Below are 115,343 nucleotides of genomic sequence, written 5' to 3' on the forward strand. Positions count from 1 at the left end.
TTCGGTCGCTTTTTTTTTGATTAAATTTTGATAGGGATAATTAATAGAGAAGGTTTTTGGCTAAATGGGCAAACTCTTATTCCTATTTACCGCAATATCCGCTATCATTTGCAACATTGAGTAACGAGATGTGAGCATCAGTGTATGCAGAGCTATAACCTAACTCTAGCCATGAGTGTACTTTTTAATGAATAGCTAATCATTAGCTATTAAATTATTTACTAAGCACACGATACTGTTTCATCATCAGTTTATCCATTAATCAACAAGGCAAGTGTAATAATGCAGCAAGCGATCAACAAATCTGAATTTATTAGTAATTTGAGTGCGAATTGTGACAACATGGCAGATACTACTGTCGATGATGCCGTTCGTGAAATATTAAATTTAATGACTCATACTTTGGCTAGTGATGGTCGAGTCGAGGTTCGCGGGTTTGGTAGTTTTTGTCTACATCATCGCCGTGCTCGTGTGGGACGCAACCCTAAGACGGGTGAAAGTGTACCAGTCCCAGCCAAAGCCATTCCACACTTTAAACCAGGTAAGGCTCTGCGTGAAGCAGTCAACGATAAAGTAGCCCATAGCTAATATTTATCTATTATTGACCAAGCACACCTTATCATTCCAAACAGGGGTAACTGTCTCATGCGCTTTTTACTATTTGTATTGCTGTTCTTGAGCTTTGCTTATTCGCTTGGTTTGGTATTAGCAAATAATACCGAGGTCGGAGTCAATTTACTGTTTTCGCAAGCGCCTACGATGAACTTGGGGCTGCTACTCATCCTGTGCTTGATGCTCGGTATTGTCATTGGTATCTTGCTGTCATTGCTCATATTCCGTGTCTTACAGAATAGATGGGAAATATCACGTCTAAATAAGGCGAACACACATTTAGAAGAGCAGCTGACGCAAGCCAATGCGGTTATTGATCGTCAAGCAAGTGCGCCAACGGTGGATGAAGCCGTTTATGGTGCAAGGACTACGAATGTCCAGGGCGGCGCGGAAACTGACTTGAATGCTGGTGGTACGCTGTCCAAGCGTAAACGTGATTAGCTTACTGAGCGATAGCAGTACTGCTGACCTCAAAAATATAATGCTTTGATAATTCTGACATATGGCAAAACCATGAATAACACGACTAATTCTCCAGTGATTGTTGCCCTAGATAACATGACTCTGCAAGCCTCTTTAGCGTTAGCTGATAAGCTAGATCCAACGTTATGCCGATTGAAAGTAGGCAAAGAGTTGTTTACTCGCTGTGGCCCTGAGGTCATTAAAGCGCTACACCAGCGTAGTTTTGAGGTATTCTTAGACTTAAAATTTCACGATATCCCTAATACGACTGCTCAAGCAGTAGTGGCTGCAGCCGAACTTGGTGTGTGGATGGTGAACGTCCATGCAAGTGCAGGTCTAGAAGCCATGTCTCTGGCAAAACAACGTTTGCTAGATAAGGATCTTGATACATTGCTTATTGCCGTTACTGTATTGACCTCGATGGACAATGAAGCGCTGATGCAAACAGGTATTACTGATGGCTTAGATGTGCAAGTGAGCCGTTTAGCACAATTGACTAAGCAAGCTGGTTTGGATGGTGTGGTTTGCTCTGCACAGGAAGCAAAGGTACTCAAGCAGCTCTGTGGTCCAGACTTTAAGTTGGTCACACCTGGCATTCGATTAGCGGAAGACAGTGCTGATGATCAAAAGCGCATCTGTACGCCGAGTCAAGCATTGGTAGACGGTTCTGATTATCTAGTTATTGGGCGCTCGATCACTCAAGCGACAGATCCTGCGGCTAAGCTGAACAAAATACTTCAGAGTATTTGATATATAGGGTTTGTAGTAGTTAACAGTAAAAAGGCAGCCGTTCAGGCTGCCTTTTTACTGTTCGATGACGGACAGAAAGCTGCTACACTGTTTAGTCTTATGCTTCATAGCATTTTTCAAGTATTGTCGACCATAGTAAATATTTGGCTTGCTAAGCGCTGGCTTAAAGAGTGAGGCTGCACTTGATGTACGTTTGTATGCTGGTCAGATGGTCGATAATGACATTACTGGATGATATTGAATAATATGAAATTACAGATATTGAGTGACTTACATATTGATAGTTATGTGCGCCAGTCGCAGCCTATCGGGCATATTCCTAAGACTGATGCAGATATCGTATTGGTAGCAGGAGATACCGCCAATAGTGATAAGGGTATGCCATGGCTACAAGAGCAAGCAGCACGCTTACAAGTGCCTTTGATTACTATCGCAGGCAATCATGAGTACTTTGATGAAGATGTACTGAGTTTTGACCAAAACCTTGCGACTTGGGATAACTACAACATAGCGTCTGGTGAGGGTGTCCGTGTCTTGCAATGTCAGCACATTGATATTGGGGACGTACGGATCTTGGGCTGTACGTTATGGACTGATTACCAGTATCATGCTAATGAAGACACCATGGCTGCTGCTAGGCATTTTATGCGTGATTATAAGCAAATCTATGCTGGTAAAGAGATGTTCTCGCCTGAAATCTCAATGCAAATTCATGCAAAACACCGTCAGTGGTTGCAACAAGCATTGATCACTGCCAAAGCGCTGGGTAAAAAGACCATAGTAATGAGCCATCATAGCGTTAGCGCATTGTCCGTGTCCAAAAAATACGCCAACTTACCGAGTAATGCGGCCTTCGTTAGTGATCTATCTGGATGGATGGATGAGGACTGGGCACCAATGCTATGGGTACATGGACATACTCATGAAGCCTTTGATTATCAGATAGGCAATACGCGGGTAGTCGTCAATCCAAGAGCCTATCCCAATGAAGTTAGTAGTACGGCATTAGCGTTTGCATGGGATAGAGTCATAGATATTGGTTAAATTAGCTTTGATATAACATTAAAATACTACCAAATATTTACAAGATATATTGCAACTGAATTTGTATGTTGTTCATTCCTGACAAAAAATCTGCTACGCTTGCTACCATGAGTAAATATCTGAATAATACCCCATCAAAAATATCTACTGACAAGCTTGCGAGTCACACCCCAAGCGCGCCTGCACCTTCGCACCTACCAGATAGTATGATTCCCTCTGTCAGTTTATTACCTGAAGACAAACGTCTGATATTGTTTACTAGGCATTCTTTGCGTGAGCGCTCTGATGGCAATGGGTTTGCCAGTTATCAGCTACCGCTGACGCCTAAAGGTCGCGTATTGGCTAAGTCTTGGGGGCGTTGGCTGGCAGGTCACCTCCCATACTCACTCGATGTCGATAGTATTTCAAGTCCGATTGGACGCTGTATTGATACCGCGCAGTTGATGCAAGAAGGGGCTGGTCTCAAACGTGATATTGCACATCAATCACTATTGGTTGAGCCTGGTAGCCTTGTCACTGAGCCTGAAATAGCAAATCCAGTATTTAAAGAGATTGGGGTGCTAAATTTTATCAATCGCTTTTTGCAAGGCAATCTTGAAGGCACCAAAAATGCCTATCAAGGTGGTCTTGATATTCTATCGCTTTTTTATCAAAACCAACCACAGCACGGTCATCTAATGCTTGCTGTGAGTCACGATACATTGTTGTCTGCATTTTTAGCAGTGATGTTTGATGTGCTTGAGATTGATTGGAATGACTGGCCGAAGATGATGGAAGGCGTGTTTTTATGGTTTGATGACAAACCTTTCGATCAGGCAAATGCGCATTTTATTTGGCGAGGGCAAGTGTATACTAGGCCGGTCAGCTCTTTACTAGAGGGCTACCGTGCAGCAGGCTTTCATCCAAGTAAGTTGCTGTTACCGCCAACGTTGAATTGGAACTGATTGCTAAAGGTGCTTCATGCTCATTAGACATGAACTTGACCCAAGCATCAATATTACCTAAGCGTCAATGTGGCCTAAGCGCCTCAAAAGTGAAAAATCATTCTAATTTTGCGTTCTATCCTGCTGTTCGATTTTTGCCATAGGAGAACTGAGAACGATCACCTACGCTACGACCATGTTTCCAGAGGGTCATGCCATACGATAGCTGATTGCTCTCCCACGCCTGTAAAGCGCTAGTAACGTCATGATTATGATGGACCAGTGCCTCTACCAGTGAAATCGCATTTGCCGCAGCTTTTGAGGTACCAGCTGCTGTATGAGGGCGAGGAATAAAAGCAGCATCGCCTATCAGAGCAACGCTATCGAAAGCCATTTGCGGCACTGTCAAATCCAAAATAGACTGTACAAAGGGCGCTTTAGTTGCGGCTATTAACTTTTTGAAAGGGTCAGCAAGTACATCATCTGCGTAGTGTCGCATTGCTTCCTCAACCGCAGGTGACATCATTTCTGGTGGAACAGAGTACTTTCGCGGCTTACCATTCTTGTCAGTAAGTATGTGAGCAAGCTCTGTCTTCTCGTCGTAGTTGACGTACCATACCCAATTGAATCGACGTTTTCCTGAAACCAGTGATTCGTTTTCGCCAGGAATGACGTAGGCCAAAATATGGGAGTTTGGGAAATCATAAAATACGAATCGTTCCGTAAATATCTCGGCGGCTTCTGGCTCTAAGTCAGCCTCGTCGACCAAGCCTCTATAAGCCACGTAACCTGCATATTGAGGCTCGTAAGTAGGCAAAAGCTGCTGACGCACTGTTGAGGTTGGGCCGTCAGCACCAATTAATAAGTCTGCAGTCTCACAAGAGCCATCAACGAAAGTAGCGGTTACCTTAGCGCCTTTCAATTGTACCTGCGCCAATACTTTACCCTGATGATAATGCGCATCTGAAAAGTGCCTTCGCGTCGAGCGATACAGAATATTCCAAGAGGTAAGTGTCTGACGCATGGCCATTTTCTCAATTTGGCCATTTTTTTGTAGGTAATAACGCTCAAGGGCATCGACACCTAAATTCTCTGTCGCAATTCCTGCTTTTTTGAGGGCAGTGACGACATCGGCCTGCAATACAATACCGCCGCCTCTGCTGTCCAAATCATGAGTAGAGCGCTCATAAATATCTACTTGCCAGCCAATAGAGCGTAATAGTGTCCCTGAAAACAGCCCAGCTAATGAACCACCAATCACGATTGCCCGCTTATTTATTGATTCCACTAAGCCTCTCCTAGATATTTATATGTACATGAGAGTAGCATAAAAAAACCTTGCCCCGGTATGAGAACCAGTGGCAAGGTTTTAGTCATTACGCTATAAAAGCGTGATGCGGTCTAAACAATACAAATCTTAAGCTTGTAGGCCTTTGATTGTTTTGTTTAGGCGGCTCTTGCGACGAGCAGCTTTATTCTTGTGAATAATACCTTTGTCAGCCATACGATCAATAACTGGTACCGCTTTTTTGTAAGCTTCGGTAGCCGCGTCATAATCTTTAGCTTCGATAGCCGCATCAACACGTTTTAAGTAAGTACGAACCATAGAGCGTTGTGACGCAGAGTTCTGACGACGTTTGGTGTTTTGACGGGCGCGTTTACGAGCTTGTGCAGTATTAGCCACGCGTATCTCCTTGATAAAGACAGATAAAAATATGAATGTTGATTGCAATAATGGGTTTAACAATCATCGGTGACGAGCAGCCTCTCGTCAAACATGATGTCGATGTCTGATATTAAAGTATCTAATATGAATAGATCATCGCAAGCGCCAGAACTGTTTGGAATAATTAAACAGCGTTGACGTGTAAAGCCGGTTATCTTAGCAAATTATTGAGCATAGGACAATATATTTGATGATTAATGCTCAAAGAAGTGGTGTAATTTTATAAATTTGGCTCATTTAGATAACGAAACCAATCATAGACACTAGAAGATATAAGTAGCTGATAAAATCTTTTACAATATATTGTGCATAATGGCGTCAGCTGGCTATGAATTTAGGTATGATATCCTAACGATAGACCTTAGCATGGGTCATTCTTCATCAATATAGAATTTTTAATGTCATATAAGTGGATAGAGTATGCAGCGAAAAGCAATTGTGATTGGCGCAACGGGATTGGTAGGGCAGCATTTGGCAAAACAGCTGAGTGAGCTTTATGACACACTGATTGTGATCGCTCGGCGCCCGCCACGCTACATTAATGCCAGCATGCGATTTTATCAGGTTAATGATTTTGAAAACCTCTCTGAGGTGTTCGCAAGCGTCGGTGCTGACCGAACGACAGATGCCTTTAGCTGTCTGGGTACGACCAAAAAACAAGCTGGTAGCGATGAGGCTTTTCGAAAGATAGATCACGATTACAATGTTAACTTTGCCAAACTATGTCGTGATAAAGGTGTGGAAAACTTCTTTCTACTGTCGTCGATGAACGCTGATATCGACAGTCGCTTTTTGTACAATCGTGTCAAGGGCGAGACTGAGCAGTCTATTATGGCATTGGGTTTTACGCAATTGGTGATTTTACGGCCTTCGTTATTGCTAGGCAAGCATCAAGGGCGTCCGCTTGAGAGTATTGGTCAAAAAGCGTTTAAACTGATCTCGCCTTTGGTTTCAGAGTCGCTTTCACTACATCCGATCTCTGCCAAACGTGTCGCTAGTGCTATGGCGATGAGTGCGCATGATATCTATCATCGTAGCAAATACCGCTCCGAACCTCAGACTCAGCAGACAGACATTATCGAAAATAAAAAGATGCTATCGATGACTCGCGTCAAAAAATAAAGGTGTGGTGTCTTTTCAATGTAGAGTACGTTCTAAAGTTAACATACGAGACTGCTCATCTAGAGTGAGCATTTACCAATGATACGAGCCTAAAATTATAACATTGGCAGAAAATACAGTATCTTTAGTAGGCATAAAAATATCAACGAGCAAACTCACTAATGATAAGGAGTAGAAGAAATGTCAGAATCAATGGAAATGAATAGAGATAATTTTGTGACTTGTGATTTATTGGATGATAATCCTGAGTCGCAGGTATGCTTACCTAATATAGAAGGTAAGTCGTTTCATAGCTTTGGCGCAAAAGATAAGTTCTGCGGCGAAATCGTGACTGTCAAATGTTTTGAAGACAATAGCCGTGTCAAATCGTTATTGAATAGTGATGGCAAAGATGAAGCGGGCAACGGTAAAGTGCTGGTCGTCGACGGCGGCGGGTCTATGCGCTGTGCACTACTGGGCGATATGATTGCGCAATCAGCCATCGACAATGGCTGGGCTGGAGTGATCGTATATGGGTGTGTACGTGATGTTGATGACATGGCAGCGATGAATATTGGTGTCCTGGCGCTTGGTTGTATTCCGCGCAAGTCGACCCGACGTGATGAAGGCCAAACAGATATTGAAATCAGCTTTGGTGATTTAACGCTCAACTCAGGCATGTTTGTTTATGCAGACAACAATGGCATTATTGCAAGTTATGAGCCTTTGATAGCGTAAATTATTATTAGTCTAAACCTCATACAGTTACGAACAAGTATATATCCCAAACGACTATAAAGAAAAAACCCAGTTCAATGACAGAGCTGGGTTTTTTGATTGAAAATAATCAAACCGTTAGTATTTTTCAAGCTCCGAGAGCATCTGCTCACGCGCTTTATAGATCCTGCGTAAGCCAAGCCACAAACTAATACACATCACGATCAATACCGAGGTAAAAGGTAAGCCTGTACTTACCGAGCCTGCTTGGATGGTTTTTAGAGCTTGTGCGCCGCCGCCATAGAGCAGCGCAATAGCAATAAGACCTTGAGCAACCGCCCAAAATATACGCTGGTATATTGATGCTTCAAGCTTACCACCCGCTGTAATCGTGTCAACAACCAAAGAGCCTGAGTCTGATGAGGTCACAAAAAACACCATCACTAAAATGATAGCAATTAGAGAGGTAATGGTTCCTAGAGGAAGATTTGCCAGCATCTGAAACAAGGTTAAGGACGCATCACTAACCCCACCTGCCAGCTCACCGACTTGGTTATCATATTGGCTCAATCCTGACTGTCCAAATACTGTCATCCAGACGATGGTTACTAGGGTAGGAGCTAGCATCACTGAGGTAATAAACTCACGCACGGTACGGCCCTTTGAGATACGCGCAATAAACATACCTACAAATGGTGACCAGCTGATCCACCACGCCCAATAAAACACGGTCCAGCCATGAAAAAACTCACCATCACTGCGGCCTACGGGATTAGATAACGGAATGATATAGGTTGCATAATCAACAGTGGTGGCGCCGATTTTACTTAGGAGTCCGATTGAGTCTCCAACGAAAAATACAAAAAGTAGTAGCGCTAAAGCGACCAACATATTAACGTTACTCAACAGCTTGACCCCGCCATCGAGACCGCGTGCCACTGATATTGTGGCAAGCGCAGTGACGACCACTATGATGGCAATCTCAAGTGAATTGCCTGCAAAATCCCAACCAAATAAATAGTTGAGTCCGCTGGCTGCTTGTTGAGCACCCAAACCTAGTGAAGTCGCTAAACCAAATATCGTCGCTAGTACGGCCAATATATCAATAATATGGCCAGGTAACCCCCATGTTTTTTCTTTAAAAATAGGATAAAACACGGAGCGCATGGTCAATGGAAAGCGGAAATTATAAGCAAATAGGGCCAATGACAAACCAACGACGGCATAGATACCCCAAGGGTGCAAACCCCAATGATACATCGTTGCACCCATAGCAGCACGATACGCTTCAGGACTGCCTGCGGTTACGCCAAGTGGTGTACCTGCCCAGCCGCTTGCATAAGCCAATGGTTCAGCCACACTCCAAAACATAAGACCGATGCCCATACCAGCTGCGAACAGCATTGAAAGCCATGAGCCCCGGTTAAAGTCAGGTTTGGCATTGATACCACCAATTCGAATACTGCCATAGGGCGACACAATTAATATCAGACTAAATATCACCATGATATTAGCGGTACTGATAAACAGCCAATCAAAACTATTGACCACCCAATCCTGAGCACCATTAAGCCAAGCGTTGGCTATATTAGGTAGTAATAATGCAAACAAAACAAAGCCGATAACGGCAATCGCGGTAAAGAAGAATACAGGTCTGTGTAAATCTAACCCTAGTATCTCAGTGTTATTTTCACCAGTTGTATGTTCAGTGGTATAGAGTCTGCGACGGAATTTGTCGAGAAGATGCTTTGGAATCTGTTTTTGCTCGTTCATAGGTGACGAATCTCCTGATGAGTTAGCTGAGCTGGACACCTTCAAAGTATCGACTACTCATTAATAGTAAATAGTTTTTGGCAGCTACAAGCTTTAAATTTTAGGTAATATAAAAGTGCTTTTAAAGATCTATAAATCTTACAAGCTACTGAGTAGTTGATACTTAGTAAGAAGCTTTTATAGAAGACAATTGTTCAAGTTAATATGTAAAAGCTTATATAGGAACAATCAAATGCTAATAATAGAAAGGGCGCTTAAAAAATAAGCATCAAAAGCGGTAATTGTAAAAAGCGTGCCATACTAACAAACTGTTTGGTTTTGTCAAATCGTATTGGTAATTGCTCAAATATTCGTATAATAGCTTTCTGATTCCTTAACTTTGATTCTATCCTTTATGCCTATTACTGCTTTGACTGACGCGTTCGATCCTATTAACCAGCAGTTGTTTCCTATCCAAAATGCCGAGCGGCGTTGGCTAGCGCCTGTTCATGGTGCAGTCAGCAGCTTGTGGTTGGCAAGCTTGGTTCAGACGCCACTATGGAATGTTGCCGAGCGATTAAAGGTCGTGGTAGCACGCGACCAAAACCAACTCAATCAGATAGAAACTGAGCTGGCGTTTTGCGGGGTCGATGCTTATGTGTTCCCTGACTGGGAAACACTGACTTATGATGAGCTGTCCCCGCATCAAGATATCGTCAGCGAACGTATTAACTTGTTGACAGATATGCCAAGCTCAGGGGTGTTACTCATCTCAGTACAGGCGCTAATGCATCGCGTGGCACCGCCGAGTTGGTTAATCGGTCAGCATTTTGACTTGAGTGTTGGCGATCGGTTCGATATCAGCACTCAACGTGGGCTATTGGCAAAAGCGGGCTATAGAGCAGTTGACAATGTCTTTGAGCCTGGTGAATTTGCTGTACGTGGCAGCATTATTGATATTTTTGCTATGGGTCAGCCTTTCCCGTTGCGTTTGGATCTGTTTGACGATGAAATCGAAACCATTCGTTTTTTCCATCCTCAAACGCAGCGCACCTTGACCGCTGATGACCTCAAGGCGATGCTAACGGGCAATGACACCAGTATGGGCAAAGAGTCTCTGTCTCTACTGCATAAGATGCCAGATATCTCTAAGCCCATCGAACAATTTCAAATACTACCTGCAAAAGAGTTTCCGCTCGATGAGGGACGCGAAACGTTTCGCATGAACTTTGCAGCAATGTTTCCCAATGCCAGTAGTCGCAAGTCTGAGCTGCATAAAGATGTGATGGCAGGTATTGCGAGTAGCGGACTGGAATATTATCAGCCATTATTTTTTGATCTAAAAGACTGGCAAGAAGAAAGTAGCTTATTTTCTTACCTTCCGAATGATGCGTTGTTTATCACGGATGAGCTAATCAACGAAAAACAGTCAGATTATTGGTCGCAGATTCAGCGCCGTTATGAGGAGCGCCGGCACGATATTGATAAGCCTATCGTTGAACCTGCGCTGCTGTATATGTTATCCAATGCACTCAACGAGCAGCTAAATCAGTATCCGCGAGTGATACTAAGTGCACGCGATGAGTTGGCGCCGCATGATATTAAAAGCAAAGCGCCATCTGAGCCACAACTGTCGCGTGATATCACTGATAATGAGACTAAACAACAAGGACTAGTCACGTTAAGTGCGCAACAACCGCCAGAGCTGGCAGTTAACCACCAAAAATCTGAACCATTGGCTGAGCTACTAACGTTCTTAACCATACAACAAGAAACAGCAACACCAGTACTAATCGTCGCAGAAACCGCTGGCCGACGTGAGATTCTCATTGAGCTGTTTAAAGGAAAGATTGATATCAAAGCATACGATAGCTTTGAAGCATTCTTAGCAGCAGATAAAACGAGTGCTATGGATAATGCTCGTTTACCGCATGTCGGTCTGACTGTGGCACCGATTGAGCGTGGTGTTTATGTGCCTGAACGCTTAGTATTAATCAGTGAGACGCAGCTGTTTGGTCGTCAAGTCTTACAAACGCGTCGCCGTCGCCAAAGCGGGGTATCAGAAGAGTTTTTAGTCAAAAGCGTCACTGAGATAACAGATGGTAGCCCAGTCGTTCATATCGAGCACGGTATTGGTCGCTATAACGGTCTGATTACGTTAGATGTGGGTGATGGTGAGCAAGAGTTTATTCATCTAAAATATGATGATGATGCCAGTATCTATGTACCAGTCGCTAACTTGCAAATGATCAGTCGCTATAGTGGCGGAGATCCGGCGTTAGCACCGCTCCATAAGATTGGCAGTGGCAAGTGGGACCGCGCCAAGCAAAAAGCGTTAGAACAGATTCACGATGTTGCCGCAGAGTTGCTGAACATGCAAGCGAGGCGTGAAGCTAAAGTTGGTATCCACTTCAAAATAGACCCCTCGCAATACGAACTGTTTGCCAGTCAGTTTGCCTTTGAAGAGACTGCTGACCAAGCCAATGCTATCCATGCGGTTATGGAAGATATGAGACAAAACCAACCGATGGATCGTCTCATTTGCGGTGATGTTGGTTTTGGCAAGACAGAAGTAGCCATGCGTGCTGCTTTTATTGCTGTTAGTGCTGGCTATCAGGTGGCGGTGTTGGTGCCTACTACCTTGCTTGCTGGGCAACACGAAGACAACTTCCGCGATCGATTTGCTGATTGGCCGGTGCGCATTGAGAGTCTGTCACGCTTTGGCGGAAAAAAGCATCAAGACATGGTGCTAGCGGATTTGGCCGATGGTAAAGTCGATATCGTGATTGGTACTCATAAACTATTACAGCCCGATGTGAAGTTTGCCAACCTTGGGCTGATGATCGTTGATGAAGAGCACCGATTTGGCGTGCGCCACAAAGAGCGTATTAAGGCTATTCAGACAGATGTAGACAGTATGTCTATGACAGCGACGCCTATTCCTAGAACGCTTAATATGGCGCTCTCAGGCATGCGTGATATGTCTATTATCGCAACCCCACCTGCACGCCGACTTGCCATCAAAACTTTTGTCATGCAAAAGACAGAAGCGTTGATGAAAGAGGCTATCCTACGTGAGCTGCTACGCGGCGGGCAGGTCTATCTGTTGCACAACGATGTGGCTAGTATTGAGCGTATGGCAGAGACCATTCGTGACCTCGTACCCGAGGCAAGAGTAGGCGTTGCTCACGGGCAAATGCAAGAGCGCCAGCTTGAGCAAATCATGCAGCAGTTCTATCATAAAAAATTCAATGTGCTGGTATGCTCGACTATCATCGAAACAGGTATTGATGTGCCAAATGCCAATACCATTATCATTGAGCGTGCTGATAAATTTGGTCTAGCGCAACTACACCAGCTGCGAGGCCGCGTAGGACGTAGTCATCATCAGGCGTATTGCTACTTATTAGTGCCTTCTCTTAAAGGTCTTAAAGGAGATGCCAAGCGCCGCCTCCACGCGATTGAACGCGCCAATACACTAGGTGCAGGCTTTATGCTGGCGAGTGAAGATCTAGAGATTCGCGGAGCAGGTGAGATATTGGGTAAGCAGCAAAGTGGTAATATGCAGGCGATTGGTTTTAGCCTGTATATGGATATGCTGGAGCGAGCGACTAAAGCAATTAAAGCCGGTAAAGAGCCTGACTTGAACACGCCATTATCGCTAACCAGCGAGATTAACTTGCATAGCTCGGCGCTTATTCCAGAAGAGTATTTACACGACGTACATCAGCGTTTGTTGTTTTATAAACGCATTAGCAACACCGATGATAAAGAATCATTGACGGATATTCGTACAGAGATGATTGACCGCTTTGGCGCGTTACCGGACCAAACCAAGCAGCTATTTGCCATTCATGGACTACGTTTGCAAGCAGAACCGCTGAAGATTAACAAGATTGATGCGAATAGTAGTAGTATGACGCTGGAATTTGCGCCAGATACGCCAGTCGATGCTTTAGCTATTATTAAATTGATTCAATCGAATGGTCAGCATTACCGTATGAATGGCGCATCTGGTATTCGCTATCAACATAGCGATAAGTTGGCAACACCGCAGCAGCGAGTGACGGTCATACAAGAACTGTTGCGCTATTTTAGCGAGCATATGGTGACAGAACCTGCTTAGTTTGGCTTTGATAAAGGGTAGATAGTTTGAGTAGGTTGATAGGTAACAGTGAAGCAGTCAGTTATGGTGCTATTTTATCGAAAGAATAACTGATAAAATAGCCAAACTGTATTTTACCTTTTATATTTTGTACCTACTTTTATTTGCATTAAACAACAAGAGAACCGTCATTATGTTCCAACTTCATCATAAACTTGCTGCTGATAGTTTTTTAGTAGGGGATTTTCCATTATCCACTTGTCGTTTAATTAATGACTGTCAATTTCCATGGCTGATATTAGTGCCACGCGTATCAGGTATCAAAGAGCTTTACGAGCTGTCTGAAGCAGATCAGACTCAATTTTTGCGTGAGTCGAGCTGGTTATCGAGCCAGTTAGCCAAAACGTTTCAAGCTGACAAGATGAATGTCGCTGCCCTTGGCAACCAAGTACCACAACTTCATTTTCACCATATTGTCCGTTATCAAAACGACATGCAATGGCCAAATCCAGTATGGGGTGTACAAGCAGTCCCTTATACCAAAGAAGTGTTGGCACAAATGCAACAGACATTGATGATGGCACTACGCGGTCATCATCAAATGCCGTTCGATTGGCAAATGTAGTAAGTGATCGACACTATTGTTAGTTGATACTATTTATTAATAGTGCCGCTAACAAAAGAAATCGGTAATAAAAAATATTCGATGTGTCAACGTAACAACGACAGTTATGAAGTAATAAATAATGCAGAAATGAAAAGAAGCCAGATACCTGATTGTATCTGGCTTCTTTTTTAATGCTATTAGGTGTTTGCAGCCATGAAGCGCTACGAACCAGCAGTGCAATTAGATGATAAATGGCGTTTTTTTAGTTACCGATGACCTAGGTTTCGTACTATTTAAAAAGTATAATATATTATTAGATATATCTTATGATTATTTATCATAAAGACAAAGTGCCTATACATGTTATTCTTATATGTCTTGTCTCTTCGATAGTCCGTCTTATTTAAGTGAACACTCAATATGCCTTTTAAAGAGACATTGAAACCAAAAACTTTATTAGAGGGTAAAGGCATCTGCCGATTTGACTACCCAGAAGTTTTTGTTTTAATACTCACGGTCATGTTACTCGCTGTATACTACGACTTTCGTCCCACCTCAATGGCATTGCTAGTTATCATCGCATTGCCTAGTCTCATGATTCTCATCTATAACTATCGACGCCAAACCAACTTTTGGACGTCCAACATTGTCATTGTTTTGCTGGCAGTTGTTATTGGCGTGACACAGTTTTGCATCATTATATCGCTCAGCTTGGCGTCTTTGATTGCTGTTAGAATTATTCTAAATAAGCCTCAGAATCGTTTAAGATTGTTTACCGTAGCCTTAGTGACTGCTGTCATATTCTATTATGTCAGCGCCATTCTAAGACCTAGTGGAATAGACTGTAATGACAGCTGGTTACCACCTACAGTACTATTGGCAAGTATGGCTGTGATTCTATGCCAGTTTCGGCGTACGTATCGAGAGTATGTTGCCTACAAATTATGTGCTCAGCAGGCAGGTGAGCGTTTGAGTACGATGGTATCAGTTATCAATAAGCTGACTCGTTTTGTACCACCGCAAATCTGGGAGCCTATTGTCAGAACAGACAGTCCAGTTAGTGTATCCAACAAGCGTGCCAAATTAACCATTATGTTCTCAGACATTGTAGGCTTTACGGAGCTGTCTGATAGTTTAAGTGCGGATAATTTGGCTGATATTTTGAATACCTATATGCATTGCATGACGTTGATTGCTGAAAAACATGGGGCTGTACTGGACAAGTTTATTGGCGATGGTATGGTCTGTTTTTTTGGAGAGCCTGATAGCCGTGGTTCACGTCAAGATGCATTAGATTGTGTAGCGATGGCGATAGATATGCGCCGAGAGATGCGCACCTTACGTCAGAAGTGGCGGCTTATGGGGTTTGAGGGTTTGTATATACGCATCGGTATTACCACGGGCTATTGCCACGTTGGTAATTTCGGGAGCAACAATCGCCTCAGCTATACGCTCATCGGTAAAGAAGCCAACCTAGCATCAAGGCTTGAAGCACATGCTGGCAAAGATGAGATACTGGTCAGCGAAAGCACCTATGATTATATTTGTCACAACTATGAGTGTCAGCATGCTGGTGCGTTTCGACTAAAGGGTTTTGATAATAAAATTGACGCATGGCAGGTGTTTGACCCTGATGCTAATAAAGGTCACTTGTCTAAATGGGTAGATCATACCTTGCCGGGTTTTAACTTGCATTTGAACTTTAAAGATATGAAAGACAATGATTATCAGGACATTAGAACACGCTTAAATTTTGCGCTTGAGCGTATCGAGCAAGAAGAAGAAAAACTGGCCACTAGCATAGCTGAAGAAAGTAAACGTCATAGTACTCAGAAAAAGTCATGATATGAGCAGTAATATCGTGGCATGTTATTGATGGAAAAAGCCAGCTATTTAATCATAGCTGGCTTTTTTGAGAGTAAAATACAACTTATTATTTATTAATGGTTTTCTTTTGCATGGTTCAGCGTATATTTGGGTACTTCGATGGTCAAATCCTCATCATCAAGCATGACCTGACATGATAGACGTGAGTCAGGTTCTAAACCCCATGCGCGATCCAATAGATCCGCTTCCACATCATCCATCTCATCTAGACTATTAAATCCTTTGCGTACGACAACGTGACACGTCGTGCACGCTTTTGACATCTCACAAGCATGCTCAATTTTGATACCTTTTCCTAGTAACGCTTTGCATAGGTTTTCGCCAGACTCTAGCTCAACTTCTGCACCTTCTGGGCAAATTTCGTGATGGGGTAGTACAGTAACTTTTGGCATAAATTATGTGTCCAATGCTAATCAATCTAAAAATAAGAAATTAGTTTAGTATAATGACTAAGCTATCATTTTAAGCGTGTCGCTTACCAGTCTTTAGCACTAGTACCTGCCATGCTGGCTTTAACGCTTTGATTCATAATGCGAGCAGCAAAAGCATCGCTATGTGGCTTGAGCTGAGCCTGCTGCGCTTCTATAAGTGTTAAATCACTAGTGCCAAGTGCGGTCTTCAGTGCTTGTATTTGCTCTGTTAAAGACTGCTGCTCATCAGAAGAGAGTAGCGCTGCAAACTCGTTCAGTGCAGACTCTAAAGCCAATACTTCACGTTCAGCTTCTACCTTGGTCTCAATCAAAGAACGCGCATTTTTATCTTCTTCTGCATGCTTAAACCCAGCAACAAGCAATTGTTCTTTTTGATCATCAGACAAACCATAAGACGGCACAATTTCAATCTTACTTTCTGTTTTGGTCGTCGTTTCCTGAGCACTGACAGTAAGCTGACCATTGGCATCGATACTAAAGGTGACTTCGATACGAGCAAACCCAGCTTTCATAGGCGGAATACCATATAGCTCAAAACGTCCAAGCGAGCGACAGTTTTCGACGGTTTCGCGCTCACCTTGCACCACATGGATAACCATGCCAGTTTGACCATCTTGATAAGTAGTAAACACTTGGCGTTTTTTGACAGGGATGGGCGTATTACGCGGAATCAGTACTTCAACGAGGCCGCCCATGGTCTCAAGACCTAATGATAATGGCGTCACATCTAACAACAACAGATTGCTATCACTGTCGCCATTGACCAGCTGGTGAGCAGTTTGGGCCGCGCCTAAAGCAACAACCTCATCTGGATTGAGACGAGAAAGCGGCTGCTTAGCAAAAAATTCAGTGACGACTGCTTGTATGGCGGGCATACGAGTTGAACCGCCAACTAAAATCACTTCGTCTAAATCTGTAGCGTTTAGCCTAGCATCGCGCAGTACTTGTTCACATACGCCCAAAGTACGACGACTAACAGGCTCGACAATAGCCAACACGTCTTCACGGCTTAGTGTGCCTTTGTAAGACTGTCCGTTGACAGTAACGTCAATATCAACCTGTTCTGCTTCAGTTAGTGCTTGCTTATAAGCTTTGGCTTGTTGTGCGAGTATCGATTTGTCATGAAGGCTTACCTGTTTTGGATCAATACTCAACTGCTTGATGATCCAGTTGGTAATAAGACGGTCAATATCGTCCCCGCCTAGCGCACTGTTACCGCCTGTTGCCAATACTTCAAAGACGCCATCATTCAACTTTAAGATAGACACATCAAAAGTACCACCGCCCAAATCATAGATTAGGTAATAGTTTTCTTTGTTATCATTTTGATTTTGCTGATCAAGGCCGTAAGCGACCGCGGCAGCAGTTGGTTCATTCAACAAACGTAGTACATTGATGCCAGCCGCTTGGGCAGCATCTTTAGTCGCTTGACGTTGCGCTTCATCGAAATAAGCAGGAACCGTAATGACAGCACCTTCTATACTGTCTGCAGGTAGGGCACTTGCTGCACGTTGCTCAAGCGCCGCCAATATACGCGCTGATACTTCCACAGGTGACACTTCACCTTGAGCCGTGACAAATGCTGGCATAGCATCTGTATTACCAGACAACTCATAAGGATGAGAAAATTTGATATCAGTTTGGCTACGACCCATAAAACGCTTAGCCGAGACGATCGTATTTTTTGGATCGTCTGCTAAATGAGATAAGGCATCATAGCCCACTAATGGGTTACCTGTCGCTGGATAATAGACTACAGAAGGCAACAACGTATCTGACGCTTTGCCTGCTTCTAAGACTTGCGCCTTGCCTGAACGTACTATGGCGACCAGTGAGCGCGTGGTGCCAAGATCAATCCCTAGACCAAAACGATGCTGGTGAGGTTGGGCGCTTTGATTGGGTTCGGCAATTTGCATTAAAGACATAAGAATAACTCAGGGATAAAATGAATAAGTAAAATGGAGCAAGTATAGTGTAGATATAACAGCTACGTTCTCACATTAAGGACAGAAAATCTTGGCAGTCATGCATACTTAGGGTTAGAGATTATACGGCATAGTTGATATTAATTTAACCATCTATACAGAATCTAACGCCAAAACTAAAATCTAATTGTCAAAAAATACACGGCTTACGGACATCTAAACATAGAGATCATCATCATCTGAATGCGCTGTACTGGCGACATCATCGAGACCAGTCGTCACATCAGCATTTAGCTTAACTAAGAATTTCAGTTTTTGTGTCGCATCAATCGCTGTACCCCAGTCTTGCTCTGTATAAGCAGTGTTAAAGCGTTCAGACTGATTGTTTAGGCGTGCTGTAATTTGAGGATGTAACTGCTGCAAGGTTGCAAGGTCTTTACCTGTAATAGCGTCATCTAGATCCATTCGCATTTCCATCGCATCTTCTAAAAAATCCAAATCTGCAATTGAGTGCTCTACATTTTGAGCTTGATCTGCCATATCCAACAGATAACCAGCACGGCTATCAGGTGCGCTGAGCGTTTGGTATGCTTGGTTGATGATAGCGGAGGCTTGCTCTGATTGCTGCTGAGCTTGCTTAGTATCTGCTAAATTCTTTGCGACATTATCAGGATGATAGCGCTTTTGTAATAGACGTAGATGTTGATCCAGACTGTCTTGATTGACTTCAAATTGTACAGGTTGCTCAAATAGGGCAAAGAAGTTCCCAAATTGCGTGTCTAGAATAGAGTCTGTCATATCATACGCCTTACTTTTTATTTGTTTTTTAAAGTCTTTATTTGGCTAGTAGCTCATCGAATTATCAGACAGTAAAAGATTCACCGCAGCCACATTCGCCTTTCTGATTAGGATTGGTGAATTTGAAGCCTTCATTTAAACCTTCTTTTTCGTAGTCCATTAACAAACCGTCTAAATACACTAGGCTTTTAGGATCAATAAAGATGCTCACACCGCGGCTTTCATAGCGCGTGTCATTCTCATCAGGAGTATCTACAAACTCCAAGACATAAGCCAAACCCGAGCAACCCGCTGTACGGATGCCAACGCGAATGCCTTCACCTTTACCGCGGTTGTCCAAAAAGTCTCGAACATGCTGAGCGGCGCGTTCTGTCATTTCAATCATGCCAACTCCCATTGACTATTAATAATCATAAGTATTAATAAAAATTTGTATAAATTGGCAACTAAAATTAGAAGTTTGCCAAAATAATAGACTAGCGACTACCAGAAAACAAAAGGTGACAATTACATAATGTCATTGTCACCTCTTTAGCATCAGTAGCTGTTTGCATATTGCCACTTCAGCATTGCTAATAAATCATAACGCAGACGCTAATAGGTTGAGCTTAGATAGCAGCTTCTTCTGCCGTTACTGCTGTACCGTGCTTACCTTTGTAGTCGCTAATAGCGGCTTTGATAGCGTCTTCTGCAAGTACAGAGCAATGGACTTTTACTGGTGGTAACGCTAATTCTTGGGCGATATCGTTGTTTTTGATTTCGCCAGCTTGATCCAAGCTCTTGCCTTTTAGCCACTCAGTAACAAGTGAGCTTGAAGCAATTGCTGAACCGCAGCCGTAAGTTTTGAAACGTGCGTCTTCGATAATGCCATTATCATCAACTTGGATTTGTAGGCGCATTACATCGCCACAAGCTGGGGCACCGACCATGCCGGTACCAACGTTTTTGGCATTTTTATCAAGATTACCAACGTTGCGTGGGTTTTCGTAATGATCAATAACTTGGTCACTATAGGCCATGGGGTTTTCTCCTGGTTAGATGATGAGCAGTCGTTTGTTAACTTTGAATGTCTGACTACTCATCGATAATTGGGGTCAAACGCTTAACTTAATTGTGTAATCAATCGTTTAATAAACTATATATGGTTACTTAATACTAAAAAGCTATACTAAAAATTAATGCTCAGCCCACTCAACTGAGTTCAGGTCAACACCTTCTTGGTACATATCCCAAAGTGGTGATAGGGCACGCAATTTGTCAACAGCTTCATGCATTTGCTTAATAACGGTATCGACGTCTTCGTCAGTCGTATAACGACCAAAGCTGAAGCGGATTGAGCTGTGTGCCAATTCGTCTGGGCGACCGATAGCGCGCAATACATATGATGGCTCAAGCGTTGCTGATGTACAGGCTGATCCTGACGATACAGCTAAATCTTTTAGCGACATCATTAGCGACTCACCTTCAACAAAGTTAAAGCTGATATTGACGATATTAGGTACGCTGTTTTCGAGATCGCCGTTTAGATAAATCTCTTCGATATCTTGAAGACCATCCCACAGCTTTTGACGTAATTTTGCTGCATGAGCATGATCTGTCTCAAAGCTTTCGTTAGCTAGAGCAAATGCGGCACCAAGACCAACAATCTGATGCGTTGGCAGTGTACCAGAACGCATACCACGCTCATGACCGCCACCATGTTGTTCTGCTTTTAGACGAATACGTGGCTTACGACGAACAAATAATGCGCCGATACCTTTAGGACCATACGCTTTATGACCTGAGAAGCTCATCAAATCAATTTTCATTTCTTCAAGGTCGATTTTTACTTTACCAACAGATTGTGCGCCATCGACGTGGAATACTACGCCGGCTTCACGAGTGATTTCACCGATTGCAGTCACATCAGTAATGGTACCAAGCTCGTTGTTCACCATCATAAGCGATACTAAGATAGTATCGTCACGTAACGCTTCTTTTACTTGCTCTGCTAAGATAAGGCCAGTGCTTGGCTGCGGCTCAAGATAAGTAATCTCAAAACCTTCTTGCTCAAGCTCACGGCACGTGTCTAGCACAGCTTTATGCTCAATTTTGCTAGTAATAATGTGTTTACCACGAGACTGATAGAAGTGAGCTGCACCTTTAATAGCTAGGTTGTCAGACTCAGTCGCGCCAGAAGTAAAGACGATTTCGCGTGGATCAGCGTTGATAACTTCAGCAACTTGTCCGCGAGCAGTCTCAACAGCTTCTTCTGCTTGCCAGCCATAGCCATGTGAGCGAGAGGCTGGATTACCAAAAATGCCATCTACTGTCAGATATTCGCTCATCTTAGCAGCTACTGGTCTAGCAACTGGTGTGGTGGCGGCATAATCTAAGTATATAAGGTTGTTATGTTGGCTCATGCTGGGTTTGCCTCGCTGTTCGATAAAGTAATAGTATTGATGTCTTTTATGGAAATATCTTTTGTAGAGGTGTGCTGACGCTCTGATACTGACTGCACGTTTTCCATATCTAATAATTGCGCTAATGTTATATTTTTCAAGTACTGCTCAATATGATTTGATAGTGCACACCATAGGTCATGGGTCAGGCACATTGTACCACCTTGACAGTCACCGCGTCCTTCACACTGCATGGCATTTACCGACTCATCGACCGCAGATATGATACTCATCACATCTATCTCATCTAATGGTTTAGCTAGGTGGTAGCCACCTGCAGCACCGCGGATACTGGTCACAAGACCACGCTTGCGAAGTTTGGAAAACAACTGTTCGAGGTAGGAGATAGAAATCGATTGTCGTTTAGCGATATCAGATAAAGAAACGGCACTGTCTTGTTGACTGGTTTGTAGTGCTAAATCTAATAAAGCAGTGACAGCATATCTGCCTCGAGTAGTTAAACGCATGTGTCATCTCCAAACTTGTATGTCATTTTTATTTAACAACGATCTTAGAAGGGTATATAGAAAGGTAATACTATAGCGATATAGAATTTTGCAATCTCGCCCAACTAAGTTGTGTTCTATCGTTATTAGACAACAGATGGTTAGCCCGATGTATGCAACGATTAGGTCAATTATACTTAATCCTGAGTAATTTAGTCAAGATTAAAGTGTGGTCGAACGGTTAATAGAGCTTATCGCTATGATTGATAAAAACAATGACGTGTGACATGCACTTATAAACCAGTAGTAGAGTTGGTTATATATACAGATTATAAAAAGCTTGTTAAATAATGGGTAGTGATAAGGTAGCTAGCGATAAAGGTATGGAGTAGAGAGGAGAGTGCTATATATAAGCATTTAGTACTACTTCGAGTATTAAACGCTTATGTATAGCTAGTATTAAGTATATAAGTGTTGAAACTGGTTTTGATTAGCGTTAGTTCATAAGTAGAGCAATGACTGAGCCGATCATAATGACAAGCGCTACGACGGTCACAACCACTAAGGTTTTTTGCTTACTTTGTAGCTCTTTTACCGTGGTCTCAAGCTCGCGGTTTTTGATGGTCAATGTATTAATTTGAGTTTGTTGTTCTTTGATGCGCTGCTTGTAGTTATCTTTTTTCTCTGCCATTTCAGCATCGGTCGGTTTGGTTTTGCCTTTACCGCCTTTTATTTTTCTGATCAAACCCTGAATCAGGCTGCCAAGACCAAGCTGTATAATGAACTGCTTGACCAGTTGCACTTGTAGAGATTCACCGCGCATTTGTAATTTTTCGGTTGTTTCCCTGTCATGAGTCGTGATGGCATTGATGACCTGAATACTATAGGCATTGATGACAACATCAGGCTCGCTACGTCCAACAGGTAGCTGAGCATCCAATAACACACCTTTGGTGCTAAAAGTAGCAAACACTTCTACATGAGGTAGGTATAAACGTAGTGCCACAACGGTACCCTGCTTAGCAAGTGGATAAGCGGCTTTACGCAGTTCAGGATCTAAACGCAACAATAGTGTTAGCGCTGACTCTATGAACACTAGAATAATATTAAGAAGAGAGTGAGACAACGTAGAACGCTTCATGCAAGTAATCCATTTTTTTATTTAGCAAATTGAACATCAGTAAACTTAAGTTTATCTGCATACAGAATTTGCAGTGATATTTCGTTTATAGTAACGCCTTTATAATAAAAAGTAACGCTAGTTTCTGTCAGTGGCAAAATTATTACAGTACAATTTAGCAGTCAATAAAGACACTACTATTTATGACTGGCAGTGCACAGACACCGTCTGACAATCGTTTCAAAGCATAAATAGATATGCAGGGTAGTTAGATAGGATAAAGTAACCTGCCTGAATACAGGTTGCAGATGTTTTGCGTAACATTGGGTGTCAAATACGTAGTATATCGCACAAAAATATGTAAAATCGCTTGCGCTCCTTATGCTGCCTTGATATAAAGACGATAACAAAGTGAAACCTGTTAATACGCTAGTCAGGTAGTTTTTATTGCGTAAGTACCATGAGAGCGTTACAATGCTTGGCGTGAGCGTTTATTACCCCCTTAAACTTGAAGGAAATTTTATGAATAAGTCAGAATTAATTGATAGCATCGCGGACAAAAGTGGTCTAAATAAGACTCAAGCTGGTGATGCTTTGAATGCTGTAATGGAAAGTGTTGGCGAAGCTTTAGAAGCTGGCGATAGCATCTCTCTAGTTGGTTTCGGTACTTTCAGCGTAAAAGATCGCAAAGCGCGCACGGGCCGTAACCCAAAAACTGGTGAAGAGCTAAGCATCCCAGCAAGCAAAGTACCAAGCTTTAAAGCTGGCAAAAACCTAAAAGAGCGCTTGAACTAAGACGCCCTATAGCAAATGGGTGCTTCGGCTGAAATCATAAGCTAAGCACCAAAAAAGCACCTAATATTTAGGTGCTTTTTTTTGTCGCTATAGTTGGCATCATATAACGTGAATAATACGATGTGAATATTTTGAGTATAGATGAAAAATCACGTATCATAGGGCGCGCGATAGATGCGTTGTTCAAGTAAGGTTTGCTATTCAGCCTTGTTTTATTTTATAACATGCAGACGTTCTTCTTTTTTGCCATTGCCGGCTTAGATAGCATTGATATTGGCAGGTTGCATTTATTGGCTCCTAGCGATATTACAATGGTTTTTCATCAATATAGGTTAATAAAGCAGAGATAACTATGGATAAATTGCGCGATTTCTTAAAAAGCTGGCCGGGTCGCATTTTATTGATTTTATGCCTATCGCCACTTGCCTTATTGGGTGTCGAAAGCTATTTTGGCGGTGGAGTTGATCCCAATCAAGTCGCTCAGGTAGGCGAGGCAAGCGTAGGGTTGTCCGAGTATCAGACTGCCGTCAATAACCGCCGTAGCGAAATACTCGAGCAAGTTGATGATGCCAGTTTATTAAATGAAGACGTACTGCATGAACAAGTGCTAAAAGGTCTGATTGACCGTACCCTGTTAGAGCAGCAGGCGGGCAAGCTTGGCATGACAGTCTCTGATGATACGATCAATCGTCTACTGCGCGAAGAAGATATATTTAAAGACGCGGATGGCAATTTTTCTAATGACCAGTTTTCAAACTTCTTGCGTCAACGTGGTATGACCAAAAACCAGTTGTTTGCAGAGTTTCGTAATCAGCTAAGTTTGGATCAGTTGAATGCCAGTATCGTAGGGACAGCGGTATATCCCATGCAGGCGGTTAGTCAGTTAATTGACTTGCAACTAGAGTCACGTAATGTCTGGATACATCGCTTTAACTGGCAAGACTACGCAGATCAGGTTAAGCTCAGCAAAGCCGACATCCAAACGTACTATGATGCTAACAAAGATACATTAAAGAGTGCGGCGATGGTCAATTTGGCTTACATCCAGCTTAGCCCGCAGACCATCAAAGTTGATGAGATAACCTCAGAAGAATTACAGCAGCAGTACGAAGCGTATAAGCAAAGCATTGCCGCTACTGACGAGCGCCGAGTGAGCCAAATTCTATTGACGGGTGATGATGCTAAGACACGAGCAGACAAAATCAGAGCGCGCTTAGCGAAAGGCGAGTCTTTTGCTGCTGTGGCCAAAACAGAATCAGATGACCCTTCAGGAGAAACAGGCGGTGATATCGGTCGCTTCAACCCTTCTGTATTCGGTAATGACGCTGACGCGGTTCAGAACGCCTTAGAAGGATTGAGCGTCGGTGATGTGACCGCGCCTATCAAAACCAGCTTTGGCTATCAGATATTTACAGTTACCGAAGACAATGGTGAAAAAATACCAAGTCTTGAGAGTATGCGTGAAGAGCTAACAGCAAAAGCGAAAGAATATAAGCGTCAAGAGATTTATGCTGACAAAGTAACGTCGATTAATGATTTGGCAGCAGATGGTTTTAGCATCGAAGATATAGCGCAGCAAGAGAATGTGACGCTAAAAAATATCAAAGATTACCGCAAACAAAACAACAGCTCAGTCCTGTCGCAACCAGCAGTGGTCAAACAGGCTTTTGACGAGTTTACCATTCAAGATCAAGCAGTAACAGCTGGTATAGAAGTCGGTAATGGTACGGTATGGGTACAACCAACTAACTATCGTCCTACCAAGACTCTTGCTCTGAGTGCTGCTACACCAAGAATCACTCAGATATTACGTCAGCAAAGAGCCACAGCATTGGCACTAAAAGAAGCCAAGGCGGTAGCTGCTGGTATCAAAACATCAGGCGATATCTCTAAGCAGTCAGTAAGCTTACGAGCATTGGGTGAGATAAACCGTCAAACGACACTGCTAACAGACAAAGAGCGCGGCTTGGCTTTTAGCAAGCAAGCTACTGATGGTAACGTGGTAGCCCTTGCTAGTGAGACTGAGCTTGGTGCAACACTGTTGGTGGGTGATCGTATTCAAACTGAGCAACAGTCACCACTTTCTGATATGCAACGAGCGCAGACCGCTAGCATCATCCGTGATAATTTAGGTCAAGATCAGTTGCAAGACTACTTAGATTATCTGCGTCTGATGTATCAGGTTGAGATCAATGAATCTAACATGGCTAATGCGCAAGGACGCTAAGCGTTTACTGTGTTGCTATAAGGAAGCATTGACCATAAAAAGGCCACTGTAACGTTACAGTGGCTTTTTTATGAATAGCATTTTTATTCAGATTGATCATAAATAGCAGTTGAATATTATGACTGCTATTTATGTCAGTCTATAAAATGACATGACAGCCTAATGACGGAAATGGCGCATACCTGTAAATACCATCGCAATACCATGCTCATTGGCAGCAGCAATGGTTTCGTCGTCACGCATAGAGCCGCCTGGTTGGATGATAGCAGAGATACCCACTTCAGCTGCATTATCGATACCATCACGGAAAGGGAAGAATGCATCTGATGCCATGACCGCACCTTCAGTAGCTAGTCCAGCATGTTCTGCTTTGATAGCAGCGATACGTGCTGAGTTGACGCGGCTCATTTGACCTGCACCAACCCCGATAGTACGTTGACCTTTGGCATAAACAATAGCATTAGATTTGACATATTTTGCGACGTTCCAGCTGAACAACAGATCTGCCACTTGTGCTTCAGTTGGCTGGACATCAGTCACGATTTTTAGATCGTTTGCGGTAATCAAACCAAGGTCTTGCTCTTGTACCAGCAGACCACCATTGACGCGCTTATAGTCTAGCTGACTATCACGTTGATCTGGTGCTGGTAGCTCGCCGCATACCAATACGCGTACGTTCTTCTTAGTCGCTGTCGCTTCAAGCACACCGTCTTCAATGCTAGGCGCAATGATGACTTCTACAAATTGATTGTCAATGATTGCTTTTGCAGCAGCAAGGGTCAATGGACGGTTGAATGCAATGATACCGCCAAAAGACGACTCAGGATCAGTGCTAAAAGCAGTGCGATAGGCTGCTACTTGATCATTATCAACTGCAACACCGCAAGGGTTGGCATGCTTGACGATTACGCAAGCAGGGGTACTAAAGGCTTTTACACATTCAAGGGCAGCGTCTGTGTCGGCAATATTATTATATGACAGCGCCTTGCCTTGTAGTTGCTTGGCCGTTGCAATAGAAGCCTGCTGGCTTTTTAGGGGTTGGTTTTCAGTATAAAATGCCGCGTTTTGATGCGGGTTTTCACCATAGCGTAGGTCTTGTGCTTTTTCTAGCTGTACATTGAATGTACGTGAGAAGTTTTCTGGCTCTTGTGTCTCATTGACACGGCTACCTAAGAAATTGGCAATCATACCGTCATACTGTGCGGTATGCTCAAAGGCTTTGACTGCCAAATCGTAGCGCAGCGCAGCTGTTAGCTCAGTGGTACCATCTAAAGCGTCAATCACGCGATCATAGTCAGCAGGGTCAGTTACGATACCGACATGAGCGTGATTCTTTGCCGCTGAACGTACCATAGTAGGGCCGCCAATATCGATATTTTCGATAGCATCGTTCATAGTCACGTCAGCGCGAGCAATCGTCTCGGCAAATGGATATAAGTTTACGACCACCAAATCAATACGTTCGATGGCATGGTCACTCATAATCGCATCGTCTGTTCCACGACGACCCAAAATACCACCATGGATTTTAGGGTGCAGTGTCTTTACACGACCATCCATCATTTCAGGAAAGCCGGTGTAGTCTGAAACTTCCGTCACAGCAACATTGTTTTCTGTAAGTAGGCGATAAGTACCGCCAGTAGAGAGTAAGCCAAAACCTGCTTTGATAAGGCCTTGAGCAAACTCAACGATATTGGATTTATCAGAGACCGAGAGTAGGGCAAGTGGGGTTGTACTCATAAAAAATATTCCATAAAAAAAGCCTGACGTAAACGTCTGGCAAGGTGGTGATGACAATGAGCATAAACTCTATCGTGATAGATAAAGCTATGAATATTCAATTGCCATGCATGATAATTAGCGACGATGAGTAAGCTCATATAGCAGTGCTACATTAAGTCGTAGGTTTTGAGTTTTTTGCGTAAAGTACCCCGATTCAGACCCAATATTTGCGCACACTTGGTTTGATTGCCACGAGTCTTTTCGAGAACCACAGATAAAAGAGGCTCCTCAACCTGTTTTAAGATAAGTTCGTATAGGTCGGTCGGCATCTCGTCACCTAGCATTGCAAAGTATTGACGTACCACACGCTCAACATGTACATGCAGAGGTTGTTGTACGCTACTCGCAGCACTATCTAAAGAGCGCGAAAAATCATGAGTAGAGGAGTGATAGTCTTCTTTATTATAGTCGGCAGGATGCTCAGAGCTTTTAGCAAAATGGTGGGCATTATGCTGTGCATGAGGTGCCATAAGATAATATCCTTGAAATGAAAAAAGTGTCAAACCATAAGATGTCAGAATAATAGTATATCAAATTAATATCGTCTAACGCTGACAGATTAATGGCTATCTTGATTACGACAATACGCATCGAGAGTAAGTATGGTGCATATCACCTATGAAAAATATTTATGCTGATACCAATAAAAATCAATAAAGTGGTGTCATGGTAACTTCACGGATTTGTCTGTCGTCAACGGGTATAGTAAACAACAGACGTTTTTTATCGTTAGCAGGTAGCTGGCTTTGTTTACCCAATAAGTAATCGGTGGGCGCTGCAATAAACTCTCCGATAAGGCTATCGGCGCCATAAACACTAACTTTTATATTTGGATAGAGCTGCGCTTGTGTGCTTTGGTTGTTAAGTGTCGCACTTATATCGCTAAATGTGCCCGCTGTTTGTATTTGGCTGGCTCTATGATTTGGAGTAGTGATAGTAAAAGCAGTCAAGTCTGCACTTGGCAAGCTGCACGCTGCAACAGAGCATACGGCTTGTAGCCTTTTGGCATTGGCAGGATTCTTGACTAAAGTCTCTAAATTAAACATAACATATTGTGCAGCAAGTAGGAGCGCCAATACCAAGCACCCGAGTATCCAAAGTATAGAGGCGATCGAAAGTGCTGCTGGTGTGGGCGCAAAATGTGCCTGTGCTATTTTTGCACGTTCTGCGGCAGAGATTTCTTCATCTCTAATAGGAACACCCATATCTATTAGTAGCTGTGATAAATCTGTGTCGTTTATTGGCTTTTCGTCGCGTTTACTTTGCTCGTCAAGAAGTGCCTCAAGCCATGAGTTGTCAGTTGTATCATCTACACTGGCGTGAATGTCATTGGCGGCTGCAGAACTGAGGACTTCTTGTGCTATCGAGGAAGACTCTGGTAACACATGTGTCGTAGCAGATTTCGCTATTGGATCGTGATTTTTGTGCTTAATATGAGAAGGCGAGTGTTGCCCGGTAGCTGATGTTTCTGTAGTAGAAGGTGTATTGCTGACTTGGGTCAGCCAAGCATCCATACTATCTAAAGAGGCATATTCTGTAGGATTATCTTCTGGCTCATCAATATCCATATCATCGTAGATAAGATCATCATGAATGAGAGTGTCGGATGAACGTTTTTGATTGAGTGACGGTTTAGTATTAGGACGTTTTGCTTTGGTACTTTGAATTGCTGAAGAATTAGAGGTATCAGAAGTTACGACGAGGTTCTTGTTGACCAAAAAACTTTGACGACACTGATCACAGCTGACGGTAGCATTGACTTTATTTAGCTGAGTTTGTTGAATATTAAAGTAAGCTTGGCAATGAGGGCACTGAGTTTTTATAGGGGTGGTCATAGGGCCGAATCCAAAAAAGTATGGTTATCAATACCGCATCGCCACTCACCAACAGCTACCTACAGTGCTCTTAAAATTATATCAATCGTGAGCAAAGACAGAGTGGCGTCAAACACCTAACGTTTGACTGCCCTCTATCGTAACAGATGTAATTAAATGTTGCTAGCTAGTAAATGTACCAGATAAACGCTGCCAATGTTGGTCTTCTTGAGCGGTAAAAGCATGTTTAGGATCGAGGGCAAAATAGGGCTGATAAGCGGCCATAACTTGCTCAGTTTGTGACTCAATCAAGCCTGCTAAAACAATACGGCCCTTTGGTGCAATCAAGGTTGAGAAGTAAGGCGCCAAGCCAATTAAAGGTTTGGCTAGGATATTCGCGACGATGACTTCTACAGGTAAGATGTCGTTTTGCGAACAGTGTTCAGTAAACGCTTCTGGCAAAAACGCTTGCAGACGGTCACCCACATGATTGCGTACCGCGTTTTGATTAGTCGCGAGCACCGCTTGCGGGTCGATATCAACTGCATATACTTGGCGTGCACCCAATAATAAAGCAGCGATACCTAAAATACCTGAGCCACAACCGTAATCGATGACCACTTTATCTGTCAGATCTTGCTCTGTCAGCCAATCAAGGCAGAGACGAGTTGTAGCATGGTAACCGGTACCAAAAGCTAAGCCTGGATCCATGATGATATTTGTCGCCTGAGGGTTAGGCGGCGTTAGCCAGTCTGGCACAATCCATAAGTCATTGGCACATTCAATAGGATGATAGTTGCTCATCCATTCGCGCTCCCAGTCCTTGTCATCAACGGCCGTTAGCCAAATGCGGGTCGCTTGTACTTGTGCTGCAATTTCATGACTGAGCTGCTCAACAGCCTGATGACTACCAGAATCAGTGGTCGCGTCAAATAAACCAGTCAATATTACCTCATCCCATAGTGGGGATTCGCCTGGTAGTGGTTCAAACAAAGGCTGATCACCTGCATCATCTAGGGCAATTGATAGAGCACCGGCCTCTAATAAAAGCGCTTCGGCCAAATCGACGTTTGATTTTTCACATTGTAAGTGCAGTTGTTGCCATGCCATAAAGATAACCTTAAGCTAAAATAATAAATGTGTATTTTGAATGAAAGACAGTTATTTGGTGTCGAAAGTGGGACGCCAAATATCTGTCAAATAATAATGCGAAATTTTATAAGTTTCTGAGTAGATACCTACCAGTTAGATACCTGTCTATTAACTAGCTACCTGCCTATCAGCGCAAAGCTCGCCTTGCTTCATTGATAACGCGTGAATTACCTTGGGCTTGACCTGATTGTAAGATAATTTGCCACAGTGCCCGTCTGCGATTGGCATCTTGTGACACACTAAGACCGCGCCGCGCCATTGCTTCTGCCTTGCGTGGTTGGTTCTTTTTCAAGGCGACTTGGGCCAAATAGAAGTACACGGCGGATGATTTAGGTGCCAAACGCTGTGCGCGAGTGAAGCTATTTTCGGCGTTGGTCAGTTGACCGGCTTTTAGCTGATTGATACCGACCTGCATCAAGTTACGAAATGCAGGCAATGTACTGTTGTTGCTGGTCGACTGTTGCGCCCGTTGTTGCGAGTTTTTTCGTGCCTGCTCCAGTAAATCGTTGTGGGAGGGTGCTGATGGCTCAGAGATGATATAGTCATTACGCGAGGGTACGGCAATGCCTAGGTCAGGCTCTGTCGTTACTGGAGTAGAGGGCTCAAATATAGGCGCCTCTTGCGTCAATGGGTTTGGCGACTCGAGCTGCTCAGGTGGGATATAAGGCTCAACTGGATACTCATTTTCATCATCTACGTCAACAATGGGCGCCTGGGTGATGATTGTTGTGCTTGCAACTGGCGGCTGTGATGATGGGATTGTCTGTATCGGTACTGTGTTTGTCGCAGTTGTCGACGTACTGGGTACGGTCTGACAAGCGCTGAGACTCAGCATGCCGGCTAAGGCACCACCTACAAGCAAAGTGTTGGCTGACATCAGCTTTTGGCGCCACTGAGTCACTTCTTCTTTAACAGTGGCAAATTGCTGTAAAGATGGGATCATGTCGAGACCTTTTTTAAATATTAAAAGCTAAATATCAAAAATAACGTTAGAACCATTCAACAGCACGGTCGTACCAAGTATCAGCGCGTTCTTCGTTACCATTGTCTTGCTCATTGCTGTTTTCTGAATCCGTGTTCTCAACTGCTTCACCATTTGGAATCTCTAAACCTTCACGGCGACGCTGCTGATTGATGGCACCTTGCTGGCTCTGGAATTGCGTTTGCTCACGGGCACGATCTTGTTGGTACAAACTCAGCGCACAGCTACTGGCTTCTTCTGGTAGATACGCGGACATGACTGGTAAATAGCGCGCATTGGCACAGCGCTCATTAGACAGCTTGCCTGAGTTGTTCTCTAACCACAACCATTCTATACCTTCTGGTTCTGGTAACGCTACAGGGGTGAGTTTTAGACGATTCATGTAGTCAACCCAGACAGGAAGCGCACCAGTACCACCGCTCAGGCCAATAGGTTTGTTGTCATCACGGCCAACCCAAACCACACTGACATAGTTGCCGCTATAGCCTGCAAACCAAGCATCACGGTAATCATTCGTCGTTCCCGTTTTACCAGCAAGGTTTAGATTGCTACCAAGCGACTGGGCACGTCTGGCGGTACCGTTTGAAACCACCTGCTGTAGCGCATAGTTCGTCAAAAAGTTGGTCTCAGGTGGAATGCTACGCTGAGTGTTCAATCCAGTACGCTGCAAAATACGCCCACGATCGTCAATAACCGTACGAATACTATGAATAGGGGTGCGGAAACCACCAGTGGCAAAGACCTGATAAATACCCAGCATATCCATTGGGCTAAGATTGACAGAACCTAACAGTGCTGATGGGTACGGTGGTATCTTTTCTTCAACTCCCATACGGCGTAATTGTTTGGCAAAGGTATCAACCCCAAATTCCATACCCAGACGTACCGCAGATTGGTTATAAGATTGCGATAATCCTGTGGTAAAAGGTACATAGCCATGATCGCGGTTGTCATAGTTTTTGGGATTCCAGTCGGTACCATCGCTTAGGTTGACTGTGATAGGGGAGTCATCCACTGAGCTTGCCAAGTTATAACGACCACTCTCAAGCGCTGTCATATAAATAATAGGCTTCAATAAAGAACCAACTTGGCGTTTGGCATCAACAGCACGGTTGAATCCTGTGAACTCACTGCCACTACCGACGACAGAAACCAGTTCACCAGTCTCCGGGTTGGCACTGACGAGCGCCCCTTGCAAGTCTTTAGTTTTGCTACCGCTACGGCGCAGTTCACCAAGTTTCTTATCAACTGCTTTATCTGCTGCTAATTGCGCGATAGGGTCTAAGGTGCTGATAATAATGAGACCTTCGTTTTTGAGATCGTCTGAATAGTAAACAGTGTTGAGCTCGCGTTTAACGATATCCAAAAAGTCAGGGAACTGGCTTTTGCCTTCGGCAGGTTTGTCCACGATACCAAGAGGCTGCTCTAAGGCTTTATCGTAATCCTCTTGGCTTAGCGTGCCCACTGTGAGCATGTTATTAAGTACCACATCACGGCGTGCTTTTGAATCGTTTGGGTTGCGGCGAGGGTTATAAATACTTGGTCCCTTTGCCATACCGACTAGCATGGCTTGCTGATCTAAGCGCAGTTCATTGAGCGGTTTGTCAAAATAAAATTGTGCGGCCAATCCAAAACCGTTTATAGAACGGTTACCGTTTTGACCCAAATAAATCTCATTCAAATAGGTTTGTAGGATCTCATCTTTGCTGTAATGCAGCTCAAGTAATACTGCCATTAACGCTTCGTTGGCTTTGCGCTTTATGGTGCGATCTGAGTTGAGATAAAAGTTTTTGATAAGCTGCTGGGTAATGGTTGAGCCGCCCTGTCTTGCACCACCAGAAAAGTTATTGTAAACAGCACGAGCGATACCACGTATCGAGACGCCTTTATGCTCATAAAATGCGCGATCTTCGGTGGCAATCAAAGCGTCAATCAATGGCTGAGGCACGTCATCTAAAGACACCACCATTCGATCTTCATTACTATCAGGATAGATACCACCGATATTCACCGGCTCTAGACGTATGATGCCGCTTTTGGCAGGTACGGTACTTTGAATAGAGTCCACTTTATTATTAGCAATCGTCATTTTGATGACTTGCTCAGCATCTTTGTCACTGGAACTATAAGTAAAGCCGCGTGTATGGATAAAATAAGTATTGCCTGATCTATGATAAGTACCAGTACGGTCGTAAGCTTTATTGCTCTGATAATTAAGCAATTCTAGCCACGTCTTCATCGTATCTCTATCGACGTTGGCGCCTTGATACAGCTCAAGTGGTTGCGAGTATACTTTGGCTGGAATATCCCAGCGCTTACCTTCAAACTTATGGGTAATGGTGCGATCAAGTTTGATCAGGTACAGTGCCAAGAGCACCATGCCTGCGATGATAACAATTAATAGAAGGCTACTAAACACCAAGCCGCGCTGCTGTGAAGGTAATGTACTTATAGCAGGCCTAGATGATGGGGCTGACTTAGTATTTAATAACTTAAAATTGGATTTTTGCACGGACGTCGCACCATTTTTGGATAAAAAACTGCCTCATAATGACGCAAATTGATGAATTTTTCAATCTATCATCGTCAACGGGCGCATTCATTGGTATCAGAGCAGTGCTGATGTTACTGTCTAGGGTGATTGCTTGTAGTATAATCTTAACTGAAACACTGGTAAGAGCAGTGAGGTATGAGCAACTTGTATAGCGTTGATAAACGTATATAGGATAACAATTTATTATTGCTGCAACGATGTAATTTGTATGAAACAGCCTTTGGGTTTTGTTTTTACAATCAGCCTTCTGCTGTTTAGTTTGTGCTAACAGTAGCAATATCAATATCAATATCAATTAATAGCAGTCTCGATTAATAGCAGTCGCAATCAATAGTAATCTCAACGAGTAGCAACTCCAATTAGTAACAGTTTCAACCAGTAGTAATGTCAGTATCGTCAAAAATGACTGTTCTTATTTAATTGATAGTCAATAACAGCAAGCTTGCTTTTAGTGAGTACGTTTTGAGTAAGCTTGTCAAAGGAAGTAAGCGCCGACTATGTCTAGTACCTCATCATCTGTAGCATCTACCACAACTCATTCCTACGAAGATAACTCTATTATTGAAGGATTAGTGCTTCCATTGGCTGATCACTGCTTCCATTGCGGCGATCCTGTACCGCAGCCACCGTTTCATGCTGAGATATTAGGTAAGTCGCGTGAGATGTGCTGTATGGGCTGTCAGCTAGCAGCGCAGAGTATCGTAGAGGCAGGTCTTGAACAATATTACCTTGACCGTTCGGAGATCAATCGTACAGCAAGCTTGCCAACCCAGCTAACGCGCCTTGAAGTCTACGATCATGATGAAATAAAGTCGCAGTTCGTCTATGCGCAAGATGAACTGTCAGTTGCCGAGTTGTCTGTTAATAACTTGCGCTGTGCTGCTTGTACGTGGCTCATTGAATCGCGTCTTGATGAGCTACAAGGCATCAGTAAGTGTCAGGTAAATCTGACCAATCAGCGTATGCGCGTCGTCTGGAATGAGGACATGCTGCCAATCAGTCGCATTCTGGCGGTCATTAATGAAATCGGCTACGAAGCCAAGCCTTATCGGCAAGATACTCATGAGGCCATGCTGGCACGTCATAATAACCAAATGCTCTTGCGTCTCGGTATTGCAGCATTGGGTTCGATGCAGGCGATGATGTACGCTGTTGCACTTTATTTTGGTGAATATAGCGATATGTTGATATTCCAGCGCGACTTTTTGCGTTGGGTATCGTTATTTGTGAGCACGCCTGTTTTCTTTTATGCAGGTATCCCGTTCTTTACCTCAGCGTGGTCGGCGATTCGGGCACGTCAAGTAAATATGGATGTACCAGTCAGTCTGGCGCTGATTATCACTTTTTTTGCCAGCCTCTATGCCACCGTTACTGGGCAAGGGGAGACGTACTACGACTCAGTTAGTATGTTTATATTCTTTTTATTAGCAGGGCGTTATATCGAGCACAATGCACGTCTAAAAGCTGCCACTATGGCTAATGATTTGGTCGTGGTCGAGCCTGTATTGGTCCAAAAAGTGGCTGAAGACAAAGCAGCGGCAGCGCGTATCTTGCAGCAGCTTAGGGGCAATAGCGCTCAGCAAGATGACAGTATCGAAAATGAGTCTCATGAGGTGGCAGTCTCTGCAACTGACGTGATGCCTAACTTTATGCAGAAGATAGATGCGGATGTCCATCAGCTCACATCAGATATTGCGCAAGAGTGGCAGCACTCTCGTAATCAAAAAAATGCAATCTCACAGTTAGAAGGTGATGTAGCGTCAAAGCAAATGGTGACGGTTCACAGCTTGCAAGTGGGTGATGTTATTTTGGTTGAGGCAGGTTCTGAGATTATCAGTGACGGTATCTTGCTGAGCTCGACAGCAACCGTGTCACAGAGCTTACTGACGGGCGAGGGTGACTTAATCATCAAGACCCAAGGCGATTATATCGTCGGCGGCGCCCAAAACGATAGCCAACCGTTTGAGATGCTAGTTACAGCGCTACCACAAGACAGTCAGATAGGTCTCATCGATAGGCTAATGAACCGAGCGATGAGTGAAAAGCCCAAACTGGCACAGCAAGCGGATAAGCTGGCACGTTGGTTTGTCGCCCGTATTTTAGTGTTATCAGTCTTAGTATTTGTTGGCTGGTATATCGTCGATCCAAGTCAGGCTATTTGGGCAACGGTCGCTGTATTGGTCGCTACTTGTCCCTGTGCGCTATCATTGGCGACGCCAATAGCGTTGACTGTTTCCACCAATCGCTTAGCCAGTTATGGTTTTTTGACGACTCGTGGGCATACGCTACAGACGCTGGCTGAAATCACTCATATTGCTTTTGATAAAACAGGAACGCTGACCTACGGTAAGCCAAATCTATTACATATTGAACTGGTGGCACCAATAGATCAGACAGAAACGGATGATGGGTCGTCAATAGCGCAAAAAGATAAGCTATTGGCAATTGCAGCTGCCTTAGAAGTCGGCAGTCGTCACCCGATTGCACACGCTCTGCTAACTGCTGCTTATCAATTACATCTACCAACGACGCAGGCAGTACAGCACTATCCGGCAGGCGGTGTGGAAGCAATGATTGATGGTATGAGATATCGCATCGGTCATGAAGGTTTCGCTTTGAACAGTGATATAAATAGTATTGAAAAAAACAATGATTTGACCATCGATTTACTGACTCATCGCGCGAGCTCAGCTGTTGTTTTGTCTTGCCAAAAAGCAAATACCAATGGCTGGCAGGCGCTGGCATGCTTTTATTTTAATGATAAAGTGCGAGATAGTGCTCAAACGATGCTTAATACTATAAAAGGGCTAGGTATCGAGTCTGTGATGCTAACAGGAGATCCAAGCCCGCAAGCGCTGACGATGGCTGATAGCTTAGGAATGCAGGCTGCCTATAATGGTCTATCTCCGACGGACAAGGTCAATCATATTCAGCAGCTGCAAGCCAAAGGCGCGGTCGTATTGATGGTTGGTGATGGCATCAATGATGCGCCAGTATTGGCAGCAGCAGACGTGTCCACCTCGATTGCTGGTGCGGCAGATCTGGCACAAGTATCTAGTGATAGTATTATCCTAAACGGTCAAATAGAGGCCATCACAGCTGCTAAACGTATTTCTGATAAAACAGAGCGCATCATTAAGCAAAATTTCCGCTGGGCGCTCGCTTACAACAGTATTGTCCTGATACCAGCGGCTTTAGGTTATGTACCACCATGGCTTGCTGCTATTGGTATGTCGCTTAGCTCATTGTTTGTCGTGTTAAATGCGCTGCGTCTGAAACGTGCTTAGTCACCTCAGAACGCACTCGCGTTAAACGAGCCTGCAACATTCAGCCATAAAAAAACCGCCTTCAACTATAAGTAGTTAAGGCGGTTTTTATACAGAGTTGCTATCAGACAGTTGTTCGAATTAGTCTTGTAAGTAGCTCAATAGACGCATGAATTCGATATACATCCAGACTAGAGTCGCTAGTATACCGATGCTGAATAACCATTCATAGTCTTCTGAGATACCCATCGCAACGCCGCGATCGATATTGTCAAAATCTAATAATAGCGTAAAAGAAGCGATAACAATCACAAACAAGCTAAAGCCAATAGCGATAGCACCGCCTTCAAACAAGAACGGTAGTGTTGAACCAAATGCTAGAGAAAGCACCCATTGTGCGACGTATACAAGCATAATGGCAATAACGGCTGAGGTCACAATAGAGCGGAACTTTTCAGTGACCTTAACCAAACCTGAGCGATAGAGGCCTAGCATGACTGCCGCTGTGACGAACGTTGCACACATCGCAGTTACTGGTACAGTCGGATACATTCTCATAAAAAACAGTGAGATACCGCCCAAAAAGATACCTTCTAACAAGGCATAAGGCACCGCCAACGTCTTGGCTTTTTGTGGCTTGAAAGTGATAAAAAGGGCAAGAACAAACGCAGCAATCATACTACCGAAGGCTGCCATGGTAATAAAACCTTGCGATAAACCTGCCATAAGCGCATAAAAGAAAAAGCCCACACCAGTAATAGCTGATAATCCAAGTAATAGGCTGGTCTTTTGAATAACACCCTTGACCGTCATTGGATTACCGCCGATCGCAAGTTCTGCGCGACTGACAATAGGATTGGCCATACATAAATCCTTAATAATAAAATATGAAAATAGAGATGTTAGCTACTTTAGCAAAACCGCCATTATTGTCAACTGTGTTTGCGTGACAGTCATTGTGACTGTCTTCCTAGCTGTCTAGTAGTGTCAGTAGCTCACGTATCAAACTGCTGCACGCTTGTGCGTATATTGGGCAGGCAAGTAAGGCTAAGTAAGTCATTTGATAGCTTTTATATGGGGTCAGTTACGACAGTTAACAACGATAATTGAGAAACATGCTAGTCTAAGCGCGCATTTATCGCTATCATTGCCCTGTACTTCACCGTTATACCGAGTCGTTTTATGGAAAACTCAGCGCAGTCAGCAAGATTGCCACACTTACATGAATCAGAGCTATTCCACGCTATCAAGAACCCTGCTTTTAGGCGTATTGGGCTGATGGGCCGCGCTGGTAAACGCAGCGTCACTCAAAGTCTGGTGCAGATCGCCCAAACCATCAATGACATGAATTTGACATTGATCATGGATGTACAAACTGCCAATTTGCCCACACTGGATCTTATAAACATAGAAAAAGTCAAAATCGTAAAGCGTGGCTTAATTGGTGAGATTTGCGACTTGGTTATTGTGGTCGGTGGTGATGGCTCGATACTACATGCTGCTGAAGCATTAGCACGTTACCGTGTGCCTGTATTGGGAGTTAACCGTGGCCGTTTAGGGTTTTTGGCAGATGTAAAGCCTGATGAAGCGGCGTTTAAACTGCGTCAGGTGTTGATGGGAGACTATCAGCTGGATCATCGGTTTTTGCTTACGATGGAAATACGAGAAGGGCGCGAAATAGTCCATGAGGATATGGCGCTCAATGATATCGTGTTGCATGCTGGCAAGTCGGTACATATGATTGATTTTCAGATGAAAATTGACGGACACGATGTATATAGACAGCATAGTGACGGGCTAATAGCAGCAACACCGACAGGCTCGACTGCTTATGCGCTATCTGGTGGTGGTCCCATTATACATCCTAGTATGGATGCCATTTGTCTCGTGCCTATGCATCCTCATACCTTATCTAGTCGCCCAATTGTGGTCAGCGGTAATAGTGAAGTTTGTATTCGCATTCACGAAGACAACCGTACGCAGCCGATGGTTAGTGCAGACGGTAAACCCAGTGTACCGCTCGAACAAGAGCAACGCTTACATATTCGTAAGCACCCTGACAAACTGACTTTGTTGCACCCACCTGGGTTTGATTTTTATGAAGCGTGCCGGACAAAGTTACACTGGAATGTCCACGCTGAAGAATTCAGTCTTGATGTCGATGATGATATTATGGACGATGAATAAGTCAGTCTTTTATGTAGAAGTATGATCCAAAAATCGCAGTGGAGTAGGCAAAATGGATAAACAAACAATACTAGCAAGTCTAACGCCTGAGGTAGTCGATAAATTCCGTATGGCGATTGAGCTGGGCAAATGGCCTGATGGTCGCAAAATTACTGCTGAGCAGCGCGACACTTGTATGCAAGCGGTAATGGTATGGGAGCATGAGCATCTACCGCCTGCTGAACGTACTGGTTATATCCACAAACCAGTAAAAGACGACGGTTCAGTGGTTGGTGCTGAATGTGATGTCGAGCATGAACATCATTATCCTAATATGCCGAACCCTAAAGGTGCCGTGCAGCCTGTCAAATTTCGTGATAAATAAGTTTTGTGATAAATAGACCTACAAATAGGGAGGTCTGTAATAGCCGTAAATACAGACATCACAAAAAAGCCACGCTCATTAGCGTGGCTTTTTTACTTTATAGTGTTCTAATCACAACACATGCTTAAATTGCAGTCGTGTCGACACTAGGACGAACCGTTAGTGGGTTTTTCTGCATCAAAAATCCCTGCCAGCCCCAATGCAAAAAGTTACGAATGTTGGCGTGATCAGTACCATTAGGCGTTGCTTGCACTTTGGCATAGTGTTCGCCAAATAGTTTTAGCGTGTCCAGCTGGTTCAAACCATGATGCTTAGCAAAACCAAAAATCTTTGCACTACCTTCGTTTTCACCAGCTGCATTATGTACCATCCCATTGACGAATGGGGCAGGCGCATAGCGATAAAAATCATCAATAAAGCTGATGACATCATTGAATCCAATGGCTTTTTTGTTCAAACCATTAAGTAGTGCCGATATATCTGATTGGCGGATACTCATAAATAAATGACCTCAGAGCAGATTAAAAAAACAATATAGTACTTATTAATACCCAATAGCAGCTGAGCACTAAGTATTATAAATTAGCGATTGAAATAGTCTTCGTCATCGAATGAAGGCGAAAAGTTGCCTTGCTCAAGATGCTGCATTTGCGACTGTACAGAACGCTCATGCTGAATACGTTGATAAATCTCTTCGCGATGTACGGCAATATCTTTTGGTGCGTTTACACCGATACGTACTTGATTGCCTTTGACGCCCAAAACCGTCACACTGACTTCATCGCCAATCATTAGCGTTTCGCCCACGCGGCGTGTCAAAATTAACATGCGTCACACTCCTTATGTCGCATCAACAAATTATTACTCATCAGATTACTTCTCAATTGCAGAACATTACCGTAGCACTAAGCAAGCAATGTATCAATAATTACAATGCTCGACATCGTGCTCATAACGGTAACGATAGGTAGATTCATTTAGCCCAAATGAAAGCCCCATTATAGGTGGCATAACAGATACTGTCACGGTTTTTTCACAAAACTATTAGGTAAGTGCTCATTTCAGCTAGGGCAAAAAATAAAAATAGGACCTAAAGAGATCCTATTTTATTTGAGTATTATATCAATATATCAGTAGCACTGGACAAATTACCGACAATGCTCAGGCGGTATTTTAACAGTTTTTGAAGATTATAGCCCAGCGATTTTGCTTTCGCCGTCTTCACGGTCAAGGCCAAATGCAGTATGTAATGACTTGACGGCTTTTTCTAAGTGCTGGTCTTGAATCAGTACAGACACTTTGATTTCGCTGGTCGATATCATTTGGATATTGATGTTGTTTTCAGCCAATGTCTGGAACATTAGGCTGGCGACACCTGCGTGTGAGCGCATACCAACACCGACTAATGAGACCTTGACGACTTCGCTATTGCCTGAGATTTCTTTGGCACCAATCTCGTCTTTAACTTCTTCATTGAGCACTTTTAGGGTCTTGTCCAAGTCAGTGCGGTTGACGGTAAAGGTAAAGTCAGTGGTGCCATTGTCTGATAGATTTTGGACAATCATATCGATTTCGATATTAGCGCGGCCAATAGGACTCAAGATAGCAGAGGCGATACCAGGATGGTCGGGCACACCGCGTACTAAAATTTTTGCTTCGTCTCGATTAAACGCGATACCTGAGATGATTGCCTGTTCCATATTGTCTCCTTCGTCTATCGTAATTAGGGTGCCCACATTGTCTTGAAATTCTTGGTCAAAGCTGCCATCAGTATTTTCATCAAAGCTAGATAGTACGCGTAGTGGTACACCGTACTTACCAGCAAACTCTACTGAACGAATTTGTAGAATCTTTGAACCAAGGCTTGCCATCTCTAGCATTTCTTCAAAAGTGATTTTCTCAAGTTTTTTGGCTTTTGAAGTTACGCGAGGGTCAGTGGTATAGACGCCATCGACATCAGTATAGATCTGACATTCATCAGCACCCAGAGCTGCTGCAATCGCCACACCTGTCGTATCAGAACCACCGCGTCCGAGTGTGGTCGCGTTGCCTGCTTCATCAATACCTTGAAAGCCTGCCACAATAACGATATTGCCAGCATCTAGTTGCTCGCGTATGTTTTTATCATCGATGCTTTCGATACGTGCTTTATTATGGGCGTTGTCAGTTTTGATAGCGACTTGACGACCAGTAAATGAGCGAGCACCAATACCAAGCTCTTTAATCGCCATAGCGAGTAGAGAGATAGAGACTTGCTCACCCGTTGAGACCATTTGGTCGTATTCACGTGCGTCAGGGTTGTTGCTAATTTGGCGTGCTAAATCAATTAAGCGGTTGGTTTCGCCGCTCATAGCTGAAACCACAACGACCACTTGGTGACCATTGTCATGCCAGCGTTTGACTCGTTTGGCGACGTTTTTGATGCGGTCGATACTGCCCATCGAGGTGCCGCCGTATTTTTGTACTATTAACGCCATAAAAATCTACCTATTATTCAATAATGACTTTTTATGATCAGTGATGAGTGTCAATGTGAGACTTATCAATGCTTGTATACATAAAGCCAGATTATAAAAGTGATGCCCTAGGTTTTTGTTCATCTGGTTGTGTCTACCACCTTCAATGAACGAAAAACATGCCCAAACGTTGACCTTTATACCATATCTACAGCACAACTTTAAGTCTCAGTACTGCCTAGATATATGGCGATTGGTTATAGTGGTTATAACCAATCGCGTATTTGGTGCGTAGTCGAGTAAAGCTATGCAGTAAATATAAGGTACATTATGACGCGCTGTACCAATATATTCGCTGGTCTAATATTCACTAGCTTAGCTAAGCTGGGTTTTAATCCAAGCAGGTAGAGCGCTAACGACCGCGTTGGTGTTGCTAGACTTCGGCGCGCCGCCTTGGGCGTAATCAGGCTTACCGCCGCCTTTACCACCAAGCTCACTCGCCAAATGACGTATGATATCACCAGCTTTTATCTTAGCAGTGACAGACTTCGCTACGCTCGCTGCGAGCGCCAACTGCTCGTCTTTATCACCGACGAGTACAATCACGCTATCAGGTAGTTTTGATTTGATATCGTCCATCAGCGTACGGATAGATTTACCATCGATGCCGCTTAGGGTGCTGATAAGAACTGGTGTACCTGCGATAGTCTGCACATCATCAAGTAAGTTAGCTGCTTGAGCACTGGCCATCTTTTGTTGCAGACGCTCTAGTTGTTTTTCAAGATCGCGCTGCTTATCTGCCATGGTGCGTACACGCTGTGCCACTTCAGGACGTTTTACTTTGAGCTGACTTGCCAATTCACCCAGTTGCTGCTCGCTTTGCTGCATGTTTTTGACCGCGTTCATGCCAGTAACTGCTTCAACTCGACGAATACCAGCAGCGATACCTGATTCACTGGTGATCTTTAGCACGCCGATATCGCCCGTGCGCTGCACATGTAGACCACCGCATAGCTCAATAGAGAACGGCTTGCGCTGACCGTCTACGATACTGTCTGTACCCATGGTTAGGACACGAACATCGCTACCGTATTTTTCGCCAAACAGTGCCATAGCGCCTTGGTTCATGGCCTCATCAATCGACATGTGCTCGATACGGGCAGGGGTGTTGGCTTGGATTTGCTCATTGACGAGGCGTTCGACACGCGCGATTTCAGCAGCACTGACAGGCTTGTCGTAGGCAAAATCAAAACGTAGTACTTCGCTTGAGACCAATGAGCCTTTTTGCGTAACCGCATCACCTAATACTTCTCTTAGCGCTGCATGTAATAGGTGAGTAGCAGAATGGTTTTTTGCACTAGCGGCACGGATGCTTGAGAGTACATGAGCGTCAGCCGTCTGCTTAGGGCTAATCTCACCCATAGTCACGACACCATAATGAATAATCGCCTGCCCAGACTTTTTGGTGTCTTGCACTTCAAAAACGCCTGATTCGGTACGAATTTCACCAAGCTCACCAACTTGACCGCCGCCTTCTGCATAGAATGGGGTGCGATCAAGTACGACAACGCCTTCCATGCCTTCTGTTAAGCTGTCTGCTGGGTTACCACCTTGGTAAAGTGCATCAACAGTGACACCTTCTTCTTCAAGCTGCTCATAGCCGATAAATGTCGTTGGCGTTTCTACTTGGATGACGCTGCTGTAATCAACGTCGAATTTGCCAGCATCACGGGCACGCTCACGCTGCGCTTGCATATGCTCATCAAATTCTGCTTCGTCAATGACAATACCGCGCTCACGAGTGATATCGGCAGTCAAATCGAGTGGGAATCCGTAAGTATCGTAAAGCTTAAAGGCAGCTTCACCAGATAGCGTATCGCCATCTTGTAAGCCTTCAAGTTCGCTGGCAAGCAAACGCAAACCTTGGGCTAATGTTTTAGCAAACTGTGCTTCTTCTTTTTGAATGGCACTTTCGATGGCAGTTTGTTTTTCTTTTAGATCTGGATAAGCGCTACCCATTTCTGCGACGAGCGGCGCCACCATTTTGTAGAAAAACTCACTATCTGCACCAAGTTTGTTGCCATGACGTACGGCACGGCGAATGACGCGGCGTAGGACATAGCCACGACCTTCATTGCTTGGCGTAACGCCATCAGCAATCAAAAACGCTACGGCACGAATATGGTCGGCAATGACTTTTAGTGATGACTGCTGTTCATTATCAATCTCTAGGATTTCAGCCGCCGCATTCATCAAATGGACAAATAGGTCGATCTCATAGTTGCCATGGACGCCTTGCATGATGGCACTAATACGCTCAAGTCCCATGCCTGTATCGACACTGGGTGCTGGTAGCGGTAATAGAGTGCCGTCTTTTTGACGATTAAACTGCATGAAGACACAGTTCCAAATCTCAATAAAGCGGTCGCCATCTTCTTCAGGAGTACCTGGCAAACCGCCTTCGATATCGGCGCCGTGGTCATAAAAGACTTCGGTACAAGGACCACAAGGACCAGTATCACCCATGGTCCAAAAATTATCAGAAGCGTAAGGCGCACCTTTGTTATCGCCAATACGAATGATGCGATCGCTTGGAATACCGATGTTTTTATTCCAAATCTCAAACGCTTCATCATCGGTTTCATAAATGGTGACGTACAGACGATCCTTATCAATGGCTAGCCACTCATTTGAGGTCAAAAACTCCCAGATATACTCGATACCTGCTTGTTTGAAGTAATCGCCAAATGAGAAGTTGCCTAGCATTTCAAAGAACGTATGATGGCGGGCAGTGTAGCCGACATTATCTAGATCGTTATGCTTGCCGCCAGCACGGACGCACTTTTGAGAAGTTACAGCACGGGTGTAGTCACGTGGTTCCATACCCAAAAAGGTTTCTTTGAACTGATTCATACCGGCATTGGTAAATAGTAATGTCGGGTCATTATGAGGAATCAAGCTAGACGATGAAACTTGGGTGTGCTGCTTGCTTATGAAAAAATCGATAAAGGCTTGGCGAATATCGGCTGAGCGAAATGGCTGGCTCACAGCGGCTCCTTACTGACGGATAGAATTGAGTAAATAACATAAAATAATTTTGCAAGCGATTTTAGCACAAACGCCTAAGCTCTTGGTACAAGAGTTATAACTGCTAGGTTATTATGCGCATGCTTACCGCTGCTTGATTGGTAGCGCATCAAGATTGGCGGTTTAAACAAGCCAATCGTGCAACCAGGTCAGTCCAATGGACAAGCTAGTTGGTCAAAATAGCAGCATCAGTTTCATCTAGTTTATCTTTTATCACGGGGTCAGACTCAATCACTTGCACGGGCAGATAGCGTAATTGCAACTTGATGGGTAGATACTCAGGAAAATTGTCTACCATATCTTGGGTAATGACTGCCTCGATTTTACGGACATCGGTTGAGGTTGGTGTCGTCTCACCGCGTACGACTGCACGTACGACTTGATTCTCATCTGATGTGTCAAATTGAGTATTGGTCAGCACGTTGCCTTGATCGATAAAGTAGCTGTTGATGGCTTCTTTTACACTACTTTCAAACACCTGCTGCTTGGCATTGGTCTGTAGGTTGATGGTCAAATAGGTACCCAAACCACCCAGTAATAACAAAGTCACCGCGTTACGCTGCAAAAAAGTCAGATAGTTGTTTGATTTATAGTCGTTGTCGACCAAGCGGCGAAAACCCAAAACCCATAACACAAGTGCATTAGTAAACTGAATAGCAATGATGTTGGTTACTGCCAATAAAAGCGCACCAAATCCAAGCTGTAGCTCACCGTTAGCAAATAAAATACCACTAGCAGCAAGCGGTGGCACCAACGCAGTGGCTACTGCAACGCCGACTACCGCGACTGATAAATGCGGAGACACCATCGCATAGGCACCAGCCGTACCACCTGCCAATGCAATCATAAGATCCATAGAGGTGGGCTGGGTACGCGATAGTATTTCAGCGGTCAAGGGTTGGTCTTTGTGTAGCCAGCCAACGATGAATCCAACAACCAATACCAATGACACCCCCAGAAACACGGTGACTAGTGACTTACGTAGTAGGGGCATACGGTAGTCAATGATCGCTAACGCGACGCCAGTGATGGGACCTAGCATCATCGCAACCAGCATCGCACCAATTACGACCGCTGCCGAGTTGGTTACTAGACCATAGCTTGCGATGATGGCAGAGAGGATATTCATAATGAAGTACATTCTGCTGGGCAGCGCGTTGGCTTCAATCCTAACCCGCACCTCTGGATAATCTACTTTTTTGTTATTGAACTGCTCAGCGACAAACTGCTTATAAGACTCAAGCTTGGCTTCTTTTTCTTCCTGAACTTCTTCTTCATCGCTTTCGTGTTCTTTATGTTCATCTACATTGGGGCTGTTGTCTTGTTCCTCGTCCTGATCGTTACTTTGATTATTGTATTGATCATCGCTTTGCAAACTATCGTGCTCATGTACACTTTCATCTTTCAATGTATTATTCGTTTTCGCTTGACTGTCTGCTTGCTCATCAGAGCTGTCTACGGGTGCGTGTTGAGCATCGACAGTTAGGTCGTCGTCTGTTGATTCCGTTATGTCAGCATTTTTTTTGTCTTGAGCGCTCATCTCTGATGTATCAGTCGCATCTGACTGAAAGAAATCTGATTGGGATTCAGATGAGTCTTCAGGGTTCTGCTGTTTAGGATTGGACTGCTCAGAATTGGGCTTATTAGGGTTAGGCTGCTCAGAGTTGGACTGGGGCATAGGTTCAGTTGTCTCCAGCGTGGCTACCACTACATCTTCACTGATTGACTCTATCTTAACATTGGCTTCAGGGTTTTCAGCACAGGCTAGATCTTCATTTTCTAGTGCTTCTTGAGTCATGTTGGTCATTTCAGTGTCGCTTATCGCCGTATCCGCTACTGAATCAGTCAAAGCATCTTGATCGTTTTTAGGATCAGCATTGGCTGAAGTTTTATTCTGCTGAGCTGAGTCAGTAGATACGTTTTTTTTAGATGAGGTCATAACAGATAACTTTCTCAACGAATGAAGAAAGTCACTATTGTAATGATAAACGGACAAAGGTATAGGGGTTTTTTGCGATTAGGCAAAGGAGAGTATAGATAGGTAAGAGTGTGATAAAAGAGCAGTTTACTAACATGCATCTAAAACCTTAAAGCTAACATGGTTTTGAATAAAAGTCATCTGATATAGGTGATATAAGCATTCAGATTAAATACTTACTAAAATTGTGGAATTAAAGTATAAATAGATTATACCCACAAAAAAAGTAAGGATTAAATCATGAATTGGTCATTATTTGCTGTCATTTACATCATAGCAGGCACGGTCACCACAGGCGTTGTCATCATTGGTACGCTCATTATGGGGTTTGATGAGATCGCTCATATGCAAATAGCGGTCGCGGTGGGTGCTTTGGCTTCTATTCCTGTAACGATGTTCTTTGCCAAAAAAATTGGCAACATTACGGGTGATGAGGAAGGTTACGAGGCGTAGTTAATAATCAAGTCTACGGTTTGTAAGTGAAGAGCTGTGCTAAAACGCTTTGATTCTAAGGCAGCTCTACAACAAAGTGATTCTATAAAAGGCCGCTATATATAAGGCGACTATATGGAAAGTGATGTTATAAATAAGCAGAAAAACAAGTAGGTATAAAAAAGACCTCACGATGGAGGTCTTTTTGTCATGATTTTTATGATGGATTGGGATAGTCAATCAGACTTACTGAAGTTCGACAACCGCGCCATTTTCGACATTGGCATAAACCTCTAACACATCCCAGTTGGTCAAACGAACACAACCTGCTGATCCTTGGCGACTGATACCTTCAGGTACTGGTGAACCATGTAACCCATAAGAAGGCTTAGATAAGCCCATCCATACCACACCTACTGGATTGTTCGGTCCTGGTGCTATCATATGGACTTTCTTTTGAGTGCCTTCACCGACAGTTGACTTATACCAAGGCATTTTTACTTTATTGATGATCTTAAATGACCCTTTTGGTGACGGTGTGGCATCACTACCGACGGTCGTTGGGTAGGTAGCAACTAGCTTGTCACCGTTGTATGCATAAAGTGTCTTATCTGCTTTGTTGGCAACGATACGGTTGATACGTTGGTTGAGCTTGCCACGGTTGTTCAGTACGGTGATCGTCTCACCAACTTTGTACTCTTTATTTTTATTCAACTTATCAAGGTAGCGTACGTCCATATGGAAACGTTCACCTAGCATCTCTTTGATGTCTTGATAATACAAACCTTTCATTTTTGACTTGGCTTCTGAACCAGAAGGCGTGGTTGCAAAATTGGTATTAAGATCGTCTTCAGTCAGGGTATAAGTGACCAATACAGGTTTGGTTGCAGGAATATTTTTTACTAAGGCATCCCATGTTTTTTGATCCATTTTACCTGTCTTTGGCAAGCCTCTCATCGCTTGAAAGTTGACTAGAGCTTTTTTGCTGTTCATGCCCCAGCCACCATCAATAGGACCAGGAGATGCATGATTCCAATCAAGTAGTGCCTGTATTTTGATGGTCATTGCTGAGTTGACGTTCATGTTGGGTGACCAGACAGCACTATTCACTTGCTTAGCATAATTTGATAAGTTCAGTGTGGTGTGTCGTTTGCCATCTTTGTCTTCGATGCTTTTGATGGTTGGGTCATCACTGAAGTCTTGACGCTTTTCACTCTCTGGCAGCTCAAAAGCAAGCGGGTCAGATGAATTGATAGATGACAAATCACTAGGAGCAGCAACAGCTTGGCCTTCGGTTATATCATCATCACGGTCAGCTTGCTCATCTTTACGTGTCAATTCTGCAGCACTCATGTTATCTGCAGCCTTTGGCTCGCTTTTTGAGTCAATAAGCTGGGTCATACGATCAGCTGGCAAGCGACTGTCCAACGAGCTGCTACGATTTTCTTGTACATCCAAGCTCACCTTTTGGGCAAGGCTCGGCATCGTATCCGATGTGCGTACTGGCAATGTGCGAGTAGCATCAGCAGGCGCAGCCAATGCGGCAACGCTAGCACTTATGGTGGCAATAGATATAGCAGTAATAATAGGCTTTATTTTCATCATGTTGAATCACTTGTGGTTGCTACTAATGCGGCTATTATGCGCATAATTTGTCGCCATCGCAAACTTTTGACACATGTTTTTGTATTTAACGGTTGCCAAACGTCAGCTGCTGACGTATTCGCTACAGTTGGGTAATAATTTAACGAATATATGTATGGCATGGTGCGCTATTCTTACGCAAATGATCTGATACTAACCCTGTTTTTTGTTGCAGTAATAGTGACACTGATTGGCGCTATTAGGTGTTTACGTCTATAATGTAGGATTAAATTTTTGGTTAATAAACTGGCTTTTGGCAAAAAGCAGTTTTTAGCAAAAAGCAATTTAATCCGCTATGTAGTTAATCCATAAGGTGCGATATGTCAGAAGACCAAACAATGAGTGCAGAAGAGTTTCAAAACCAATACTTTAACGATGAGTCTGAGGGCTTAGACGGCGAGATGGAGTATGATTTAGAGACTGGACTTCTTGGTGAGCACGATGAATTTGCTAACCTACAAGCAGAGCTGAATGAAGCGCGTGAGCAGCTGGTAAGTATCCGCGACTTTATTCGTTTTTCGGTCACACAACTGCGTAACTATGATGTGGTCGTCGCGCAAGGCACTACAGATGAGTTTGCAGAAGCCTCAGCCATCGTATTGCATTCGCTATCGTTGGACTGGTCAGCCAATGAGCAAATTTTAGACTGCCGTTTGACCACGTCAGAGAAGCAGGCAGTACTTGGATTATTAGAAGAGCGTATCGCTGAACGTAAGCCATTGAGTTATCTGATTAACTTATCGTACTTTTGTGATTTGCCTTTTTATGTGGATGAGCGTGTCCTTATCCCTCGCTCGCCAATCGCAGAGTTGATTCGCCAGCAGTTCCATCCATACTTTGATGTGACTGAACTTGCCAAGCCTCTAGGCGTTAGTCCAAATGAGCAGTCAGCGGTGTTTTATGACCATGGTTTAGACGTGAAGCAGTTGTCACAGCCTGAGCGTATCTTGGATCTGTGTACTGGTTCTGCTTGTATCGCCATTGCGCTTGCGACCCGTTTCGTCGATGCATTGGTTGATGCAGTCGATATCGATAAGGGCGCATTAGAAGTAGCCATGGTCAATGTCGATCATCATGACCTTGGACATCAAGTCAACGTAATTGAGTCAGATCTGTTTGCTAAGATACCTGCTGAGAACCAGTATGAGCTTATCGTCACCAATCCGCCATATGTCGATGCCGCTATCATGGCAGATTTGCCTCCTGAGTTTTTGTATGAGCCTGAGCATGCGCTAGCCGCGGGTCAAGACGGTTTGGATTTGGTGCATCGCATCTTGTTTGAAGCGCCAGATTATCTGAGTCCAGAAGGGTTATTGATCTGTGAGGTGGGTGACAGCGAATGGGCACTAAAACAAGCTTATCCTGAAATCCAGTTCGATTGGTTAAAGTTCGCTCATGGCGGACATGGGGTGTTTGCTATCACTTATGATGAGCTGGTATCACATCGTCAACTGTTTGCCTCTTTTGTTCAACTATTGGACAGTATCCAATAGTCAGCCATTAGGTTGTATGGATATCGGTTGTATGAGTGAATGCGCTAAACAATAACAGCTGATATCCGTAATCGACATCTGTACTCGAGAATTATAAGCACTAATCATAAAAGATGGATCAAATAGTCATCAGTAACGTTTACTTGTTTAGGGATAGTTATGGCAGGCAATAGTATTGGGCAGGTTTTTACGGTTACCACTTGCGGTGAGTCGCATGGCGCAGGCCTTATGGCGATTGTTGACGGTGTGCCACCAGGTTTGGCGTTATCTGCAGAAGATTTGCAAGTAGACTTGGATCGCCGCAAGCCAGGATCGTCTAAGTACTCAACCCAGCGCCGCGAGTCTGATGAAGTCGAAATCATCTCTGGTGTTTTCGAGGGCAAAACCACGGGGACGTCTATCGGTCTATTGATTCGTAATACCAATCAAAAATCAAAAGACTATAGCGATATCAAAGATACCTTCCGCCCTGGACATGCTGACTATACTTATAGTATGAAATATGGCTTCCGTGATTATCGCGGTGGTGGACGCTCGTCGGCGCGTGAGACTGCCATGCGTGTGGCAGCGGGTGCTATTGCAAAGAAATACTTGCAAGAACGTCTGGGCGTACAAATTCGTGGTCACGTGACCCAAATCGGTAGTGAGTACAGTAATGTCCTAGAGCCCAGCCAAATCGATTGGGCGTTCGTAAATAGCAATCCGTTCTTTTGTGCTGATAAAGAAGCGATTGGCCGTTTTGAAACCTTGATTGATAACTTGCGCCGCGAAGGGACCAGTTGCGGTGCCCGTCTTGAAGTCATTGCAAGCGGTGTACCCGTAGGTTTGGGCGAACCAGTGTTCGATCGTTTAGATGCCGATATCGCGCATGCGATGATGAGTATTAATGCGGTCAAAGGGGTTGAGATTGGTGATGGTATGGACGTGGCAGGTCAATTCGGACATAGTGCTCGTGATGAGCTGACGCCAGATGGGTTTGCGGCCAATCATGCAGGTGGTATCTTGGGCGGTATCTCATCAGGGCAAGATATCCGTGTGAGTATTGCGCTAAAACCAACGTCTAGTATTACCACGGCTGGTAAGAGTATCAATACGCAAGGCGAGGCAGTCGATATGCTGACTAAAGGTCGCCATGACCCATGCGTTGGTGTACGTGCGACGCCCATCGCAGAGGCGATGCTAGCAATTGTAGTGCTCGATCACTATCTGCGTCACCGCGGTCAAAACGCGGACGTGAAACCACCAGTGCAATCAATCACCTAGTATTTCCGTCGTAGAGTAATCAGCCCTTCATCGTTTTTAGTATTCAATTACTAGAGGCGATAAAGGGCTTTTTTGTGGCTCGTTATAATATCGATTATGTTTAAATACATTCAGCGTGTTGAGCTGTCAAAGTATTAGGCTGCTAATTTATAATCATTAATAGACACACATTGTTGATGCCGAAAAATCAGTAATAACCGCTGACTGGGAATTGCTAACCAGTGCCCAAAATCAATGCTACTCAGCCCTTGGTTTGATAATATCTCTATACAATGATAACGGCTATGACCTACTAAATCTCTAATAGTAAGGCTGTCAGTGAGTAATTTTGCCATTTGTTATCTTCTCCTAATTTGCTTTACGAATTTGGCTGTTCAACAGCCTATAGCGCTATCGTAAAATGAAGAGATAGAAATCATATGCAGTCATGATGGAAAATTGATGAACTGCCGTGAATGTCTAGTTCTAAGCCAATGGTAGGCTGATACTAACAATGACGCCAGAACGTTGCTTTTGATGGGTGCTGAGTTTACTAGCACTAGCTTTACTCTTGTCGGCATGGGTGTTGTTAATAGTGACTTGACCACCGTGATGTTCGATGACTTGTTTTACCAAAGTCAGTCCAAGCCCCGTACCTTTTTTGAGCGTACTACCAGCGTTAGTAGCCGGTTTTGATTCAGCGGTTTGGTAAGTGGGTTGGCTCTGATGCGATAAGCTAAAATAACGCTCAAATGCTTTTGCGACAGCATATTCGGGTAGCAGTTTACCATCATTAAATATGTCGATAGTTACCATCCGCGCTGTACCATGCAAAGAAATCTCAACAATGCTGTCAGCAAAATGAATGGCATTATCTAGTACGTTCTGTAGCACTTGTATCAACCAAAACTCATCAGCGAACACGCTAGTAGACGCTAAGATATCTGCTGGCAAGTCTATGTTGTTGGTCACTTGCTCATTATCAATATAGATATTAATAGGTTTAAGGTTCTGCTGCTGCTGTTTAGCCGTATTGTCTTTTATCAGGCTCTGCAATAACGGAAATAGGGACGTTGGCTGACGATTGAGCTTAAAGGTAGGCTGCTCCACTTTAGCAAGTAATAGCAGTCGATCGATAAGCTGCTGCATTTTTATGCTTTGTTCACCTATCGTCTCGATGAGCATCTGCCGATCATCATGATCAAGGGCGTTTCCATCCATGCCATCATCCTCTAATAGCTCACCACTGGCGCGTATCGCAGTCAGCGGGCTTTTTAGCTCGTGGGTCAACGTATGCACATAGTCAGTGACGTAAGCACGATTCTCCAAGCGATGTTTCATGGACTCGATTGTGTCTGTTAGGCTATTTAGTTCATGACCGAGATAAAAGTAGGGCTTTTTGGTGTCTTCTGCCAGTGCGCTGGTATATTGGGTGACTAAGGTGATGCTTTGTTTGAGCCACCATGCTACTAGTCCTGCCAGAATAAGGGCTGCGATGCTCATAAATAGCGCGGTGATTAGCATGCGATTACGCGTATCGTCTAAGTAGGGCAATATGCTAGCGACAGGCTTGCCGACACTGACCACGCCCATAATGTCACCAGATGCGTTTTTTATTGGTTGTGCCACATACATGACCGAACCATCATGCCGCTGGTAATCTTTTAGCGTACTTCTTGCGCCGTACTGACCTCTTAGTGTGAGGTAGACATCGTTCCAGCGTCCGTAATTTTGCCCTTCGTTATTATCAGGTTTGGGGAGCGAATCGTAAATGACCTTGCCGCTACTGTCTGTCACATATACTCGAAAGCTGGTATGGTTTTTGGTCTGGTAGACAGGGTCCAGACTAACGTCAGTCGTTGACATAGCAACAAACGCAGCATCAAGCTGCGCCTGGTAAGCTTCATCATAAAGCTGACCTGTAGATAGAGGCACCTGTAGACTAGCAGCAAGTAATTTACTGGTGTCTAGTAGGGTATCTTCAATGACTTGCTGTGCAGTGGGCTTGACGTAGCCAAATAACTGAGTAAAGGCAACCACACCGCAGACAATGAGTACCAAAGCGACCGCCAACCAAATTCTAAAGAATATACTCAGGTTAAGCAGTCGCTTGCGTTTAGGGACTTGCTGCGCAGTACCAATAGGGTGCAGTTTGGCATACCAATTGCTTTGATCATCGTTGATGTGGTGATCGCGATTGATGTCACTATTACTATCACTACGGTTATCGGCTTTGTGATTCATAGGTTCAAAGCCATTATCAAGCAGGACATAGTGCGTAACCCAGTCCGCGATGTGTGTGAATCACATCGATACTCGCATCGACGGTCGCCAACTGCTTACGAATCGACTTAACATGACTGTCAATCGTGCGCGCCAAGCGATGATCGGGATAGTCGCTTACTGCATTAAGCAGTTGCTCACGACTAAAGACTTGGTTCGGTGCTTGTAATAATGACAGTAAGATTTTGCGCTCGGTGTTACTAAGCTCAAGCTTTTGTTCTTGCCATCTCAATGAGTAATTAAGCGGCTGATAGTGCCAAACACCAGATTGATTCTCGAACGTCAGTGCCTGCCCAGTTAGGTTGCTTGCGGGCGTGTTTTCAACTTTGTCATTAGTTGTATAAGATTCAGACTGCTGAACCAGTAACTGCTCACGTCGCCAGATAGCCTTTAAGCGTGCAACCAATTCACGTGGACTAAAGGGCTTGGCACAATAGTCATCACCGCCCATCTCCAACCCCAAAATACGATCGACCTCATCGCTACGTGCAGTCAAAAACACGATAGGTAAATCTTTTAGCGTATCGATATCAGTTGCATGACGTATTTGTTGGCACAGACTCAAGCCATCACCATCTGGCAGACCGACATCCATAATAATCGCCGATAGGTCGCGAGCCTTATCACTGTGCAGCATGGGTAACACGCTACTGGCATTATCTAACCATGTCATATTCCAGCCTTCACGCTTGCAAGTCACTTTGAGTGACATGGCAATAGCAGGATCATCTTCTACCAGTAAAATATGGGTCATAGTCTCTACATCGTCTTATAATCTTATTAAATTATCGTAGCACAAAAGCGTATGTTGCTATTGCTGCCATGAGTTAAATGGTGTGAAAAGTTAATGGAAAAGGGAGGTGCTAAGTAAACCGTTTATGATGTTACTCCCTTAATGCATTCAACAAAAAAGGCCAGCTCAATGAACAAGCTGACCGTGGTAATAAAAACTAAACGTGATTGTTTATTAATGGACTAAGCGAAAACCTATTTAAGACCTTTGCAGTTGGCATAGTAACTCACTGTAGCAGGCCAGTCCGAAAAAATACCCTGAACACCAACGTCTTGTGCTAGTACGTCAATATAATTCATCATGTCACCATCATTATTGATGGCATCGTCAAGACCGCTATAGTACCAATCACCACCATTCGTTAACGGTCCTGAGCGTTCTATTGACCACGTAATAATGTTGAGACCATTAGCCTTGGCTTGTTTTGCGTATTCTGATGGTTGCATATCTCCCTTACCATCAGTAGTGACCAATAGCCAAAGCGCTGGTGCAATGGTGTTGATACCACGTGCTTTGATATCAGCCAATGAATGTTTCCAAGTGGCTGCGTCATCTTTATCAAATGTTTTATCGTCAGCGGTCTCGTTGCTGTCATCTATAAGATAGACGGCGTTAGCGCCATAAGCTGGCTCTTTTTTGATCCAGTAATCAAGATCTTCTATATTGAATGACTGAGCAAACACATCGCTTGCAGGTACGTTGGCAGCTTTATAAGTGTCTATCAGCTGTTGGCGATAGTCATCTAAACGATAGTCATTAAACGGCATAGCTACTGCAGGCGCTTTTAGCTCAGGTGTGTGCTTCATACCCAGCTGGCGTGCCAATGCGATATGCTCTTTTAACGTCATCACCTTGCCGTTTTGTGAGTACAAATCCGTTCGCCAAGGCGCGGTTGCATTCATATATTCACTAATGCTGGTTGCTTCTTTATTGGCGGCATCCATTTTACCTGTCAAGGTTTTAAACTCAGCACCGCTAATATCTGAGGTTCGGCATTCGATACTGCCAGCATTGGTAAGTTTACCTTTAGCATCTAAGATGGGCGGTACGGTACATTGGTTAGCCAGCGGCGTGGTCAAAATATTAGTAGTGGTGTGCAAATCGTTTTGGGCATGACGACAGACAAGCTCACCGTCATTGGTAAACGCTACATCACATTCCAAGATGCCAGCACCCATTTGCGCTGACGCCACGTAGCTGTCATAGGTATGTTCAGGAAGTTGTAATGGCGCACCTCGATGGGCAATAGAGAAGTCAGTCTTACTTGGCAGTTGCCTTCTGCAGGCCTGTAGCTCTTCTTTTAGTGGTCCCTCGTCCATATCATTTATCAGGTAAAATGGACGCACGCCATAGGTATATGCAACAGGTGAGGAAGATTGCGGTTGCGTCGTCGATGAAGGGGCTTTTGATGTGAGCATTGAGCGGCTATCGGCAGTGCAACCTACTATCAATAATGAGCTGATCAGCGTTAAAGGTAAGGCGAGATTAATCTTATTAACCTTGGCCGGCGTCTGCTTACTCAGCTCAAGCGCTGATTTATCAGAAATTGTCATGTAAAATGTTCCTGCAAAATTATAAAAATCCCATCGGTTATATGGATAGGAATTAAAAAAATAACGTTTTGCTAAAAAGCACTAAAGTCAATGTATTCTTGTAAAAGCTTAACCGTGTAAAAATTTAGCATTAATGCGGACACTATTGTAGGCAAGTGTACTAAAGAATAGACAGTTAACAGTATTCAAGCTTGATAGTATTGAACCTATCGGTCTTAAGATTATATGTGTCTTTTTCTAGGGTTCACATTTTTGCTATGGTCTGTTTCATGCTGCACTATTGACCACACTCCCAAACTAACAGATGATATTGACCATATAATGACACTCACATTATTTTGGCAAACAACATAGAAATGCTTCGGGCATATCTCACTACATTATTAAGGATAACTATGAGTAACTATCTAGACGCAGTCGTCGTTGAGCACAATCCCTCTCAAAAAAAGATAGATCGCGCAGTGATTTGGCTGCATGGCTTAGGTGCTAGCGGTCATGATTTTGAGCCAGTGGTACCGCAGCTTGGACTGGCTGATGATATGGCAGTACGTTTTATCTTCCCACATGCACCTAAACGCCCAGTCACGGTAAATGGCGGCATGGTGATGCCAGCATGGTACGACATCATAGAGATGAGTCTGGAGCGTAAAGTAGATGTGGCTCAGATTGAAGAGTCTGCTCAGCAGATACAAGATTTGATCAGTCGTGAGATAGAGCGCGGCGTTTTACCAGAGCATATCGTTATTGCAGGGTTTTCGCAGGGCGGGGCAGTGGCATATCACGTGGCACTTGGCTATCCAGAACGTTTGGCTGGCTTGATGACGCTCTCTACCTACTTAGCGACCAATGATAATATTGAGTATAGTGCCGCGAACAAAGACATGCCCATTTTGATTGAGCATGGTTCTCATGATCCAGTCGTGCCTGTCATCCTAGGTGAGCAAGCACAGCAGTTATTGTCAGCAAAGGACTATAATGTGTCTTACAATACGTATCCGATGGCACATCAAGTTTGTATGCCGCAGATTCAAAATATTGGTCAGTGGTTAAATACGGTTTTGGCGTAAATTATTAAGCTGTAACGTAATGTAATGCAAGTCTACTATAGGTTGAAAACCTGCCTGATGTTCCTATATAATAAGCGACCTTATTGGGGATGTTCTGGCTTCGACGCTGGTGATGAAACTCAATGATGCATGTCGAGAGTGTATGTCCTCTCGTTAATCAAACATATATTGTTATAGTCGCAAACGACGAAACTTACGCTCTAGCAGCATAAACCCTGCTTACTTAGTTGCTGATCACCTACAGTTGGTTAACTAAGTTGAAGCGTCCGCATGTAGGCTCGCCACAAGGGATTGTCTCAATCGCTTGGGTTCAAAAGTAGAGAATCGTCCAATCCATCCTGACTGTCGGATCGGTGCGGACTAAAATTAAAGACAGAAACTAAACATGTAGATTCATGAGCGTAATGCTGGCGGACGCGGGTTCAACTCCCGCCATCTCCACCAAATATTGATAAAGGGCTGACAGTCTATGACGGTCAGCCCTTTATTTTGGGCGTTTTTTGGGTTTTAATTTCTATCTCGTCCTATGATGCTCTATATAGAATGTTGGTATTACTAGTGGTACCGAATATTATAAATCTGCTCAATATTAACAAAAATAGTTCGACCCTCCCACGCCATCCAGTCATCAAATCGCATAGTTTCTGGTCTAATAAATCCTGTCAGTTGTACCATTTTAATCAACGAAATCTCTATCTTAAGTAATGAGATTTGCGCTCTAATACGCCCATTCAAAACTTCTGAGTCTAAAAAATATATTGCAGAAAGTGAATTTATAGGTAAAGTAGAGACTCAACGGGTCATATTTTAAGGATTAGAGATGATTATCGAACTACAAGGAAGTAGGTTGACACAAGCGATCCTAGAACGCAGCGATACCGGTGTATGGTGTGCTGTGAGCAATGTTAATGACGATCATGCGATGGCAACTATCGATAATGGGTATTACGAATTATTGGTCACTATCGTATCTTTTGAACAAGATAAGTTTGTCTGTGATCAAGGCAATTTATGGCGCTATGCTGTACCGATTAAAAAAGTTGAGCTTACTCAGGATGAAGTAGGACTGTAAGCAGTTATTGTCTAAAACAGTTGGACCTTGTGGGTCTGAGCATCAGCATTTATAGTCATTCAACGATGCGCTTGGACTATTATAGTCGCTTCTTTAACGGTTAATTGTATGTCATGATGTTTATGTAGAATAACAATGGCACGCATAAAACAGTTAGGACATCGGAACTCTAAGATATATTCAGGTGGCTGCTCCTATTATCCCAATTGTTTAACTGAACAATCATATTCATCGTAGGAGTCATCATTATGGATAGGGGAGTTGTAGGAAGCGAGTTGACCCGTTCAATGCTTAAGAATGGTCACCAAGAAGTATGGTGTGCAGTGAGCGACATAAGCGATGAAGATGCGTTAGATGACCAAGCGGATAACGATTTTACAGCTTGTATTGTAAATTTTGAAGAGGGACAGTTTTATTGTAATGCTGATAGGACGTGGCTTTATGCTGTGCCAATCGAGATAAGTGAACTGACACAAGATGAAGCTGGTTTCTGAGTAATAGACATAAGTCAGATAGTTGTTGATGAGAGTCATTTGTAGTGATATATTTTCGATTATATTGCGCAACTATTGAGGGTGTTATGATGAAATTGTGGTCAGCGTTTATTGTATCGTTATTACTCATGGCACCCGCCATGCAGGCGAATGCTCAGAATAAGCCATGCTCTGGTAAAATGGGCGGTGTGTCTCATTGCGAAGGTGGCAAGTTCGTGTGTAAGAATGGCAAAATTAGCCAGTCGAAGAGAGTATGTAATGGCTAATAACGCAAACACATTTCGGCATCGTCTGTTATCTTTGTAATTAAAAAAGTAGCTATAGCGCCCGGCTCAAAAGTATGTCGCATCATACTTAATTTTGATGACATTATAAGTTGAGCACTCGTTTACTGTCTTTGCTCATGACTACTAAATATCAAAAATCCGATCACTTAAGGTGGTCGGATTTTTTGTTTTACTATTACTTGTTGAAAGCGTTAACAGCAGGGGGGCTTATAAATCTCTGTTAGAGAAGTCATAAATAAAAGGCGTGATTTTAATAATCTAGCACTAGATGCTTGGTAGTAGGCTTTTGTTATCTAATCAGCTCATAATATTCGCTTGTCATCATCCATAATTCTGATTATTCTTAGTTGTGGCCTAATTTTAGCATCAGAAGATGTACTCATAAGAGTAAGGTGACATTAAAACAACTACAGGGAATGTACTATGTTAGGAAAAATGATGTATCAGCCATTGCTGATCAGCGGTCTTATCGAACACGCCGCGCGCTACCATGGCGATACGGCGGTTTTGTCCAAAGAAGTAGATGGTCAGATGACTCATACCAATTGGCAGAGTATTTCGGATAACTCAAAACGACTGGCTAATGCCTTATTTACCCTTGGACTCAAGTCTTCAGAGCGCCTTGCCACACTAGCGTGGAATAACCATCGTCATCTAGAAGCGTGGTACGCCATTTCAGGCAGTGGGATGGTTTGTCATACCATCAATCCACGCTTATTCCCTGAGCAGCTAAGCTACATTATCAATGATGCTGATGATCGTGTGCTTTTCTTTGATGTCACCTTTTTGCCATTAATTATGGCAATTAAAGAAGATATTAAAGGTATTGAACACTTTATTTGTCTAAGTGATCGAGATGATGATGTTGTCGCAAAGCTACCGAATGTATTATTCTTTGACGAATTACTAGCAGATCACTCTCCTGACTTTGAGTGGCCTCAGTTCGATGAGGCTACTGCCAGCTCGTTGTGCTACACCTCAGGTACGACAGGCAACCCTAAAGGGATATTGTATACCCATCGATCGTCTGTACTTCATGCGATGGCGCTGTGTATGCCTGATGTCTCAGCGCTATCTGCTCAAGATGTCTTGCTACCTGTAGTACCTATGTTCCATGTCAATGCGTGGGGCACTCCTTATGCTGCTGCATTAACTGGTTGTTCCTTGATGCTTCCAGGCCCCAATCTTGATGGCGACAGCCTAGTTTCTCTCATTGACGATTATCACGTGACTGTCGCTTTGGGCGTCCCAACAATTTGGCAAAGTCTATTGACCGCTGCTAAAGCCAGAGGAAGTAAGCTAGACAGCATGACACGTACTATCGTTGGTGGCGCTGCCTGTCCACCATCAGTAATCAAAACCTTTAGAGAAGATTTTAACTGCGATGCGGTACATGGCTGGGGTATGACGGAGACCAGTCCACTTGGCGCAATGAATCAAATCAAAGCTAAGCATAAATCACTGAGCAAGGATGAGATTAACGAATTACGTAATTCTCAAGGTCGTCCGCCTTATGGCGTACAGTTACGCCTCATAGATACTGACGAGCCGCTCAAAAGAGTGAAAGAAGATGGCATCTCTCAAGGTCGCCTACAAATCAAAGGTCACTGGATTATCAACGACTACTATACGGAAAACCCTGATGCCATCACGGAAGATGGCTGGTTTGACACTGGTGATATTGCAACCATTGATGCTGATGGCTATATGAATATTCGTGACCGATCAAAAGACTTGATCAAATCTGGTGGGGAGTGGATATCTTCAGTAGAACTTGAAAACATTGCAGTGGCACATCCACAGATAAAAATGGCAGCCGCAATTGCTGCAAAACACAAAAAATGGGGCGAGCGTCCAGTATTGATTGTGGTTAAAGAAGAAAATGTAGAGCTCGACGAGGCACAAGTGCTGAGTTTTTATGAAGACAAGATTGCTAGCTGGCAAATACCTGACAAAGTTATTTTTACAGAAAGTATTTTGCTTAATGGCGCTGGAAAAATGGTGAAAAAAGACTTACGTGACGACTATGGTGATGCACTACTAGAGATGTGATAGTGGTCTCTTATACCATGATATCAGCATAACTTTAAAAGTCTCAAGTATGACATGACATAGGTTTTGCTGAGCGTAGTGGTGCAAGTGAGAATATTTGAAACGCTTTTTGAATATCTTGGCTTGTGCCACGACTCTAGTTATTATGGCAATTGCGCATGGAGTATTGATATATAGAGCTTTTGAATAAAGTTCTATGTAGCAGGACAGTATAGAACGCCAAATACAACAAAGCCCCTGATATCAGGGGCTTTAGCTTTTCTATAAGATAGTATAGGACTATGTAATGGTACCCGGAGCCGGACTTGAACCGGCACGCTATTGCTAGCGAGGGATTTTAAATCCCTTGTGTCTACCAATTTCACCACCCGGGCAAAACTTGTGTTATCTAATATGTAAACCAGTTGATAGACCATCTGGTTACTAGATAAGTGGTCGCTATTATAATCGGTTGGGATAATAATGCAAGCCAAAATTAACGTAAAGTTAATAAATAATTGGAGGCTGGAGTCGGAATCGAACCGGCGTTAACGGAGTTGCAGTCCGCTGCATGACCACTCTGCCATCCAGCCAATCAAGGTGGACTATATTAGCAAAAATATGCCAAATTACAAGTCATTTTTTATGCAAACAAAGGTTATTTTTGATTAATATGTATTTACCCTTTATTTTCAATTGGTTGAGTTGCTATTGATTTAGTTGTGATTAAATAATAAAAGGACAAAGGAGTGTTAAACATCAAACCTTAACCTGATGAGCGATCTCTTTATTATTACCTTTATCTCTTTTAATATTATTTAGCCCTGTGAATAGTAAGTCACTCTATTATTGCGTAAAAACCCAGCCAATCCAAGACCATAGCGTTCAGCGACACGCACGGCTGTACTGGTCGGTGCTGACATGCCAATGAGCCAGGGTATGCGGCTACGAATAGACTTCTGTACCAGTTCAATCGATAGGCGTGAGGTCATGAGTACACAATCAACCGCTACTTTTTGTCGCAGTTGCCAACCGATTAATTTGTCGAGCGCATTGTGGCGTCCCACATCCTCAAACAAGTACAACTGCTCATTGTATATCGTTGCTGCTGCGTGCACAGCGCCTGTTAGCTGATGTGTGTGCTGTGCGGCATCCACTTGCTGACGTAATGCTAATAGATAGTCAAGGCTTGGCACAGCTGCCTGAGTGTCATTGATATTTGCTTGTGAGTAGTGGCTCAAGTCGGGCAATGCCTGTGTCAGGCCAGTGATACCGCACATACCGCAGCCTGTACGCCCTGCTAATTGCCGCTTCTGAGCTTGGATACGTTGATGGCAACGCTGGCTTAAGACCAGCTCTACGACATAGATATCATAGTCTTGAAATTGTTGTAAGCGTTGCTCAAATGATGATGGTTCGAAATTCTCGTCTCTTGAAGCCTGAGCAAACTTTTGGTAGCTATCAATATCCGTAAGATGAGTCACTTCCCAGTCGAGTAACTCATGACTATGCTGGATCAATCCTTCACTAAATAAGAAGCCAACAGCCAAGTACTCTAGTTGGTAAGGGCTGGCCATTAGTACCGCATAATGAATCCCATTAATGATAATTGAAACCGCTGCTTCTACTGCCAAACTGGTGGTCTGAGATTCGATATAAGCTTGAGCAGTATGGTCCTCGCTATTGAGTCCGTCATTATCTGATGAGTAATAATGCTTATGCGCTAAGTGGTTACGAGCAAGCAGCATCTCAGATACTACGTTATCCTCAGATGCTCCAGTCATAGCCACTTTAGTTTCAGCTGTATCATTGATCATAGCAGTAGTGCTAGGCAACTCACTTTGCTCAACGCTATCTTCAGTTATCGTAGTCATTTACGCAGGCTCAGCTATTCGAGCATCTGCATTGACGCGCTCCAAAACAACGGTCGTCGACTTGTACGCTGGAATATGAGAGTCTGGCGCATGTGTGTCTAAATCGAACAGATCATTGCATTCAGGATAGTAAGCGGCAACCGCGTTAGAGGCAATATCCATATCCGTTAATATCAGTGGACCTAGTGTGCGTGATTCAGCTTCACTGTCTTTAACACGTTGGCGAGTCACCATAATATGGTCACCTTTTTGCCAACCTAAGCGGCTTATCTCGTCTGGATGCATAAACAGTACATCGCGGCGATTGGTTTGGCGATAGCGGTCTTTGAACCCAAATATCATGGTATTGAATTGGTCATGACTACGGACACTGGTCAACTGCCAAACCTTTTGCGTCACCTTTTGCATGGTATTATCGTCATCAATGTCTTGCGTATCTTCCATTTGGGCTGCAACGTACGTAATGGGATACTGCGGTACTTCAAACTGCGCTTTGCCGCTCTTGGTATTCCATACACGATGACGCGCCGCATGATACAAATGAAAACCGCGCTCAGAGGTGCGAATGCGATGGTTGAAGTTTTCAAAACCGTTAATAGCTTGGGCAATATAGTCGCGAATAAGGTTAAAATCTTCACTCATCGCAAGCCAAGGAATAGACGAGTCAGCACCGAGCACATGTACCGCTATATCTGCCACAATTTGTGCTTCAGATTTTAAAGTGTCGCTCACGGGTTTTAGCTTGCCTTGAGTTGGAACGATTTGGCACATTGAGTCTTCGATCGTGGCAAACTGCTCACCTTTTGTCGTCGTAATGCGCTCAGTACGACCTAGGCACGGCAAAATTATATTATTTGCACCTGGATATAACATCGTCTCATTAAGCTTAGTGCCGACAAATATATTGAGCTGAGTAGTGGTTAATGCTTGTTCTATAGCGCTCGTATCAGGGGCTGCTACCGCGTAATTACCGCCCATGCCCATAAAGACTTTTAATTGACCCGCAATAAGCGCTTTGGCACCTGTGACGACGTCGTAGCCATGCTCTTGCGGCATAGGGCGCTCAAAGACACGTTCAAGACTGTCCAGTAAGCTTTTGCTCGGGCGCTCGTGGATACCCATGGTGCGATCGCCCTGTACGTTGGAGTGACCACGAACGGGAGAGGCGCCTGCACCATCAATACCGATCATACCCATCAGTAGCAGCAAATTGGTAATCATTGCGACATTGTCATCGCCTTGCACATGCTGGGTGATGCCCATGCCCCAAGTACAAATCGTCGCTGGGCTATCAGCAACCAACTTAGCGAGATTAACAATATCTGTTTGAGTGATACCGCATCCAAGCGTGATATCTTCCCAAGTTTGCGCTGTTAGCCATTGTTTTAGCGGTTCAAAACCTGAGGTATGAGTGGTGATAAAGTCATGGTTGATTCTATCGTTTTCAATCAGCCATCTGGCAATGCCCGTCAATAGCGCGGCATCCCCGCCGATTTGAATCTGAATGACATCATCAACCATGTCAGCACTTTGACCAGCTGCCATATGCGTTGGTTTTTGCGGATTTCTAAATTTATTTAAACCTTGCTCACGCATTGGATTGATTGAGATGATTCGGCACCCTTGCTCATGTGCGTATGCAAGCATCTCCAGCATACGTGGATGGTTGGTCGCTGGGTTTTGCCCAAACATCAATATCAGTTTGGCTTGCTCAAAGTCTTCTAGCATGACCGTCGCTTTACCAATACCTAACTGTTTGCTGAGCATGACCGATGTGGGCTCATGACACATATTGGAGCAATCAGGTAAATTATTGGTACCAAAACAGCGTACAAATAACTGATATAAAAAGGCTGGCTCGTTGGTCACGCGCCCTGATGTGTAAAATAGGGCTTCATCGGGTGAATCAAGCTGTCCTAGTTGTTCAGCGATCAAGCTATAAGCCGTTTCCCAAGGAATAGGGACGTAGCGATCTTGCGCGGTATCATAATAGACAGGCTCTGATAAACGACCACTATGCTCAAGCTCGTAGCCAGACCATCCCTGTAACTCAGTGACGGTATGCTTCGCAAAAAACTCTGCGTCTGCTTTGTGCGTCATGGTCTCACTAGCAATGACCTTGATACCGTTTTCACAAACATCGATGGCTTTATGCGATTTATGATCAGGCCATGCACAGCCTGGACAGTCAAACCCGCCTTGAGGTTGGTTGCTTTTGAGTACGCTAAGACCGCCTCGCAAAAACGTCTGGTAGTCCATCAGTTTTTGAGTGGATGAGATCAGCGCAGGCCAACCAGCAGCAGGGTGGGAATAAATAGGAATTTTGCGCATGACAGACCTCATAGATAGATGACAATAGCGAAGCATAGATAGACAACAACTATATAATGGTCAATAGAAACTTCATATGAGTATTAACTATAGATAACAAAAAACCTTCAAGAAAAATCAATTCTCTTGAAGGTTTCAGGAAGCGTTAAAACAGTTATATCCGTTACTTAAAATTTATAAGTTGAGAAGTTTTAGCTTAAAATTAGACTGTCGTCTTCGACCTTTTCGCCGCGTGTTTGCTCAAACATATCTAGTAGGTCGTGTACGGTCATACCTTTACGAATATCTCCAGACACATCTAAGACCACTTGCCCTTGGTGCAGCATCACGGTGCGTGTTCCATGTGCCAAGGCTTGCTGCATAGAATGCGTCACCATCATGGTGGTGAGTTTGTTGTCGGTGACGATTTTATCTGTCAATTCTAAAACAAAAGCGGCGGTTTTTGGATCGAGGGCTGCTGTATGCTCATCAAGCAATAAAATCTTAGAGGGCTGCAATGATGCCATAAGCAAACTTACGGCTTGACGTTGACCACCAGAGAGCAGTCCCATGCGGTCTGTCAGACGATTCTCTAGACCTAATTTCAATACTGATAACTTTTCTCGGAACAAGTCACGGTTGTCTTGGTTAAGTGCAAACTTCAAACCGCGTTTGCCACCGCGCTTATAAGCCAATGCCATGTTTTCTTCAATGGTCAGAGCTTCACAAGTACCAGCCATCGGATCCTGAAAAACACGTGCAACCCAGTGCGCGCGTTGATGGGCGGATTTTTTGGTAACATCAATGCCATTGAGCAAGATTGAGCCACTATCGACGCGCGTTGTACCGCTTACTGCGTTCAAAAAGGTAGATTTACCTGCACCATTGGTACCAATGACAGTGACGAACTCACCATCAGCGATATTCAAACTGATACCACGTAGGGCAGGGTTTTCGATAGGTGTGCCTGGATTAAAGGTCAGCTGTAAATCGGTGGCTTGCATCATAATCGTTATTCCTTATTGTCTCTTCAAGCATTGCAAGTGCTGTTAATACTTGCTTTAACTGTCATTAGGCGCGAACCTTTCGTGATAAAAACTTCGTTTTCGCTTTTGGCAATACCAAGGCTAGTACCACGAGTAGTGCAGTAATCAAGTTCAAATCCTGCGGACCAAAACCGATACTACGTAAGGTATCGCTCGATAGCGCCACCTGAATGAACAGCTTGTACAATACCGCACCGACCACAACGGCAAAGGTAATCAGCCAAATACGCTTGGCAGGAATGATGGTCTCACCAATGATGACCGCTGCTAGACCGATAACGATGGTACCGATACCAATTGAGATATCTGCACCACCCTGAGTCTGGACAAACAGTGCACCTGCTAGGGCAATCAAACCGTTAGAAATTGCCATACCGATGATGGTCATCCATGAGGTATTGATGCCTTGCGCCTGTGCCATTCTTAAGTTTGAGCCAGTAGCGCGCATCGATAACCCAGTTTCGGTGCTATAAAACCAGTTTAAAAATAACATCGCGAGCGCCACGACGACACCGATAATCAGACAGCGCATCCAATAACCATTGCCATCAGTCACCAAGCTACTAAATACCGTCGTCTCACCAAGCAAGGGTAGGTTTGGCGCACCCATAATACGTAGGTTGACAGAATATAGAGCGACCATCACCAAGATACTGGCGAGCAGTTGCAGAATACCGAGCTTGACGTGCAGCCATGCGGTAACGATACCAGCGACTGAGCCTGCTAACATACCAAAAGCACAGGCGAGCCACGGGTTGATACCAGCGACGATAGAGATACCAGCGACCGCGCCGCCTAACGGAAAACTACCATCAGCGGTCAAGTCAGGAAAGTCGAGTGTACGAAATGAGATCAGCACACCGAGTGCGACTAGGCCGTAAATCAGACCACTTTCAAGCGCACCAAAAAAAGCAATTAAAGACATAAGAGATCAGTAAGTCATAACCCAGTGTCTAGCGTATGGTCAAGATAGGTAAGTGGCAATGGCCAAAACCCTCTACATACTAAACAGCTAAGCGGTGAATTTAACAGATTAAGCAATCTGCGGTTAGGGTAAACCAAAACAGGTCACGATTAACAACGATCATAAGTTACCTTGGTTTAAAGCTCTGATTCAAGCAACAGCAATATTCGACGCGATAAAATGTATTTTACTCAACAAGTACCAGATAAGCCACAAGCTAAATACCGCAATATACGAAACAAGCTCATTGAAATAGGCGCTACTGAAACAAGAAGCCCAGCCTACTGATTCATAGCTGGGTTTCTTGTCTAACATTTAACATCGAAGCATAAGATAGACGATCAGTTAATAAGCGTCATTGCTATCTTATAACGGCCGCTGCTCTGAGCCAAATATAAAAGTGCGTTATTCTACCACTTCTTTTGCTTTATCGATAACCGCTTGTGACAAAGTGATGCCTTCTTCTTCGGCATGTTTTGGGCTGACATATAGATTCAGCGCTTGCGGGGTATAAACAGGGATAGCACCTGCTTTTTCACCGTTTAAGATACGCACGACGATTTTACCCGTTTCACGGCCAAGCTCATAGTAATCTACGCCTAATGCCGCAACTGCACCGCGCTCAACTGAGCTGGTATCCGATGCGATAAGTGGGATTTTGCTTTCTCTTGCGATTTGATAGAGTGACTCGTACGCGGACACCACATTGTTATCAGTCGACGTATAGATCATATCGACCTTGCCTTCAAGACTACGGGCTGCCATCGCAATATCATTACTACGCTGTGCTGGCGCTTCGAGTACATTGATACCTAGCGGCGTTAGTTTCTCTTTTAGGTTCTTTAGGATAATAGTCGAGTTGACCTCGCCTGGGCTATAGACATAACCGACGTTCTTTAACTCTGGAATGATTTGACGCATTAACTCGATTTGTGGCTCATATGGTAGGGCGTCTGATGCGCCTGTGACATTGGTACCAGAACCATCTAGAGTAGGTACAAGCTTGGCCGCCACTGGATCAGTTACCGCAGAAAATACTAGCGGAATGCTGCTAGTAGAAGCGGCAACAGACTGTGCAGATGGCGTGGCGATAGCAACGATAACATCTGGTGCGTCAGCCACGAATTGCTTGGCAATCTGTCCTGCAGTCGCCGTATTACCCTGCGCGCTTTGGAAGTTAACCGTTAGGTTTTCACCGTCTTTGAATCCTGCTTCGTTCAGTTCATCAATGACCCCTTTACGCACATCATCAAGCGCTGGGTGTTCGACGATAGCAGTGATAGCGACTGTCTTCATCGCTACCGTATCACCGCCCACTGCACCATCAATAGTATCTGGATCATCTGTTGGCGACTGATTACAACCCGTCAAGATAGCGGTGCAGACGCCGCCTAATAAGATAGCTTTGCCAAAATTAAAACGACCAAAACGATTTTGAGACAACATGGGTTTTACTCCTAAAATAATAGTGTGTCCATACACTATATAAATAATGAATGTGCTAATGGATAGCTGAATACTTTTTATTTGGTATCAGTATCAACATTGATGGCATTTTTTAGCAAGTCTGCTGGCAAGTTGGCACCTTGTGTTTTAGCGTGCTTAGGACTGACATACAAGGTCAGATCGTTCATGACTTCAGGCTCGATAGTATTGACGGCTTCACCGTTCAATACACGATATACCATTTTGCCTGTGGTACGTCCAAAGTCATAATCATTGACACCAAGAGCAGCTGTGGCGCCGCGTTTCACACTGAATTCATCAGATGCGATAATCGGTAGCTTTAACTCATTTGCCGCTTGCGTCATTGCCTCAAAGGCAGATGCAACGTTATTGTCAAATGAGGTATAAATAATATCTGCACGTCCCTGCAAACTACGTGTTGCCATACCGATATCGGTTGGGCGGTTGGCAGGAATATCTAATAACGACAGACCTCGTGCTGGCAGGGCTTGTTTGAGACTCTCTCGCAATGATACTGAGTTGGCTTCGCCTGGGCTGTAGACATAGCCTATTGTTTTTAGGTCAGGCTTTATCTGCTGCAACAAATCTAACTGCGGCTCTAGCGGGAGCTGACTTGATAATCCTGTCAAATTGCTTTGAAAAGGCTTGCCATCTTCTGTGATGAGCTTGGCGCCCAGTGGGTCTGATACCGCGGTATAGATAATAGGAATCGTGGTGGTCGCCGCTACAATTGACTGAGCAGATGGTGTCGAGATAGCCACGATGGCATCCGGATTGTCTCCTGCAAACTGTTTGGCAATCTGTCCGGCTGTCGCTGTATTACCTTGCGCACTTTGAAAATTAACCGTTAGGTTTTGACCTTCTACATAACCATTATCTGCCAATTCATCAATGATACCGCGGCGCATGTCATCTAACGATGGATGCTCAACAATTTGGGTAATCGCAATGGATTTGGCGGGTTTGTCTGTAGCGCTACTATTTTCAGTTGTCGCTGTAGTATCAGTAGAGGAGTTTGAGCAGCCGATGAGGCTAAGTGTGCTAACGGCACTAAGAGCAACGCCATATAGGCTCAAGCGTAGAGTAGAAGCAATAGTCATTATTAGATTAACTCATAGGTTATATCAATCACAAAAGTCAAATGAGTGCTATCAGAGTGGTCGTGACTACTTGTAGTAGTGCTCAAACCATCTGTCAGGCTCTTTTTTTGATTGTTGAAAAAGGATATTGGAGAATGCAGATTAGTCGAGTCAATGCTACGTCGATAACGAAATAGCCGGCTAACCATTAAATACAGTAATCGTTCCATCGATTATTATGTTTATATTATGACAGCAATGTAAGTTATCGCAATAAAAAATTAAAGCGCATTCGTCATAGGCGTAACAGGTAAACACGTTGACGAGCAGCGTAAAGGCTTATTTTAGAGAGGTCATCATAAAGTAATACCTTTTGACTGAACTTTATACTCAAAAAAATGATAATAAAAAACTTACATGCGCGCAACCTATCTATCACGTACCCGCTTCATTGTTAATGTAAGCTCATTTTAATACGGTAATGCTAATGCGCTAGTGTATACAACATTCAAATCATCATTGTAATGAAATAATAGATATGTGATGCGCTCTACTGCTTACCTACTAATTTTTCAAATAACTATTTTAAGGATGACATGATGAATATCGCTAATCTCAAGCTATTAACTATCGCTGGTATTACGGCCACTTCTTTAGTTTGCCTACCTGCTATGGCAAAAGACAATAACGGTAATGGTAATGCCAAAGGTAAGCATACTTATAGCAGTAAAGATTATAAACAAAACGGTAATGCCCAGCCCAATATTAACGCTTATCGTAATGCGAGCCCAAACGCTTCGTTCAAGCGTGATCTTGATAAGTACGGTTATAGAGTAGTCGGCAAGATTGATAGAAGAGATTATGATCGTTCTGTCATTTTAGATCGTTATGATGATCGCTACGTTCGTATCCGTACGCCAGATAATAACATTGTGACCGTAATCAATGACACGTTGCAGATCATAGATATTTTAAGTAGATAAGATTTCAAGTAGATAGTATCTTACATAGATAACAACGAGCTCTAGTCTTTTAAGTCAGCCATAAAAAAACGGTCTAAATAGACCGTTTTTTTGTTCTTTATTTTTCGTTCTTTAATGATTACTTACATCATTAGTGAAGCCAACGTTTTTATGCGAGGACATCACCAATGACACAGTTATCAGGTAGCGTAACGACCGTTAGCTGGGTTTTTGGATTACCCGTTGATAGCACCATGCCCTCTGAGATGCCAAATTTCATTTTACGCGGGGCAAGATTGGTGACGCAGATGACTTTCTTACCCGTCAACTGCTCAGGCTCATAGAACTTACGAATACCGCTAAACACGTTGCGTGGTTTGTCTTCACCAACATCAAGCGTGAACTGGAGTAGCTTATCTGCGCCTTCTACATGACTGCACTCTAAGACGTGTGCTACTTTCATCTCGACTTTGGCGAAGTCTTCGATGCCAATGTAGTCCGTTTGCTCAGCATCAGCATCTGTTGCAGATGCTTTATCTTTTGCAGCAGACTTGCTACTTTCAGTTGCGGCAGGTGAATCGGCTTGAGTCAGTGATGCTTTGGAGTCTTCTACCATGGCTTCGATATCTTTTTCTTCAATACGTTGCATTAATGGTTTGAACTTATTGATTTTATGACCTAGTAACCACTCATTACGACTGGCAAAGCTCAAATCATCAAGGTTTAGAAAGTCTTTGGCATTGCTGGTCAGCTCAGGCAATACAGGCGCCAGATAGACCATCAATTGACGGAAGATATTGATAGCAACCGAGCAAACGTCTTGAACTTCTTGTTCAGTACCTTCCTGCTTCGCTAGCGACCATGGTTTCTTGGCATCGATATATTCGTTAGCCTTGTCTGCACATTGCATGATGAGACGCATGGCACGTGAGAACTCACGATTCTCATAAGCCGCCGCAATTTCATCGCCTGTTTTGGTTATGTCTTCTAACAGTGCTGACTCGACGCAAACCTCTGACAGCATTCCATCGTATTTTTTAACCAAGAACCCAGCGCTACGACTGGCGATATTGACGACTTTACCCACCAAGTCAGAGTTGACCTTTTGCATAAAGTCTTCTAGATCGAGATTGATGTCTTCCACTTTGTCAGACAATTTACTAGCGAAATAATAACGCAGATATTCAGGATGCAAGTGCTCAGCGTAAGTTTCGGCTTTGATGAAAGTACCGCGTGACTTACTCATTTTTTCGCCATTGACCATTAAGAAGCCATGGGCGAAGACACCAGTCGGTGTACGCAATTCGCTACCCGCTAGCATCGCTGGCCAAAACAGCGCATGGAAGTAAACAATGTCTTTACCGATGAAGTGATAGACCTCGGTCTTGTGCTCGTTTTCTTGTGCCCAGTAGCGGTCAAAATCAAGCGCTTGATCGGTGCCTGCACGCTTATCACATAGGTTTTTGAAGCTTGCCATGTAGCCAACTGGCGCATCTAGCCATACATAAAAGTATTTGTCTGGCTCATCACTTGGCGTATCTGGAATTTGAAAACCAAAATAGGGTGCATCGCGAGAGATGTCCCAGCTGGCAAGTCCAGCGTCAAACCATTCTTGTAGTTTGTTAGCGACTGAGGTTTGCAAGCGATTATCACTGCGAGTCCAGTCCTGTAAGAACTGCTCAAACTCAGGCAAATCAAAGAAATAATGTTTAGAGGTTTTGAGAACAGGCGTTGCATCAGATAAGGTTGAGTAAGGCTCTTTTAGCTCAGTAGCATCATAAGTCGTACCGCAGACTTCGCAGTTATCGCCATACTGATCTGCTGAGTCGCACTCAGGGCAGATGCCTTTGACAAAGCGATCGGCTAAAAACAATTGCTTTTCAGGGTCAAACAGCTGCTCGACATCTTTGGTACTGATATGACCTGCATCGTTTAGACGACGATAAATCAGCTCAGAGAATTCTTTGTTTTCGTCTGAGTGAGTGGTGTGATAGTTGTCAAAATCGATTAGAAACTTTGAAAAGTCTGCTTCGTGTGAGGCTTTAACTGAGGCAATTTGCGCCTCGGCCGTCACGCCATTGGCTTCTGCTTTGAGCATGATTGCCGTACCATGTGCATCATCTGCGCAGACATAGGTGACCTGATGACCTTGCGCTTTCATCGCGCGTACCCAAATGTCAGTCTGAATATATTCTACAAGATGCCCCAAATGGATATAGCCATTGGCGTAGGGCAGCGCACTGGTTACTAGAATCTCACGCACTTTTGTCACCTATACTTTTATATAAACGGATTGGTTATCGAACATCTCAAGTGTTTCATCACTTATCGATGCGATGTTATTCATACTAAAAACTTCTAAAAATAGTAAAAATTAAAAAAGTGCGCCTATGATACCGTAATTCAGATAATTTTGTGATATTCCTTAGTAATTACTTCTCATTTGCCAGCTATTTACGAGTTATAGATAGTCGGTTTTTACTGCATTTATAGACGGTAGGCTGCCACAAAAAACCCACCAAGCATTGAGCTAAGTGGGTTTTATTTATGATGCGCCTGAATGCTAGAAGCACATATCAACTTGCAATTAGACTGTCCTAGAATGGACCAAACTTAGAATGAACCAAACATTGTACCTAGCGTGATCACAGCAACCACAGCGACCAATGGAATGACCATGGTGACCATTGCCAAGTTTAGGTAAGACTGCTTGTGGGTGAGACCACAGATAGCCAATAGCGTAATGACAGCACCACTGTGCGGCAGTGTATCAAGACCACCCGCCGCCATGACGGCAACACGGTGCATAAGTTCAGGATCAATACCCGCATTGACCGCCATTCTGAGATAGTCTTCGCCCAACGTCGATAGCGCAATACTCAAGCCACCAGATGACGACCCTGTGATACCAGCCAGTGTCGTCATCGCGACCGCTTCTGAGATTAGAGGGTTGTTAGGGTTCAGGTTGAGGATGCTATCACGGATAAGAAGAAAACCTGCTAGTGACGCGATAACTGCCCCATAACCGACTTCTGATGCCGTGTTAAAAATAGGTAGCATGGAATCATAAGTACCGCGGTTGATGGTTTTTTGTAGGTTATTCCAATGTCCGATACGGAGTAGGATTAACACCACACAAGCCACAACCAATGAGATGATGATTGACCACAGCCCAAGCGATCCTGCGACATTCAAGTCTGGAAACTGAGTTTGCAGACTGCCAAAATCTATCGTTGGAAAGATCACATAGGTCAATAAAGCGTTCAAGCCAATAACCAGTACGAGCGGAATCATAGCAACAGTAAATGAGGTTTGATGAGTGTTTAATACTTCAGCTTCTTTCTCAGCGCCACCTATACCGCCTACATCCTCTTCATCATGCTGACCATAACCTTCGCCTGCCGCATTGGCTTTTTTGGCACGCGTTTGTAGCCACATCCAACCACCGATGAACATGATTGTACCGCCAATAATACCCAAAATAGGGGCAGCAAAGACGTTGGTATTGTAGTAAGGAATAGGAATAGCGTTTTGAATCGCGGGTGTGCCTGGTAGGGCAGTCATTGTAAAGGTAAACGACCCTAGAGCAATGGCTGCTGGAATCAAACGCTTAGGAATGTCTGCAGCTTTGAACAGGTCTTTTGCAATGGGATAGATAGCAAAAGCCACAACGAATAGCGATACACCGCCATAAGTTAAAATCGCACAGACCAAAATAACAGCAAGTATGGCTTTGCTCGCACCGAGCTTTTCGACCACTGTATTGGCAATAGCAGTGGCTGCGCCAGAGTCTGCCATCAAGCGCCCAAACAATGCACCCAGCAAAAATATAGGGAAGAATTTGAGTAAGAACCCACTGAGGGCGCCCATAAAAATATCAGTATAAGCGGGGATGGTACTTAAAAAATCACCTGATAGTAAGACTGCTAGTGTCGCCATAATCGGTGCTAGGATAAGCACTGAATAACCGCGATACGCAAAAAACATGAGTAATAATAGGGTAATGACAATAGCAAGCGTACTAAACATGACGGGCCCTCCTTGGCAAAATTGGCAAAAAAATAAGGCAGCGAGTATGCCGTGCTTATTGATATAGGTCAATAAAATTAATCAAAATAAGCCTATTTCGTCTGTTTTATCAAACATAAATCCAGACTATCAGCTAATTGATCCTAGCTATTCTGTCGATCTATATAGCGCATTGCATTGACTCGCGTGCTTTTGGTGTTATTTTCTAGTCGCTACGAAAATAATATGTTAAGTTAGCACAACTGTTTCATGCATGATATAGCGATATAGAATGTATTATTATAAAAAATACGATAATATATAATGTTTGCTACTTATCAGATGCAGAGCGCAGTAAGTGAGCTTGAGTCTGATAGTTACGCAAAGTAAGCGTTAAAAATACGCAGTAGTCATCCTCAGAACCAAACATCAAATTTACAAGGAATGTGAATATGTTTAGTGCCATTACCAATATGAGCGTGCAGTTAGTCAATCGCTACCTGCCATCTCCATTTGTCTTCTCTATTGTGTTGACACTCATTGCCTTTGCTGTCGGTCTTGCGATTACTGGTCAAGACATGATCGCGATGGCAGGACACTGGGGTAATGGGCTTTGGTCACTGCATAGCTTTGCGATGCAAATGGCACTTATTCTAGTGACAGGTTATGCGTTTGCCAGTGCGCCATTCATTCAGCGTTTATTGGATAATCTAGCCAGTAGAGTCCATTCTCCTACGACTGCCATTATGGTATCGACCTTGGTCGGATTGGTGGGTTCATGGATAAACTGGGGATTTGGTCTGATTATTGGTGCTATTTTTGCCAAAGCACTAGCAAAAAAAGTCGCCAACGTGGACTATCCTTTGCTCGTCGCTGCTGCCTACTCAGGATTTGTGATTTGGCATGGGGGTTTTTCAGGGTCGATACCTCTAACGCTTAGCTCTGGTGGTGATACTTTGCTGACATTGTCAGGCAATACTATGACGGAGGCAGTACCATTATCGGAGACTGTTTTTGCTGGCTATAACTTGCTGATCGTGGGTCTGCTTATCGTTATTCTGCCAATTCTAAACCGCTTTATGCATCCAAAGAATCCTACGGTTATTGATCCTAAGCTCATCAAGGAAGAAGTGTATGTCGCGCCGCAAAGAAACACGCCTGCGCAAAAGCTAGATGATAGCCGTATTATCGCGGTGGTATTGCTAGCCTTGGCATTGATGTATTACATTAGCGAGTTTGGTACCAATGGTTTTAATCTAGGATTAAACATTGTTATCGGTCTATTCTTGTTCATAGGTCTGCTGTCGCATGGGACACTAGAGCGGTATTATCGTGCCGTCAATTCAGGGATAGGTGGTATCACCGGTATTGTGTTATTGTTCCCGTTTTATGGCGGTATCATGGGCATTATGACGGGCGCAAATGCTGATGGCATCTCTATTAGTACCCAAGTGACCCAGTTTTTTGTCAACTCCGCCTCTGCAGACAGCTTTCCAATTTTTGCATTTTTGAGTGCTGGATTGGTCAACGTCTTTGTACCATCGGGTGGTGGGCAGTTTGCGGTACAGGGACCTGTCATGATACCTGCCGGTATTGAGCTGGGTGTGAGTCCAGCCGTTACAGCAATGGCAGTAGCATGGGGTGATGCATGGACCAATATGATTCAACCTTTTTGGGCCTTACCGCTACTGGGTATCGCAGGTCTAGATGCGCGAGCCATTATGGGCTATTGCCTGATCGTACTTGCCGTATCTGGAGCCATTATTATGGGTGTGTTTTGGCTAGTAGTATAGCCACTCCATTATAAAAGTAATACTGCGTTCACCTCGCTTATACTATTTTTAAATTGAATTGACTGTATAACGTCGTAACGCTCAAAAGAAAAATAAGCATGATTCATTTTCGCTGTTGGTGTGTGCCAAAAGCATCACTCAAATGGATAATTGAAACACTTAATTCAGCATTAGTTTGTGCAAGAATTAAAAATATAAATGATAATTATAGGAGACTAGCATGAGTCAATCAAAAGTATATAGCAGTGCTGAAGAGGCGCTAAAAGATGTCGTCAGTGACGGGCAAACGCTCGCTATCGGCGGTTTTGGTCTGTGCGGTATTCCAGAGGCATTAATCGAAGCATTACGTGATAGCAAAGTTAAAGAACTGACCTGTATTAGCAACAACGCTGGTGTCGATGACTTTGGGCTGGGTCTACTGCTACAAACGCGTCAAATCAAAAAAATGATCTCATCATATGTGGGTGAAAACAAAGAGTTTGAGCGTCAGTATTTGGCAGGCGAGTTAGAAGTTGAGCTGACGCCGCAAGGAACATTGGCTGAAAAGCTGCGTTCAGGTGGTGCTGGCATTCCTGCGTTTTATACCGCAACCGGCGTAGGTACACTGGTTGCTGAAGGCAAAGAAACGCGCGATTTTGATGGTCGCACTTATGTGCTTGAGCATACCTTACGCGCTGATGTCGCACTCATAAAAGCGCAAAAAGCTGATAAAGCCGGTAATTTAATATTTAATAAAACCGCTCGTAACTTCAACCCAGACTGTGCGATGGCTGGCAAAGTCACCATCGTCGAAGTAGAAGAAATCGTCGAAACCGGTACATTTGATCCAGATGAAGTACATCTACCAGGTATTTTCGTTCAGCGTATTGTGTTGAACGAGAGCCCTGAAAAACGTATCGAAAAAACTACGACTAAAGCGGTAGAAGGTGCGTAGATAAAAACGTGATCAAAGCTTAATCGTATATAACATTGATAGTCAGTTTTAAATAAATCATAGTTCAGACAGCTTATCGATTACGTAACTGGCTATCTAAATAATAACAATAGCATATTGCAAAAATAAGGAAACCGACATGGCATGGACAAGAGAACAAATGGCGCAGCGCGCTTCACAAGAGCTACAAGATGGCTACTATGTGAACTTGGGAATTGGTCTACCAACGTTAGTTGCCAACTATATCCCTGAAGGCGTTGATGTGTGGCTACAGTCAGAGAATGGCTTATTAGGTATTGGTGAGTTCCCTACAGAACAAAACGTCGATGCGGACTTGATTAACGCCGGTAAGCAAACGGTCACCGCAGAAGCAGGCGCCAGTTATTTTAGTAGTTCAGAGTCTTTTTCAATGATTCGTGGTGGTCATGTCAATTTGGCTATATTGGGCGCTATGGAAGTCTCAGAAAAAGGCGATCTTGCCAACTGGATGATCCCCAAAAAAATGGTCAAAGGTATGGGCGGGGCGATGGATTTGGTCGCAGGTGTACAGCGCGTCATCGTATTGATGGAGCAAGTCAACAAGCACGGTGACCCTAAAATTCTAGCCAACTGCGAGCTACCGTTAACCGGTAAAGGTGTGGTTGATCGCATCATTACCGAGCTTGCCGTATTAGATGTCACGGACAGCGGGCTGAAGCTGGTAGAGTTGGCAGACGGTGTGAGCTTTGAGGCATTACAAGAAAAAACGCCAGTAAACATCATTCAGTAAGCATCGCACGGTAAGCTCTTTATAGTAATGCGACTGTTTTAAATAAATGAGCTTTACTCCTGAATAAATACGCCACTATGATTATAGTGGCGTATTTATTCAGCTCTGTTTTTATAGTATTCAAATAATATGTTAGACCATGATAAGGAATATATATGGCGACCCAATTACAACAAAATTTGACAGGTAAAGTAGCGTTAGTCACAGGCTCTGCAAGTGGTATCGGCCGTGATATTGCTGAGACTTATGCTCAGGCAGGTGCAGCCGTTGGTATTGCTGATATCAATATTGAAGCAGCACAAAAAACCGTTGATGCTATCGAAGCTGCTGGTGGCCGCGCGCTTGCAATTGCTATGGATGTGACGTCAGAAGATGCAGTAAACGACGGTGTGCAAAAGCTGGTCGATGCTTTTGGTGGTATTGATATCTTGGTCTCTAATGCTGGTATTCAGATTATTGATCCTATCGATAAAATGGCATTTAGCGATTGGAAAAAAATGCTCGATATTCATTTAGATGGCGCATTTTTGACCACCAAAGCCGCAATTCAGCATATGTACAAAGCTGATAAAGGGGGCACCGTCATTTATATGGGCTCTGCTCATTCGCATGAGGCTTCATTATATAAAGCCCCTTACGTGACTGCCAAACACGGACTGCTGGGTCTGTGCCGCGTTTTGGCTAAAGAAGGCGCTGCGCACAAAGTACGCTCGCATGTGATTTGCCCAGGGTTCGTTAAAACACCTTTGGTCGAAAAACAGATTCCAGAGCAGGCTGCCGAAAAGGGCATCAGTGAAGAGTCGGTCATCAACGATATCATGCTAGTGAATACCGTCGATAAAGAGTTCACGACAGTCGAAGATATTGCTCAGCTGGCGCTGTTTTTAGCGGCTTTCCCAACCAATGTATTTACAGGGCAATCTATCGTTGCCAGCCATGGCTGGTTTATGAACTAGGATTGATATCGAGTTGTAGCAATATGAATCTTGTATACCACAGCGTCAGACCTACTGGCGTTGTGGTTTTTTTATGCGTCCAATTCAGCTACACTGTCACGATAAAAGGTTTGGTTAAATGCTCATCGACGCTATCGCATCAACAGATGCGCTAAGATATAAAATAAGCCGTTCACTAAGCCCACCCACTTTTATAGGCAACAATAATAGCTATGTTTAATTTTATGAAGAAAAAACCCACAAAAACTGAAACGCCTGAGCAGCAGGCAGAGCGTGATAGCGCCGTTGACAAAGTCCTACTAGGATATGAGATAGGCACCGTCAGTATCGCAACGATGGTTACAGGGCTTGAGCGTGATGGCGAAGCACTCACCTTAGACTTGCGTCTACCGCAAGACAGCAACCCTGAAGCTATTCAGCAGGAGCTTGGACAACTGTTACATCCGCACGGTATTACTACGATTCATATGAATGTGCGTCTACCCGCGCCAGAAAAAGGGGCAGGCTCAAGCTTGCCAAAGCAAATGCCGAAGACAACGAACGCGATGGAATCACAGTCCAAGCCGACGTCTAATCCTAATAGTAATACTAACAATGCTGAGCCGCCGATCACTAAGGCTGCACCTACCCAAGCTTCATTGGCTGCGCACCCGCGTATTCGCCATATTATCGTTGTGGCATCAGGTAAGGGCGGCGTTGGTAAATCAACGACGACGGTCAATATCGCACTAGCACTACAGAAGCTCGGCAATCGTGTTGGTGTGCTCGATGCGGATATTTATGGCCCTAGTATGCCAACGATGCTAGGCGTCGCTGATGTGAGGCCGCAGCTAGAGAACGAGCAATTTGTGCCAGTCGATGCACATGGCATGGCTATGCTGTCTATTGGCAGTCTGCTCGATGGAGACAGCACGCCTGTTGCATGGCGTGGACCAAAAGCCACAGGCGCACTGATGCAGCTGTATAATCAAACCAACTGGCCACAGCTAGATTACTTGGTGATTGATATGCCGCCAGGTACAGGTGATATACAGCTGACATTGGCACAGCGTATCCCAGTCACGGGCGCAGTGATTGTGACAACACCGCAGCATGTTGCATTACTAGATGCACAAAAAGGTGTGGAGATGTTTAACAAAACCAACATACCTGTGCTGGGTGTGGTCGAGAACATGGCACTACATACCTGTAGTAACTGCAATCATACTGAAGCGATCTTTGGTACTGGCGGCGGTGAGTTTATTGCTGAGCAGTATCATGTACCACTATTGGGTCAGTTACCGCTCGCCAGCGGTATCCGCGCACAAGTAGATAAAGGCGAGCCAAGCGTATTGGCTAATGATGAGTTTGCGAGTTATTATCTGGACATCGCCAAAAACATCGAAACCAATATCAATAAATTTGCAAAACCTGTCGATGATAAGCGAATTTTCTAGTAGGTAATAATAAAATAGGGTGTTGGTTACTTAGTCAGTTTAAAACCAATATAGGATAAAGCAGCCATCACGCTATAAATCTAGCTGTCAATTCCGTATAATCGTCGCTATTAAATATTTGCTAAGGAACAACAATGTCTATCAAGTCTGACCGCTGGATTCGTAAAATGGCTGAAGAGCATGGCATGATTGAGCCATACGAGCCAGGTCAAGTACGCTTCAATGATGCAGGTGAGCGTCTAGTAAGCTACGGCACCTCAAGCTATGGCTACGATGTACGCTGTGCCCCTGAGTTCAAAGTTTTTACTAACGTACACTCAGTCGTTGTCGATCCTAAAAACTTCGATGAAAAAAGCTTTATCGATATCGTCGGTGATGAATGTATTATTCCACCAAACTCATTTGCGTTAGCGCGCACGATGGAATATTTCCGTATTCCGCGTGATGTACTGACTATCTGCCTTGGTAAATCAACGTATGCACGCTGCGGTATTATCGTCAATGTAACGCCGCTTGAGCCTGAATGGGAAGGGCATGTGACGCTCGAATTTAGTAATACGACCAACCTTCCAGCCCGCATTTATGCCGGTGAAGGGGTGGCGCAGATGCTGTTCTTCCAAAGCGATGCTGATGACGTCTGCGAGACCAGTTATAAAGACCGTGGCGGTAAATACCAAGGTCAGCGTGGCGTGACACTGCCAAGAACCTAGACAGTCAGCTTCTATGCATCATATTAAGAGCTTAAGCCTTTAAATAGGCAACAAAAAAGCCAGTCATATTAATTATGGCTGGCTTTTCTTATGTCAAAAAGAATAGATATGGTGCTTCAACTACTTCAATACTTTTAACCCTGCTTTATTATCACGCTTCGGTTTCGGAACTTTTGTAGGGCTTTGGCTGGCTGTTGGCACTGAGTCATCTTCTGGTACATAGTCATCATACTCTTTAGGGTCAAAAAACATTCCTTGTGAGTTTTCTTTGGCGTATATACCCATTACCGCAGTGAGTGGTACCCAAATCTCTTGAGAAACGCCGCCAAAACGAGCGCTAAAATGTATGTAATCATTTTCCATACTCATGTTACCTGTCGCGCGACTGGCAATGTTGAGTACGATGCGACCGTCCTGTACATGCTCTGTGGGTATCTGAACATTATCGGCAGTGGCATCTACCATTAAATAAGGCGTCAAAGCGTTGTCTTCTATCCATTGATACAATGCGCGTACCATATAAGGACGGGTCGGTGTGATAGAGGTGTTTTCGCTCATCTAATGATTTCCTATACTAATGATTTTTGATAATTGAAAAATATATTTCTTAGAGTTTTGTCAAATGACAAATTCTACTTAACACTTTTTTGAAAGCTACTACGTTCAAAGACTCTCGTTTGATACTCAAACAATGGACGGCTGATCGCACGTGGCAACTCGATACCCATCTCATCCAACCGCCATAACAACGGTGCTAACAGTACATCACACCAGCCAAACTCATCAGCCATAAAATAAGGCTTATGAGCAAACAAAGGCGATAAAGTAATCAACGAATCGCTCAGTTGCTTTTTGGCAGCACCAGCTTGCGCTTTATTAAAGCTATCTGGATGTGTTAATAAGCGCTTGCCAAGTACTAGCCAATCACGTTGAATGCGCCAAGCCAGCTGACGAAACTGTGCACGCTCTTGCGGCGTATCAGGGAGCAGTTTATTAGTATGATAGCGCTCTTCAAGATACTCGAAGATCACGTTGGTTTCATAAAGAGCGATCTCACGCTGTTGTAATACAGGCAAGGTATGATAAGGGTTAAGCTCAGTCAAATCTTCAGGGCGCTCAGAATGAAGACGAGACAAATAATAAGCGAGCTTTTTTTCTTCAAGCAACAGGCGTACCACATGACTGTCGTAGCCGTCATCAGCGTACAGAATTAGCTGACTACTTGGAATGTCATTCGCATCAATCATGAAAGCCTAATGTTAAGAGTGAAGGCTGCCATCGTAAACAAACTCGCTCTGTTTATCAAGGTAGTGTACGTAAACATTACCTCTAAGGGGCTTATTTTTCAGCTTATCTGGCATTTGGGCTCACTATCAAGGCATAAAAAAGCACTACCGAAGTAGTGCCTTTTTTATTTCTAAAAAATATCTATCAGTGATGACTTATTTGACGTCTTTCCAGAATTCTTTATTCAACAAGTATACTGGGATCAGCAATACTAATAAGAATAAAATCACGAAGAAACCGATAACTTGACGATCATGACGAGCAGGCTCACCCATCCACGCCATAAAGTTGACCAAGTCACCAACTTCAGATTCAAACTCTTCTTGGCTCAGCTCTTCTTGCATATTATGCAAAACATGAGGCATCGCTGCATTAGCCAGCACTAAGTTATTAGCACCCCAAGGACGGCTTGGATCTTCATAGAACGATAGTAGGTATGTGTATACCCAGTCATCGCCGCGCAGTCGCGTCTCAAGTGATAAATCAGGAGGCGCTGCACCAAACCAAGATGCTTGAACTTCAGGATCGATCTCAGCATCGATATGGTCACCGATTTGATCAGTGGTAACCATCAGATATTTTTCGACCAACTCAGGTGGTATCTCTAAATCTTTGGCAATGCGCGAATGACGAACATACTTTGCTGAGTGACACCCAGCGCAATAGTTCATAAAGATTTTTGCACCGTTTTGTAGCGAGCCCTTATTGGTAAAATCAATAGGAGCAGTACTACAAGCCAGATGTTCAACAACGCCATCAGCATTAGTGAACGTACCACAGCCACTACCTTCAGCCATTGCAGTACCAGCAGTCAACGTCAATGCCGCGCCCAAGCCTAGACCAGCTAGGGATTTAATTAGCGTGCTCATTAGTGACCTCCGGTAACGCGTTCTGGTGGCTGTTTACACTTCTCAATAGCAGTGTAGAACGGCATCAGTAAGAAGAACAAGAAATATAGAATCGTGAATACACGAGACATCAACGTTGCTGTTGGCGTTGCAGGTGTCGCACCCAAGTAACCCAATACAACAAAGCTAATAGCAAAGATAGTCAGGGCAATCTTAGACAAGATACCTTTGTAGCGCATTGAGCGAACAGGAGATCTATCTAGCCAAGGCATTAAGAACAATACCGCAATAGCCGCACCCATCGCAATCACACCGCCAAGCTTATCTGGAACTGCACGCAAGATGGCATAAAATGGTGTGTAGTACCATACTGGTGCAATGTGCGCTGGCGTTTTCAGTGAGTTTGCCGTTTCAAAGTTTGGTGGCTCAAGGAAGAAGCCGCCGCCTTCTGGGAAGAAGAACACCACTGCAAAGAAGCAGATAAAGAATACAACGATACCAACCATGTCATGCACAGTGTAGTAAGGATGGAATTCGATACCGTCCAGTGGCACACCGTTTTTGTCTTTTAGTTTCTTGATGTCGATGCCATCAGGGTTGTTTGAACCCACATGGTGTAGCGCTACAATGTGCATAAATACTAAGCCCACTAGGACTAGCGGAATAGCAACAACATGTAGAGCGAAGAAGCGGTTTAGGGTGATACCAGAGATGATATAGTCACCACGTACCCATTCAGCAAGACCGTCACCAATCACTGGTAGCGCTGCAGGTAGGTTCAAGATAACCTGTGCACCCCAAAATGACATGTTGCCCCACGGTAGTAGGTAACCGAAGAAACCTTCAGCCATCAATGCTAGGTAAATACCCATACCGATGAGCCAGATAAGCTCACGAGGTTTTTGGTATGAACCGTACAGCAAGGCTCTAAACATATGCAGGTACACAACCACGAAAAACGCAGAGGCGCCAGTTGAGTGCATATAGCGAATGAGCCAACCGCCTTTTACGTCACGCATGATGTATTCAACAGACGCAAATGCCCCTTCGGCACTTGGGTTGTACATCATCGTCAGCCATATACCAGTCACCAATTGGTTGACCAGTACAATCATCGATAGCACGCCAAAGAAGTACCAAAAGTTGAAGTTCTTTGGTGCGTAGTACTTCGACATATGGTATTCATAGGTTTCAGTCGCCGGAAAACGCGCGTCCACCCAGTGCATTAACTTTTTACCTATACTCATGTTAAGCCTCCCCAACCGTCAAAATGGTACCATCCATACCATATTCTGGAACGGGTAAATTAAGCGGTGCAGGAACGCCACTGTATACGCGACCTGCTAAGTCATATTTTGACCCGTGGCACGGACAGAAAAACCCGCCATACCAATCATTACCACCTAAATCAACCGCGCCCACATCAGGACGGTAGTTTGGTGCACAGCCTAAATGGGTACAAACGCCTTCCACAACCAATACGGTTGGTTCTAAAGAGCGAGTAGGGTTTTTGCAATATTCTGGCTGTAGAGACGCATCAGACTCAGGATCAGATAATAAAGGTTTGACTGATTCTAGTCCTGCGACCATGTCTTCTGTGCGTTTAACCACATAAATAGGTTTGCCACGATATTTGACAACGATCATTTGTCCATCTTCGATAGAACCAATATCTTGGGTTACTGCAGCCCCTGCAGCCTCAGCTTTAGCGCTTGGGTACCAAGAACGGACAAAAGGTGTCGCCACGGCAGCTACCCCAGCTGCACCAATTGCGGCAGTTGAGGCAATAAGAACTCTACGGCGTTGTACATTAACGCCTTCGGCTTGGCTCATTAATACTTCCTCCAGGTGAATGAAATGGGATTATCCCACACTGGGTTTGTGGCTTAGAAAATATACAATATCAAGCCACTTTAGCTGTGCCTAATTTTGCTAATTGTTGCTATTCTAAGCTATTTCGGTGATAAAATAAATTATTGCGTTAAAAATAAAGCAACCTCAATAGGACATATTATAAGGTTGAATATGACAATCAAACCAAAACAGCTGGATTATCAATGTGTAACGTCGACTCTGTTTTGATCAGGATTGTGAGTGCGATGACCTTATAATTAATAAGGATTTTTAGCAACAGCGAATGATACTTGAAATCAAGGCAATGTTCACTAACTTTCACTACCTAACTGTTTTGTAAATCACTATAAAATAGACATCACCACTACACATAATGAAGTGGTGATGTTTTTATCATGACAGTCATCATCTTTGTCTAGATATAAATACCTATCTATTGCAGCAGGCTATTGATTATAGCCTGAAGCTTAAATAAGGCATACCTAAACAAAGACAGATAGCGAGTTGCTAACCTTCTAGTTCGCTCCAGCGTTCAAGCTTAACCATCATCTCATCTTCGATCGTTAATAAACGCTCACTTGCGGCAGTCGCAGCATCTACGTCGGTATTGAACCAAGACCCATCAGCCAGTTTTTCTTGCAACTGAGCTTGTTCAGTCTCGAGCGCCGCGATTTCTTTTGGTAAGTTATCCAGCTCGCGCTGTTCATTGAAATTTAGCTTCTTAGTAGCTTTATTTGGCTTGGTATCTGTGCCAGATTTGTTTGCTGTTTTTTTGCTAGTGACATTATTGGTTGGTGCTTTTGCCGCACGCGCGGCTTCTTCGCGGTTTTTTTGCACCAAATACTCTTGGTAGCCACCAACATACTCATTGACCACACCTTTGCCGTCTTCATCTTCGCCAAACACCCATGTAGAGGTAACGACGTTGTCCATAAATGAGCGATCATGGCTGATCAGCAATATCGTACCGCCAAAACTGGCTACTGATTCTTCTAGCAGTTCAAGCGTTGCCATATCCAAATCATTGGTTGGCTCATCGAGTACCAGAATATTGGCAGGCTTTAGCAACTGCTTGGCAAGTAAAACACGGTTACGCTCACCACCTGACAATGCTTTGACAGGGGTACGCGCACGCTCTGGTGCAAACAAGAAGTCTTGCAGATAGCTCATGATGTGTGTCTTGCGACCGCCAACTTCGACAAAGTCAGAACCTTCCGAAACGTTTTGTGCAACGCTTGCTTCAAGATCCAATTGATCACGCAGCTGATCGAAGAATGCGATTTTCAGATTAGTACCTAACTCTACACTACCAGACTTGGTAACTTCGGCATCAGACATATCAAGTAGGGCTTTAATAAGCGTAGTTTTACCAGCACCGTTAGGGCCGACAATACCAATTTTATCGCCACGCATGATAGTCGTGGTAAAGTCATCTACCAATACATTACCATCGTATTCAAGGTGCAAGTTTTTAACCTTACAAACGAGCTTGCCGCTTTTTTCGCCTTGACCCATCGTGATGTTTACGTTGCCCACTTGCTCACGGCGATCGCTGCGCTCTTCACGTAAGGCTTTTAGCTCACGGACACGGCCTTCATTACGGGTACGGCGTGCTTTGATACCTTGGCGAATCCATACTTCTTCTTGTGCCAGCTTTTTATCAAAGTTAGCGTTGTTCTTTTCTTCAGCCTGTAACTGTAGTTCTTTTAGCTCTTGATAGCGTGCGTAGCCCCCTTCGCCTTGTGTGACGTCGTAGCTGGTCAGTTGACCGCGATCAAGCTCAATAATTCGAGTCGATAGCTTGTTTACAAATGCTCTATCATGGGTCACAAACAATAAGGTAAGACCTTGCCAGTCAAGCAAGAAGCGCTCAAGCCATTCGATACTTTCAACGTCCAAATGGTTGGTTGGCTCATCAAGTAAGAGTACATCAGGCTTAGTCACTAGTGAGCGCGCAAGTAACACGCGGCGCTTACGGCCACCCGAGAGTGATGACAAGTCATCGTCTGGATCAAGTCCCATGGTGGTGATAAGACGCCTAGCATCGCGTTCTAGATCCCAGCCGTGTACCGCATCGATATCATGTTGCAATGTCGCCATATGCTCGCAGGCATCCATATCGCCATTGGCACACATATCGACTTGCTTGTTATAATTAATGAGCAAGTCAGCTGTACGGCGACTACCGCCCATAACGATGTCTAATATACGACCACTAGACTCAGGGACATCTTGTTCTAGCATAGCGACACGCATGCTGCTGTTGGTGATAATTTCACCGCTATCAGGCTGCAATGAGCCATTGATAAGTTTGAATAAAGTTGACTTGCCTTCGCCATTACGGCCAATCAAACAAACACGCTCACCTGAGTTGATAGAAAAATCAATACCATCAAGAACAGGCGCGACGCCAAAGGCTAAGTGAATGTCTTTTAAATGTATCAGTGCCATAGAGTATCTTAAGCTTATATAATAGTGAGGTAGGGGTTGTTGCAAAATTGCCAGCAGTATAACATGCCACCGCCTAACTGTAGTGCGCGTAAATGGTTTTATCAGTACTATTTATGGCGATGACCAACAACTGACATTTTGTGATTGTCATCATAGGCTTACCGCTGATGTCTAGTATTTATCGACCACTGTGCTCGCTCGCCCTCCGACCTATACTCAATATACTGTAGAGAACCATATGAACCAATCTGACAACAAAAACGAGGCTTACAATATGCAAGATGACCTGCAAAACCAAGTGGTTGACCTACAAATGAGCTTGACGCATCTTGAGGTTACAGTAGAGCGACTCGATGAGGTTATTGCACGTCAAGATAAGGACATTCAGACCCTACAGCGTCAACTTCAGCTGATTTACAAACAAATTGAGGGACAGGACACAGATAATGGTATTGCACCATTTGATGTCATGGCAGACCGTCCGCCACATTATTAACAGATGCAAAAACAGACGTAAATGAGACATATAGCTGGTGATTAATGAATACTATATTAGCATTTTTGAATAAGAGTAACGTCTAGTGACTATAAGGTCATAATTCGGAAATAATGTGTTTTTGCAGTTGTTTTAGTGTTAAAAAATCTTTACTATCTTCCACCTCGGATACTGCTTATCTAGAAAAATCAGATATAGCGGTAAAACAATGCGGATGTTTGGAGATATAAAATGCGCGCCACTTTTCGTTTAAAAACTCTTGCAGTAGCTATCGCTGCTCTTTCTGTTGCTAGCGTTGCTAGTGCTGCTGGTCTTGATCGTTCAGGTCAAGATGTCACCGCATTCCTACAAGATGGCACCTATGCTGAAGCTGTTTATACTTATATCGACGCTGATGTAACGGGTGAAGATACTTCAGGCAACAAGCTCGATGATATTGCAGAGTCTTATGACTTTTTCCGTTATGGTGTAAAAGCAGACATCAACGAAACCTTTAGCATTGGTGTTTTATATGATGAGCCTTTCGGTGCAGCGGCTGATTATGTAGGCGATAGTAACTTTGTAGATGCAACAGGTGAAGGTACGAATGTAGAAGTACGTACAGAGAGCATCACTGGTATCCTTGGTGCAAAACTTGGTCAAAACAAAAACTTCCAAATATACGGTGGCCCAGTTGCTCAGCGCGTAGAGGCAGATGTAAAGTTACGTGGTCCTGCTTATAGTGCTGCAAATGGCTATACAACACATATTAGTGCTGATCAAGATTACGGTTATATCGCAGGTGTGGCGTATAGTAAGCCTGAAATTGCATTAAAAGCAGCATTAACGTACCGTTCAGAAATCGAACACAATACGCAAGCGGCTGAAATTTATCCTTTCGCTCCAAGAGTAGGGTTATCAACAGATAGCACCAATACTATTGAGGTTACTACTCCTGAGTCGATAAACTTTGATTTCCAAACAGGTATCAACCCTACAACGCTAGCGACTGCAAAGGTGCGTTGGGTACCATGGAGCGATTTTGCAATTACCCCATCGCTATATAATGGTGTCAGCCAAGTACTTGCAACAACACCTGCTGGTGCTGGTATACCTTTAGATGGTTTAGACTTAGTCAGTTATGACGACGACCAGTGGCAAGTAGAATTAGGTTTGGCTAAGCGCCTCGCACCAGCATTGGCTGTTAGCGGTACTGTAGGTTGGGATAGCGGAGCAGGTAACCCTGTAACTTCACTAGGACCTATCGAAGGCTATTATAGTGCGGGTCTTGGTGCCAAATACAACGTGACCGAAAACTGGGCAGTATCTGCTGGTGGTAAGTACTTATGGTTCGGTGATGCCGAAGGTCAAATCCCAAGTAAAACCATCGTTAGTGATTTTGAAAGCAATGACGGTTTTGTATTGGGTGTAAAGGTCTCTTACCAAGCCCAATAAATCATAGTTTCACTATAAAATGATTTTTATCGTCTAGTGATAAAAAAAGCGACTCTATTAAGGGTCGCTTTTTTATGTCGTATTTCTCGATACGTGCTGTTTGAAATATTGTGAACCAAAATATCTGGGTTTTGGCCGCAGTTAACAGTGTAAGTATCACAGTGAAATAAAAACTAAAAAACAATGTTTCACTAATATCTTATTTGTACTGTCCGGTCATAATTGAGAAATAAAGCACTTTAATTGTTGTTTTAGTGTCAAAAAGGCATTAGTATTCAACTTAGGACACGACTTTGATAGTTTCAATATTTAGTAAATTCATGCTAAATACTGATTATTAAAGTAGTAATACAACAAGGACCGTTGGAGATACATAATGCGCACTACCTTTCACTTGAAAACCCTTGCAGTAGCAATTGCCGCTCTTTCTTTCGCTAGCGTAACCAACGCTGCTGGTCTTGATCGTTCAGGTCAAGATGTCACCGCCTTTTTTCAAGATGGTACCTATGCTGAAGCTGTCTATACTTACATCGATGCTGATGTCAGTGGTAGAGATAGTGCTAATACTAACCCATCTCAAAACGATTATGAACGTGGTAATGCAACGGGTGATATTGCCGAGTCTTACGATTTCTTCCGTTATGGTGTAAAAACTGATATCAACGATACTTTCAGTATTGGTGTTTTATACGATGAGCCTTTTGGCGCAGCAGCTGAATACACGCAAGGTAATTTTGTAGGGCAAGGAGACATTGATGCTTCCATCGCGTCTATTACTGATGGTGCTGCTCCGAGCCTTGCAGCAGCACAATTTGGTATATCTCAACTTGAACCAGGAGAAACTGCTGGTTTGTTGACCGATGAACAACAAGCAAGTTTAGATGGATTGCGTGGAGCAGTAGCAGTAGCAACAGCAGAAGCTACTGGTGCTGGTGAAAATACTAATGTTGAAGTTCGTAGCCAGAGCTTAACAGGTATTCTTGGGATGAAGTTTGGTGCGAATAAAAACTTTCAAATTTATGGTGGTCCAGTAGCACAGCGTATTCAAGCAGAAACAAAACTGCGCGGCTTAGCTTACGGTCCTGCTTCTGGTTATACCTCAAATAGCAATCCTGATATGGATTATGGTTATATCGCAGGTGTATCTTTTAGTAAGCCTGAAATTGCTTTGAAAGCTGCTTTGACCTACCGTTCTGAAATTGATCATGATGTAGAAATATCTGAGTCTTATCCTTTGGTAGCAATTAGAGCTATATCAGCAGGAGCTACGCCAGAACAGGCAGCAGCACTGTCAAACAGAGTGAGTAATTATGAGATTTCTACTCCTAAATCAGTCAACTTTGACTTCCAAACTGGTATCAACCCAACGACTTTAGCTACGGCAAAAGTGCGCTGGGTGCCATGGAGTGATTTCGTTATCACACCACCACTTTATAATGATACTAGTAAAATCAGCTATGGCCCTGATGGATTAAACTTGGTTGAATATGATGATGACCAATGGCAAGTCGAGCTAGGTCTTGCCAAGCGTATTGCACCAGCGTTAGCTGTTAGTGGTACAGTGGGTTGGGATAGTGGTGCTGGCGATCCAACAACATCATTAGGTCCTGTTGAAGGCTACTATAGTGTCGGTCTTGGTGCTAAATACAACGTAACTGAGAACTGGGCAGTATCAGCTGGCGGTAAATACTTATGGTTCGGTGATGCTCAAGGTCAGCTACCTAGCGATAAAATCGTTGCTGATTTTGAAGACAACGATGGCTTCATTGCTGGTGTAAAACTGTCTTATCAAGGAAAATAGTTTCTTGATATAACTGTTAGATAATGAAAAAGCGACCTACAATAGGTCGCTTTTTTGTGGGCTGTAATATTGTGATTGTTATGAAAGGTTTTGAGTGCAGGTGGTTAGTAATTAGATAGTCGTGGACGAGTAGAAAGACAAATGCTATTACAATAACAGCTTTTAGCTTCGCCGCTCTATTTATATATTAATCTAACTTGATACCTGTTGTGGAAGACACGTTGTAGCTGCTCGATGAGTTTTCACGATAGTCGTATTCAAGAGTCACTAACAGCATGATACAGCCACTCTACTGTCGATGATTTAGCAAGGTATACATCTGCGCTATGATAGCTAGATCATTATTCGCTCAGGAATAGATGCCTATATAGTGCTTCAGATCACTGCCTCACTCACCTCAATTACTTCACTTATCGCAGCTGCTTAGCTTATAGTTAAGAGTTACTGATAAGCACAGTCAAAAAAACCTCGCCACTAATGGCGAGGTTTTTTAATCATAAAATAAAGCGAGTGTATCAACTTATTTATTTAAGTTAAGCTCCATCTCTTTATACTTAGCAGATACTGAAGGTCTTGGACCACCAGTCATAATACTAACGGCAAAGATAGCGATAGTGCTTAAGATAAAGCCTGGAACGATAGCATATAACCAGCTGTTAAGCGCCATACCATCGACTTGGAACGGACCATAGATCCATAGTATAACTGTCAACGCACCAACAACCATACCAGCGACAGCACCGTTACGGTTCATACCACGCCATGTTAAGCTAAAGATAACCAACGGACCGAAGGCTGCACCAAATCCTGCCCATGCATTAGAAACCAAGTTCAACACTGAGCTATCTGGGTTAGAGGCTAACATAATAGCGACAATAGCAACGACTATCACTGAGATACGACCAACCAGTACCTGACGAGCTTCTGGCGCGTCTTTATCAAAGAATAGCTTGTAAACATCTTTGGTTAGAGAGCTTGATACCACCAACAGCTGTGATGAAATTGTGCTCATGATGGCAGCTAAAATCGCAGCTAACAAGAAACCTGAAACCAATGGATGAAACAAGAACTGAGTAAATACTAAGAAAATCGTCTCAGGATCATCAAGCGTCATCGCTGTTTTTTGTACATATGCGCGACCCGCAAAACCAGTCATTAATGAACCGATAAGACTGACAACCATCCAGCTCATACCGATATTCCGTGCTGTTGGTACATCTCTAACCGAGCGAATAGCCATAAAGCGTACAATAATATGCGGCTGACCGAAGTAACCAAGACCCCATGCCATGAGTGAAATAATACCGATGACACTCATACCGCTAGTCACATCTAGAAGAGTTGGATCAATATTTCTAACTGCTTCACTTGTAGCAGAAATTCCACCAAGATCAGTAAAGGCCACGACAGGTACGATGACCATTGCAAAAAGCATGATAACACCCTGCACAAAATCCGTCATTGATACCGCTAGGAAGCCGCCGAATAACGTATAGGCAACAACGACACCAGCAGTAACCCATAGACCAGTACTATAAGATAGGTTGAGTGAGCTTTCGAAAAGCTTACCGCCACCTACTAGACTTGCAGCAGTGTAAACGGTAAAGAATAGAATGATAACTACCGCCGAGATAACGCGTAGCATGTGCGACTTATCTTCAAAGCGATTGGCAAAGTAATCTGGTAAGGTGATAGCGTTGTCAGCTACTTCGGTATAAACACGAAGGCGAGGCGCTACAATGATGTAGTTTAGAAGGGCACCAAGGGTCAAACCAAGTGCAATCCATACACTGACGACACCGTCAGCATACATATAGCCTGGAAGACCAAGTAATAACCAACCTGACATATCTGAGGCGCCTGCTGATAGTGCAGTTACCGCTGGGCCCAAGTTACGACCTCCAAGCATGTAGCCTTCAGTATCATTGGCTTGCTTAAAGTAAGCATAGACGCCAATCCCTATCATCACTAAAAAATAGGCGCCAAGCGATATCAGCACGCCACTAGAAACTCCGTTCATATAAATTATCCTTAACCAACATGGTTGGCTGTAATTATTTTTTAACTATAAAAGTCTTCATCCTACAAGGCGATGTTCAAAACAATATCTAAAGACAAAAAAAGCCATTAATGTGAGACATAATGGCTTTTTTCAGTATCTAATGTAGTTTTATATGATTGAGATGGTTCTATGGCTAGCACTCATATAGAGATAGAGAACAACGGGAATGTCGCATTCCGCTTATTTATTATTGCTCGCATCTGCTATTTATATATGAGTATTAGCAACCTACATAATCAATCAGATGAAACCATTAAACTTACTGTTAACCACCATATCTTACTAGAAGTATTCGATATATGACTATCAGTGTCCCTGTGGTAAGTTTTTGTTATTAAAGCAACGTCAAGCGCATTATAACGCATGGCAGTCACAAATGCGAATAGCTTAATCTGATAAATTGTTATAGCAAACGGTTTTTACTCGATAGGTGCAAGCAGATCTAATAATGCAGTCACGCTACTAGATTGGGTTAACTTTGGATTGATAACCACACCTAAATAGCGTTGTAATTCGATATTGTCAGCCATATCGATACGTTCTAAATCTTGACTGACCATTGTTTGTGGCAACACGGACCAGCCAAGTCCAACAGAGACCAACATACGAATGGACTCAAGAGGGTTGGTGCTCATCGTGGCATAAGGTTTGAGGTTATGCTTAGCAAATTCAGCCAAAGTGATCTGACTGGTAAAGGTATTGGCAGACGGCAAAATGGCAGGGTAGCGCGCTAGCTGCTCTAGTGTGACATTCGATTTGGTAGCCAAAGGTGATAGCGTACCGGTCATAAAGTAGAGCGGATCTGACCATAGCGTATGATACGTTAAGCGTTTATCATATACAGGCGGTAGTGTCACAAACGCCAATGACAGATCACCATCCAATACCGCTTTGTGCGCTTTTTCTGAATCAACAAAATGCACTTCTAACTGGACTGCTGGATAAGTCTGGATAAAATGCTTCAGTACTGGTGCCAGATGATGTAAGCCAATATGATGGCTCGTACCAATCACAAGCTTTCCAGATACGATATGCTGAGAGTGCTGTAGATTAATCTTAAAATTCTCATAATCTTCTAACCAGCGCTTGGCATGTGGTAACATCTCGCTGGCTGCTTGAGTAGGTACAATCCCGCGCCCTACAGTATCGAACAGAGTAATGTTAAATTCATCTTCTAGGTTTTTGATGCGCTTGCTGACGGCCGGCTGAGTGATAAACAGCTTTTCTGCTGCACCTGATATACTGCCGGTGTGCATAACGGTAACGAATGTCGTCAAGTTTGTAGTGTTCAAGCGGGTGTCCTTAGCTACTTTATGAGCTATAAATAAAAGTTGGCGTATCTAATTATAACGTATTAGAAATAAAAGTTTGCATCTGGTTAAAAATCATCAATTATTATTATAGGATTTGCCTGCTATAATCACAAGACATCAAGACGTATTGTCACATATTTATTCTACAAACCTGATTATTTACGACACAAAAACATGCTTTGAGCACTGATAATCGTTATAGAGTGCAAGTTATAGGTAAGCAATCTGTACTACTGGTTTAACTACGGGTTTAAAAATAGCGATTGAAAAATTAGAAGTCTTACTTTTGGCCTTAAAAACCACAGCCTAAAGAATATAATTTAAAGGGTATAACCTAAACGGCATAGGTAATTATCACGCTTGTAGAGACAACGTTATAGACCAGTATAATATTTAAACAACCATTCAAATAGATAAAATCCCAGCTTGCCATTGAGTAAGTCTGCGAAAATTAAGTCATTAGTCATCAATAAAGGATAGCATCATGGCCGGTCAAACATTATATGACAAACTTTGGAACGCTCACGAAGTCACCAAGCGCGATGATGGTTCGAGCTTAATCTATATCGATCGTCATCTTTTACACGAAGTAACCAGTCCACAAGCCTTTGAAGGGTTAGAGCTTGCCAATAGAGCACCATGGCGCCTATCTGCCAATATCGCAAGTCCTGACCATAATGTACCGACTGTCACCAAAGAGCGCTCAGAAGGTGTGCCTGGTATTAAAGACAAGGTGTCACGTTTGCAAGTTGTCACTTTAGACGAAAACTGTACCAAGTTTGATATTGCTGAGTTTACCATTAATGATGCGCGTCAAGGCATTTTGCACGTCGTTGGTCCTGAGCAAGGCTTAGTACTACCTGGTATGACCGTTGTCTGCGGCGATTCGCACACAGCCACCCACGGGGCGCTTGGTTGTTTGGCTCATGGTATCGGTACCTCTGAAGTTGAGCATGTATTGGCAACGCAGTGTTTGATTCAAAAGAAATCAAAAAACATGCAGATCCGTGTTACTGGTCAACTGGGTACTGGTGTGACATCGAAGGATGTCGTATTGGCTATTATCGCTAAGATCGGTACGGCGGGTGGCACAGGACATGCGATTGAGTTTGCAGGTCAAGTATTTGAAGACATGAGTATGGAAGGTCGTATGACCGTCTGTAATATGGCCATCGAAGCCGGTGCACGTGTTGGTATGGTAGCAGTTGATGATACGACGATAGATTATGTCAAAGGTCGTCCGTATGCGCCTGATGAATCACAGTGGCCACAAGCGGAAGCTTACTGGCGCACACTATATTCAGACGATGATGCGGTATTTGATACTGTAGTTGAGATCGATGGTAGCCAAATAGCGCCTCAGGTATCTTGGGGTACCTCACCTGAGATGGTGGTAGATATCACGCAATCTGTACCAACGCCTGATCAAGCTATTGATGAAGCGCAAGAAGAGGGCTGGTTACGCGCTTATACCTATATGGGGCTAGAGGCAGGTCAGAAAATAACAGATATCCAGCTTGATCGTATCTTTATTGGCTCATGTACCAACTCGCGTATCGAAGATCTGCGTGATGCAGCAGCCGTCATCAAAGGTCGTAAAGTTGCTGATAACGTCAAAGAAGCTATCGTCGTTGCAGGCTCTGGACAAGTAAAACTGCAAGCAGAAGCAGAAGGTTTGGATGCTTTGTTTACTGAAGCGGGCTTTGAGTGGCGCGAGCCGGGTTGTTCAATGTGTCTTGCGATGAACGCAGACAAACTTGAGCCACAAGAGCACTGCGCTTCAACCTCTAACCGTAATTTTGAAGGTCGTCAAGGTAATGGTGGACGTACGCATTTGGTGAGTCCAGCAATGGCAGCCGCTGCAGCATTGGCCGGTCATTTTGTGGATGTTCGTACGTTTTAGGTCCGATGAAGATGAGTTGAAAACTGGTATATATAGTTATTACTTATGCCAGTATATTGTTTGAATCAGTGAGAGATTGATTGCCGTTTTACTGACTCATCAAAGTCTTCCGCCAGCAAAAATACAATTGATAGGAAATTTTATGCAAGCTTATAACACCCAAACCGGCATCGTTTGCCCACTTGATCGCGCAAATGTCGATACCGATCAAATTATCGCAAAACAGTTTTTGAAATCTATTAAGCGTACAGGTTTTGGCGTAAATCTATTTGACGATTGGCGCTATCTGGATGAAGGCTATCCAGGTCAGGACAATAGTACACGCGTTATTAATCCAGACTTCGTGTTGAATAAGCCGCGCTATCAAGGCGCTACTATATTGCTGGCACGCAGAAACTTTGGCTGTGGCTCTAGTCGCGAGCATGCCCCTTGGGCGCTTTCAGAGTATGGCTTTCGCACCGTCATTGCGCCAAGCTTTGCAGATATTTTTTATAATAACTGCTTCAAAAACGGTATGCTCCCGATTGTTTTAGACGAAGCTATTGTAGATACTCTAATGAAAGCCACGATTGCCAATGAAGGCTATGAGCTTACCGCTGATCTTGAGCGTCAGGTGGTTATCACGCCAACAGGCGAAGAGTACGCCTTTGATGTCGATGCTTTTCGCAAACATTGCTTACTCAATGGACTTGATGATATCGGCTTAACATTGCAGCAAAGTGATGCTATCAAAGACTATGAGCATAAAATGATGCAAAAAACGCCATGGATATTCAATAGCGTACGCGCTTAGCTGGTGGGTCGACGATGAGTTTATGCGTTATTGCTTACAAAACTACCGGACAGGCGTAACGCAGCGTTGAGTTATGGCGGTGAACTGGCTAAAATGAAAGGTGGTTTTTTACAATATTTTATTATCTCTCTTATAAATAGTAGCCGCCATTATGAATAAAAAACATTATGCTCTATGGACAAGCACCATTGTTACTGCAAGCTTATTTTTGTCAGGCTGTCAGCTGCTGACGGGTTACCAAAAAATAGACGAGGCAAAAAGTGCGCAAGCGTGGGTAGGTAAAATTCAACCTATCGATGGGGAAGTAAACATCGCATGTGTGGGCACTTATCACTGTGAAATTGTGCAAATAGACAAGACGCTCATCATCGCGCCTGACAGTCACAAACCAGTCAATCCTCAGATTGTAGTAGATATGCCGAGTTACCAAGGTGCGATAAACGCCCCTGCAAGTATGGATATGAAGCCCCTTATCAATAAAAACGCTATAAAGATAGTGCCACTAGCAGCGTCTAGCATGCCTGGGTTGACCAATTACTATGCTCGAGTACTGCCTGCAAAACATGAAGTCCATGTTAATTTTTATCCAGAAAACAACATGGGCTATATCGAGCGTTTTGCGATGATTCATGATTTTGCTGAGGCAGGTACTTATCAGTTACGTGCTTATCAAAAAAACATGAGCAAAAAGCCTGGGAGCCTACTAGAAACAGCATCACCTGAGCCTTTGTGTATTGAGCTATTGCAAGGTAATGAGGTACAGCGACGCTTCTGTAAGCAACTGGGGGCTGAGCATCAAGGTGAGTTTGTAGAGACTGACATCATAAAAACTGTATCATCATCCAAAGCCAAAAAGATCAAAGCGTAATAAAATTAATTTACCAATAAAAATATATCCAAAAGGATTAGTATGGCAACGATTTTAACATTAGCGGGCGATGGTATTGGCCCTGAAATCATGACTCAAGCTATTGATGTGCTCAAAGCAGTCAATGATAAGTTTTCGCTAGACTTAACATTAGAGTCTGGATTGATTGGTGGCGTAGCCATTGATGCAACAGGTGAGCCCTTACCTGATGAGACCTTAGCGCGTGCGCGCGCAGCAGATGCTGTATTGTTAGGTGCAGTCGGTGGACCTAAGTGGGATACAATTGAACGCAGTAAACGCCCTGAGCGCGGTTTGCTAAAAATTCGCGGCGAGCTTGGTCTATTTGCTAACTTACGTGTAGCAAAACTTTATCCGCAGCTAGCCAATGCCTCAAGCATCAAACCTGAGATTATATCTGGTTTAGATTTGCTTATCGTTCGTGAGCTGACAGGTGGTATCTATTTTGGTGAGCCACGTGGTATCCGTACACTAGACAACGGCGAGCAGCAAGGCTATAACACAATGGTGTATAGCACCAGCGAGATTGAGCGTATTGGTAAAGTTGCTTTTGAGCTGGCAAAAACACGTGCCGAAGCCGCAGGTAGAGCTGCCAAAGTATGCTCAGTAGATAAAGCCAATGTCCTAGAAGTGACTGAGCTGTGGAAGCAGACGATAACTCAGATGCAACAAGCTAATTATAGCGATGTGGCGCTGTCGCACATGTATGCGGACAATGCGTGCATGCAGTTGATCAAAGATCCTAAGCAGTTTGATGTCATGGTGACGGGCAATATGTTCGGTGATATCTTATCTGATGAAGCAGCAATGTTGACAGGCTCCATTGGTATGTTGCCATCAGCAAGCTTAGATGAAGCTGGCAAAGGTATGTATGAGCCATGCCATGGTTCAGCACCAGATATCGCTGGGCAGGATAAAGCCAATCCACTGGCGACTATTTTGTCTGTTGCTATGATGCTGCGTTACACCTTTAAGCAAGAAGCAGCAGCACAAGCGATCGAGCAAGCAGTTAGTGAGGTTCTCGATGATGGTTTGCGTACGCTTGATATTCTAGACAGTAGCGAAGCTGGCTTAAAACAAGTAGGGTGCCAAGAGATGGGTCAAGCTGTTCTAGCTAAATTATCGTAAGTTTGTTGATATGATATAGATTTCTTTGACAGCCTTATTTGTGTTTTTTGGACCCATAAGTTATTAAGTAACTTATGGGTTTTTTGTACTACAGGCATAGAATCGCGCTTTAATGTAAACAAACCAGTATGTTTATGCGCTCTATTAACAAATGCATAGTAGGAATAGTCAGTTATTAACATAAAGCTGTTAGAGGATAGTGGTAGCACTGTGGCAATATATTCCTACAATAAATTTTTTGATATTTTTTCGATACTTTTTTCGATATATAGTAATTATTTAGGAGGTTTTATGTCTCAACTACTCAAGGTTGGAGGCGTTGTCGTTGCCATAGGGACAGCATCATTATTATCAGTGGGTTGCAGTAATGCTAATACCACTGAAAACAGCGTACAAACGAGTAATGACACGGCAGGTATGGAGACGAGTGCAGAAGCTCCTACAACGGATAATAGTATGACTGTAGATACAGACACTGACATGGGCACGATGAGCAATCAAAATAGCGACAGTACCAATACTGGGGCAACAGACAGCACGATGATGGGTGGCAACGATACCAGTCCCGTCACCAATGGTGTCAGTCAGCAAATAGAAGGGGATAGCAACACTGCCAACTCGTTGAATAAACTCCTTCCTAAAATTAAATATAGTACAACAGAATTATCGGAAACTGCCAAAAAAGTAAATGACGCCACATGGACAGCTGATAGCAAAATAGATCGGAATGTTGGTACTAAAGTACAAGCACTATTGAACTGGAATCATAGTGGTGTTGGGGCAGTGGATGGTTACTGGGGAAAGAATACACGTAAAGCCATGCAAGCGTTCCAAAAAGCACAAGGCCTACCAGTGACAGAATCGCTGGACGAAACAACGTGGCAAGCATTAACTCAAAATAGTACGCTTACTTCACAACCCGTATTGGTCAGCTATCAGTTAACCGACGCTGATGTAAACGTCACGACAACGCAGATTCCGGCTAGCGCAGAAGCCAAAGCGAAGCTAGATGGTATGTATTACGAAAGCGTTCTAGAATCTTTAGGTGAAAAATTCCATATCAGTCGTGACTATCTTAAATCGCTCAATCCCAATGCTAGCTTCGAAAGTGGTGAAACTATTATCGTCTATAATCCAGGCAATCCCAACACCACACCAGTAAGTCGCGTGGTCGCTGATAAAGACACCCAAACGCTATATGCTTATGACGATAGTAATAATTTGGTAGCCAGTTACCCGACGACAGTAGGCAGTACAGCAACACCTTCACCAACGGGTACGCATCAGGTCAAAGTAAAAATTCATGAGCCCAATTACACCTATACGAGTGATGATGGTAAAAAGTCGATCATACCACCAGGCCCTAATAATCCAGTCGGATCAGTGTGGATTGGGTTAAGCAAGCCCTCTTATGGCATTCATGGTTCACCAGATCCTGAGCGTATCAGCCGTCAAGCATCAGCAGGCTGTGTTCGCCTCACCAACTGGGATGCACTTAGTCTATTAGGGGTTATCAAGAGCGATGCAACTGTCGAGTTTAATTGATCTATAATTCAAGCAGTTCATAAAACGCAGACAAAAAAATACCGCTAATATTGAGCGGTATTTTTTGGTAAAAATAAACAGCGAATACTAAATAACTAAAACTGTGATAGGCAATAATGAGTAGGTCAGCATTTTCATTATTATTATCAGTTAAACCACCCAAGCGTCTATATCAGCTATCAGCGATAAAGTAGCTATTTGGTTGTTGGCTGTATTTTTACAAATACATCTATAACTATTTGGTTGGTATGTATTTAGTTCTTACCACGGTACGTGATACGACCCTTAGATAGGTCATAAGGGGTCATCTCGACCTTAACTTTATCACCTGTCAAAATACGAATATAATGCTTACGCATCTTACCTGAGATGTGTGCAATGATTTCGTGTCCGTTTTCTAGACGAACTTTGAACAAAGTGTTAGGAAGGGTATCAATGACTTCGCCTTCAAATTCGATAATATCGTCTTTTGCCATAATTTGTATCAATCAATTAAAAATAAGCCCATATTATACGTAAGTTAGTAGATTAAAGCAATACAGAACCTGGTTTTGACTTGACAGCCTGTAAGTGATATGTATATCAGGTTATGTTGCATCAATCAGGTAGATTTAGCCAGACAGGCGTTAATGGTGCATCTGGTAATAAGGATTGGAAGCGTTCGGGGTAGTAGGCATTGATAAAATACAGACCGTCGCCTGACGCCGTGGGCGGCGCAATGGTTCGATCTTTTTTATTCAAAATGTTCAAAAAATCTGCTGGTTTTAGCTCATGTCTACCGATAGCGTATAGCGTACCCATTAGATTACGAACCATATGATGCAAAAAACCATCTGCCTGTATGTCGAATACAATAAATTGTCCATGAGCAAAAAGATGAGCATGACTGATGGTACGGACTGGCTGGTTGGACTGGCAAGCCGCAGCACGGTAGCTGCTAAAGTCGTGAGTGCCAACGATATCAGCCGCCGCCTGTTGCATAGCTGTGAGATCAAGAGGCTCATAGATGTGAGTCACTTGATGATTCAGTATCGCAGGTCTCTGTGCTTGGTTGAGGGTAATATAGCGATAACGCCGGGCAATCGCACCAAAGCGCGCATGGAAATCAGCTGGCATTGGCTGAACCCAGCGTAGCGCAATATCATCAGGCAAGAGGCTGTTTACGCCGCGTAACCAGTTATGAGTAGGGCGATACGCATGGGTGGTGAAATGAGCAATCATGTTACTGGCATGGACACTGGCGTCAGTACGTCCAGCAGCAATGACTTCAACTGATTCGTTGGCGACCTTGCTAATGGCATTCTCTAACGCTTCTTGGACACCCAGCACCTCTCGTTGTCGCTGCCAGCCATGATAGTGTGTACCCAAGAACTCGATGGCAATCGCTAAAGTATATAGTGGCGATTGTTCATGATCGATGATTTTAGTATCAGACATTGTGGTTTCTAAGCTTATAAATTTGGAATGGATGGAGAGTTGCTTATCTTTTTTTGATGCTTGTACCCGCTTGACTGACATTGTTCAACCAACGCTGTCGACGTCTTGCTGGACTGTCATAGCGCAGTAGCAACCATAGCAACCGTGCATAAATAGCAGGGATAGTTAAACGACCACCAGCAATTACATGATAGTCGTATTGCCAACTACCAGCGGCATAGCTGTCGCTTACACCGCCAAACGGACATTGGCTGGCGCATATCACGATGTGTCCCTGCTCATGAGCAAGACTGAGCGTATCTGCTAGTGTATCTGAATAAGGAATATTACCAGCGCCAAACCCTAGCAGGATAATACCGCATGGCGGCTGAGATAATAAGTTTTGTAATTGATTATTTATCACAGACGCATCATTGGGCAAGCAGTATAAGGCATGGATCTTGGACTGCTCAGCGCGTGCCGTGATATTAGGTAGCAAGACTTGCTGATCATCAAGCCAATGCTGTCTGCGAGTCTCTGGGAGGTTTCTGATATAACTGTTGGCCGGATATGCCGCGCGCGAATGACCCGTAAATGCCATAAGATCATGACTGTGAATCTTTTGCACGGTTTGTGCAGGCCACGATTCACCGCCAAAGCTAATTTTGACGCCTGACTCACCAGCAGCGGCCAGCTTTAATGAGTCGTTAAGATTGCTCCAAGCATCGCTATGGTCGTCAATCTCATAGGACTGTATTACCTCACTGTTTAGCAATGGTCGCATGCTTCCAGTCACTACGATACAAATATCGCTACCGGCAAAAGCTTCCGCTAAAAACGCACCTAAGTAACTCAATGTGTCAGTGCCACTAATCAACACAAAGCGTTTCTCACCTTGCGTGTAAGCATTAAGTAACAGTTGATAAAAATGTACAAAATCGCTGGGGGTAAGCTGGCTACTGTCTTTGATTAGCGTGTTGTCCAACCATGAAATGGTTGGTGAAGTAACGGCGTTATCTTGTTCAGACAATAGTTTTTTTAGTGTGGGCAAAAAGATTTCTGCTGATAAAGGGGCTAAAGGGCGGCCATAGCTACCAAAGGTACCACCAGCATAAATCAGTTGAATAGGATCGGACAGATTTTTGGATGTAGCAGAATATGGCATAATATCAACACAGTAAAAAGTATGGAAGAAAAGAGGTGCTATAGAGTTTAGTAGCAGCAGTGATAGCATTTAATAGTAGATGGTATCAGAATTAGATGCAAAAAAAACAGCAAGTACACCTTAATTAGGGAGTACTTGCTGATTAAAACGTACTTGCTGAAGACTACTTTATTTGTTGACTATGCAGTACGTTCAAGCAGTACTTGTGCTTGTTGTTTTTGCTCGCTATTACCTTGAGCAACTACTTCATTCAATAAACGTTTTGCACTATCATATTCACCCAGCTGTAGATACTGACCTGCTAAGTCTAATGTTACCTGATTGCTATCTAGAGACTTCACAAAATCGAAATCAGCGGCAAAGCGTGATGAAAAGTCTTCTGCTGATTCAACAGCTTCAGTGGTGTTATCAGCTTCGAGCTCCACTGGTGCGGTTGTAGAAGCGGGAGTTTCTAATAAAGAGTCAGCATCATCAATACCAAAGTCATCATCTATGCTTGTATTGTCATCAAATCTCAGCGGTGCAGGTGATGAATCATCCGACGCTTCAACAGGACTACCTTCAACATCATCAGCGAGTAGTTGCTCTTCAAGGTTAAGCTCTGCAAAACTATCATCTTCAAATGTGCTGTTTTCAAACGTATTGTCTTCAGCAGCAACTTCTTCAAAGTCAGTATTTTCTAAAATAAAGCTATCGAGATCATTACTTTCTTCGGTAGTAGACAATTCACTATCAAAACCGATATCGACATTAGAGACAGTATCAACGTTATCTGGCGTATCTAAACTATCTAGAGACAAAGAAAAGTCATCTTCACTGCTTTGAATAGCATCAGTAGAAGTGCCTACTAAGTTATCAGTTACATCGTTAGTTATTTCCGTATCTGTATCCGCAGCTAAGTCATCAAAATCTAAGACAAAATCGTCATCTTCTAACGCTAACTCTTCGTTTTGGTCGTCTAAAGTACCTGAGATGATAGCGTTGTCAGTCGACGTATCGTCAGTCGTCGAGTCAAAATCAAACTCAAAGTCACTGAAATCACTGTCTTCAATAACTTCAGTACTTTCATCAGTAGATGTAACAGAGGCGTTATCGTCTGCAATAGATAATGGTGCAACAGGATTGTCAGCAGTAGTATGAGGCTCGTCAAAATCAATTTCTAATGAGTCGCTTTCTAAATCACTAAGCGTCAGGTCAAAGCTATCTGCTGCATTTTCAGTAGTTGGACTGGTATCATTAAGTTCATCCGAAAGTACTGGCTGAGCAATAGGCTCGTCTATCACAGTATCTTTGTTGTCTTCGATGACTGGCTGATCAGAGATTGTATCTGTGTCATTGACTTGGCTAGTTGGTAAATCAAAATCTAGACCGTCAAAGGTATTATCAACAGCATCCTCAGTTGCTAGTTCCTGTGTAGCGACTGGACGTGGCTCGCCAACATACAGATCTTTGAGTTCATCAGCGAGCGTAAGGGTCTTGCCATCGTTATTAAGTTTAATGGTGTTATAGACGTTATCGAAGTTTTCTGGCTGATCAATAGTGGCGTATATACTGAGTAACTTGATAGATAATTGACCATCATTAGGCTTTTCACTTAAACCACGATTGATTGTTTCGATCGCTTTGTCATAACGCTGTTGATCTATGAAGCGCTGAGCAATGGTAATGTGATCAAACTTATTGTTAGCGTATTCATTGCTTTGGGCAGTAGTGCCATAATCCGTTTGCGGTGCCCGAGTAGCAGAGTTTCTTAGCGAGTTGACAGGGGGTTGAACACTCTGTTTTTGTGCTTTGTTTTTGCGCAATAACAAGCCTGCAACTAACAGAATAAGCACCAATCCGGCGATAATATATAGCATATTGTCCATTGTTACTCCTACGCCTATGATCATAGCGTCTTGCGTTGATCAGTTAGGCAATTATTGATTGCGTAGTTTTTTAAGACGAGCTTGTAGCTCAGCCAGTTTTTGATTTTGTAGTTGGAGCTTTTTAGTATAGCTATTGAGTGCGCTGCTAGTCTTTGACAAACGCTTCGCCTGTGAGGCTGTTCCTTGTCTTGACGATTTGAGCGTCGCTAAAATATCAGTGCTTAGACCATTACCAGTATCCGTTGCAGATTTTGCTTGTGTTCCATCTGCACTGCCGTCACTACCAGGGGCAAGTACAGAAAATTGCGCTTGCGGCAGTATCTTGGTTTTAGTCGTTGTGGGTTTTTCAGGACGCTTGGCTACTTGCGCCGTTTCAGATGATTTTTTGGTTGGTGATGGTGCAGCCTTTTTGATTACAGGTGTATTTGCTCTACGGTTATACTGTCTTTGGGCGCTAATAGCAGCTTCCAAAATCTGCTGCGACGGTATGATATCGTAACTGGGCAGGCTCAGCTTCGCATCTGCTTTTAACTGATCGGCATCTTTATTGATAAAGGCATCAGGGTTTTGTGATTGAATCTGCTTCATTACTGTTGGCGTATCTAGATTGTTTTCTTCTGCAATCTGCTGAGCAATCACCCACAAGCTATCGTTGCGCTGTACCTGATACTGAGTAGTAGCGCTACTCACAACTTTATTACTGGCTGTCATCGAATCATTAGGCGATGGTACAGATAGTGCTGTGCTATCCGCGGTCTTGCGGTCTTGAGAGGCCGCCGTAGTACTATCACTCGCATCTTGCGCGATTGTTGATACGCTTATGGGCTTGCTCGTTGGTACGAGAGGTGAGCTTGCTATAGCATCTGCTTTGCTGCTTGGCTGTATTTGACGTGTCACTTGTATATTGAGAATATTGAGCTGCTGATTGGTTCTTGGTTTATCTGCTACCACTGTATTTATGCTGTTTTTGTTAGGGCGTTCGTTTATAGCACTATTGTCAGTTGTCGCCGTGCCACTATTGCTACTTGCGGTACTCAAAAGGCTATTGCTCAGAGAGTTTATTAAGTTACCGCGATTATCAGTAGGGCTAGAATTATTATCTGTATCAGAGATACGCTTCAAACGTCCATTATCAAGGCGACTAGGTGCATAAGCGAGACGGTTGACCTGTGAGGTAACGGTCATAGTGGGCGCTTGTACGTTAGGCGCCGCTAACGTGGTCGCCAATAAGGCGTCTGTTGGTGCTTTTGGTGTTGATAATTGGGGCGTTGATAATTTAGGCGAGGATATTGCAGGTACCGAAATCAGCGGTGGCGGAGCACCTCTGCGGACTGTCAAAGGCACAGCAGTACTTGCAGAGACGCTAGGTAGATTTGGTTTCTTTGCTGCTGTCGCCATAGTGTTACTGGTATTGATAGGCAGGGTTTCTTTCAAAGGCATCAGTAATGTTTTTGGTAACATATTGCGCTGCCCCTTGTCGTTTATCGCCAAAACAACATCAGCAAACGGCTTGGATACAGGCTGCGAGGTGGTGATAAGCAACTGGCCACTGGTCGCCGAGGTCGGTTGAAAGCGTACCATCATAGAGTCAGTAGGGGAGAGTCCCATTTGCTGGTAGATAGTAGAGTTTGCCAAACTGGCTGAAAAGTCCGCTGCTTCTATATTGCTAACAGCGATACTAGCGGCTAGTGGCTCATGCTGAGCTGAGGTAACTACCGTTTTACCGATAGTTGCTGCCTGCGCGCTTGATACTAGGACCGCCCAACCTATAGAGCAAAGCATTGCCATCGATACCGCGCGATGTACAGGAGTCAAGCGACGAGATAGATGACAAGACATGAGTAGTCCTTTAGGATATAAGTTATCTTTGCTGTTATAACAAAATACGGTTTAGTTTACCAGTTTATTTCACAACTGTTGTGTGCAATGCACAAAATGTTTATGTCATGTTTAGTCAACTTTTCTATCTAACAGCATGGCATCACCATAGCTGAAAAACCGATACTGTTTGTCAATAGCGTGTTGATAGGCGTGCTCAATAGATGATTTGCCTGCAAATGCCGACACTAGCATCAATAGTGTTGATTTAGGTAAGTGAAAGTTCGTTAACAATCGATCGATAACGCCAAACTTAAATCCTGGGTAGATAAAAATATCGGTATCACCTGACCAGCTAGAGAGCTTTTGCCCGTCGATAGCTGTCTTTTGATAAGCCGTCTCTAGGACACGAGTGACTGTTGTACCGATAGCGATAACTTTGTTCCCATTTGCATGAGTCTGATTGATTAGCTCTGCCGTCGTTTGCGGTAGGTGTGCATATTCGCTATGCATGGTGTGATTGAGTAGGTTGTCTGTTTTGACTGGTGCAAAGGTACCAGCACCAACGTGTAATGTGACAAAAGCAGTATTGATGCCTTTTTCTGCAAGCTTGCTCAGTACCGCTTCATCGAAGTGCAAACTCGCTGTAGGAGCCGCTACGCTAGCAAGCTTAGTAGGATCATGAAAAACGGTTTGATAACGAGTGTTGTCAGTCTCATCGGCATGACGCTCAAAATAAGGTGGAATAGGAAGTTCACCATAGAGCTCTAATTGCGGTAAAATCGGCGCATCAAATGCCAAAATAAACAAGTTGTCTTGACGTCCAATCATTGCAGCACTCATATGACCGTCAGCAAGTTGCAAGCGCTGACCCAGCTTAAGTGCTTTGCTTGCTTTTACATGACAAAGCGCAATGTGTTCTTGATTCACTGGCTCATCACTCATGTCTTTTAGATGCAGGGCTGCAGTATCTAAATCATCAAGATTAACTAAGCGTTCAATCAGGACTTCAAGTTTGCCGCCAGTATCTTTTTGGCCGAACAGACGCGCCTTCATTACCTTTGTATCATTAAAGACAATCAGATCGCCTGCATCCAATAAGTCGGGCAATGCAGAAAACAAACAGTCTTCTATTCGAGTAGTGTTTGTCTGAGAGTTAGCAGGCAAGTATAGCAATTTTGAAGCAGAACGCTGTGCTAGAGGATAGCGGGCAATCAAGCTATCTGGCAGCTCATAATCATAGTCCTCAACGCTCAAATAGTTTGAGGTATCGTTATTGGCGATGGTATCAAGCGATGTGTTTGTATCAGTAAATGCAGTGTGAGAGTCAGTCATAATCAGTCTTTAGTTCAATAGAGATTTTGGCATAATTGTAGCAGAAATGCTTTTATGAAAGGATACTTTACCCGATGATAGCAGCGTATGATATGACTGTTAGAACAGAGTAATAGCCTAAGCGGAAATACGAAACTGATTGCTTTTATTAAAAATAACCATCAGTCAGCGATTAGGTTATTCAAATAAAGTTAATTGAGGCAATAACTGCGTAGAAGGCAATAAAGAAGAAAAGGTCACACCTACCAGCCGAATGGGCAGCTCGCGTGGAATATCTGCAAATAGCTTGTCTAACCAATAATGTGCAGACTCAGCGCTATCAAAAGTGGTAGATAAAGTGTGCGAGCGCGTAATTTGAGTGAAGTCCGAGTATTTTATTTTAAGCGTGATGGTATGGGCAACGAGGTTTTTTTTGTGCAACTGGCTAAAAGCATCAGCATTCTGCTCATAAATCTGTATACGCAGCTCGTCATTATCACTCAAGTTATCTCTAAAAGTCGTCTCTGAACCGACTGATTTGTGAGTACGCTCAGACTTGACTGGTCGCTCATCACGGCCATGAGCGATATCGTAATAAAACTGACCACGTTTACCGAACTCCTCAACCATAGTAGCTGCTGGCACACGCCGGAGATCTGCGCCATTGCTCACACCCATCGCATGCAATCGCTTTGCTGTTGCTTTCCCTATACCGTGAAAGCGTTCAATAGGTAGCGTACTAATAAACGCATCAGCATCTTTTGGTGTGATGATAGCAGTGCCATTGGGCTTGTTGATATCGGAAGCAATTTTAGCCAGCATTTTATTAAATGAGACGCCAGCAGAAGCAGTCAACCCTGTCTGCTCTAGAATTTGTGCCCTCAACCAGTTGGCCATTAGCGTTGCTGAGCCTTTGTGCGCGCTAAGTCCAGTAACGTCCAAATAGGCTTCATCTAGTGATAATGGTTCAACATGGGGGGTCAAACTATGCATAATACGGCGAATGTCACTACTGACCGCTCGATAAACCTCAAAACGCGGTCTGACAAATACCACCTCTGGACAGCGTCTACGTGCCTCATAGCAGGACATTGCTGAACGTACGCCAAATTGACGTACCTCGTAACTGGCAGCGGCAACCACGCCGCGACCGTTAGGATCACCGCCAACTACCAATGGCTTACCTCGAAGCTCGGGAAAGTCGCGCTGCTCAACACTGGCATAAAAAGCATCCATATCAATATGAATGATTTTACGAGGACTGGATTCTTTAGAAATAGTCATAGTCGATATTTTACCTGACTTGCTGGGTTTTTCTATTATCAATTGTTAGATTTGACAGGAGCCAATAAAAACTGACAAACAAAGTTGCATTAATATCCATATTTTGATATATATCATAAAGTAAATATAATATAAATGGCGCACCGTTGTTCTAGATAGATAGGAAGTTTCATGCTTTTGCAACGTTAGTGAACAGTTGTTTCTTTTTGCCCAGTTTTATTAAAAAGTTTGTTAAGTGTTTTTATTCAACTAAGCCGTTTGTCTTAGTAGTTTTGCCATTCATCGCTAATCTGATGGCTATCTATTACAGTCAGTCCATTAAAGTTTTACACTAGTAGATACTCAATAGTAATAAGTGCGGTGAAAAATAAATAACGCCTAACATTATTTTTTATACGAAAACATTGTTTGTCGTTAATACCAAATTTACGAATTGAGTACGGATAAATCAACTCTTGAAAGGTAGGTATTGTGAGAGAGTGCAGAATGTCAAGGAGCCGATGATGAATAACGAACTGAAGGGGAGTGACCTAACACGGGCAATGCTAGCACGCGGTACCAAGCGAATATGGTGTGCGGTTTGTGATGACAGCGATGAGCAAGCAATGATGGATCATTGCGGCAATGATTTTACCGCCTATATCGTATCATTCCGTGATGGATTTTTTTACTGCAGTGCGGGCATGCCATGGAGCTATGCCGTACCGATTAAGATAAGTGCGGTTACGCAATACGAAGTAGCGGTATAAGTACAAACAAATATTGCCAGTAAGAAGGGGTAAGACCAGTAAAAAGTGACAAGCGTAACGTAATAGTCATAAAGTTACAGGCACAAAAAAACCTCCGAAGGGGGAGGTTGAATTGCACTACATATTGGTACCAGTGGTCGGACTCGAATTAAACGGTTAAGCCTTTGATTTAATTGACTTGTTATTTTAGTTAATGGTCAATTACTGTTAATTTTACTGTTATTAATCAATGTCAGGCTGTTTCTTCTTCGTTTTCAGTCACCGGCTCTAGGTGCAAATCATGCACTTTTATTAGCCATGCGTCAAGCTCATGCTCGAACCAAAAAGACGAGCTACCATCTTTGTATTGCTTCGGAAAGGTACCGTCATTGATTTTCTCATAAATCGTTGACCGTGGTAAGGCCACTTTATCAACCACTTGTGCAATTCGTAGTCTTCGTAAGTTAGTCATCTGTCACCTCGTCAAATTTATCAAACATAAGCATCAAAAGATATTTTCACCGATGCAATGAGCGTCAAATCAATCTTGCAATGCTCGCAGTTGTAATGCAGCTCATCTTCATCGTGAAAAACATCGCCATATTCAGCGCCTTTCACATCGTTTTGCAGTAAGTTTTCGCAGTTAGGGCATTCGATATTAGGTTTCACTTCGTCACCTCGCTATTAATATCAATCATTACATCACCATGAATTGCTGCGCTTGGCTTTGGTCGCGGCTTGTTGTCCTCGTCGTAAAACTCCATAGCTGTTTGCAGTGCATCTTGCGCCATTTCCACAGCTTCGATAAACGTATCGCCTTGTGTATTCGCTTCTGGCACATCACGAAATGTCACGACAAAGCCGTCATAAAACCCCGCGCTATCTATAACCTCTGTAAATGTAGCTGGGTATCTACTCGCGTCAAGATAAGGCTGCATCTTCTCGTTGTAGTTGTCCCAAGCCCATTCCTTAGCGTCGTCCATCGTTGCAAAACCTGTGGCTGGGTGACTGCTGCTGTCTTTATATCGGACTGAAAACTTGCCAACACTTTCATGGTCAGGTATCACGCGGTAATAAAAAAACTCATGCTGAGCTTCACTACGGTCTGCTTCGTCCTTCCACTTCAACGGCTGTAAATTACTCATTGTTTTGCTCCTGTGGATATTTAGCGATTAGATAATCACGTAGTCTGATAGCCTCTTGGTCAGGTAGCACAGCAACAACCTCGTTATATTGATATTGTTTTTTGCTATCCGTGTAATAACTGTGAAGAGAGCAGTCGATGCTCAAACCTAATTCGTAAGGCTCAATAAGCACATCGGTCTTAAACGACAAATCGTCAACTGTGCTTGTTTCTGTAAATTCATAAGTCATTCTTATTATCCTCATTAGTAAATAGATGACCTGCACCTAAGTGCTATCGGTGGTCAATCGGCTTTGCCTCGACTGCGCTTTCAACGCACATGCTCTCACACGTAAGGAATTGTCAATCTCTGCTGCTAGTAGTTGAACGACACCATCTAGCTATACGCGTCTCATACTATCCCCTGAGCTGGGTTTAACTGTTAGCAGCTATGGTCGCAAGGTGCATAACCACACGTTGCACATTTTGGCGAATAACCACAACATTCAAGCGTGGTGTCTCCGTTCTTATCTATATCGCACTCACATTCTTTACACTCACCAACTGGCGGTAGTTCATGGTCGTCGTTGTACGCATCCCAGCAACTCATATCACATCACCCCGTCAAAGTGCTTTGCGAACGGAATATCATCATCTACCGCGCCACCGCCATTCATTGCAGGTGCTTGGTTCTGCTGTGCAAACTGGTTATTAACCTGTCCTTGCATACCTTGCGCCTTATTCGCTTGCTGCTGTGCGTAGTTGCTAGGCGCTTGCTGATTGTTAGACGGCTGCTGATAGCCTTGGTTGTTTTGTTGTTGGTTCTGCTGACCACTCGGACTACCTAACAGCTCGACCTCAGTGCCAAACCCATCAACAACGACCTCAGTGCGATATTGCTTGGCACCGTTGTTTTCCCATGACCGTGTTTTAAACTTGCCACATACCCGAACCTGTGTGCCTTTGGTTAGGTATTGCGTTAGCTTTTCAGCACCTTTGCTAAACATAGCCACTGGAATCCACTCGGTTTTCTCTTGGCGCTGACCGCTATTTTTATCAGTCCACGTTTCCGACACTGCAACGCTAAAGTTGCAAACGCCGCCGCCATTGCTGAATGCTTTGAACTCTGCATCTTTACCCAAGCGACCAGTGATATTTACTTGATTTTGATTAGCCATTTTTACTCTCTCTTAATTAAACTTTGAATTTATCAGGCATATCGCCCGTGATTAATGCTTCACTCAGCTCATCGAGTAACGCCAAAAACTGTGGCACTCGCTCATCTAGCTTCTTATGTATTTTTTCGTCAGGATAAAAACGCTTATAAAAAGGCGATAATCCGTCGCAGTAAACAAAATAATCCCACCACTTGCGCCCAGATACCCACAGATTGATTTGTATCTGCGTGATGTGCGCCTTATCAATCTTGCCATTGCGTAGAAGTGTAACCATGCCTTTTGAGTGCTTTGACTTAATCTCAAGACCGCCATCAGTGCCAATCAGTCGGTCAGGACTTGCACCAACGCCTTTATCAAGCATGATGCCAGCTTCAATAACATCGTCAGCCTTTGCATAGCCGCTGTTGATATACTCTTGAACCGCTATCGGCTCAACAACATGGCCGCGCTCAGTATCATCATTGCCTTCAAACTTTCGTGCTGATAGACCTGTAAAGCGTTCGGCAACCAATGCGTCAGCCAGTGATAAAGCGCCTTGTCCAAACGGCTTGCAAACGCGGCCATCTGCGAGCAGACAGTGCATTTCGCTTGCCGTTGGCAATGCTAGACGCGCAGCAAGCCACTCAGGTGAGCCTTGTTTTACGTCTAAGATAATCATGCGGTTTCAAGCTCCTTTGCAGCGTTCAATTTGGCAGTCAGTTGACCGTCAATATAGTTGTATGCGCTTTGCGGTATGTCTGCAACATCATCAATAGAGAAGTCACTTAGCAGCCATTTGGCAAAGCTGTCTTTGTCAGCATCACTCAACTTGGCTTGCTTAGCTGACAGCCCACGCGCTTGAGCTGCTGTGATTTTCTTATGCTGCCAGGCTGCTGATGCGTCGTTGTCATCGCGTGTTGCGATATTGAGTAGGGCGCATAGCGTATATCGTTTGCCGTAACTGACTGACGACCCCATTGCTTGAGCAGGGTTGTTTTTCTTTGATCCGCTATAGTCAAACGGCACAAGCAAGGTTGTCTTTTCTTTGTGGCCTTCTTTGTGTAGCAGGATTGCGACAATCTCAACGTAACCTTTGTAGTCGTTGGTCGATTTATCATCGGCTTTCTCTAGCACCGTGTTGGTGTCAAAAGACAATGAAAAACCATGCTTGTTTAAGATAGGACGCGTTATTTCCACTACGTCCTCAAGCGTGGCGTAATTCGAGCCATTGCCTGACTTAGCCTTTGCAATAGTCGGTATCTCTGATTGCATTGCAGCAAACGCTGTGCTGAATGATACTGATGCTTGGCGCTCGGTCTCTTTTGTTTGCAGACCAATCAGGCGCTCTAGCTTGTCAACGTCAAAGTTTGGATCAGCAGCTAACTCTAAAATCTTAGATGCCATAACTTGACCAGCATCACCTTGTACTGCAACTTGATTGCTATTTACTGTCGTTAATTCGCTCATCGTCTTATTCCT

96 protein-coding genes, 2 tRNA genes, 1 other RNA gene and 1 pseudogene are annotated in these 115,343 nt (G+C 43.7%); 40 read left to right on the forward strand and 60 right to left on the reverse strand.

Features of this window, described 5'->3' with window-relative positions; translation table 11 throughout:
• Window positions 1-282 precede the first annotated feature (282 nt).
• The 5 genes from AC5JPT_RS00005 (at window position 283) to AC5JPT_RS00025 (ending at window position 3,812) form a co-directional block, all read left to right on the forward strand.
• Entirely contained in the window at window positions 283-588 is a 306-nt protein-coding gene (locus AC5JPT_RS00005) for an integration host factor subunit beta (RefSeq protein WP_319050085.1), read from the forward strand.
• 57 nt (window positions 589-645) lie between these two features.
• Entirely contained in the window at window positions 646-1,053 is a 408-nt protein-coding gene (locus tag AC5JPT_RS00010) for a lipopolysaccharide assembly protein LapA domain-containing protein (protein ID WP_493852578.1), read from the forward strand.
• A 72-nt stretch (window positions 1,054-1,125) separates the two neighbouring features.
• Entirely contained in the window at window positions 1,126-1,824 is a 699-nt protein-coding gene (gene pyrF, locus AC5JPT_RS00015) for an orotidine-5'-phosphate decarboxylase (RefSeq protein ID WP_493856610.1), read from the forward strand.
• A 246-nt stretch (window positions 1,825-2,070) separates the two neighbouring features.
• On the forward strand, window positions 2,071-2,868 hold the full coding sequence (locus AC5JPT_RS00020; RefSeq protein ID WP_493856611.1) for a metallophosphoesterase: 798 nt from the start codon (window positions 2,071-2,073) through the stop codon (window positions 2,866-2,868).
• Window positions 2,869-2,975: 107 nt separating this feature from the next.
• A complete protein-coding gene (locus AC5JPT_RS00025; protein WP_493858398.1) occupies window positions 2,976-3,812 on the forward strand; it encodes a histidine phosphatase family protein in 837 nt (278 codons plus the stop codon).
• A gap of 115 nt (window positions 3,813-3,927) precedes the next feature.
• Here the strand turns inward: AC5JPT_RS00025 and AC5JPT_RS00030 are convergent, their stop codons facing one another.
• Window positions 3,928-5,079, reverse strand: a complete 1,152-nt coding sequence (locus tag AC5JPT_RS00030; RefSeq protein WP_493856612.1) for an FAD binding domain-containing protein — start codon at window positions 5,077-5,079, stop codon at window positions 3,928-3,930.
• Between the two features lie 129 nt (window positions 5,080-5,208).
• Complete coding sequence (gene rpsT / locus AC5JPT_RS00035; RefSeq protein WP_058024191.1) at window positions 5,209-5,475, reverse strand: 30S ribosomal protein S20; 267 nt, start codon at window positions 5,473-5,475, stop codon at window positions 5,209-5,211.
• Window positions 5,476-5,937: 462 nt separating this feature from the next.
• Between rpsT and AC5JPT_RS00040 the strand changes: the two genes are divergently transcribed.
• Together AC5JPT_RS00040 and rraA are read left to right on the forward strand one after the other, a co-directional pair.
• Window positions 5,938-6,639 carry an NAD-dependent epimerase/dehydratase family protein gene (locus AC5JPT_RS00040; RefSeq protein ID WP_493843500.1) on the forward strand — a complete coding sequence of 234 codons (702 nt, stop codon included), beginning with the start codon at window positions 5,938-5,940 and terminating at the stop codon, window positions 6,637-6,639.
• Window positions 6,640-6,819: 180 nt separating this feature from the next.
• Window positions 6,820-7,356: a ribonuclease E activity regulator RraA gene (rraA, locus tag AC5JPT_RS00045; protein WP_493856613.1), complete on the forward strand. Its 537-nt coding sequence runs from the start codon at window positions 6,820-6,822 to the stop codon at window positions 7,354-7,356.
• Between the two features lie 117 nt (window positions 7,357-7,473).
• On the opposite strand, the gene AC5JPT_RS00050 is transcribed toward rraA, so the two are convergent.
• A complete protein-coding gene (locus tag AC5JPT_RS00050) occupies window positions 7,474-9,108 on the reverse strand; it encodes a BCCT family transporter (protein WP_493856614.1) in 1,635 nt (544 codons plus the stop codon).
• 394 nt (window positions 9,109-9,502) lie between these two features.
• On the opposite strand from AC5JPT_RS00050, the gene mfd reads away from it, so the two are divergent.
• The 3 genes from mfd to AC5JPT_RS00065 all read left to right on the forward strand — a co-directional run bounded on the left by mfd (window position 9,503) and on the right by AC5JPT_RS00065 (window position 15,644).
• On the forward strand, window positions 9,503-13,213 hold the full coding sequence (gene mfd, locus AC5JPT_RS00055; protein ID WP_493856615.1) for a transcription-repair coupling factor: 3,711 nt from the start codon (window positions 9,503-9,505) through the stop codon (window positions 13,211-13,213).
• A 172-nt stretch (window positions 13,214-13,385) separates the two neighbouring features.
• The gene (locus AC5JPT_RS00060; RefSeq protein WP_493856616.1) at window positions 13,386-13,817 is read left to right on the forward strand and encodes an HIT domain-containing protein; all 432 of its coding nucleotides are present in this window, start codon (window positions 13,386-13,388) and stop codon (window positions 13,815-13,817) included.
• Between the two features lie 402 nt (window positions 13,818-14,219).
• Window positions 14,220-15,644, forward strand: coding sequence for an adenylate/guanylate cyclase domain-containing protein (locus AC5JPT_RS00065; RefSeq protein WP_493856617.1), 1,425 nt, complete (start codon window positions 14,220-14,222; stop codon window positions 15,642-15,644).
• A 95-nt stretch (window positions 15,645-15,739) separates the two neighbouring features.
• Here AC5JPT_RS00065 and fdx read toward each other — a convergent pair whose 3' ends face one another.
• The 8 genes from fdx to AC5JPT_RS00105 all read right to left on the reverse strand — a co-directional run bounded on the left by fdx (window position 15,740) and on the right by AC5JPT_RS00105 (window position 22,868).
• The gene (gene fdx / locus AC5JPT_RS00070; protein ID WP_319050095.1) at window positions 15,740-16,078 is read right to left on the reverse strand and encodes an ISC system 2Fe-2S type ferredoxin; all 339 of its coding nucleotides are present in this window, start codon (window positions 16,076-16,078) and stop codon (window positions 15,740-15,742) included.
• 83 nt (window positions 16,079-16,161) lie between these two features.
• Window positions 16,162-18,042 carry a Fe-S protein assembly chaperone HscA gene (gene hscA / locus AC5JPT_RS00075; RefSeq protein WP_493856618.1) on the reverse strand — a complete coding sequence of 627 codons (1,881 nt, stop codon included), beginning with the start codon at window positions 18,040-18,042 and terminating at the stop codon, window positions 16,162-16,164.
• A 216-nt stretch (window positions 18,043-18,258) separates the two neighbouring features.
• Window positions 18,259-18,840 (reverse strand): Fe-S protein assembly co-chaperone HscB, encoded by a 582-nt coding sequence (gene hscB / locus AC5JPT_RS00080; RefSeq protein WP_493856619.1) that lies wholly within the window; start codon window positions 18,838-18,840, stop codon window positions 18,259-18,261.
• Between the two features lie 64 nt (window positions 18,841-18,904).
• A complete protein-coding gene (iscA, locus tag AC5JPT_RS00085; protein ID WP_021814983.1) occupies window positions 18,905-19,225 on the reverse strand; it encodes an iron-sulfur cluster assembly protein IscA in 321 nt (106 codons plus the stop codon).
• 223 nt (window positions 19,226-19,448) lie between these two features.
• Window positions 19,449-19,859 carry a Fe-S cluster assembly scaffold IscU gene (iscU, locus tag AC5JPT_RS00090; protein ID WP_319050099.1) on the reverse strand — a complete coding sequence of 137 codons (411 nt, stop codon included), beginning with the start codon at window positions 19,857-19,859 and terminating at the stop codon, window positions 19,449-19,451.
• Window positions 19,860-20,015: 156 nt separating this feature from the next.
• Window positions 20,016-21,242, reverse strand: coding sequence for an IscS subfamily cysteine desulfurase (locus AC5JPT_RS00095; RefSeq protein WP_493843494.1), 1,227 nt, complete (start codon window positions 21,240-21,242; stop codon window positions 20,016-20,018).
• Window positions 21,239-21,748, reverse strand: coding sequence for an Rrf2 family transcriptional regulator (locus tag AC5JPT_RS00100; RefSeq protein WP_443524498.1), 510 nt, complete (start codon window positions 21,746-21,748; stop codon window positions 21,239-21,241). The genes AC5JPT_RS00095 and AC5JPT_RS00100 overlap by 4 nt, the downstream gene beginning before the upstream one ends.
• Window positions 21,749-22,223: 475 nt before the next feature.
• On the reverse strand, window positions 22,224-22,868 hold the full coding sequence (locus AC5JPT_RS00105; protein WP_319050102.1) for a hypothetical protein: 645 nt from the start codon (window positions 22,866-22,868) through the stop codon (window positions 22,224-22,226).
• Window positions 22,869-23,321: 453 nt separating this feature from the next.
• Between AC5JPT_RS00105 and AC5JPT_RS00110 the strand changes: the two genes are divergently transcribed.
• Together AC5JPT_RS00110 and AC5JPT_RS00115 are read left to right on the forward strand one after the other, a co-directional pair.
• A complete protein-coding gene (locus AC5JPT_RS00110; RefSeq protein ID WP_161808411.1) occupies window positions 23,322-23,642 on the forward strand; it encodes an HU family DNA-binding protein in 321 nt (106 codons plus the stop codon).
• A gap of 352 nt (window positions 23,643-23,994) precedes the next feature.
• Window positions 23,995-25,869 (forward strand): SurA N-terminal domain-containing protein, encoded by a 1,875-nt coding sequence (locus AC5JPT_RS00115; protein ID WP_493856620.1) that lies wholly within the window; start codon window positions 23,995-23,997, stop codon window positions 25,867-25,869.
• A 159-nt stretch (window positions 25,870-26,028) separates the two neighbouring features.
• Here the strand turns inward: AC5JPT_RS00115 and purH are convergent, their stop codons facing one another.
• From purH to mrcB, 6 genes are all read right to left on the reverse strand, one after another.
• Complete coding sequence (purH, locus tag AC5JPT_RS00120; protein WP_493856621.1) at window positions 26,029-27,609, reverse strand: bifunctional phosphoribosylaminoimidazolecarboxamide formyltransferase/IMP cyclohydrolase; 1,581 nt, start codon at window positions 27,607-27,609, stop codon at window positions 26,029-26,031.
• Window positions 27,610-27,758: 149 nt separating this feature from the next.
• Window positions 27,759-28,121, reverse strand: coding sequence for a DNA-binding transcriptional regulator Fis (gene fis / locus AC5JPT_RS00125; RefSeq protein ID WP_443524491.1), 363 nt, complete (start codon window positions 28,119-28,121; stop codon window positions 27,759-27,761).
• A gap of 180 nt (window positions 28,122-28,301) precedes the next feature.
• Complete coding sequence (locus AC5JPT_RS00130; RefSeq protein WP_493856622.1) at window positions 28,302-29,486, reverse strand: MJ0042-type zinc finger domain-containing protein; 1,185 nt, start codon at window positions 29,484-29,486, stop codon at window positions 28,302-28,304.
• Window positions 29,487-29,648: 162 nt separating this feature from the next.
• Window positions 29,649-30,575 carry a 50S ribosomal protein L11 methyltransferase gene (gene prmA / locus AC5JPT_RS00135; RefSeq protein WP_493856623.1) on the reverse strand — a complete coding sequence of 309 codons (927 nt, stop codon included), beginning with the start codon at window positions 30,573-30,575 and terminating at the stop codon, window positions 29,649-29,651.
• A gap of 169 nt (window positions 30,576-30,744) precedes the next feature.
• The gene (locus tag AC5JPT_RS00140; protein ID WP_493852595.1) at window positions 30,745-31,560 is read right to left on the reverse strand and encodes a tetratricopeptide repeat protein; all 816 of its coding nucleotides are present in this window, start codon (window positions 31,558-31,560) and stop codon (window positions 30,745-30,747) included.
• A gap of 46 nt (window positions 31,561-31,606) precedes the next feature.
• On the reverse strand, window positions 31,607-34,111 hold the full coding sequence (gene mrcB / locus AC5JPT_RS00145; RefSeq protein ID WP_493856624.1) for a penicillin-binding protein 1B: 2,505 nt from the start codon (window positions 34,109-34,111) through the stop codon (window positions 31,607-31,609).
• A 539-nt stretch (window positions 34,112-34,650) separates the two neighbouring features.
• On the opposite strand from mrcB, the gene AC5JPT_RS00150 reads away from it, so the two are divergent.
• Window positions 34,651-37,440, forward strand: a complete 2,790-nt coding sequence (locus AC5JPT_RS00150; protein ID WP_493856625.1) for a heavy metal translocating P-type ATPase — start codon at window positions 34,651-34,653, stop codon at window positions 37,438-37,440.
• A gap of 120 nt (window positions 37,441-37,560) precedes the next feature.
• Here AC5JPT_RS00150 and AC5JPT_RS00155 read toward each other — a convergent pair whose 3' ends face one another.
• Entirely contained in the window at window positions 37,561-38,283 is a 723-nt protein-coding gene (locus tag AC5JPT_RS00155; protein ID WP_058024171.1) for a Bax inhibitor-1/YccA family protein, read from the reverse strand.
• Between the two features lie 318 nt (window positions 38,284-38,601).
• Between AC5JPT_RS00155 and AC5JPT_RS00160 the strand changes: the two genes are divergently transcribed.
• Complete coding sequence (locus AC5JPT_RS00160) at window positions 38,602-39,606, forward strand: NAD(+) kinase (RefSeq protein WP_493856626.1); 1,005 nt, start codon at window positions 38,602-38,604, stop codon at window positions 39,604-39,606.
• A gap of 52 nt (window positions 39,607-39,658) precedes the next feature.
• Window positions 39,659-39,970 (forward strand): YeaC family protein, encoded by a 312-nt coding sequence (locus AC5JPT_RS00165; RefSeq protein WP_493843484.1) that lies wholly within the window; start codon window positions 39,659-39,661, stop codon window positions 39,968-39,970.
• Between the two features lie 124 nt (window positions 39,971-40,094).
• Here the strand turns inward: AC5JPT_RS00165 and AC5JPT_RS00170 are convergent, their stop codons facing one another.
• From AC5JPT_RS00170 to AC5JPT_RS00190, 5 genes and pseudogenes are all read right to left on the reverse strand, one after another.
• Window positions 40,095-40,469, reverse strand: coding sequence for a HopJ type III effector protein (locus AC5JPT_RS00170; protein WP_319050113.1), 375 nt, complete (start codon window positions 40,467-40,469; stop codon window positions 40,095-40,097).
• Window positions 40,470-40,630: 161 nt separating this feature from the next.
• Window positions 40,631-40,798 (reverse strand): annotated as a pseudogene (gene csrA, locus AC5JPT_RS00175) (carbon storage regulator CsrA); the annotation flags it as partial.
• A gap of 362 nt (window positions 40,799-41,160) precedes the next feature.
• Entirely contained in the window at window positions 41,161-42,447 is a 1,287-nt protein-coding gene (locus AC5JPT_RS00180; protein ID WP_319050114.1) for an aspartate kinase, read from the reverse strand.
• Window positions 42,448-42,801: 354 nt separating this feature from the next.
• Window positions 42,802-45,474, reverse strand: a complete 2,673-nt coding sequence (gene alaS / locus AC5JPT_RS00185; protein WP_493856627.1) for an alanine--tRNA ligase — start codon at window positions 45,472-45,474, stop codon at window positions 42,802-42,804.
• A gap of 205 nt (window positions 45,475-45,679) precedes the next feature.
• Window positions 45,680-47,452, reverse strand: a complete 1,773-nt coding sequence (locus AC5JPT_RS00190) for a TIGR00341 family protein (protein WP_493856628.1) — start codon at window positions 47,450-47,452, stop codon at window positions 45,680-45,682.
• Between the two features lie 279 nt (window positions 47,453-47,731).
• Here AC5JPT_RS00190 and AC5JPT_RS00195 point away from each other — a divergent pair, with 279 nt between their 5' ends.
• A complete protein-coding gene (locus AC5JPT_RS00195; protein ID WP_443524476.1) occupies window positions 47,732-47,944 on the forward strand; it encodes a hypothetical protein in 213 nt (70 codons plus the stop codon).
• 225 nt (window positions 47,945-48,169) lie between these two features.
• Here AC5JPT_RS00195 and AC5JPT_RS00200 read toward each other — a convergent pair whose 3' ends face one another.
• Window positions 48,170-49,528: a L,D-transpeptidase family protein gene (locus tag AC5JPT_RS00200; protein ID WP_493856629.1), complete on the reverse strand. Its 1,359-nt coding sequence runs from the start codon at window positions 49,526-49,528 to the stop codon at window positions 48,170-48,172.
• Between the two features lie 359 nt (window positions 49,529-49,887).
• Here AC5JPT_RS00200 and prmB point away from each other — a divergent pair, with 359 nt between their 5' ends.
• Together prmB and aroC are read left to right on the forward strand one after the other, a co-directional pair.
• Complete coding sequence (gene prmB, locus AC5JPT_RS00205) at window positions 49,888-51,060, forward strand: 50S ribosomal protein L3 N(5)-glutamine methyltransferase (RefSeq protein ID WP_319050120.1); 1,173 nt, start codon at window positions 49,888-49,890, stop codon at window positions 51,058-51,060.
• Between the two features lie 159 nt (window positions 51,061-51,219).
• Window positions 51,220-52,323: a chorismate synthase gene (aroC, locus tag AC5JPT_RS00210; RefSeq protein WP_493856630.1), complete on the forward strand. Its 1,104-nt coding sequence runs from the start codon at window positions 51,220-51,222 to the stop codon at window positions 52,321-52,323.
• A gap of 134 nt (window positions 52,324-52,457) precedes the next feature.
• Here aroC and AC5JPT_RS00215 read toward each other — a convergent pair whose 3' ends face one another.
• The 4 genes from AC5JPT_RS00215 to AC5JPT_RS00230 form a co-directional block, all read right to left on the reverse strand.
• Window positions 52,458-52,658 carry a hypothetical protein gene (locus AC5JPT_RS00215; protein ID WP_493856631.1) on the reverse strand — a complete coding sequence of 67 codons (201 nt, stop codon included), beginning with the start codon at window positions 52,656-52,658 and terminating at the stop codon, window positions 52,458-52,460.
• Window positions 52,659-52,788: 130 nt separating this feature from the next.
• A complete protein-coding gene (gene creC / locus AC5JPT_RS00220) occupies window positions 52,789-54,546 on the reverse strand; it encodes a two-component system sensor histidine kinase CreC (protein ID WP_493856632.1) in 1,758 nt (585 codons plus the stop codon).
• Between the two features lie 16 nt (window positions 54,547-54,562).
• The gene (locus AC5JPT_RS00225; RefSeq protein ID WP_493856633.1) at window positions 54,563-55,339 is read right to left on the reverse strand and encodes a response regulator; all 777 of its coding nucleotides are present in this window, start codon (window positions 55,337-55,339) and stop codon (window positions 54,563-54,565) included.
• Between the two features lie 233 nt (window positions 55,340-55,572).
• Window positions 55,573-56,931 (reverse strand): glycerophosphodiester phosphodiesterase family protein, encoded by a 1,359-nt coding sequence (locus AC5JPT_RS00230; protein ID WP_493856634.1) that lies wholly within the window; start codon window positions 56,929-56,931, stop codon window positions 55,573-55,575.
• Window positions 56,932-57,326: 395 nt separating this feature from the next.
• Here AC5JPT_RS00230 and AC5JPT_RS00235 point away from each other — a divergent pair, with 395 nt between their 5' ends.
• From AC5JPT_RS00235 to AC5JPT_RS00260, 6 genes are all read left to right on the forward strand, one after another.
• On the forward strand, window positions 57,327-57,998 hold the full coding sequence (locus tag AC5JPT_RS00235) for an alpha/beta hydrolase (protein ID WP_443524463.1): 672 nt from the start codon (window positions 57,327-57,329) through the stop codon (window positions 57,996-57,998).
• 85 nt (window positions 57,999-58,083) lie between these two features.
• Window positions 58,084-58,442: a transfer-messenger RNA gene (gene ssrA / locus AC5JPT_RS00240) on the forward strand.
• Window positions 58,443-58,818: 376 nt separating this feature from the next.
• Window positions 58,819-59,070 carry a hypothetical protein gene (locus tag AC5JPT_RS00245; protein WP_443524461.1) on the forward strand — a complete coding sequence of 84 codons (252 nt, stop codon included), beginning with the start codon at window positions 58,819-58,821 and terminating at the stop codon, window positions 59,068-59,070.
• Window positions 59,071-59,318: 248 nt separating this feature from the next.
• Entirely contained in the window at window positions 59,319-59,564 is a 246-nt protein-coding gene (locus AC5JPT_RS00250; protein ID WP_443524460.1) for a hypothetical protein, read from the forward strand.
• Window positions 59,565-59,650: 86 nt separating this feature from the next.
• Window positions 59,651-59,830 (forward strand): YdcA family protein, encoded by a 180-nt coding sequence (locus AC5JPT_RS00255; RefSeq protein WP_493856635.1) that lies wholly within the window; start codon window positions 59,651-59,653, stop codon window positions 59,828-59,830.
• Between the two features lie 444 nt (window positions 59,831-60,274).
• Window positions 60,275-61,903, forward strand: coding sequence for a long-chain fatty acid--CoA ligase (locus tag AC5JPT_RS00260; protein ID WP_493856636.1), 1,629 nt, complete (start codon window positions 60,275-60,277; stop codon window positions 61,901-61,903).
• Between the two features lie 287 nt (window positions 61,904-62,190).
• On the opposite strand, the gene AC5JPT_RS00265 is transcribed toward AC5JPT_RS00260, so the two are convergent.
• From AC5JPT_RS00265 to AC5JPT_RS00300, 8 genes are all read right to left on the reverse strand, one after another.
• A tRNA-Leu gene (locus AC5JPT_RS00265) sits at window positions 62,191-62,277 on the reverse strand.
• Window positions 62,278-62,401: 124 nt separating this feature from the next.
• A tRNA-Cys gene (locus AC5JPT_RS00270) sits at window positions 62,402-62,475 on the reverse strand.
• Window positions 62,476-62,700: 225 nt separating this feature from the next.
• Window positions 62,701-63,699, reverse strand: coding sequence for a formate dehydrogenase accessory sulfurtransferase FdhD (fdhD, locus tag AC5JPT_RS00275; RefSeq protein ID WP_493858399.1), 999 nt, complete (start codon window positions 63,697-63,699; stop codon window positions 62,701-62,703).
• Between the two features lie 57 nt (window positions 63,700-63,756).
• On the reverse strand, window positions 63,757-66,087 hold the full coding sequence (locus AC5JPT_RS00280) for an FdhF/YdeP family oxidoreductase (protein ID WP_493856637.1): 2,331 nt from the start codon (window positions 66,085-66,087) through the stop codon (window positions 63,757-63,759).
• 191 nt (window positions 66,088-66,278) lie between these two features.
• Entirely contained in the window at window positions 66,279-67,073 is a 795-nt protein-coding gene (locus AC5JPT_RS00285) for an ABC transporter ATP-binding protein (protein WP_443524455.1), read from the reverse strand.
• A gap of 64 nt (window positions 67,074-67,137) precedes the next feature.
• Complete coding sequence (locus AC5JPT_RS00290) at window positions 67,138-68,037, reverse strand: ABC transporter permease (protein WP_443524453.1); 900 nt, start codon at window positions 68,035-68,037, stop codon at window positions 67,138-67,140.
• Between the two features lie 444 nt (window positions 68,038-68,481).
• Complete coding sequence (locus AC5JPT_RS00295) at window positions 68,482-69,522, reverse strand: ABC transporter substrate-binding protein (RefSeq protein ID WP_443524451.1); 1,041 nt, start codon at window positions 69,520-69,522, stop codon at window positions 68,482-68,484.
• Window positions 69,523-69,599: 77 nt separating this feature from the next.
• Entirely contained in the window at window positions 69,600-70,643 is a 1,044-nt protein-coding gene (locus AC5JPT_RS00300; protein WP_493853351.1) for an ABC transporter substrate-binding protein, read from the reverse strand.
• 575 nt (window positions 70,644-71,218) lie between these two features.
• Here AC5JPT_RS00300 and AC5JPT_RS00305 point away from each other — a divergent pair.
• Window positions 71,219-71,605 (forward strand): hypothetical protein, encoded by a 387-nt coding sequence (locus AC5JPT_RS00305; RefSeq protein WP_493856638.1) that lies wholly within the window; start codon window positions 71,219-71,221, stop codon window positions 71,603-71,605.
• A 148-nt stretch (window positions 71,606-71,753) separates the two neighbouring features.
• Here AC5JPT_RS00305 and metG read toward each other — a convergent pair whose 3' ends face one another.
• Complete coding sequence (metG, locus tag AC5JPT_RS00310; RefSeq protein WP_493856639.1) at window positions 71,754-73,847, reverse strand: methionine--tRNA ligase; 2,094 nt, start codon at window positions 73,845-73,847, stop codon at window positions 71,754-71,756.
• A gap of 350 nt (window positions 73,848-74,197) precedes the next feature.
• Window positions 74,198-75,613 (reverse strand): GntP family permease, encoded by a 1,416-nt coding sequence (locus AC5JPT_RS00315; protein ID WP_493856640.1) that lies wholly within the window; start codon window positions 75,611-75,613, stop codon window positions 74,198-74,200.
• A 431-nt stretch (window positions 75,614-76,044) separates the two neighbouring features.
• On the opposite strand from AC5JPT_RS00315, the gene AC5JPT_RS00320 reads away from it, so the two are divergent.
• The 6 genes from AC5JPT_RS00320 to dcd all read left to right on the forward strand — a co-directional run bounded on the left by AC5JPT_RS00320 (window position 76,045) and on the right by dcd (window position 82,190).
• On the forward strand, window positions 76,045-77,385 hold the full coding sequence (locus AC5JPT_RS00320; protein ID WP_493856641.1) for a short-chain fatty acid transporter: 1,341 nt from the start codon (window positions 76,045-76,047) through the stop codon (window positions 77,383-77,385).
• A gap of 220 nt (window positions 77,386-77,605) precedes the next feature.
• Entirely contained in the window at window positions 77,606-78,319 is a 714-nt protein-coding gene (locus AC5JPT_RS00325; RefSeq protein WP_493856642.1) for a CoA transferase subunit A, read from the forward strand.
• A gap of 139 nt (window positions 78,320-78,458) precedes the next feature.
• A complete protein-coding gene (locus tag AC5JPT_RS00330; RefSeq protein ID WP_319050162.1) occupies window positions 78,459-79,088 on the forward strand; it encodes a 3-oxoacid CoA-transferase subunit B in 630 nt (209 codons plus the stop codon).
• Between the two features lie 155 nt (window positions 79,089-79,243).
• Complete coding sequence (locus tag AC5JPT_RS00335; RefSeq protein ID WP_493856643.1) at window positions 79,244-80,044, forward strand: 3-hydroxybutyrate dehydrogenase; 801 nt, start codon at window positions 79,244-79,246, stop codon at window positions 80,042-80,044.
• A 212-nt stretch (window positions 80,045-80,256) separates the two neighbouring features.
• Window positions 80,257-81,480 (forward strand): iron-sulfur cluster carrier protein ApbC, encoded by a 1,224-nt coding sequence (apbC, locus tag AC5JPT_RS00340; RefSeq protein ID WP_493856644.1) that lies wholly within the window; start codon window positions 80,257-80,259, stop codon window positions 81,478-81,480.
• 134 nt (window positions 81,481-81,614) lie between these two features.
• On the forward strand, window positions 81,615-82,190 hold the full coding sequence (dcd, locus tag AC5JPT_RS00345; protein ID WP_149489812.1) for a dCTP deaminase: 576 nt from the start codon (window positions 81,615-81,617) through the stop codon (window positions 82,188-82,190).
• Between the two features lie 120 nt (window positions 82,191-82,310).
• Here dcd and AC5JPT_RS00350 read toward each other — a convergent pair whose 3' ends face one another.
• The 6 genes from AC5JPT_RS00350 to AC5JPT_RS00375 all read right to left on the reverse strand — a co-directional run bounded on the left by AC5JPT_RS00350 (window position 82,311) and on the right by AC5JPT_RS00375 (window position 88,630).
• Entirely contained in the window at window positions 82,311-82,748 is a 438-nt protein-coding gene (locus AC5JPT_RS00350) for a ClpXP protease specificity-enhancing factor (protein ID WP_493856645.1), read from the reverse strand.
• Between the two features lie 74 nt (window positions 82,749-82,822).
• The gene (locus tag AC5JPT_RS00355) at window positions 82,823-83,437 is read right to left on the reverse strand and encodes a glutathione S-transferase N-terminal domain-containing protein (protein ID WP_319050165.1); all 615 of its coding nucleotides are present in this window, start codon (window positions 83,435-83,437) and stop codon (window positions 82,823-82,825) included.
• Between the two features lie 195 nt (window positions 83,438-83,632).
• Window positions 83,633-84,346: a cytochrome c1 gene (locus tag AC5JPT_RS00360; protein WP_493856646.1), complete on the reverse strand. Its 714-nt coding sequence runs from the start codon at window positions 84,344-84,346 to the stop codon at window positions 83,633-83,635.
• The gene (locus tag AC5JPT_RS00365) at window positions 84,346-85,551 is read right to left on the reverse strand and encodes a cytochrome b (protein ID WP_493858400.1); all 1,206 of its coding nucleotides are present in this window, start codon (window positions 85,549-85,551) and stop codon (window positions 84,346-84,348) included. Before AC5JPT_RS00365 ends, AC5JPT_RS00360 begins: the two co-directional genes overlap by 1 nt.
• A gap of 22 nt (window positions 85,552-85,573) precedes the next feature.
• Window positions 85,574-86,158, reverse strand: coding sequence for a ubiquinol-cytochrome c reductase iron-sulfur subunit (gene petA / locus AC5JPT_RS00370; RefSeq protein WP_319050167.1), 585 nt, complete (start codon window positions 86,156-86,158; stop codon window positions 85,574-85,576).
• A 528-nt stretch (window positions 86,159-86,686) separates the two neighbouring features.
• Complete coding sequence (locus AC5JPT_RS00375) at window positions 86,687-88,630, reverse strand: ATP-binding cassette domain-containing protein (protein ID WP_493856647.1); 1,944 nt, start codon at window positions 88,628-88,630, stop codon at window positions 86,687-86,689.
• A gap of 238 nt (window positions 88,631-88,868) precedes the next feature.
• Between AC5JPT_RS00375 and AC5JPT_RS00380 the strand changes: the two genes are divergently transcribed.
• The 3 genes from AC5JPT_RS00380 (at window position 88,869) to AC5JPT_RS00390 (ending at window position 92,361) form a co-directional block, all read left to right on the forward strand.
• Window positions 88,869-89,126, forward strand: coding sequence for a SlyX family protein (locus AC5JPT_RS00380; protein ID WP_493856648.1), 258 nt, complete (start codon window positions 88,869-88,871; stop codon window positions 89,124-89,126).
• A gap of 231 nt (window positions 89,127-89,357) precedes the next feature.
• Window positions 89,358-90,560 (forward strand): OmpP1/FadL family transporter, encoded by a 1,203-nt coding sequence (locus AC5JPT_RS00385; protein ID WP_493856649.1) that lies wholly within the window; start codon window positions 89,358-89,360, stop codon window positions 90,558-90,560.
• A 376-nt stretch (window positions 90,561-90,936) separates the two neighbouring features.
• Window positions 90,937-92,361, forward strand: a complete 1,425-nt coding sequence (locus tag AC5JPT_RS00390; protein ID WP_319050171.1) for an outer membrane protein transport protein — start codon at window positions 90,937-90,939, stop codon at window positions 92,359-92,361.
• Window positions 92,362-92,881: 520 nt separating this feature from the next.
• Here the strand turns inward: AC5JPT_RS00390 and putP are convergent.
• Entirely contained in the window at window positions 92,882-94,381 is a 1,500-nt protein-coding gene (gene putP, locus AC5JPT_RS00395) for a sodium/proline symporter PutP (protein ID WP_493856650.1), read from the reverse strand.
• Between the two features lie 461 nt (window positions 94,382-94,842).
• Window positions 94,843-95,715, reverse strand: a complete 873-nt coding sequence (locus tag AC5JPT_RS00400; protein WP_058023799.1) for a LysR family transcriptional regulator — start codon at window positions 95,713-95,715, stop codon at window positions 94,843-94,845.
• 505 nt (window positions 95,716-96,220) lie between these two features.
• Between AC5JPT_RS00400 and leuC the strand changes: the two genes are divergently transcribed.
• From leuC to AC5JPT_RS00425, 5 genes are all read left to right on the forward strand, one after another.
• Window positions 96,221-97,639, forward strand: coding sequence for a 3-isopropylmalate dehydratase large subunit (leuC, locus tag AC5JPT_RS00405; RefSeq protein WP_493856651.1), 1,419 nt, complete (start codon window positions 96,221-96,223; stop codon window positions 97,637-97,639).
• 142 nt (window positions 97,640-97,781) lie between these two features.
• Entirely contained in the window at window positions 97,782-98,432 is a 651-nt protein-coding gene (leuD, locus tag AC5JPT_RS00410; protein WP_319050174.1) for a 3-isopropylmalate dehydratase small subunit, read from the forward strand.
• 151 nt (window positions 98,433-98,583) lie between these two features.
• A complete protein-coding gene (locus tag AC5JPT_RS00415; RefSeq protein WP_493856652.1) occupies window positions 98,584-99,300 on the forward strand; it encodes a hypothetical protein in 717 nt (238 codons plus the stop codon).
• A 42-nt stretch (window positions 99,301-99,342) separates the two neighbouring features.
• Window positions 99,343-100,446 (forward strand): 3-isopropylmalate dehydrogenase, encoded by a 1,104-nt coding sequence (leuB, locus tag AC5JPT_RS00420; protein WP_319050176.1) that lies wholly within the window; start codon window positions 99,343-99,345, stop codon window positions 100,444-100,446.
• 291 nt (window positions 100,447-100,737) lie between these two features.
• Window positions 100,738-101,991, forward strand: coding sequence for a L,D-transpeptidase family protein (locus AC5JPT_RS00425; protein ID WP_493856653.1), 1,254 nt, complete (start codon window positions 100,738-100,740; stop codon window positions 101,989-101,991).
• 254 nt (window positions 101,992-102,245) lie between these two features.
• On the opposite strand, the gene infA is transcribed toward AC5JPT_RS00425, so the two are convergent.
• From infA to dinB, 7 genes are all read right to left on the reverse strand, one after another.
• Window positions 102,246-102,467, reverse strand: coding sequence for a translation initiation factor IF-1 (infA, locus tag AC5JPT_RS00430; protein ID WP_021814850.1), 222 nt, complete (start codon window positions 102,465-102,467; stop codon window positions 102,246-102,248).
• A gap of 121 nt (window positions 102,468-102,588) precedes the next feature.
• Window positions 102,589-103,428, reverse strand: a complete 840-nt coding sequence (truA, locus tag AC5JPT_RS00435; protein WP_493856654.1) for a tRNA pseudouridine(38-40) synthase TruA — start codon at window positions 103,426-103,428, stop codon at window positions 102,589-102,591.
• Window positions 103,429-103,471: 43 nt separating this feature from the next.
• A complete protein-coding gene (locus tag AC5JPT_RS00440) occupies window positions 103,472-104,572 on the reverse strand; it encodes an asparaginase (protein ID WP_493856655.1) in 1,101 nt (366 codons plus the stop codon).
• Window positions 104,573-104,751: 179 nt separating this feature from the next.
• Window positions 104,752-106,440 (reverse strand): FimV C-terminal domain-containing protein, encoded by a 1,689-nt coding sequence (locus AC5JPT_RS00445; protein WP_493856656.1) that lies wholly within the window; start codon window positions 106,438-106,440, stop codon window positions 104,752-104,754.
• Window positions 106,441-106,491: 51 nt separating this feature from the next.
• Window positions 106,492-108,279, reverse strand: a complete 1,788-nt coding sequence (locus tag AC5JPT_RS00450; protein ID WP_493856657.1) for a type IV pilus assembly protein FimV — start codon at window positions 108,277-108,279, stop codon at window positions 106,492-106,494.
• 111 nt (window positions 108,280-108,390) lie between these two features.
• Window positions 108,391-109,593: a tRNA preQ1(34) S-adenosylmethionine ribosyltransferase-isomerase QueA gene (gene queA, locus AC5JPT_RS00455; RefSeq protein ID WP_493856658.1), complete on the reverse strand. Its 1,203-nt coding sequence runs from the start codon at window positions 109,591-109,593 to the stop codon at window positions 108,391-108,393.
• Window positions 109,594-109,770: 177 nt separating this feature from the next.
• A complete protein-coding gene (gene dinB, locus AC5JPT_RS00460) occupies window positions 109,771-110,856 on the reverse strand; it encodes a DNA polymerase IV (protein ID WP_493856659.1) in 1,086 nt (361 codons plus the stop codon).
• Window positions 110,857-111,359: 503 nt separating this feature from the next.
• On the opposite strand from dinB, the gene AC5JPT_RS00465 reads away from it, so the two are divergent.
• Complete coding sequence (locus AC5JPT_RS00465; protein ID WP_319050185.1) at window positions 111,360-111,605, forward strand: hypothetical protein; 246 nt, start codon at window positions 111,360-111,362, stop codon at window positions 111,603-111,605.
• A 232-nt stretch (window positions 111,606-111,837) separates the two neighbouring features.
• Here AC5JPT_RS00465 and AC5JPT_RS00470 read toward each other — a convergent pair whose 3' ends face one another.
• The 7 genes from AC5JPT_RS00470 to AC5JPT_RS00500 all read right to left on the reverse strand — a co-directional run bounded on the left by AC5JPT_RS00470 (window position 111,838) and on the right by AC5JPT_RS00500 (window position 115,331).
• Window positions 111,838-112,056, reverse strand: coding sequence for a helix-turn-helix transcriptional regulator (locus AC5JPT_RS00470; protein WP_493856660.1), 219 nt, complete (start codon window positions 112,054-112,056; stop codon window positions 111,838-111,840).
• A 20-nt stretch (window positions 112,057-112,076) separates the two neighbouring features.
• Window positions 112,077-112,253 carry a hypothetical protein gene (locus AC5JPT_RS00475; RefSeq protein ID WP_493856661.1) on the reverse strand — a complete coding sequence of 59 codons (177 nt, stop codon included), beginning with the start codon at window positions 112,251-112,253 and terminating at the stop codon, window positions 112,077-112,079.
• Window positions 112,250-112,729, reverse strand: coding sequence for a type II toxin-antitoxin system HicB family antitoxin (locus AC5JPT_RS00480; protein WP_493856662.1), 480 nt, complete (start codon window positions 112,727-112,729; stop codon window positions 112,250-112,252). The genes AC5JPT_RS00475 and AC5JPT_RS00480 overlap by 4 nt, the downstream gene beginning before the upstream one ends.
• A complete protein-coding gene (locus AC5JPT_RS00485; protein WP_493856663.1) occupies window positions 112,722-112,958 on the reverse strand; it encodes a hypothetical protein in 237 nt (78 codons plus the stop codon). Before AC5JPT_RS00485 ends, AC5JPT_RS00480 begins: the two co-directional genes overlap by 8 nt.
• A gap of 360 nt (window positions 112,959-113,318) precedes the next feature.
• A complete protein-coding gene (locus AC5JPT_RS00490; protein ID WP_493856664.1) occupies window positions 113,319-113,885 on the reverse strand; it encodes a single-stranded DNA-binding protein in 567 nt (188 codons plus the stop codon).
• A gap of 16 nt (window positions 113,886-113,901) precedes the next feature.
• Entirely contained in the window at window positions 113,902-114,543 is a 642-nt protein-coding gene (locus AC5JPT_RS00495) for a lambda exonuclease family protein (RefSeq protein WP_493856665.1), read from the reverse strand.
• Window positions 114,540-115,331 (reverse strand): ERF family protein, encoded by a 792-nt coding sequence (locus AC5JPT_RS00500; RefSeq protein ID WP_493856666.1) that lies wholly within the window; start codon window positions 115,329-115,331, stop codon window positions 114,540-114,542. The genes AC5JPT_RS00495 and AC5JPT_RS00500 overlap by 4 nt, the downstream gene beginning before the upstream one ends.
• Window positions 115,332-115,343 lie beyond the last annotated feature (12 nt).

The organism is Psychrobacter sp. H26, assembly GCF_059073035.1.

What these genes read in the sequence shown, in the direction of transcription:
- purH (WP_493856621.1), bottom strand. Translation starts at nt 27,609, where the DNA reads ATGAGTACAACCCCACTTGCCCTACTCTCGGTCTCTGATAAATCCAAT.
- AC5JPT_RS00330 (WP_319050162.1), top strand. Translation starts at nt 78,459, where the DNA reads ATGGCATGGACAAGAGAACAAATGGCGCAGCGCGCTTCACAAGAGCTA.
- rraA (WP_493856613.1), top strand. Translation starts at nt 6,820, where the DNA reads ATGTCAGAATCAATGGAAATGAATAGAGATAATTTTGTGACTTGTGAT.
- AC5JPT_RS00300 (WP_493853351.1), bottom strand. Translation starts at nt 70,643, where the DNA reads ATGACTATTGCTTCTACTCTACGCTTGAGCCTATATGGCGTTGCTCTT.
- AC5JPT_RS00360 (WP_493856646.1), bottom strand. Translation starts at nt 84,346, where the DNA reads ATGAGCACGCTAATTAAATCCCTAGCTGGTCTAGGCTTGGGCGCGGCA.
- hscA (WP_493856618.1), bottom strand. Translation starts at nt 18,042, where the DNA reads ATGTCTTTAATGCAAATTGCCGAACCCAATCAAAGCGCCCAACCTCAC.
- AC5JPT_RS00320 (WP_493856641.1), top strand. Translation starts at nt 76,045, where the DNA reads ATGTTTAGTGCCATTACCAATATGAGCGTGCAGTTAGTCAATCGCTAC.
- AC5JPT_RS00115 (WP_493856620.1), top strand. Translation starts at nt 23,995, where the DNA reads ATGGATAAATTGCGCGATTTCTTAAAAAGCTGGCCGGGTCGCATTTTA.
- AC5JPT_RS00325 (WP_493856642.1), top strand. Translation starts at nt 77,606, where the DNA reads ATGAGTCAATCAAAAGTATATAGCAGTGCTGAAGAGGCGCTAAAAGAT.
- AC5JPT_RS00290 (WP_443524453.1), bottom strand. Translation starts at nt 68,037, where the DNA reads ATGTCTTTAATTGCTTTTTTTGGTGCGCTTGAAAGTGGTCTGATTTAC.
- AC5JPT_RS00200 (WP_493856629.1), bottom strand. Translation starts at nt 49,528, where the DNA reads ATGATGAAAATAAAGCCTATTATTACTGCTATATCTATTGCCACCATA.
- prmA (WP_493856623.1), bottom strand. Translation starts at nt 30,575, where the DNA reads ATGGCATGGCAACAACTGCACTTACAATGTGAAAAATCAAACGTCGAT.
- AC5JPT_RS00245 (WP_443524461.1), top strand. Translation starts at nt 58,819, where the DNA reads ATGATTATCGAACTACAAGGAAGTAGGTTGACACAAGCGATCCTAGAA.
- AC5JPT_RS00295 (WP_443524451.1), bottom strand. Translation starts at nt 69,522, where the DNA reads ATGTTGTCTCAAAATCGTTTTGGTCGTTTTAATTTTGGCAAAGCTATC.
- AC5JPT_RS00485 (WP_493856663.1), bottom strand. Translation starts at nt 112,958, where the DNA reads ATGACTTATGAATTTACAGAAACAAGCACAGTTGACGATTTGTCGTTT.
- leuC (WP_493856651.1), top strand. Translation starts at nt 96,221, where the DNA reads ATGGCCGGTCAAACATTATATGACAAACTTTGGAACGCTCACGAAGTC.
- AC5JPT_RS00495 (WP_493856665.1), bottom strand. Translation starts at nt 114,543, where the DNA reads ATGATTATCTTAGACGTAAAACAAGGCTCACCTGAGTGGCTTGCTGCG.
- AC5JPT_RS00215 (WP_493856631.1), bottom strand. Translation starts at nt 52,658, where the DNA reads ATGGCAAAATTACTCACTGACAGCCTTACTATTAGAGATTTAGTAGGT.
- AC5JPT_RS00155 (WP_058024171.1), bottom strand. Translation starts at nt 38,283, where the DNA reads ATGGCCAATCCTATTGTCAGTCGCGCAGAACTTGCGATCGGCGGTAAT.
- creC (WP_493856632.1), bottom strand. Translation starts at nt 54,546, where the DNA reads ATGAATCACAAAGCCGATAACCGTAGTGATAGTAATAGTGACATCAAT.
- AC5JPT_RS00470 (WP_493856660.1), bottom strand. Translation starts at nt 112,056, where the DNA reads ATGACTAACTTACGAAGACTACGAATTGCACAAGTGGTTGATAAAGTG.
- AC5JPT_RS00040 (WP_493843500.1), top strand. Translation starts at nt 5,938, where the DNA reads ATGCAGCGAAAAGCAATTGTGATTGGCGCAACGGGATTGGTAGGGCAG.
- AC5JPT_RS00260 (WP_493856636.1), top strand. Translation starts at nt 60,275, where the DNA reads ATGTTAGGAAAAATGATGTATCAGCCATTGCTGATCAGCGGTCTTATC.
- pyrF (WP_493856610.1), top strand. Translation starts at nt 1,126, where the DNA reads ATGAATAACACGACTAATTCTCCAGTGATTGTTGCCCTAGATAACATG.
- AC5JPT_RS00225 (WP_493856633.1), bottom strand. Translation starts at nt 55,339, where the DNA reads ATGACCCATATTTTACTGGTAGAAGATGATCCTGCTATTGCCATGTCA.
- AC5JPT_RS00375 (WP_493856647.1), bottom strand. Translation starts at nt 88,630, where the DNA reads ATGGCACTGATACATTTAAAAGACATTCACTTAGCCTTTGGCGTCGCG.
- leuB (WP_319050176.1), top strand. Translation starts at nt 99,343, where the DNA reads ATGGCAACGATTTTAACATTAGCGGGCGATGGTATTGGCCCTGAAATC.
- AC5JPT_RS00160 (WP_493856626.1), top strand. Translation starts at nt 38,602, where the DNA reads ATGGAAAACTCAGCGCAGTCAGCAAGATTGCCACACTTACATGAATCA.
- AC5JPT_RS00350 (WP_493856645.1), bottom strand. Translation starts at nt 82,748, where the DNA reads ATGAGCGAAAACACCTCTATCACACCGACCCGTCCTTATATGGTACGC.
- AC5JPT_RS00255 (WP_493856635.1), top strand. Translation starts at nt 59,651, where the DNA reads ATGATGAAATTGTGGTCAGCGTTTATTGTATCGTTATTACTCATGGCA.
- dcd (WP_149489812.1), top strand. Translation starts at nt 81,615, where the DNA reads ATGTCTATCAAGTCTGACCGCTGGATTCGTAAAATGGCTGAAGAGCAT.
- AC5JPT_RS00100 (WP_443524498.1), bottom strand. Translation starts at nt 21,748, where the DNA reads ATGCGTTTAACTACTCGAGGCAGATATGCTGTCACTGCTTTATTAGAT.
- mfd (WP_493856615.1), top strand. Translation starts at nt 9,503, where the DNA reads ATGCCTATTACTGCTTTGACTGACGCGTTCGATCCTATTAACCAGCAG.
- queA (WP_493856658.1), bottom strand. Translation starts at nt 109,593, where the DNA reads ATGACTGACTCTCACACTGCATTTACTGATACAAACACATCGCTTGAT.
- apbC (WP_493856644.1), top strand. Translation starts at nt 80,257, where the DNA reads ATGTTTAATTTTATGAAGAAAAAACCCACAAAAACTGAAACGCCTGAG.
- prmB (WP_319050120.1), top strand. Translation starts at nt 49,888, where the DNA reads ATGTCAGAAGACCAAACAATGAGTGCAGAAGAGTTTCAAAACCAATAC.
- AC5JPT_RS00365 (WP_493858400.1), bottom strand. Translation starts at nt 85,551, where the DNA reads ATGCACTGGGTGGACGCGCGTTTTCCGGCGACTGAAACCTATGAATAC.
- AC5JPT_RS00005 (WP_319050085.1), top strand. Translation starts at nt 283, where the DNA reads ATGCAGCAAGCGATCAACAAATCTGAATTTATTAGTAATTTGAGTGCG.
- AC5JPT_RS00230 (WP_493856634.1), bottom strand. Translation starts at nt 56,931, where the DNA reads ATGACAATTTCTGATAAATCAGCGCTTGAGCTGAGTAAGCAGACGCCG.
- AC5JPT_RS00195 (WP_443524476.1), top strand. Translation starts at nt 47,732, where the DNA reads ATGAATTGGTCATTATTTGCTGTCATTTACATCATAGCAGGCACGGTC.
- AC5JPT_RS00355 (WP_319050165.1), bottom strand. Translation starts at nt 83,437, where the DNA reads ATGATTGATGCGAATGACATTCCAAGTAGTCAGCTAATTCTGTACGCT.
- AC5JPT_RS00490 (WP_493856664.1), bottom strand. Translation starts at nt 113,885, where the DNA reads ATGGCTAATCAAAATCAAGTAAATATCACTGGTCGCTTGGGTAAAGAT.
- AC5JPT_RS00105 (WP_319050102.1), bottom strand. Translation starts at nt 22,868, where the DNA reads ATGAAGCGTTCTACGTTGTCTCACTCTCTTCTTAATATTATTCTAGTG.
- hscB (WP_493856619.1), bottom strand. Translation starts at nt 18,840, where the DNA reads ATGACAGACTCTATTCTAGACACGCAATTTGGGAACTTCTTTGCCCTA.
- AC5JPT_RS00095 (WP_493843494.1), bottom strand. Translation starts at nt 21,242, where the DNA reads ATGAGCCAACATAACAACCTTATATACTTAGATTATGCCGCCACCACA.
- AC5JPT_RS00500 (WP_493856666.1), bottom strand. Translation starts at nt 115,331, where the DNA reads ATGAGCGAATTAACGACAGTAAATAGCAATCAAGTTGCAGTACAAGGT.
- AC5JPT_RS00385 (WP_493856649.1), top strand. Translation starts at nt 89,358, where the DNA reads ATGCGCGCCACTTTTCGTTTAAAAACTCTTGCAGTAGCTATCGCTGCT.
- iscA (WP_021814983.1), bottom strand. Translation starts at nt 19,225, where the DNA reads ATGATTGAAATGACAGAACGCGCCGCTCAGCATGTTCGAGACTTTTTG.
- AC5JPT_RS00250 (WP_443524460.1), top strand. Translation starts at nt 59,319, where the DNA reads ATGGATAGGGGAGTTGTAGGAAGCGAGTTGACCCGTTCAATGCTTAAG.
- AC5JPT_RS00465 (WP_319050185.1), top strand. Translation starts at nt 111,360, where the DNA reads ATGAATAACGAACTGAAGGGGAGTGACCTAACACGGGCAATGCTAGCA.
- AC5JPT_RS00450 (WP_493856657.1), bottom strand. Translation starts at nt 108,279, where the DNA reads ATGTCTTGTCATCTATCTCGTCGCTTGACTCCTGTACATCGCGCGGTA.
- aroC (WP_493856630.1), top strand. Translation starts at nt 51,220, where the DNA reads ATGGCAGGCAATAGTATTGGGCAGGTTTTTACGGTTACCACTTGCGGT.
- AC5JPT_RS00150 (WP_493856625.1), top strand. Translation starts at nt 34,651, where the DNA reads ATGTCTAGTACCTCATCATCTGTAGCATCTACCACAACTCATTCCTAC.
- AC5JPT_RS00020 (WP_493856611.1), top strand. Translation starts at nt 2,071, where the DNA reads ATGAAATTACAGATATTGAGTGACTTACATATTGATAGTTATGTGCGC.
- AC5JPT_RS00445 (WP_493856656.1), bottom strand. Translation starts at nt 106,440, where the DNA reads ATGGACAATATGCTATATATTATCGCCGGATTGGTGCTTATTCTGTTA.
- iscU (WP_319050099.1), bottom strand. Translation starts at nt 19,859, where the DNA reads ATGGCCTATAGTGACCAAGTTATTGATCATTACGAAAACCCACGCAAC.
- AC5JPT_RS00390 (WP_319050171.1), top strand. Translation starts at nt 90,937, where the DNA reads ATGCGCACTACCTTTCACTTGAAAACCCTTGCAGTAGCAATTGCCGCT.
- AC5JPT_RS00165 (WP_493843484.1), top strand. Translation starts at nt 39,659, where the DNA reads ATGGATAAACAAACAATACTAGCAAGTCTAACGCCTGAGGTAGTCGAT.
- AC5JPT_RS00170 (WP_319050113.1), bottom strand. Translation starts at nt 40,469, where the DNA reads ATGAGTATCCGCCAATCAGATATATCGGCACTACTTAATGGTTTGAAC.
- AC5JPT_RS00305 (WP_493856638.1), top strand. Translation starts at nt 71,219, where the DNA reads ATGATGAATATCGCTAATCTCAAGCTATTAACTATCGCTGGTATTACG.
- AC5JPT_RS00480 (WP_493856662.1), bottom strand. Translation starts at nt 112,729, where the DNA reads ATGAGTAATTTACAGCCGTTGAAGTGGAAGGACGAAGCAGACCGTAGT.
- AC5JPT_RS00425 (WP_493856653.1), top strand. Translation starts at nt 100,738, where the DNA reads ATGTCTCAACTACTCAAGGTTGGAGGCGTTGTCGTTGCCATAGGGACA.
- dinB (WP_493856659.1), bottom strand. Translation starts at nt 110,856, where the DNA reads ATGACTATTTCTAAAGAATCCAGTCCTCGTAAAATCATTCATATTGAT.
- AC5JPT_RS00285 (WP_443524455.1), bottom strand. Translation starts at nt 67,073, where the DNA reads ATGATGCAAGCCACCGATTTACAGCTGACCTTTAATCCAGGCACACCT.
- leuD (WP_319050174.1), top strand. Translation starts at nt 97,782, where the DNA reads ATGCAAGCTTATAACACCCAAACCGGCATCGTTTGCCCACTTGATCGC.
- fis (WP_443524491.1), bottom strand. Translation starts at nt 28,121, where the DNA reads ATGGCACCTCATGCACAGCATAATGCCCACCATTTTGCTAAAAGCTCT.
- petA (WP_319050167.1), bottom strand. Translation starts at nt 86,158, where the DNA reads ATGAGCCAAGCCGAAGGCGTTAATGTACAACGCCGTAGAGTTCTTATT.
- AC5JPT_RS00415 (WP_493856652.1), top strand. Translation starts at nt 98,584, where the DNA reads ATGAATAAAAAACATTATGCTCTATGGACAAGCACCATTGTTACTGCA.
- infA (WP_021814850.1), bottom strand. Translation starts at nt 102,467, where the DNA reads ATGGCAAAAGACGATATTATCGAATTTGAAGGCGAAGTCATTGATACC.
- AC5JPT_RS00010 (WP_493852578.1), top strand. Translation starts at nt 646, where the DNA reads ATGCGCTTTTTACTATTTGTATTGCTGTTCTTGAGCTTTGCTTATTCG.
- AC5JPT_RS00280 (WP_493856637.1), bottom strand. Translation starts at nt 66,087, where the DNA reads ATGCGCAAAATTCCTATTTATTCCCACCCTGCTGCTGGTTGGCCTGCG.
- AC5JPT_RS00130 (WP_493856622.1), bottom strand. Translation starts at nt 29,486, where the DNA reads ATGACCACCCCTATAAAAACTCAGTGCCCTCATTGCCAAGCTTACTTT.
- AC5JPT_RS00065 (WP_493856617.1), top strand. Translation starts at nt 14,220, where the DNA reads ATGCCTTTTAAAGAGACATTGAAACCAAAAACTTTATTAGAGGGTAAA.
- AC5JPT_RS00315 (WP_493856640.1), bottom strand. Translation starts at nt 75,613, where the DNA reads ATGTTTAGTACGCTTGCTATTGTCATTACCCTATTATTACTCATGTTT.
- AC5JPT_RS00025 (WP_493858398.1), top strand. Translation starts at nt 2,976, where the DNA reads ATGAGTAAATATCTGAATAATACCCCATCAAAAATATCTACTGACAAG.
- truA (WP_493856654.1), bottom strand. Translation starts at nt 103,428, where the DNA reads ATGTCTGATACTAAAATCATCGATCATGAACAATCGCCACTATATACT.
- AC5JPT_RS00235 (WP_443524463.1), top strand. Translation starts at nt 57,327, where the DNA reads ATGAGTAACTATCTAGACGCAGTCGTCGTTGAGCACAATCCCTCTCAA.
- AC5JPT_RS00180 (WP_319050114.1), bottom strand. Translation starts at nt 42,447, where the DNA reads ATGGCGTTAATAGTACAAAAATACGGCGGCACCTCGATGGGCAGTATC.
- AC5JPT_RS00060 (WP_493856616.1), top strand. Translation starts at nt 13,386, where the DNA reads ATGTTCCAACTTCATCATAAACTTGCTGCTGATAGTTTTTTAGTAGGG.
- putP (WP_493856650.1), bottom strand. Translation starts at nt 94,381, where the DNA reads ATGAACGGAGTTTCTAGTGGCGTGCTGATATCGCTTGGCGCCTATTTT.
- AC5JPT_RS00380 (WP_493856648.1), top strand. Translation starts at nt 88,869, where the DNA reads ATGAACCAATCTGACAACAAAAACGAGGCTTACAATATGCAAGATGAC.
- AC5JPT_RS00335 (WP_493856643.1), top strand. Translation starts at nt 79,244, where the DNA reads ATGGCGACCCAATTACAACAAAATTTGACAGGTAAAGTAGCGTTAGTC.
- AC5JPT_RS00050 (WP_493856614.1), bottom strand. Translation starts at nt 9,108, where the DNA reads ATGAACGAGCAAAAACAGATTCCAAAGCATCTTCTCGACAAATTCCGT.
- AC5JPT_RS00140 (WP_493852595.1), bottom strand. Translation starts at nt 31,560, where the DNA reads ATGATCCCATCTTTACAGCAATTTGCCACTGTTAAAGAAGAAGTGACT.
- AC5JPT_RS00440 (WP_493856655.1), bottom strand. Translation starts at nt 104,572, where the DNA reads ATGCCATATTCTGCTACATCCAAAAATCTGTCCGATCCTATTCAACTG.
- fdx (WP_319050095.1), bottom strand. Translation starts at nt 16,078, where the DNA reads ATGCCAAAAGTTACTGTACTACCCCATCACGAAATTTGCCCAGAAGGT.
- fdhD (WP_493858399.1), bottom strand. Translation starts at nt 63,699, where the DNA reads ATGATCAATGATACAGCTGAAACTAAAGTGGCTATGACTGGAGCATCT.
- AC5JPT_RS00110 (WP_161808411.1), top strand. Translation starts at nt 23,322, where the DNA reads ATGCTTGGCGTGAGCGTTTATTACCCCCTTAAACTTGAAGGAAATTTT.
- AC5JPT_RS00190 (WP_493856628.1), bottom strand. Translation starts at nt 47,452, where the DNA reads ATGACCTCATCTAAAAAAAACGTATCTACTGACTCAGCTCAGCAGAAT.